Source organism: Kitasatospora sp. NPDC038210 (assembly GCF_055600605.1).
In genome coordinates this window covers 392957-506897 of the sequence record NZ_JBVJYK010000003.1, presented here as the reverse complement: position 1 = coordinate 506897, position 113941 = coordinate 392957, and the positions used below count along the sequence as shown (strand labels likewise).

Annotated in this window: 97 protein-coding genes and 1 pseudogene (2 of these 98 cut by a window edge); 26 read left to right on the top strand and 72 right to left on the bottom strand. The window is 73.1% G+C overall.

Going from position 1 to position 113941, the window contains the following annotated elements:
• From ACZ7KX_RS08780 to ACZ7KX_RS08745, 8 genes are all read right to left on the bottom strand, one after another.
• A protein-coding gene (locus ACZ7KX_RS08780; protein WP_396551863.1) for a thymidine phosphorylase crosses the window boundary here: on the bottom strand, nt 1–1203 show its 5' portion. Its footprint begins 75 nt before the window's first position; only the first 1203 of its 1278 coding nucleotides appear in the window; the start codon lies at nt 1201–1203; the stop codon falls past the left edge of the window.
• A 107-nt stretch (nt 1204–1310) separates the two neighbouring features.
• On the bottom strand, nt 1311–1703 hold the full coding sequence (locus ACZ7KX_RS08775; RefSeq protein ID WP_470325875.1) for a cytidine deaminase: 393 nt from the start codon (nt 1701–1703) through the stop codon (nt 1311–1313).
• The gene (locus ACZ7KX_RS08770) at nt 1700–2965 is read right to left on the bottom strand and encodes an ABC transporter permease (protein WP_470325874.1); all 1266 of its coding nucleotides are present in this window, start codon (nt 2963–2965) and stop codon (nt 1700–1702) included. The genes ACZ7KX_RS08775 and ACZ7KX_RS08770 overlap by 4 nt, the downstream gene beginning before the upstream one ends.
• Nucleotides 2962–4116, bottom strand: coding sequence for an ABC transporter permease (locus ACZ7KX_RS08765; protein ID WP_470325873.1), 1155 nt, complete (start codon nt 4114–4116; stop codon nt 2962–2964). Before ACZ7KX_RS08765 ends, ACZ7KX_RS08770 begins: the two co-directional genes overlap by 4 nt.
• A 3-nt stretch (nt 4117–4119) precedes the next feature.
• Nucleotides 4120–5940, bottom strand: a complete 1821-nt coding sequence (locus ACZ7KX_RS08760) for an ABC transporter ATP-binding protein (RefSeq protein WP_470325872.1) — start codon at nt 5938–5940, stop codon at nt 4120–4122.
• Nucleotides 5941–5990: 50 nt separating this feature from the next.
• A complete protein-coding gene (locus tag ACZ7KX_RS08755; protein ID WP_350626669.1) occupies nt 5991–7049 on the bottom strand; it encodes a BMP family lipoprotein in 1059 nt (352 codons plus the stop codon).
• Between the two features lie 255 nt (nt 7050–7304).
• Entirely contained in the window at nt 7305–8558 is a 1254-nt protein-coding gene (locus tag ACZ7KX_RS08750; protein ID WP_350519991.1) for an amidohydrolase, read from the bottom strand.
• Between the two features lie 212 nt (nt 8559–8770).
• Nucleotides 8771–10360, bottom strand: coding sequence for an acyl-CoA mutase large subunit family protein (locus ACZ7KX_RS08745; RefSeq protein WP_470325871.1), 1590 nt, complete (start codon nt 10358–10360; stop codon nt 8771–8773).
• A 113-nt stretch (nt 10361–10473) separates the two neighbouring features.
• On the opposite strand from ACZ7KX_RS08745, the gene ACZ7KX_RS08740 reads away from it, so the two are divergent.
• The 7 genes from ACZ7KX_RS08740 to ACZ7KX_RS08710 all read left to right on the top strand — a co-directional run bounded on the left by ACZ7KX_RS08740 (nt 10474) and on the right by ACZ7KX_RS08710 (nt 17472).
• On the top strand, nt 10474–11229 hold the full coding sequence (locus ACZ7KX_RS08740) for an SDR family oxidoreductase (protein WP_350519989.1): 756 nt from the start codon (nt 10474–10476) through the stop codon (nt 11227–11229).
• Between the two features lie 68 nt (nt 11230–11297).
• The gene (locus ACZ7KX_RS08735; RefSeq protein WP_470325870.1) at nt 11298–12944 is read left to right on the top strand and encodes an alpha/beta hydrolase; all 1647 of its coding nucleotides are present in this window, start codon (nt 11298–11300) and stop codon (nt 12942–12944) included.
• 297 nt (nt 12945–13241) lie between these two features.
• The gene (locus ACZ7KX_RS08730) at nt 13242–13727 is read left to right on the top strand and encodes a 2-oxo-4-hydroxy-4-carboxy-5-ureidoimidazoline decarboxylase (RefSeq protein ID WP_350519987.1); all 486 of its coding nucleotides are present in this window, start codon (nt 13242–13244) and stop codon (nt 13725–13727) included.
• 297 nt (nt 13728–14024) lie between these two features.
• Nucleotides 14025–14405, top strand: coding sequence for a succinate dehydrogenase, cytochrome b556 subunit (sdhC, locus tag ACZ7KX_RS08725; protein WP_033332398.1), 381 nt, complete (start codon nt 14025–14027; stop codon nt 14403–14405).
• A gap of 8 nt (nt 14406–14413) precedes the next feature.
• Complete coding sequence (sdhD, locus tag ACZ7KX_RS08720; RefSeq protein ID WP_350519986.1) at nt 14414–14905, top strand: succinate dehydrogenase, hydrophobic membrane anchor protein; 492 nt, start codon at nt 14414–14416, stop codon at nt 14903–14905.
• A 51-nt stretch (nt 14906–14956) separates the two neighbouring features.
• Nucleotides 14957–16699, top strand: coding sequence for a succinate dehydrogenase flavoprotein subunit (sdhA, locus tag ACZ7KX_RS08715; RefSeq protein ID WP_470325869.1), 1743 nt, complete (start codon nt 14957–14959; stop codon nt 16697–16699).
• Nucleotides 16699–17472: a succinate dehydrogenase iron-sulfur subunit gene (locus ACZ7KX_RS08710; RefSeq protein WP_396551870.1), complete on the top strand. Its 774-nt coding sequence runs from the start codon at nt 16699–16701 to the stop codon at nt 17470–17472. Before sdhA ends, ACZ7KX_RS08710 begins: the two co-directional genes overlap by 1 nt.
• A gap of 72 nt (nt 17473–17544) precedes the next feature.
• Here the strand turns inward: ACZ7KX_RS08710 and ACZ7KX_RS08705 are convergent, their stop codons facing one another.
• Together ACZ7KX_RS08705 and ACZ7KX_RS08700 are read right to left on the bottom strand one after the other, a co-directional pair.
• Complete coding sequence (locus tag ACZ7KX_RS08705) at nt 17545–18840, bottom strand: hypothetical protein (protein ID WP_470325868.1); 1296 nt, start codon at nt 18838–18840, stop codon at nt 17545–17547.
• Nucleotides 18841–18935: 95 nt separating this feature from the next.
• The gene (locus ACZ7KX_RS08700; protein ID WP_470325867.1) at nt 18936–19193 is read right to left on the bottom strand and encodes an SCO4848 family membrane protein; all 258 of its coding nucleotides are present in this window, start codon (nt 19191–19193) and stop codon (nt 18936–18938) included.
• A 141-nt stretch (nt 19194–19334) separates the two neighbouring features.
• Between ACZ7KX_RS08700 and ACZ7KX_RS08695 the strand changes: the two genes are divergently transcribed.
• Complete coding sequence (locus ACZ7KX_RS08695) at nt 19335–20534, top strand: D-alanyl-D-alanine carboxypeptidase family protein (protein ID WP_470325866.1); 1200 nt, start codon at nt 19335–19337, stop codon at nt 20532–20534.
• A gap of 22 nt (nt 20535–20556) precedes the next feature.
• On the opposite strand, the gene ACZ7KX_RS08690 is transcribed toward ACZ7KX_RS08695, so the two are convergent.
• Both ACZ7KX_RS08690 and ACZ7KX_RS08685 read right to left on the bottom strand, forming a co-directional pair.
• Nucleotides 20557–21555: a YihY/virulence factor BrkB family protein gene (locus ACZ7KX_RS08690; RefSeq protein WP_470325865.1), complete on the bottom strand. Its 999-nt coding sequence runs from the start codon at nt 21553–21555 to the stop codon at nt 20557–20559.
• 122 nt (nt 21556–21677) lie between these two features.
• Nucleotides 21678–22676: a glycosyltransferase family 2 protein gene (locus ACZ7KX_RS08685; RefSeq protein ID WP_470325864.1), complete on the bottom strand. Its 999-nt coding sequence runs from the start codon at nt 22674–22676 to the stop codon at nt 21678–21680.
• A 135-nt stretch (nt 22677–22811) separates the two neighbouring features.
• Between ACZ7KX_RS08685 and ACZ7KX_RS08680 the strand changes: the two genes are divergently transcribed.
• Nucleotides 22812–26384: a bifunctional glycosyltransferase/CDP-glycerol:glycerophosphate glycerophosphotransferase gene (locus tag ACZ7KX_RS08680; RefSeq protein ID WP_470325863.1), complete on the top strand. Its 3573-nt coding sequence runs from the start codon at nt 22812–22814 to the stop codon at nt 26382–26384.
• A 264-nt stretch (nt 26385–26648) separates the two neighbouring features.
• A complete protein-coding gene (locus ACZ7KX_RS08675) occupies nt 26649–29210 on the top strand; it encodes a CDP-glycerol glycerophosphotransferase family protein (protein WP_470325862.1) in 2562 nt (853 codons plus the stop codon).
• Here the strand turns inward: ACZ7KX_RS08675 and ACZ7KX_RS08670 are convergent.
• From ACZ7KX_RS08670 to ACZ7KX_RS08645, 6 genes are all read right to left on the bottom strand, one after another.
• Nucleotides 29195–29683: a 2'-5' RNA ligase family protein gene (locus tag ACZ7KX_RS08670; RefSeq protein ID WP_350519977.1), complete on the bottom strand. Its 489-nt coding sequence runs from the start codon at nt 29681–29683 to the stop codon at nt 29195–29197. The two genes, ACZ7KX_RS08675 and ACZ7KX_RS08670, sit on opposite strands and share 16 nt — an antisense overlap.
• Nucleotides 29684–29745: 62 nt before the next feature.
• Nucleotides 29746–30786, bottom strand: a complete 1041-nt coding sequence (gene trpS, locus ACZ7KX_RS08665; protein WP_350519976.1) for a tryptophan--tRNA ligase — start codon at nt 30784–30786, stop codon at nt 29746–29748.
• 30 nt (nt 30787–30816) lie between these two features.
• Nucleotides 30817–32142, bottom strand: coding sequence for a hemolysin family protein (locus ACZ7KX_RS08660; RefSeq protein WP_470325861.1), 1326 nt, complete (start codon nt 32140–32142; stop codon nt 30817–30819).
• A 111-nt stretch (nt 32143–32253) separates the two neighbouring features.
• A complete protein-coding gene (locus tag ACZ7KX_RS08655; protein WP_470325860.1) occupies nt 32254–33246 on the bottom strand; it encodes a malate dehydrogenase in 993 nt (330 codons plus the stop codon).
• Between the two features lie 246 nt (nt 33247–33492).
• Nucleotides 33493–33918 carry a DUF3017 domain-containing protein gene (locus tag ACZ7KX_RS08650; protein ID WP_470325859.1) on the bottom strand — a complete coding sequence of 142 codons (426 nt, stop codon included), beginning with the start codon at nt 33916–33918 and terminating at the stop codon, nt 33493–33495.
• A gap of 19 nt (nt 33919–33937) precedes the next feature.
• Entirely contained in the window at nt 33938–34792 is an 855-nt protein-coding gene (locus tag ACZ7KX_RS08645) for a bifunctional methylenetetrahydrofolate dehydrogenase/methenyltetrahydrofolate cyclohydrolase (protein WP_350519972.1), read from the bottom strand.
• Nucleotides 34793–35293: 501 nt separating this feature from the next.
• Between ACZ7KX_RS08645 and ACZ7KX_RS08640 the strand changes: the two genes are divergently transcribed.
• Complete coding sequence (locus tag ACZ7KX_RS08640) at nt 35294–35908, top strand: hypothetical protein (protein WP_350519971.1); 615 nt, start codon at nt 35294–35296, stop codon at nt 35906–35908.
• A gap of 88 nt (nt 35909–35996) precedes the next feature.
• Here ACZ7KX_RS08640 and purH read toward each other — a convergent pair whose 3' ends face one another.
• Together purH and purN are read right to left on the bottom strand one after the other, a co-directional pair.
• The gene (gene purH, locus ACZ7KX_RS08635; RefSeq protein WP_470325858.1) at nt 35997–37574 is read right to left on the bottom strand and encodes a bifunctional phosphoribosylaminoimidazolecarboxamide formyltransferase/IMP cyclohydrolase; all 1578 of its coding nucleotides are present in this window, start codon (nt 37572–37574) and stop codon (nt 35997–35999) included.
• Nucleotides 37571–38230, bottom strand: a complete 660-nt coding sequence (gene purN, locus ACZ7KX_RS08630) for a phosphoribosylglycinamide formyltransferase (protein ID WP_470325857.1) — start codon at nt 38228–38230, stop codon at nt 37571–37573. Before purN ends, purH begins: the two co-directional genes overlap by 4 nt.
• Nucleotides 38231–38669: 439 nt before the next feature.
• Between purN and ACZ7KX_RS08625 the strand changes: the two genes are divergently transcribed.
• Nucleotides 38670–39323 carry a hypothetical protein gene (locus tag ACZ7KX_RS08625; RefSeq protein WP_470325856.1) on the top strand — a complete coding sequence of 218 codons (654 nt, stop codon included), beginning with the start codon at nt 38670–38672 and terminating at the stop codon, nt 39321–39323.
• A gap of 29 nt (nt 39324–39352) precedes the next feature.
• On the opposite strand, the gene ACZ7KX_RS08620 is transcribed toward ACZ7KX_RS08625, so the two are convergent.
• On the bottom strand, nt 39353–40759 hold the full coding sequence (locus tag ACZ7KX_RS08620; protein ID WP_470325855.1) for a cell division protein PerM: 1407 nt from the start codon (nt 40757–40759) through the stop codon (nt 39353–39355).
• Nucleotides 40760–40891: 132 nt separating this feature from the next.
• On the opposite strand from ACZ7KX_RS08620, the gene ACZ7KX_RS08615 reads away from it, so the two are divergent.
• Entirely contained in the window at nt 40892–43402 is a 2511-nt protein-coding gene (locus ACZ7KX_RS08615; protein WP_470325854.1) for a LuxR C-terminal-related transcriptional regulator, read from the top strand.
• Between the two features lie 90 nt (nt 43403–43492).
• Here ACZ7KX_RS08615 and sucD read toward each other — a convergent pair whose 3' ends face one another.
• The 5 genes from sucD to ACZ7KX_RS08590 all read right to left on the bottom strand — a co-directional run bounded on the left by sucD (nt 43493) and on the right by ACZ7KX_RS08590 (nt 50756).
• Nucleotides 43493–44383 carry a succinate--CoA ligase subunit alpha gene (gene sucD, locus ACZ7KX_RS08610; protein WP_350519965.1) on the bottom strand — a complete coding sequence of 297 codons (891 nt, stop codon included), beginning with the start codon at nt 44381–44383 and terminating at the stop codon, nt 43493–43495.
• Nucleotides 44384–44401: 18 nt separating this feature from the next.
• On the bottom strand, nt 44402–45574 hold the full coding sequence (gene sucC, locus ACZ7KX_RS08605) for an ADP-forming succinate--CoA ligase subunit beta (RefSeq protein WP_470325853.1): 1173 nt from the start codon (nt 45572–45574) through the stop codon (nt 44402–44404).
• Nucleotides 45575–45877: 303 nt separating this feature from the next.
• The gene (locus ACZ7KX_RS08600) at nt 45878–47044 is read right to left on the bottom strand and encodes a VWA domain-containing protein (protein ID WP_470325852.1); all 1167 of its coding nucleotides are present in this window, start codon (nt 47042–47044) and stop codon (nt 45878–45880) included.
• A 105-nt stretch (nt 47045–47149) separates the two neighbouring features.
• Nucleotides 47150–49573, bottom strand: a complete 2424-nt coding sequence (locus tag ACZ7KX_RS08595) for a DUF5682 family protein (protein ID WP_470325851.1) — start codon at nt 49571–49573, stop codon at nt 47150–47152.
• Nucleotides 49574–49673: 100 nt separating this feature from the next.
• Entirely contained in the window at nt 49674–50756 is a 1083-nt protein-coding gene (locus ACZ7KX_RS08590) for an ATP-binding protein (RefSeq protein ID WP_470325850.1), read from the bottom strand.
• A 201-nt stretch (nt 50757–50957) separates the two neighbouring features.
• Between ACZ7KX_RS08590 and ACZ7KX_RS08585 the strand changes: the two genes are divergently transcribed.
• Both ACZ7KX_RS08585 and ACZ7KX_RS08580 read left to right on the top strand, forming a co-directional pair.
• The gene (locus tag ACZ7KX_RS08585; RefSeq protein WP_470325849.1) at nt 50958–52271 is read left to right on the top strand and encodes an SWIM zinc finger family protein; all 1314 of its coding nucleotides are present in this window, start codon (nt 50958–50960) and stop codon (nt 52269–52271) included.
• 11 nt (nt 52272–52282) lie between these two features.
• Complete coding sequence (locus tag ACZ7KX_RS08580; RefSeq protein ID WP_470325848.1) at nt 52283–53884, top strand: DUF5691 domain-containing protein; 1602 nt, start codon at nt 52283–52285, stop codon at nt 53882–53884.
• Between the two features lie 134 nt (nt 53885–54018).
• Here ACZ7KX_RS08580 and ACZ7KX_RS08575 read toward each other — a convergent pair whose 3' ends face one another.
• Complete coding sequence (locus ACZ7KX_RS08575; RefSeq protein WP_189916109.1) at nt 54019–54423, bottom strand: cobalamin B12-binding domain-containing protein; 405 nt, start codon at nt 54421–54423, stop codon at nt 54019–54021.
• Nucleotides 54424–54747: 324 nt separating this feature from the next.
• Between ACZ7KX_RS08575 and ACZ7KX_RS08570 the strand changes: the two genes are divergently transcribed.
• On the top strand, nt 54748–55554 hold the full coding sequence (locus ACZ7KX_RS08570) for a M23 family metallopeptidase (RefSeq protein ID WP_470325847.1): 807 nt from the start codon (nt 54748–54750) through the stop codon (nt 55552–55554).
• Between the two features lie 47 nt (nt 55555–55601).
• Here the strand turns inward: ACZ7KX_RS08570 and pcrA are convergent, their stop codons facing one another.
• The 3 genes from pcrA to ACZ7KX_RS08555 all read right to left on the bottom strand — a co-directional run bounded on the left by pcrA (nt 55602) and on the right by ACZ7KX_RS08555 (nt 60496).
• Complete coding sequence (pcrA, locus tag ACZ7KX_RS08565; protein WP_470325846.1) at nt 55602–58247, bottom strand: DNA helicase PcrA; 2646 nt, start codon at nt 58245–58247, stop codon at nt 55602–55604.
• A 97-nt stretch (nt 58248–58344) separates the two neighbouring features.
• On the bottom strand, nt 58345–59046 hold the full coding sequence (locus ACZ7KX_RS08560) for a response regulator transcription factor (RefSeq protein ID WP_350519956.1): 702 nt from the start codon (nt 59044–59046) through the stop codon (nt 58345–58347).
• On the bottom strand, nt 59039–60496 hold the full coding sequence (locus ACZ7KX_RS08555) for an ATP-binding protein (RefSeq protein ID WP_470325845.1): 1458 nt from the start codon (nt 60494–60496) through the stop codon (nt 59039–59041). The genes ACZ7KX_RS08560 and ACZ7KX_RS08555 overlap by 8 nt, the downstream gene beginning before the upstream one ends.
• A gap of 134 nt (nt 60497–60630) precedes the next feature.
• Here ACZ7KX_RS08555 and ACZ7KX_RS08550 point away from each other — a divergent pair, with 134 nt between their 5' ends.
• Entirely contained in the window at nt 60631–62073 is a 1443-nt protein-coding gene (locus tag ACZ7KX_RS08550) for a PspC domain-containing protein (protein ID WP_470325844.1), read from the top strand.
• Complete coding sequence (locus ACZ7KX_RS08545) at nt 62070–62279, top strand: hypothetical protein (protein WP_350519954.1); 210 nt, start codon at nt 62070–62072, stop codon at nt 62277–62279. The genes ACZ7KX_RS08550 and ACZ7KX_RS08545 overlap by 4 nt, the downstream gene beginning before the upstream one ends.
• A gap of 24 nt (nt 62280–62303) precedes the next feature.
• Here the strand turns inward: ACZ7KX_RS08545 and ACZ7KX_RS08540 are convergent, their stop codons facing one another.
• The 8 genes and pseudogenes from ACZ7KX_RS08540 to ACZ7KX_RS08505 all read right to left on the bottom strand — a co-directional run bounded on the left by ACZ7KX_RS08540 (nt 62304) and on the right by ACZ7KX_RS08505 (nt 74937).
• Nucleotides 62304–62588, bottom strand: coding sequence for a QcrA and Rieske domain-containing protein (locus ACZ7KX_RS08540; RefSeq protein WP_470325927.1), 285 nt, complete (start codon nt 62586–62588; stop codon nt 62304–62306).
• Nucleotides 62589–62792: 204 nt separating this feature from the next.
• Nucleotides 62793–63299: pseudogene (locus ACZ7KX_RS08535) on the bottom strand (DoxX family membrane protein); the annotation flags it as partial.
• A 238-nt stretch (nt 63300–63537) separates the two neighbouring features.
• The gene (gene guaA, locus ACZ7KX_RS08530; protein ID WP_470325843.1) at nt 63538–65133 is read right to left on the bottom strand and encodes a glutamine-hydrolyzing GMP synthase; all 1596 of its coding nucleotides are present in this window, start codon (nt 65131–65133) and stop codon (nt 63538–63540) included.
• Nucleotides 65134–66179: 1046 nt separating this feature from the next.
• Nucleotides 66180–68087: a hypothetical protein gene (locus ACZ7KX_RS08525; RefSeq protein ID WP_470325842.1), complete on the bottom strand. Its 1908-nt coding sequence runs from the start codon at nt 68085–68087 to the stop codon at nt 66180–66182.
• A 120-nt stretch (nt 68088–68207) separates the two neighbouring features.
• Nucleotides 68208–70043 (bottom strand): GMC oxidoreductase, encoded by a 1836-nt coding sequence (locus ACZ7KX_RS08520; protein WP_470325841.1) that lies wholly within the window; start codon nt 70041–70043, stop codon nt 68208–68210.
• Nucleotides 70044–70102: 59 nt separating this feature from the next.
• On the bottom strand, nt 70103–71734 hold the full coding sequence (locus ACZ7KX_RS08515; protein ID WP_470325840.1) for a succinic semialdehyde dehydrogenase: 1632 nt from the start codon (nt 71732–71734) through the stop codon (nt 70103–70105).
• Between the two features lie 174 nt (nt 71735–71908).
• Nucleotides 71909–73654 carry a serine/threonine-protein kinase gene (locus ACZ7KX_RS08510; protein ID WP_470325839.1) on the bottom strand — a complete coding sequence of 582 codons (1746 nt, stop codon included), beginning with the start codon at nt 73652–73654 and terminating at the stop codon, nt 71909–71911.
• 161 nt (nt 73655–73815) lie between these two features.
• Complete coding sequence (locus ACZ7KX_RS08505; protein ID WP_470325838.1) at nt 73816–74937, bottom strand: protein kinase domain-containing protein; 1122 nt, start codon at nt 74935–74937, stop codon at nt 73816–73818.
• A 56-nt stretch (nt 74938–74993) separates the two neighbouring features.
• On the opposite strand from ACZ7KX_RS08505, the gene ACZ7KX_RS08500 reads away from it, so the two are divergent.
• Entirely contained in the window at nt 74994–75524 is a 531-nt protein-coding gene (locus tag ACZ7KX_RS08500) for an SHOCT domain-containing protein (protein ID WP_470325837.1), read from the top strand.
• A 16-nt stretch (nt 75525–75540) separates the two neighbouring features.
• Here ACZ7KX_RS08500 and ACZ7KX_RS08495 read toward each other — a convergent pair whose 3' ends face one another.
• Nucleotides 75541–77544, bottom strand: a complete 2004-nt coding sequence (locus tag ACZ7KX_RS08495; protein ID WP_470325836.1) for a serine/threonine-protein kinase — start codon at nt 77542–77544, stop codon at nt 75541–75543.
• A 252-nt stretch (nt 77545–77796) separates the two neighbouring features.
• Here ACZ7KX_RS08495 and ACZ7KX_RS08490 point away from each other — a divergent pair, with 252 nt between their 5' ends.
• Entirely contained in the window at nt 77797–78360 is a 564-nt protein-coding gene (locus ACZ7KX_RS08490; RefSeq protein WP_470325835.1) for a hypothetical protein, read from the top strand.
• An 81-nt stretch (nt 78361–78441) separates the two neighbouring features.
• Here the strand turns inward: ACZ7KX_RS08490 and ACZ7KX_RS08485 are convergent, their stop codons facing one another.
• The 4 genes from ACZ7KX_RS08485 to ACZ7KX_RS08470 all read right to left on the bottom strand — a co-directional run bounded on the left by ACZ7KX_RS08485 (nt 78442) and on the right by ACZ7KX_RS08470 (nt 83207).
• Nucleotides 78442–79569, bottom strand: a complete 1128-nt coding sequence (locus ACZ7KX_RS08485) for a GuaB3 family IMP dehydrogenase-related protein (protein ID WP_360254715.1) — start codon at nt 79567–79569, stop codon at nt 78442–78444.
• A gap of 170 nt (nt 79570–79739) precedes the next feature.
• Entirely contained in the window at nt 79740–81242 is a 1503-nt protein-coding gene (guaB, locus tag ACZ7KX_RS08480; RefSeq protein ID WP_350519942.1) for an IMP dehydrogenase, read from the bottom strand.
• A gap of 295 nt (nt 81243–81537) precedes the next feature.
• Entirely contained in the window at nt 81538–82263 is a 726-nt protein-coding gene (locus ACZ7KX_RS08475) for a sigma-70 family RNA polymerase sigma factor (RefSeq protein ID WP_470325834.1), read from the bottom strand.
• Between the two features lie 332 nt (nt 82264–82595).
• Nucleotides 82596–83207, bottom strand: a complete 612-nt coding sequence (locus ACZ7KX_RS08470; RefSeq protein ID WP_014136228.1) for a response regulator transcription factor — start codon at nt 83205–83207, stop codon at nt 82596–82598.
• Between the two features lie 562 nt (nt 83208–83769).
• Here ACZ7KX_RS08470 and ACZ7KX_RS08465 point away from each other — a divergent pair.
• On the top strand, nt 83770–84096 hold the full coding sequence (locus tag ACZ7KX_RS08465; protein WP_350519940.1) for a WhiB family transcriptional regulator: 327 nt from the start codon (nt 83770–83772) through the stop codon (nt 84094–84096).
• A gap of 97 nt (nt 84097–84193) precedes the next feature.
• Here ACZ7KX_RS08465 and ACZ7KX_RS08460 read toward each other — a convergent pair whose 3' ends face one another.
• The 3 genes from ACZ7KX_RS08460 to groES all read right to left on the bottom strand — a co-directional run bounded on the left by ACZ7KX_RS08460 (nt 84194) and on the right by groES (nt 87400).
• On the bottom strand, nt 84194–85192 hold the full coding sequence (locus ACZ7KX_RS08460) for a LysR family transcriptional regulator (RefSeq protein ID WP_470325833.1): 999 nt from the start codon (nt 85190–85192) through the stop codon (nt 84194–84196).
• A gap of 154 nt (nt 85193–85346) precedes the next feature.
• Nucleotides 85347–86978: a chaperonin GroEL gene (gene groL / locus ACZ7KX_RS08455; protein WP_350519938.1), complete on the bottom strand. Its 1632-nt coding sequence runs from the start codon at nt 86976–86978 to the stop codon at nt 85347–85349.
• Between the two features lie 116 nt (nt 86979–87094).
• Nucleotides 87095–87400, bottom strand: coding sequence for a co-chaperone GroES (groES, locus tag ACZ7KX_RS08450; RefSeq protein ID WP_014136232.1), 306 nt, complete (start codon nt 87398–87400; stop codon nt 87095–87097).
• 249 nt (nt 87401–87649) lie between these two features.
• On the opposite strand from groES, the gene ACZ7KX_RS08445 reads away from it, so the two are divergent.
• Nucleotides 87650–87961 (top strand): hypothetical protein, encoded by a 312-nt coding sequence (locus ACZ7KX_RS08445; protein ID WP_470325832.1) that lies wholly within the window; start codon nt 87650–87652, stop codon nt 87959–87961.
• 94 nt (nt 87962–88055) lie between these two features.
• Nucleotides 88056–89237 carry a THUMP-like domain-containing protein gene (locus ACZ7KX_RS08440; RefSeq protein WP_470325831.1) on the top strand — a complete coding sequence of 394 codons (1182 nt, stop codon included), beginning with the start codon at nt 88056–88058 and terminating at the stop codon, nt 89235–89237.
• Here ACZ7KX_RS08440 and ACZ7KX_RS08435 read toward each other — a convergent pair.
• From ACZ7KX_RS08435 to tsaB, 5 genes are all read right to left on the bottom strand, one after another.
• The gene (locus ACZ7KX_RS08435; protein ID WP_470325830.1) at nt 89234–90142 is read right to left on the bottom strand and encodes a polysaccharide deacetylase family protein; all 909 of its coding nucleotides are present in this window, start codon (nt 90140–90142) and stop codon (nt 89234–89236) included. The genes ACZ7KX_RS08440 and ACZ7KX_RS08435 overlap by 4 nt on opposite strands.
• Before the next feature lie 81 nt (nt 90143–90223).
• A complete protein-coding gene (locus ACZ7KX_RS08430; RefSeq protein WP_470325829.1) occupies nt 90224–90493 on the bottom strand; it encodes a hypothetical protein in 270 nt (89 codons plus the stop codon).
• Nucleotides 90490–91596, bottom strand: coding sequence for a tRNA (adenosine(37)-N6)-threonylcarbamoyltransferase complex transferase subunit TsaD (gene tsaD, locus ACZ7KX_RS08425; RefSeq protein WP_350519933.1), 1107 nt, complete (start codon nt 91594–91596; stop codon nt 90490–90492). Before tsaD ends, ACZ7KX_RS08430 begins: the two co-directional genes overlap by 4 nt.
• Entirely contained in the window at nt 91589–92077 is a 489-nt protein-coding gene (gene rimI / locus ACZ7KX_RS08420; protein ID WP_350520093.1) for a ribosomal protein S18-alanine N-acetyltransferase, read from the bottom strand. Before rimI ends, tsaD begins: the two co-directional genes overlap by 8 nt.
• Nucleotides 92078–92100: 23 nt before the next feature.
• Nucleotides 92101–92757, bottom strand: a complete 657-nt coding sequence (tsaB, locus tag ACZ7KX_RS08415) for a tRNA (adenosine(37)-N6)-threonylcarbamoyltransferase complex dimerization subunit type 1 TsaB (RefSeq protein WP_470325828.1) — start codon at nt 92755–92757, stop codon at nt 92101–92103.
• A gap of 153 nt (nt 92758–92910) precedes the next feature.
• Between tsaB and ACZ7KX_RS08410 the strand changes: the two genes are divergently transcribed.
• Nucleotides 92911–93477 (top strand): hypothetical protein, encoded by a 567-nt coding sequence (locus tag ACZ7KX_RS08410; protein WP_470325926.1) that lies wholly within the window; start codon nt 92911–92913, stop codon nt 93475–93477.
• Nucleotides 93478–93484: 7 nt separating this feature from the next.
• Here the strand turns inward: ACZ7KX_RS08410 and ACZ7KX_RS08405 are convergent, their stop codons facing one another.
• From ACZ7KX_RS08405 to ACZ7KX_RS08385, 5 genes are all read right to left on the bottom strand, one after another.
• Nucleotides 93485–93679, bottom strand: coding sequence for a hypothetical protein (locus tag ACZ7KX_RS08405; protein ID WP_470325827.1), 195 nt, complete (start codon nt 93677–93679; stop codon nt 93485–93487).
• A gap of 110 nt (nt 93680–93789) precedes the next feature.
• Nucleotides 93790–94296 carry a tRNA (adenosine(37)-N6)-threonylcarbamoyltransferase complex ATPase subunit type 1 TsaE gene (gene tsaE, locus ACZ7KX_RS08400; protein ID WP_470325826.1) on the bottom strand — a complete coding sequence of 169 codons (507 nt, stop codon included), beginning with the start codon at nt 94294–94296 and terminating at the stop codon, nt 93790–93792.
• A 129-nt stretch (nt 94297–94425) separates the two neighbouring features.
• A complete protein-coding gene (locus ACZ7KX_RS08395) occupies nt 94426–95691 on the bottom strand; it encodes an alpha/beta fold hydrolase (RefSeq protein WP_470325825.1) in 1266 nt (421 codons plus the stop codon).
• The gene (gene alr / locus ACZ7KX_RS08390; RefSeq protein ID WP_470325824.1) at nt 95688–96887 is read right to left on the bottom strand and encodes an alanine racemase; all 1200 of its coding nucleotides are present in this window, start codon (nt 96885–96887) and stop codon (nt 95688–95690) included. Before alr ends, ACZ7KX_RS08395 begins: the two co-directional genes overlap by 4 nt.
• Before the next feature lie 165 nt (nt 96888–97052).
• Entirely contained in the window at nt 97053–98528 is a 1476-nt protein-coding gene (locus tag ACZ7KX_RS08385; RefSeq protein WP_470325823.1) for an NAD(P)H-hydrate dehydratase, read from the bottom strand.
• 171 nt (nt 98529–98699) lie between these two features.
• On the opposite strand from ACZ7KX_RS08385, the gene ACZ7KX_RS08380 reads away from it, so the two are divergent.
• Nucleotides 98700–99257 carry a Uma2 family endonuclease gene (locus ACZ7KX_RS08380; protein ID WP_470325822.1) on the top strand — a complete coding sequence of 186 codons (558 nt, stop codon included), beginning with the start codon at nt 98700–98702 and terminating at the stop codon, nt 99255–99257.
• Between the two features lie 42 nt (nt 99258–99299).
• Here ACZ7KX_RS08380 and glmS read toward each other — a convergent pair whose 3' ends face one another.
• A complete protein-coding gene (gene glmS / locus ACZ7KX_RS08375; protein WP_350519925.1) occupies nt 99300–101156 on the bottom strand; it encodes a glutamine--fructose-6-phosphate transaminase (isomerizing) in 1857 nt (618 codons plus the stop codon).
• A 99-nt stretch (nt 101157–101255) separates the two neighbouring features.
• On the opposite strand from glmS, the gene coaA reads away from it, so the two are divergent.
• On the top strand, nt 101256–102251 hold the full coding sequence (coaA, locus tag ACZ7KX_RS08370) for a type I pantothenate kinase (RefSeq protein ID WP_350519924.1): 996 nt from the start codon (nt 101256–101258) through the stop codon (nt 102249–102251).
• A gap of 72 nt (nt 102252–102323) precedes the next feature.
• Here coaA and glmM read toward each other — a convergent pair whose 3' ends face one another.
• From glmM to secY, 15 genes are all read right to left on the bottom strand, one after another.
• Entirely contained in the window at nt 102324–103688 is a 1365-nt protein-coding gene (glmM, locus tag ACZ7KX_RS08365) for a phosphoglucosamine mutase (protein ID WP_470325821.1), read from the bottom strand.
• A 163-nt stretch (nt 103689–103851) separates the two neighbouring features.
• Nucleotides 103852–104355, bottom strand: coding sequence for a 30S ribosomal protein S9 (gene rpsI, locus ACZ7KX_RS08360; protein WP_350519922.1), 504 nt, complete (start codon nt 104353–104355; stop codon nt 103852–103854).
• A 45-nt stretch (nt 104356–104400) separates the two neighbouring features.
• A complete protein-coding gene (gene rplM, locus ACZ7KX_RS08355; protein ID WP_030055846.1) occupies nt 104401–104844 on the bottom strand; it encodes a 50S ribosomal protein L13 in 444 nt (147 codons plus the stop codon).
• A 232-nt stretch (nt 104845–105076) separates the two neighbouring features.
• Nucleotides 105077–106735, bottom strand: coding sequence for an ABC-F family ATP-binding cassette domain-containing protein (locus ACZ7KX_RS08350; protein WP_396549194.1), 1659 nt, complete (start codon nt 106733–106735; stop codon nt 105077–105079).
• A 41-nt stretch (nt 106736–106776) separates the two neighbouring features.
• Complete coding sequence (truA, locus tag ACZ7KX_RS08345; RefSeq protein ID WP_470325820.1) at nt 106777–107688, bottom strand: tRNA pseudouridine(38-40) synthase TruA; 912 nt, start codon at nt 107686–107688, stop codon at nt 106777–106779.
• Between the two features lie 79 nt (nt 107689–107767).
• Nucleotides 107768–108244, bottom strand: a complete 477-nt coding sequence (gene rplQ, locus ACZ7KX_RS08340; RefSeq protein ID WP_470325819.1) for a 50S ribosomal protein L17 — start codon at nt 108242–108244, stop codon at nt 107768–107770.
• A 127-nt stretch (nt 108245–108371) separates the two neighbouring features.
• Nucleotides 108372–109394 (bottom strand): DNA-directed RNA polymerase subunit alpha, encoded by a 1023-nt coding sequence (locus ACZ7KX_RS08335; RefSeq protein WP_030055844.1) that lies wholly within the window; start codon nt 109392–109394, stop codon nt 108372–108374.
• A gap of 147 nt (nt 109395–109541) precedes the next feature.
• Nucleotides 109542–109949 carry a 30S ribosomal protein S11 gene (rpsK, locus tag ACZ7KX_RS08330; protein ID WP_014136257.1) on the bottom strand — a complete coding sequence of 136 codons (408 nt, stop codon included), beginning with the start codon at nt 109947–109949 and terminating at the stop codon, nt 109542–109544.
• A gap of 72 nt (nt 109950–110021) precedes the next feature.
• Nucleotides 110022–110402, bottom strand: coding sequence for a 30S ribosomal protein S13 (gene rpsM, locus ACZ7KX_RS08325; RefSeq protein WP_030259703.1), 381 nt, complete (start codon nt 110400–110402; stop codon nt 110022–110024).
• A 176-nt stretch (nt 110403–110578) separates the two neighbouring features.
• The gene (rpmJ, locus tag ACZ7KX_RS08320; protein WP_003956441.1) at nt 110579–110692 is read right to left on the bottom strand and encodes a 50S ribosomal protein L36; all 114 of its coding nucleotides are present in this window, start codon (nt 110690–110692) and stop codon (nt 110579–110581) included.
• Nucleotides 110693–110725: 33 nt separating this feature from the next.
• On the bottom strand, nt 110726–110947 hold the full coding sequence (gene infA / locus ACZ7KX_RS08315; RefSeq protein ID WP_003956442.1) for a translation initiation factor IF-1: 222 nt from the start codon (nt 110945–110947) through the stop codon (nt 110726–110728).
• A gap of 194 nt (nt 110948–111141) precedes the next feature.
• Nucleotides 111142–111567 (bottom strand): large conductance mechanosensitive channel protein MscL, encoded by a 426-nt coding sequence (gene mscL, locus ACZ7KX_RS08310; protein WP_396549189.1) that lies wholly within the window; start codon nt 111565–111567, stop codon nt 111142–111144.
• A 134-nt stretch (nt 111568–111701) separates the two neighbouring features.
• Nucleotides 111702–112541 (bottom strand): type I methionyl aminopeptidase, encoded by an 840-nt coding sequence (map, locus tag ACZ7KX_RS08305; protein ID WP_470325818.1) that lies wholly within the window; start codon nt 112539–112541, stop codon nt 111702–111704.
• Between the two features lie 116 nt (nt 112542–112657).
• A complete protein-coding gene (locus tag ACZ7KX_RS08300; protein WP_350519916.1) occupies nt 112658–113311 on the bottom strand; it encodes an adenylate kinase in 654 nt (217 codons plus the stop codon).
• Nucleotides 113311–113941: the final stretch of a preprotein translocase subunit SecY gene (gene secY / locus ACZ7KX_RS08295; protein WP_350519915.1), read on the bottom strand. 680 nt of this gene lie beyond the right edge of the window; 631 of the gene's 1311 nt are visible here — the last part of the coding sequence; its start codon lies off the right edge, out of view; the stop codon is at nt 113311–113313. Before secY ends, ACZ7KX_RS08300 begins: the two co-directional genes overlap by 1 nt.

The following is a 113941-nucleotide window of genomic DNA, read 5'->3' as shown; positions in this document are numbered from 1 at the left end:
CAGGGCCTCGATGGCGTAGTCGTAGCGCTCCGGGGTGTCGGTGTGGAGGGTCAGCAGGGGCTGGCCGGCCACGACGGTGTCACCCGGCTTGGCGTGCATCTCGACGCCGGCCCCGGCCTGCACCGGGTCCTCCTTGCGGGCGCGGCCGGCGCCCAGGCGCCAGGCGCAGACGCCGACGGCGTACGCGTCGAGCTCGGTGAGCACGCCGGAGGCCGGCGCGGGGATGACGTGCTGCTCGCGGGCGACCGGGAGCGGGGCGTCCACGTCGCCGCCCTGGGCGGCGATCATGCGGCGCCAGTGGTCCATCGCGGAGCCGTCGCGCAGCGCGTCCGCCGGGTCCTTGCCGTGCACGCCGGCCGCGGCGAGCATCTCGCGGGCGAGCGCGAGGGTCAGCTCCACGACGTCGGCCGGGCCGCCGCCGGCCAGCACCTCGACCGACTCGCGGACCTCCAGCGCGTTTCCGGCGGTGAGGCCGAGCGGGGTGGACATGTCGGTGAGCAGCGCGACGGTGTTGACCCCGGCGGTGGTGCCCAGGCCCACCATGGTGCGGGCGAGTTCGCGGGCGTCGTCGATGTTCTTCATGAACGCGCCGGAGCCGACCTTGACGTCCAGGACGAGCGCGCCGGTGCCCTCGGCGATCTTCTTGGACATGATCGAGGAGGCGATCAGCGGGATCGCCTCGACGGTGCCGGTGACGTCGCGCAGCGCGTACAGCTTCTTGTCGGCCGGGGCGAGGCCGTCGCCGGCCGCGCAGATGACCGCGCCCGCGTCGCGCAGCACGTCCATCATCTCGTCGTTGGACAGCAGGGCGCGCCAGCCGGGGATGGACTCCAGCTTGTCCAGGGTGCCGCCGGTGTGGCCGAGGCCGCGGCCGGAGAGCTGCGGGACGGCGGCGCCGCAGGCGGCGACCAGCGGGGCGAGCGGGAGGGTGATCTTGTCGCCGACGCCGCCCGTGGAGTGCTTGTCGCTGGTGGGCAGCGGCAGCGAGGAGAAGTCCATCCGGACGCCGGAGCGGATCATGGCGTCGGTCCAGCGGCTGATCTCGCGCGGCTGCATGCCGTTCAGCAGGATCGCCATGGCCAGGGCGGACATCTGCTCGTCGGCGACCTCGCCGCGGGTGTAGGCGTCGATGACCCAGTCGATCTGAGCGTCGCTCAGCTCTCCGCGGTCGCGCTTGGTCCTGATGACGGAGATGGCGTCCATGCGTGCTCCAAGAGGGGTTTCAGAAAGGCATGAAATGCGAAGAGTGCCGCGAGATGACCGGGTTCCGGCCCACTCGCGACACTCTACGCGCGTAACAAACAGAGAGGCTAGAGCCGCTCCGGCCCGAACGCGTCGGGCAGGACCTCGCTCATCGGCTTGACGCCCGAGGCCAGCTCGACCAGCAGGTCCGGTCCGCCGTGCTCGTACAGCAGCTGGCGGCAGCGCCCGCACGGCATCAGCAGCTCACCGGCACCGTCCACGCAGGTGAACGCGGTCAGCCGCCCGCCGCCGGTGGCGTGCAGCGCGGACACCAGCCCGCACTCGGCGCACAGCCCGAGCCCGTACGAGGCGTTCTCGACGTTGCAGCCGGTGACCACCCGACCGTCGTCCACCAGCGCGGCCGCACCGACCGGGAACTTGCTGTACGGGGCGTACGCGTGGCCCATCGCCTCGCGCGCCGCCTCGCGCAGCCGCTCCCAGTCGATCACGGGGGCGGTCACTTGCCCTGGCCCTTGCGGTAGATCTGGCCGTCGGCCTTCGGCGGGCGCAGGCGCTGCGAGGCCAGCGAGAGCACCACCAGGGTGATCACGTACGGCGTGGCGACGATCAGCGGACGCTGCACCTCGTCGGTCAGCGAGTACCAGGCGATCATGCCGCCGGCGACGACGAGCGAGATCACCGTCGAGACGTACTTGCGCCGGTAGAGCTGCCACAGGGCGAGCAGCACCATCGCGATGCCCACGGTCAGGAGCAGCACGTGCACCGAACCCGGGTCGCGCAGCTGGAGGCTGTCGGTGAAGCCGAACAGGCCGGCGCCCATGGCGAGACCGCCGGGCATCCAGTTGCCGAAGATCATCGCGGCGAGACCGATGAAGCCTCGGCCGAGGGTCTGGCCGTCCTTGTAGAAGTGCGCGGCGACCAGCGAGAGGTACGCACCGCCGAGGCCCGCGAAGGCGCCGGAGGCGATGACCGCGATGTACTTGTACTTGTAGACGTTGACGCCCAGCGACTCGGCGGCGGTCGGGTTCTCACCGCAGGAGCGCAGTCGCAGGCCGAACACCGTGCGCCAGAGCACGAAGTAGGTGACCACGATCAGCGCGGCGGCCAGGACGACGACCACAGAGATGTTGGTGACCAGGCCGGCGAGCACGCCCGCGACGTCCGAGACGAAGAACCAGTGGTGGGCCTCGATGTCCTTCAGGCCCGAGGACAGCCCCGGAACCGTGATGTAGGGCAGCGGGTCCGCCGGCGGGGACTGGTTCTGGCCGGCGCCGACCGAGACGTAGTCCTTGTAGTAGATCCGGTTGACGTACGCGCAGATGCCGGGGATCAGCAGGTTGATGCCGACGCCGGAGACGATGTGGTCGACGCCGAACGTGACGGTGATGATCGCGTGCAGCAGACCGCCGAGCGCGCCGCCCGCCATGCCGGCCAGCAGGCCGACCCACGGGTTGACGAGGTAGCCGACCCAGGCGCCGCAGAAGGTGCCGGCGACCATCATGCCTTCGAGGCCGATGTTGACCACACCGGCCCGCTCGGACCAGAGACCGCCGAGACCGGCCATGCCGATCGGCACGGCGGCGCTGAGCGCGGCGGTGACCTGACCGGAGGAGGTCAGCGAGTGGTTGCCGGTGGCCATGCCCACGGCGGAGAACAGCACCAGGGCGCCCGCGATCAGCAGCAGGACGACCGGCCAGGACAGCTTGTGCTTCTTCGCAGGCGCGCCGGGCGCCTTGGGACGAGCAGCGGTAGCCGTGCTCACGCCGACACCTCCTTCTTCTCAGCGGCCGCGAGCTGGGCGGCGAGCTGCTCGCCGACCCGCTTCTGCTGGCGGGTCAGGCCGTAGCGGCGCACCAGCTCGTACGCGACGACGACGCAGATGACGATGGTGCCCTCCATGACCGAGACGATCTCGGACGGGAAGCCGCCCTGGAGCGGCAGCTGGGAGCCGGTGGCGTCCAGGAAGGCGAACAGCAGCGCCGCGAAGGCCATGCCGATCGGGCTGTTGCGGCCCAGCAGGGCGATCGAGATGCCCAGGAAGCCCAGGCCGGGCTGGAAGGTCTGCCCGTAGTAGAAGGAGTTCTGCAGCAGCTCGGGCAGGCCGATCAGACCGGCGATCGCACCGGAGACCACCATCGAGATGATGATCATGCGCTTGACGTTCACGCCGGACGCGGTCGCGGCGGACTCCGAGCGGCCGGTGGCGCGCAGGTCGAAGCCGAAGCGGGTGCGGGTCAGCACGAACTGGAAGAGCACACCGACCAGGACGGCGATGAAGATGAAGCCCCAGAGCGGGCCGCCGTCCGTCTGGATCGCGAAGAAGTGGCTCGACTGCGAGATCGGCTCGGTCTGGATCGAGTTGCTGGTGCCGCTCACCTTCGGCGCGAAGACGCCCGGGACGAGCAGCAGACCGACGATCGCGATCGCGATGGCGTTCAGCATGATGGTCGAGATGACCTCGCTGACGCCGCGGAAGACCTTCAGCAGACCGGCGATGCTCGCGTACAGGCCGCCGACCAGCATGGCGGTGACCAGCAGCAGCGGGATCTGGATGAAGGCCGGCAGGTCGACCTGCGCGCCGATGTAGGCCGCGAACAGCGCCGCGACCTTGTACTGGCCCTCGACGCCGATGTTGAACAGGTTCATCCGGAACCCGAACGCGGCGGCCGCGGCGGCCAGGTAGTAGGTGGTGGAGCGGTTGAGAATCAGCACCTGGCCGTCCGACTTGGTGGCGAACGTGATCATCACGTTCCACGCGTCGAACGGGTTCTTGCCCGAGGTCGCCAGCAGGACGGAGCAGATCGCGACGGAGAGCAGGACCGCGAGCACCGGCGCCGCCAGTGCGAGCACGATCCGCTCACCGCTGATCCGCTGCGCCAGGCTGGGCTTGGCAGCAGGGTTGGGACTGGTCATGTGTTACTCCCCCGCCTGCGGGTCGTCGGCGGTGTCGGACGGGTCGGTGCCCTCGGCCTGGGTGCCCTCGGCAGCGACGGCGTGCGCCTCGGCGACGGCCTCCGGCTCGGACTCGATGTGGCCGCTGGCGGCACCGGTCATCGCGGTGCCCAGGTCCTCGGCGGTCACGGTGGCCGGGTCGGCGTCGGCGACCAGGCGGCCGCGGTAGATGACCCGGATGGTGTCGGAGAGCCCGATCAGCTCGTCCAGGTCCGCGGAGATCAGCAGGACGGCGAGGCCGGCCCGCTGGGCGACCCGGATGTGCTCCCAGATCTGGGCCTGCGCGCCGACGTCGACACCGCGGGTGGGGTGCGCGGCGATCAGCAGCTTGGGCTGGTGGCTCATCTCGCGGCCGATGATCAGCTTCTGCTGGTTGCCGCCGGAGAGCGAGGCCGCGGTGACCTCGATGCCGGGGGTGCGGACGTCGAACTCCTCGACGATCCGCTGGGTGTCCACCCGCGCGCCGGCCGGGTTCAGCAGCACGCCCGTGGAGTTGGGCGCCTCGGTGACGTGACCGAGGATGCGGTTCTCCCAGAGCGGGGCCTCCAGCAGCAGGCCGTGCTTGTGGCGGTCCTCGGGGATGTAGCCGATGCCGGCCTCGCGGCGGGACCGGGTCAGGGTGCCGGAGAGGTCCTTGCCGTCCAGGGTGACGGTGCCGCCGTCCAGCGGCAGCATGCCCATGATGGCCTCGACCAGTTCGGCCTGGCCGTTGCCCTCGACGCCGGCGATGCCGAGGATCTCGCCCTTGTGGATGCGCAGCGAGATGTCGTCCAGGACGACGCGCTCGATGCCCTCGGCGTCGGTCTTGGCGATCCGCAGGTCCTTCACGTCGAGCATCTCGTCCGTGGTGACGGTCGACTCGCGGCTCTCCGGGGAGGGCAGCTCGGCGCCGACCATCATCTCGGCGAGCTGCCGGGCGGTGACGGCCTTGGGGTCGGCGTCGCCGACCGTGGTGCCGCGCCGGATGACGCTGATCGCGTCGGCCACCGCCAGCACCTCGTGCAGCTTGTGCGAGATGAAGATGACGGTGACGCCCTCGGACTTGAGCTCGCGCAGGTTGTCGAACAGCGCGTCGACCTCCTGCGGGACGAGGACGGCCGTGGGCTCGTCGAGGATCAGGATCTTGGCGCCGCGGTAGAGCACCTTGAGGATCTCGACGCGCTGGCGGTCGGCGACGCCGAGGTCCTCGACCAGGGCGTCCGGGCGCACGCCCAGGCCGTACTGGTCGGAGATCTCCTTGATCTTCGCCTTCGCCTTGGCACCGATGCCGTGGATCTTCTCGCCGCCGAGGACGACGTTCTCCCACACGGTGAGGTTGTCGGCGAGCATGAAGTGCTGGTGCACCATGCCGATGCCGCGCTCGATCGCGTCGCCGGGCGTGTTGAACTCGCACAGCTCGCCGTTGATCGCGATGGTGCCCTCGTCCGGCTTCTGCATGCCGTAGAGGATCTTCATCAGCGTCGACTTGCCGGCGCCGTTCTCACCCATCAGGGCGTGCACGGTGCCGGTGCGGACGGTGAGGTTGATGTCGTGGTTGGCCACGACACCGGGGAAGCGCTTGGTGATGCCGCGCAGCTCGACGGCCGTTGTCGCCGTCCCCGCGCTGGGGGTGCCGTCCTTGCGCAGGGGGACGGGGTCGGATGCGGTGATGGCGATCTCCTGGTGGTCTGGAGGCGCGTCGTTGCGCTGGGAGGGCCAAGGTGGGGAAACGTGGGGACGGAACGGGGCCCGGGGGTGCGCGTTGAGCGCACCCTGCCGGGCCCCTCCCGTGCCTGTGTCGATCATCGCTCTGCCGGGCAGGCGGCAGGCGTTGTCACGTCCGGGACGCGCGGACCTTACTGGGCCGGCGCGGTCGGGATGGTGGTGGCGCCGCTCTTGATGGCGTCGGCGGCGGCCTTCAGCTGCGACTGGATGTCGTCGATCTTGCCGCCGGTGGTGGCGAGCGAGACACCGTCGGCCTTCAGGTCGAAGAGCTTGATCCCGGTCGGGTTCTGGCCCTTCTTGACCGAGTCGATGTACGAGTACACCGCGTTGTCGACGTTCTTGACCATCGAGGTCAGGATGCTGTTCTTGTACTTCGCCAGGGCCGGCTGGCTGGCCTGGTCGGAGTCGACACCGATGGCCAGCTTGCCGGCGTTGGCGACGGCCTCGATCGAGCCGTTGCCGGAGGAACCGGCGGCGGCGTAGATGACGTCCGCGCCCTTGTCGAGCTGGCCCTGGGCGGCCTCCTTGCCCTTGTCGGGGGAGGAGAAGCCCGAGAAGTCCGGCGGGGTGGTGAGGTACGTGGTCTCGATCTGGATGTTCGGGTCCACGGACTTGGCGCCCGCCTTGTAACCGGCCTCGAACTTCTTGATCAGCTCGGACTGCACACCACCGATGAAGCCGATGTGGTGGGCCTTCGACTTGTTCGCGGCGGCGACACCGGCCAGGTACGAACCCTCCTGCTCGGCGAAGAGCAGCGAGGTGACGTTGGCCGGCTGGTCCTTGTCGTTCGAGTCGATGATCGCGAACTTGACGTTCGGGTTGTCCTTGGCGACCTTGTTGACCGCCGGCTGGTAGACGAAGCCGACCGCGATGATGGTCTTGTAGCCGGCGTCGACCAGGTTCTTGAGGCGGGTCTCCTTGTCGGCCTCGGCCTCGCCCTGCTTGGCCTCGGCCTCGGTGACGGAGACACCGAGGTCGGACTTGGCCTTGTCGAGACCACGGGCGGCGGAGTCGTTGAACGACTGGTCGCCACGGCCGCCGATGTCGTAGGCCATACCGACCTTCAGCGAACCGTCGCCGGAGCCGGAGGAGGAGGTGGTGTCGTTGCTCTTTGCGCCGCAAGCGGCGAGCGAGGCCATGCCCAGGGAACCCGAGAGCACAACCGCGGCGAGCTTCATTGAACGGCGCAAGGGAGTATCTCCTTCTAACACGCAACCGTTTGGCGTGGTCGGACGCCACCGTAACGCGCGTAGAACACGGTTGTGTTACGGGGTGCCAGAGCATTCGGGTTGTTATCAAACCGTGGTCTGAGGCCCATCCCGAGGCCCTTTCCCGTGACACGGACGGTGGTCCGAGGTTGGTGGGGCCCAGTTTACGGAACCGCCACCGAACCCCGAATCCCGACAAACCGCCCACGTGTCGGCTGCCGCCCCGCGGCCGCGCCCTCAGTGGCCGTCCGCCCCCAGTGCCAGCGCCGCGAACAGCTCGGCCCCGATGCCGATCGCCCGCTCGTCCACGTCGAAGCGTCCCTGGTGCAGGTCGCGGACGGTGGTGTCACCGGGGGCGCGGACGCCGAGGCGGGCCAGCGCGCCCGGGGCGTGCTCCAGGTACCAGGAGAAGTCCTCCCCGCCGAGGCTCTGCTCGGTGCCCTCCACCACCTGCCGGCCGTCCCGGCCGAACCGCGCGTTCATCACCTCGTCCAGCAGGGCGACCGAGACCGCCTCGTTGACCACCGGCGGCACCCCGCGGTGGTAGTCCAGCGTCCACTTGGCCCGGTAGGTCTCGCTGAGCTTGGCGATCAGCTCGTGCAGCAGGTCCGGCGCCTCGCGCCAGCCGTCCAGCTCCAGGCAGCGGACGGTGCCCTCCAGCTCGGCGTGCTGCGGGATGACGTTGGGCGCGGAGCCGGAGGCGATGCGGCCCCAGACCAGGCTGACGCCCCAGCGCGGGTCCATCCGGCGGGCCAGGGCGCCGGGCAGGTCGGCGGCCATCCGGGCCACCGCGGTCACCAGGTCGGTGGTCAGGTGCGGGCGGGCGGTGTGCCCGCCGGGGCCGTCCAGGTGCAGCACCAGGCGGTCGCAGGCCGAGGTGATCGCGCCGGTGCGCAGGGCGATCCGGCCGACCTCCACCTTCGGGTCGCAGTGCACCGCGAAGATCCGGCCGACGCCGTCCATCCCGCGGGCCTTGATCACGTCCAGCGCCCCGCCCGGCATGACCTCCTCGGCCGGCTGGAAGACCAGCCGGACCGGGCGGCGCAGCTCGCCGGTGCGGGCGGCCTCGGCCAGCACCAGTCCGGCGCCGAGCACCACCGCGGTGTGCACGTCGTGGCCGCAGGCGTGGGCCCGGCCGGGGACGGTCGAGCGGTACGGCACGTCGGTCTTGGCGTCGTCGATCGGGAGTGCGTCGATGTCGGCGCGGAAGGCCAGGAACTCGGCGCCCGGGGCGGTTCCGGCCGGGACGATGTCGACGAGCAGGCCGGTGCCGCCCGGCAGCACCCGGGGTTCGAGTCCGGCCGCCACCAGCCGGTCGCGCAGCAGCCCGGTGGTGCGGAACTCCTGGCGGCCAAGCTCCGGGTGCCGGTGCAGATCACGGCGGAAGGCGATCAGCTCGGGCTCCAGCGCCCCCACCCGGTCGCGCAGGTCGGCGGCGGGGCGTGCGGCAGCGAGAGTGGCGCCCGGCTGAGTGGGCTCAGGACGGTTCATCTCGCCAATCGTAGGCCTGCTGGGGGGTTTTGGCCCGACTTCCGGAAAATTAGTCCCCGGATGGGCGCATACCGGCCGGACAGGTGGGTATGACATCTCGTTTCAGCCGCCTTCCCCGGGTCGCTTGCCCTGTGCAACGATCACCCGGGCCGGTGGTCACGGCCGCCACTTCCTTGACGGCACCCGGACGTTGACGTCCGTTCAGGCGGTGCTCAGAAGCGCTCCACCGGGGCGTACGTCCCCCACACGCCGCGCAGCGCGTCGCACACCTCTCCGACGGTGGCCCGGGCGGCCAGTGCCTCCTTCATCGGGTACAGCACGTTCCCCGTCCCCTCGGCCGTGCGGCGCAGCCCGTCCAGCGCCCGGGTGACGGCGCCGGCGGAGCGCTCGGCCCGCAGCCGGGCCAGCCGCCCGGCCTGCTGCCGCTCGATCGACGCGTCCACCCGCAGCGGCTGGTACGGCTCCTCCGTGTCCGCCCTGAAGCGGTTGACGCCGACCACGGTCCGCTCGCCGGAGTCGGTCTCCTGCTGGACGCGGTAGGCGGTGCGCTCGATCTCGGCCTTCTGGAAGCCCTGCTCGATCGCGGCCACCGCACCGCCCCGGTCCTCGATCCGGGCCATCAGGGCCAGCGCGGCGGCCTCCACCCCGTCGGTGAGCGACTCGACGGCGTACGACCCGGCGAAGGGGTCGACCGTGGCGGTCACGTCGGTCTCGTGGGCGAGCACCTGCTGGGTGCGCAGGGCGAGCCTGGCGGCCTTCTCGGTGGGCAGCGCGATCGCCTCGTCGTAGCCGTTCGTGTGCAGCGACTGGGTGCCGCCGAACACCGCGGCGAGCGCCTGCACGGTGACCCTGGCCAGGTTGACCTCGGGCTGCTGGGCCGTGAGCTGCACCCCGGCGGTCTGGGTGTGGAAGCGCAGCATCTGCGAGCGCGGGTCCCGCGCACCGAACTCCTCTCGCATGATTCTGGCCCAAATCCTGCGTGCGGCCCGGAACTTGGCCACTTCCTCCAGGAGCGTCGTGCGGGCCACGAAGAAGAACGAGAGCCTGGGGGCGAAGTCGTCCACGGCCATCCCGGCGGCGATCGCGGTGCGGACGTAGGCGATGCCGTTGGCCAGGGTGAAGGCGATCTCCTGCGCGGGATCGGCCCCGGCCTCGGCCATGTGGTAGCCGGAGATGGAGATGGTGTTCCAGCGCGGGATCTCGGCGCGGCAGTACCGGAACAGGTCGGCGACCAGCCGCAGCGAGGGCTGCGGCGGGAAGATGTACGTGCCGCGGGCGATGTACTCCTTCAGCACGTCGTTCTGGACGGTGCCGGTGAGCGACGCCGGCGCGACGCCCCGGGCCTCCCCGACCAGCTGGTAGAGGAGCAGCAGCAGGGCGGCGGGCGCGTTGATGGTCATCGAGGTGGACACCTCGCCGAGCGGGATGCCGTCGAACAGCACCGCCATGTCCTCGACGCTGTCCACCGCCACCCCCACCTTGCCGACCTCCCCGGCCGCGAGCGGGGCGTCCGAGTCGTAGCCCATCTGGGTCGGCAGGTCGAAGGCGACCGACAGGCCGGTGCCGCCGCCCGCGATCAGCTGCCGGTAGCGGGCGTTGGACTCGGCGGCGGTGCCGAAGCCCGCGTACTGGCGCATCGTCCAGGGGCGGCCGGTGTACATGGTCGGGTAGACGCCCCGGGTGTACGGGTACTCCCCCGGGCGTCCCAGCCGGGCGCCGGGGTCCCAGCCGGCCAGTGCCTCGGGGCCGTACAGCGGTTCGACGTCGAAGCCCGACTCGGCGCGGCGCGGCTCGGCTGCCATGGGTCCCTCCAGGGATCGGCGGGCGCTGTCCTCGCAATCTATGGCCTGCCCGCCGGGGCGCCGACGCGGTTGAGATGATCGGGTGAACGACCGATGAGCCCCAGGGAGTGGCAATGACCGAGCAGAAGGTGGCCGTGGTCACCGGTGCCAGCAGCGGAATCGGCGCGGCGACCGCCCGCCGGCTGGCGGCCGAGGGATTCGACGTGGTGCTGACCGCCCGCCGCACCGAGCGGATCGAGGCGCTGGCCAAGGAGATCACCGACCGGGGCGGTTCGGCGCGGGCGGTCACCGTGGACGTCACCGACCGGGCCGCCGTGGACGCCTTCGCCGCCGAGGTCGGCCGGGTGGACGTCCTGGTGAACAACGCGGGCGGCGCGATCGGCGCCGAGACGGTCGAGCACGGCGACCCGGCCGACTGGCGGGCCATGTACGAGGTGAACGTGCTCGGCGTGCTGCACGTGACGCAGGCGCTGCTGCCGGCCCTGCGGGCCACCGGCGACGGCACGGTGCTGGTGCTCTCCTCGACCGCCGCGCTGGCCGCGTACGAGGGCGGCGGCGGGTACGTCGCCGCCAAGCACGCCGCGCACACCATCGCGGCCACGCTGCGGCTGGAGCTGTGCGGGGAGCCGATCCGGGTGATCGAGATCGCGCCCGGCATGGTGAAGTCCGAGGGCTTCGCGGTCACCCGTTTCCGCGGCGACGAGGAGAAGGCGGCCGCGGTGTACGCGGGCGTGGCCGAGCCGCTGACGTCCGAGGACATCGCCGACACCGTGGCCTGGACGGTCACCCGGCCCTCGCACGTGAACATCGACCTGCTGGTGGTCCGCCCCCGGGCGCAGGCCGCCAACCACAAGGTCCACCGGAGCTGATCCGGGCCGGGCGGGCGGCCCCGGGGCCCCTGGTCGAACGCGTCACCACCCGGTGGTACACACGTCCGATGAGAACCTTCCGGGCCGCCCGCCCACGAGTCCTGCTGACCGCCCTGGCGGCAGGCACCCTCCTCCTCGCCACCGCCTGCGACCACACCGCCGAGCCGGCCCAGGACCACGCCGCCGGCACCTCCGCGCCCGCCACCGGCGTCGGGGGCGGCGCGGCGGCGACGGCGGGGACCGCCGGCGAGGCCGACCCGGCGCTCAAGCCCTTCTACGGCCAGCAGATCACCTGGGCGGCCTGCCCGGCCGACCCCCAGGCCGAGAAGGCCAAGATCGACACCTCCGGGATGAAGTGCGGCAAGCTGCACGTCCCGCTCGACTACGCCGCCCCCGCCGCCGACGCGATCGACCTCGCGCTGATCAAGTACCCGGCCGCCAGGCCGGACCAGCGGATCGGCTCGCTGATGGTCAACCCGGGCGGCCCGGGCGCCTCCGGCGTCGAGATGGTCGAGTACGGTGCCAAGGACTTCACCGGCACCCTGCACAACCGCTTCGACGTGATCGGCTTCGACCCCCGCGGCACCGGCGCCAGCTCGCCGGTCGTCTGCTACGACGACAAGCAGCACGACGCCGTCAACCAGCTGGACGAGCCGCTCGACCCGGCCGAGCGCAGGGCCGCGCACGTCAAGCAGTCCACCGACCACGCCGCCGCCTGCCAGGCCAGGTCCGGCAAGCTGCTGCCCTTCGTCGGCACCCGCAACACCGCCCGCGACCTCGACGTGCTGCGCGCCGCCGTCGGCGACAGGAAGCTCAACTACCTGGGCATCTCCTACGGCACCTACCTCGGCGCCCTCTACGCCGAGGAGTTCCCGCAGAACACCGGCCGACTGGTCCTGGACGGCGCCGTCGACCCCGCCCAGGACACCCTGGACCACGGCGTGGACCAGCAGGTCGGCTTCGAGAAGTCCTTCGAGCGCTTCGCCGCCGACTGCGTCGAGAACCACCCCGACGAGTGCTCGCTCGGCAAGGACAAGGCCACCGCCGCCAAGAAGGCCGCCGACTTCCTGGACGGCCTGCACGACAGCCCGCTGACCGCCAAGGACGGCCGCAAGCTCGGCCGCGACCTGGCCTGGACCGGCACCATCCAGATGCTCTACGGCGACGAGAAGACCTCCTGGAAGTACCTGCGGGTCGGCCTCGGCATGGCGATGACCATGAAGCGCGGCGACCTGCTGCTGGCCTTCGCCGACGACTACAACGGCCGCGACGAGAACGGCCACTACAGCCCGATCGAGGAGGCCAACGACGCGATCAGCTGCGCCGACGCCGTCCGCCCGGCGCCCACCCCCGAGCACGCCAAGGCCGCGGTGGAGCGCCTGCTCGCCGAGGCGCCGCTGCTGTCCAAGGGCGTCACGGTGGACGACTACAGCGAGCCCGGCTGCGCCTACTGGCCGTTCAAGACCCAGGAGAAGCCGCACACCGTCCGGGCCGAGGGCAGCGCCCCGATCCTGGTGGTCGGCTCCACCGGCGACCCGGCCACCCCGTACGCCTCGGCCGAGTCCCTGGCCAAGGGCTTCGCCCACGCCACCCTGCTCACCCGGGTCGGCGAGGGCCACGGCGCCTTCGGCAAGGGCAACACCTGCATCGACCGGGCCCTGGAGGCCTACCTGACGGAGGGCACCGTGCCGGCCGCGGGCACCCGCTGCACCTGAGCCCGGCCTGCCGATTAGCAGATGAACGCGGGGAGGGCGCTGACGCGAAGGTGTCAACGTCACAACTTGATAGCTCGTCCGGATGAATTCGGCGTGCGCCCTCCCCAACTGATGACGGCTCAACTACCTTGGAGGCGCTGCCCGACCGGCGCCCGAGCGCCTCTCCGCAGCCCCATACTTCATCTGCCCCACCAGCCCACTTCACCGGCACCTTCCCGCCCTCACGAGGAGGACCCGCTGGCCAGCGACATCCCGCCACAGCGGCTCGACGTCAGAACAGAGCCGACCCTCCTCGGGTTGCACCGCTTCAACGAGGCCGACGCCGGCGCCGCCGAGGAGGCCCTGCTGGCCTGCTGCGGCAGCCACCGCTGGGCCCTGCGGCTCACCGCGCACCGGCCGTACCCCGACATAGAGTCCCTGCTGGCCGCCGCCAGCGAGGCCTCCTACGACCTCCGCCCGGCCGACCTCGCCGAGGCCCTGGCGGACGAGAGCTGGATGCCGCAGCCCCTGCTCGGCATGCGGGCCCCCGGCAGCCAGGCCGCGCACACCGCGCTGCGGGCGGCTCACGCCGCCTACGAGGCCCGGTTCGGCCACGTCTTCGTGGTCTGCCTGGAGCGCGTCGCCCCGGAGGAGATGCTCGACACCGTGCTCTCCTCCATCCGCACCCGCCTGGCCAACGACCCGGACGAGGAGCGGCTGATCGCGGCGGACGAGCTCCGCCGGATCGCCCTCACCCGGCTGGAGCACCTGGTCGCCACCCACTCGGAGGCCGGAGCGCGCTGAAGCCGACCCCCGCCCCTCTTTCATCCGTGCGGGTGAATCACCCGTAGGGATGAACCCGAGCCGCCCGCCCCGCGTCCTTCGACGCGGGGCGTGGTCATTCGGTGACCCGGAGTGGCGAACCGCTCCTTGGTTCCCGCCCCACTAGGCCAGAAGTGCCTGATTGATCACACCTGGGGCCCCCGGAGGCGGTACGCGAGAAGGCGTCGATAGGATGCTCGCGGCCGGTGGACCGTACCCGGCCGGGCTGACCGACACCGAAGCCGGCCGAGCCCCCAATCGCTTCCGGAGGGTTTTTCCGTGCCGGCTGGAACGCTGTACCGCGGCCGGGAAGGCATGTGGAGCTGGGTGGCTCATCGAGTCACCGGCGTCCTCATCTTCTTCTTCCTGTTCGCCCACGTCCTGGACACCGCTCTGGTGCGAGTGTCGCCGGAGTCCTACGACACCGTCATCCAGACGTACAAGACTCCCCTCGTGAACCTGATGGAGTACGGCCTGGTGGCCGCCATCCTGTTCCACGCCCTCAACGGCCTGCGCGTCGTCGCGGTGGACTTCTGGTCCAAGGGCCCGAAGTACCAGAAGCAGATGCTCTGGACCGTGGTCGGTGTCTGGGTGGTGCTGATGGCCGGTTCCTTCTACGGGATCCTGCAGCACACGCTGATCTCCTGGTTCGGGAAGTGAGCTGAGACATGAGCACGGAAATCTCCGACGCCGTCGTCGTCCCCTCCAAGCAGGCGCACACCGGCAAGGGCCTCGGCACCGGCAACCCGGCCGACGCGTTCGTCATCGAGCCGCCGCGCCAGCGGACCAAGAAGACCCCGCGCCGCACCCGCACCAACTTCGAGATGCTGGCCTGGCTCTTCATGCGCCTGTCCGGCATCGTCCTGGTCGCCCTGATCATCGGCCACCTGATCATCATGCTGATCCTCGACGGTGGCGTCTCCAAGATCGGTTTCGCCTTCGTGGCCGGCCGCTGGGCCTCGCCGTTCTGGCAGGGCTGGGACCTCCTGATGCTGTGGCTCGCCATGCTGCACGGCGCCAACGGCATGCGTCAGGTCATCAACGACTACGCCGAGAAGGACTCGACCCGGCTCTGGCTCAAGGGGCTCATGGGTACCGCCACGGTCTTCACCGTGCTGCTGGGCACCCTGGTGATCTTCACCTTCGACCCCAACATCTGAGCCGCGAGCACCATCGACCATCGGCAGAGGCCAGAGGCGAGTTAACCCCCCATGCAGATTCACCAGTACGACACCGTCATCGTCGGCGCCGGCGGCGCCGGCATGCGCGCGGCCATCGAGTCCACGCAGCGCACCCGCACCGCCGTCCTGACCAAGCTCTACCCGACCCGGTCCCACACCGGCGCGGCCCAGGGCGGCATGTGCGCCGCCCTGGCCAACGTCGAGGAGGACAACTGGGAGTGGCACACCTTCGACACGGTCAAGGGTGGTGACTACCTGGTCGACCAGGACGCCGCCGAGATCATGTGCAAGGAGGCCATCGACGCCGTCCTCGACCTGGAGAAGATGGGCCTGCCCTTCTCCCGCACCGAGCAGGGCCGCATCGACCAGCGCCGCTTCGGCGGTCACTCGCGCAACCACGGCGAGGCCCCGGTCCGCCGCTCGTGCTACGCGGCCGACCGCACCGGCCACATGATCCTCCAGACGCTGTTCCAGAACTGCGTCAAGCACGGCGTCGAGTTCTTCAACGAGTTCTACGTCCTCGACCTGCTGATCAACGACGGCAAGACGGCCGGCGTCGTCGCCTACGAGCTGGCCACCGGCGAGATCCACGTCTTCCAGGCCAAGTCCGTCGTGTTCGCCTCCGGCGGCACCGGCAAGTTCTTCAAGGTCTCCTCCAACGCCCACACCCTCACCGGTGACGGCCAGGCCCTGGTCTACCGCCGCGGCCTGCCGCTGGAGGACATGGAGTTCTTCCAGTTCCACCCGACGGGCATCTGGCGCATGGGCATCCTGCTCACCGAGGGCGCCCGCGGCGAGGGCGGCATCCTGCGCAACAAGGACGGCGAGCGCTTCATGGAGCGCTACGCCCCCGTCATGAAGGACCTCGCGTCCCGTGACGTCTGCTCCCGCGCGATCTACACCGAGATCCGCGAAGGCCGCGGCTGCGGTCCGGACGGCGACCACGTCTACCTGGACCTCACCCACCTGCCGCCGGAGCAGCTGGACGCCAAGCTCCCGGACATCACCGAGTTCGCGCGCACCTACCTCGGCATCGAGCCCTACACGGACCCGATCCCGATCCAGCCCACCGCGCACTACGCCATGGGCGGCATCCCGACCAACGTCGAGGGTGAGGTCCTGCGCAACAACACCGACATCGTCCCGGGCCTGTACGCGGCCGGCGAGGTCGCCTGCGTGTCCGTGCACGGCGCCAACCGCCTGGGCACCAACTCGCTGCTGGACATCAACGTGTTCGGCCGTCGCGCGGGCATCGCCGCCGCCGACTACGCCAACGCGCACGAGTTCGTCGAGCTGCCCGAGAACCCGGCCGAGAAGGTCCAGGCCCTGGTCGACGGCCTGCGCGAGGGCACCGGCACCGAGTCCGTGGCGCAGATCCGCAAGGAGCTGCAGGAGACCATGGACGCCAACGCCATGGTGTACCGCACCGGCGCCACCCTGAAGCAGGCGGTCGAGGACATCGCCGCGCTGAAGGAGCGCTACAAGAACGTCTCCATCCAGGACAAGGGCTTCCGTTACAACACGGACCTCCTGGAGGCCGTCGAGCTCGGCAACCTGCTCGACCTGGCCGAGGTGCTGGCCGTCTCCGCGCTGGCCCGCGAGGAGTCCCGCGGAGGTCACTACCGCGAGGACTTCCCGACCCGCGACGACGTCAAGTTCATGCAGCACACCATGGCGTACCAGGAGGTCGCCGCCGACGGCAGCACCTCCATCCGCCTCGACTACAAGCCGGTCGTGACGACCCGCTACCAGCCGATGGAGCGTAAGTACTGATGAGCACTCCGACTGTGGAGAAGCACTCGGCCGCTCTGGACGCGGTCGAGGCCGGTGGCACGCAGCTGATCACCGTCACCTTCCGGATCCGCCGGTTCAACCCGGAGGAGCACCCGGACCCGGTGTGGGTCGACTACCAGCTGGAGATGGACCCGAAGGAGCGCGTCCTGGACGCGCTCAACAAGATCAAGTGGGAGCAGGACGGCACCCTCACCTACCGCCGTTCCTGCGCGCACGGCATCTGCGGCTCCGACGCCATGCGGATCAACGGCCGCAACCGGCTGGCGTGCAAGACCCTGATCAAGGACGTCGACCCGGAGAAGCCGATCACGATCGAGGCCATCAAGGGCCTGACGGTCCTCAAGGACCTGGTCGTGGACATGGACCCGTTCTTCCAGGCGTACAAGGACGTCATGCCGTTCCTCATCACCAAGGGGAACGAGCCGACCCGCGAGCGCCTGCAGTCCGCCGAGGACCGCGAGCGCTTCGACGACACCACCAAGTGCATCCTGTGCGCCGCGTGCACGTCGTCCTGCCCGGTGTTCTGGAACGACGGCCAGTACTTCGGCCCGGCCGCCATCGTCAACGCGCACCGCTTCATCTTCGACTCGCGCGACGAGGGTGCCGAGCAGCGCCTGGAGATCCTCAACGACCGTGAGGGCGTGTGGCGTTGCCGCACCACCTTCAACTGCTCCGAGGCCTGCCCGCGAGGCATCGAGGTCACCAAGGCGATCCAGGAAGTGAAGCGGGCGCTGGTCACCCGCCGCTTCTGATCCCCGCCTGACAGCCCGGAGGCCCCCGCCCGATCCCCGGATCGGGCGGGGGCCTCCGGCGTTCGCCGGGCCCTAACGCAGGGCGCCGAGGTCCTTCGGCGCGGACAGGCCGCTGAAGGTCAGCAGGTGCCGGTCCGCGGTGACGGCCCACAGGTCGGGCCTGCCGTCCCCGTCACCGTCGCCCGAGCTGCCCAGCGTCGGGTAGGCGGCGGTGGTGAACCCGGTGGCGACCACGTGCCCGGACGGGTCGGCGAGGGCGGAGGAGTCGAGGGCGCCGTCGGCCTTCTTCGAGACCGGGTACGCGTGCAGCTCGCCGGTGGCCCGGTCACGCGCCCACAGGGCGAGGTCGCCGGCCGCGTCGGGGCCGGGGGCGATCAGGTCGTAGCCGTTCCAGGCACCGGAGGTGGTCAGCTTGCGGGCCTGCTGGTAGCCGTAGGCGAAGTCGCCCCCGGAGTGCAGCCAGAGGTCGCCGCCCTCCAGGGTCACCAGCGAGGGCTCGGTGCCCCCGTCGACCGGACCGAAGGCGACCAGCTGGTCGGCCTTGGACCAGTCCTTGGCGAAGTCCGCGGGGCAGGCCACGACCGTCCCGGTGTCGTCCACGCACTCGGTGGAACGGTCCGCGCCCGTCCACGTCTGGCCGAAGGAGCCGTAGTCGAAGTTCCGGTACAGGTAGAGGTAGCCCTGGCCGGGCTTGTGGACGAAGAAGTCGTCCGCCGACGGTGCGTGGTCGTTCGACCAGCCGCGGTGCGCCACCTGGTACGACGCCCAGCCCGTCCGGTCGGGCGCGACGGCCGCCCGGACCGTCGAACCGGGCGCGGTGCCGGTGGCGTTCACGCCGATGTACTGGAGGTTGCCCTGGGCGTCCGGCACCAGGATGTCCGCGACGCCGTCCCCGTCGACGTCGCCGAGCGTCCTCGGCGGGTTCGGGTTCGAGGGGGCGTAGAAGGTGTAGCCCGCCCGGCCGACGTTGCCGGCGTGGTCCGTCACCTCCACGTCGAGGGTGTTGGTGCCCCAGTTCAGGACCTGGAGGTTCAGCGTGACCGTGCCGTCGCCGTCCGGCCGGACGGCGCCCGGTCCGTCGCAGCCGGAGGAGACGCCGAGGTAGCCCCAGCCGTACCGGACGCACGCGACCCCGGAGGCCGTCCCGCCGGGCGGGGCCGGGTCGGCGGTCCTCAGGACGAAGGTCCCCTTCTGCCCCGCGTACTTGGTGGCCGGGCCGCCCGCCGGGAAGTCGGGCGAGGAGACGGTGACGGTCGGACTCGTGGTGTCCGGCGCGGTGTCGGCCACCGCAGCGGGAGCGGCGATCAGACCGGCGACCACCGTCGCCGCGGCCGACCACCCGAGCCTGCGGGCGTGTCGAAGTGTCATGGAGATTTCCCACCCCTGTGTCTGCAGATCTTTTCGATACGTGCACGAGCGGTGGGGATCCTGCCAGCAGGCACTGACAGTCGCAACGGGAATCCTCAGTCGGCGGCCGGGGTGCGGCGGGTGGCGCGCAGGCCGCGGAGGCCGATGGTGCCGACGGCGATGCCGAGGACGAAGGAGGTGACGGCGAGGAGGAGGTGGACCCAGAAGAAGGCGGTGGGCTGGGAGTGGTCGCCGTTGGTGAAGGCCTGGCCGCCGGAGTCCTTCCACAGGTTCTTGACGAAGGTGGTCCAGATGATGATCGACCAGACCCCGAAGGCGGTCAGGAACCAGGAGGTGCGGCGGCTGAGCTTCATGGGAGGTCCTCGGCGGGGGTGTGAAGAGGGTGTGCGTCCCCAGTATGCGCGGGCCGCCGATCGGCGTACGGCGGGCCCCTCCTGCGGAGGACGGGCCCGGAGTGGCGGACGTCCGGGGCCCGGAATGGGTACGGTCTGCTGGTGCCCACTCCCCGTCACACGTTCGCACGCCTGTGCGCCGCGGTCACCGCGGCCCTCCCGGTCCTGCTCGCCGCCCCGGCGGCGGTCGCGGCCCCGCAGCAGCCGCCCCCGTCGGCCGCGGTCGGCGGCGAGCGGCTGGGGAACCCCGGGGTCCAGGTGGCCCCGCTGGCGGGTGCCCCGGCGCTGCCGAGCGGTCTCACCGGCCAGTCCTGGATAGTCTCCGACGCGACGTCGGGCGAGGTGCTGGCGTCCTACAACCCGCACCTCAAGCTGCCCCCGGCGAGCACCCTGAAGATCCTCTTCGCGGACACCGTGCTGCCCAAGTTCGACCGCAACGCGGTGCACCGGGTCGCCGACGAGGAGATCCAGGGGATCGGCGCCGGCAGCAGCCTGGTCGGCATCAAGGAGAACCTGGAGTACCGGGTCGAGGACCTGTGGCGCGGGGTGTTCCTGAGCTCGGGCAACGACGCCGTGCACGTCCTGTCGCACATGAACGGCGGCATCCCGCAGACCGTCGCCGAGATGCAGGCGCGCGCCGAGGCGCTGCAGGCGAAGGACACCAGGGTGGTCTCCCCGGACGGCTACGACATGGACGGCCAGGTCTCCTCGGCCTACGACCTGTCGCTGTTCGCCCGGGCCGGCCTGCGCACCACGGACTTCCGGATGTACTGCGCCACCCGGGACGCGATGTTCCCGGGCGCCGTGGACAAGAACACCGGCCAGCGCGGCAGCTTCGGGATCGCCAACACCGACCGGCTGCTGGGCAAGTACCCCGGGCTGATCGGGGTGAAGAACGGCACCACCACCAACGCCGGCTCGACCTTCGTCGGCGCCGCCGAGCGCGACGGCCGCACCCTGCTGGTGACGGTGATGCACCCGGCGAGCTACCAGAAGGTGTACGACGAGACGGCCGCCCTGCTGGACTGGGGCTTCGCCGCGGCCGGCAAGGTCCAGCCGGTCGGCAAGCTGGTCGACGAGGCCCCGCCCGGCGGCGACGAGCCGGCCGGCCAGGCCGGCGGCACGGCCGGCACGCCCGCGCCGCCGCCGCACCCCTCCCCCACCGCCGCCGCGCCCGCCGCGGCCCCCGCGCCGGCCGGGGACGACGGGCTCGGCCTCGTCGGCTGGGCGGCCGTCGTGGTGGCCGGGGCCGGGGCCGGGTACGGCGCTCTGGTCCTGCGACGGCGCCGCTCCGCCGGCTGACCACCCGTCGGGCGGCCCGGCCTCAGTCCCGGGGCCGGGCCCCGCCGTTCCCGGCGGCCTTCTCCGCCTGTGCCCGGGCCTTCCCGGCCCGGGCCTCGGCCCGCTCCTCGGCCTGCGCCTGCGCCTTGTCGGCCGCCTCCAGCAGCGCCCGTCCGTGCGCCCTGGTCCGTTCCCGGGCGGCCTCCGGGTCGGCCGTCGCCGTCCAGGCCACGCAGTACATCAGCAGCCGGCAGACGAAGTTGATCCACAGCAGCAGCGCGACCGGGGTGGCGAAGGCGCCGTACAGGCTCCGCCCGGCGACCGAGCCGAGGTAGGAGGCGAGCAGGATCTTCAGCAGTTCGAAGCCGACCGCGCCGATCAGCGCGCCCCGCAGGACGTCCCGGCGGCGCTGGCCGGTGATCCCGGGGAACGGCCCCAGCAGGTAGGCGAACAGCAGGGTGTCGCACCCTATGGCGATCAGCACGCCGACGCCGGTCAGCAGGTAGCCGCTGCCGAGGCCGATCGCCTCGGCGATCCGCCCGGCCAGGGTCGTCCCGGCGGCGGAGGCGGCGAGGGAGAACAGCGACACCAGGCCGAGGCCGCCCAGCACCACGACGTCCCAGGCCTTGCGCAGCACCGCGTTGCCCTCGTCGTCGGGCAGTTGCCACAGGTCCCGGATCGAGGTGCGCATGGTGTCCACCCAGCCGAGCCCGGAGATCAGCAGCAGCGCCCCGCTGACCAGTCCGACCGTGCCCGCGCTGGCCACCAGAGACGGCAGGTCGAGCGCGTCCGAGATGCCCGGCAGCTGGTCGGAGATGCGCTCCTGCAGGTCGTGCACCCGGCTGTCGCTGAGGGCCGCGACGGCGATCGCCAGGCCCACCGTGAGCAGCGGGAACAGGGCCAGGAAGCCGAAGAAGGTGACGGCGCCGGCCAGCCGGTTGCCGCGGGCCGCGGAGAAGTACTCGTACACCCGGTACGCCCGGGTGCGCAGCACCCTGGAGACGAGCGGGCCGATGACCGGAAGGCGGGTCAGGAAGTCCACCCGACCGGTTATACCGGCCCGTCCCCCGAACGGCCGTCAGGCACGGGGCCGGCTCGGGGTTTCCGGGTCTCCCGGGTGTCCCGGGTGTCCCGGGTGTCCCGGGTGTCCCGGGTGTCCCGGGTCTACCGCCTGACCAGCCGGCGGGCCTTCGCCACCGCGCGGACGGCCTGGTAGGCGGCGTAGCGGCCGTTGCCGAGCAGTTCGGTCCGCAGGCCGTCCACGCCGGCCGGCGGGCGGTAGCCGGCCGGGCGCAGCCGGCCGCAGTGCGCGGCGGCGCGGCGGAAGTATTCGCGGCGGTCGCCGGGCGGGACCCTCCCGGACTTGGAGACCACGGTGTTGAGGTGGTGCATCATCCGGCCGTAGACGACCGGGCGCCAGCGGTCCAGGTCGGGGCGGCGGTCGAGGAAGGAGAAGACCAGGTCGTACTGGGCGAAGACGTCGAAGTGCTTGCGGCTGGCGGTCGCCAGGATGTTGCCGCCCTCCTGGCGCTGGCGGTAGTGCACGCCGACCAGGTCGAGCAGGGTGATCCGGCCCGCGGCGAGCAGCGCCGGGTACGTCCAGGGGGTGTCCTCGTAGTAGCCGGCCGGGAAGACCAGCTGCTGCGCGCTGATGAAGTCGCGGCGGTAGGCCTTGTTCCAGACGACCTGGAGCAGGTCGAGCAGGTCGGGGCGGGCGTCGAGGTCGAAGACGTCCGGGGAGGCGGCGCCGAAGACGTGCGCGGAGGCGGCCCGGGTGATCCGGCCGTCGGCGTACGTGCGGGCGTAGTCGTAGACCAGGACGTCCGGGTCGTCGGTGGCGGCGAGCCGCTCGTCGACGGCCTTGAGGAGGCCCGGGGTGAGGGTGTCGTCGCTGTCGAGGAAGACCACGTAGTCCCCGCCGGCGACCTCCAGGCCGGCGTTGCGGGCCCGGCCGAGGCCGACGTTCTCCGGTAGGTGCAGCACCCGGACCCGGGGGTCGGCGGCGGCGGCCTCGTCCAGCATCGCGCCGCAGCCGTCCGGGGAGCGGTCGTCCACCGCGATCAGTTCGAAGTCGGGCCCGTCCTGGCCGAGGACCGAGTCGAGGCACTCGGCGAGGTAGTCCTGGACCTGGTACACGGGGACGATGACGCTGAAGCGGGGCACGGGGCCCAGCGTAGTGGCCCCCGGGGAGGCCCCGGCCCCGGAGGTAGGATCGGGACGCACGTACGCACCGTTCGAAGTGCGGTCAGGCCCCCAACGGGCTGCCTCGCTCCTTCCCCAGAAAGGCCTGCGTAGCCGATGGCTCCCCGCCTCTCCATCGTCGTTCCGATCTACAACGTCGAGCGTTATCTCGTCGAGTGCCTCGACTCGATCGCCGCCCAGACCTTCACGGACTTCGAGTGCGTCATGGTCGACGACGGGTCGAAGGACGACAGCGCGGCGCTCGCCGAGGCGTACGCGGCCAAGGACTCGCGTTTCCGACTGGTCCGCCAGGTGAACAAGGGCCTCGGCGCGGCCCGCAACACCGGTATCCGGCACATCGACCCGGACGCCGAGTTCCTGTGCTTCGTGGACAGCGACGACTCGATGCCGCCGAGCGCGTACGAGCTGATGATCAACACGCTGGAGGAGACCGGCTCGGACTTCTGCACCGGCAACGTGCTGCGTTTCCGTGCCGTGGGCTACTACCAGTCCGGCGGTCACGTGAAGCCGTTCAAGGAGACCAGGCTCAAGACCCACATCACCGAGGTCCCGGCGCTGGTCACCGACCGCACCGCGTGGAACAAGGTGTACCGCCGCTCGTTCTTCGACGCGGCCGACCTGCTCTACCCCGAGGGCATCCTGTACGAGGACGCGCCGGTCAGTGTCCCGCACCACTACCTCGCCAAGAGCGTGGACGTGCTCTCCGAGCCGATCTACCACTGGCGCGAGCGCGAGGTCGGCGAGATGTCGATCACGCAGATGCGCACCAACCCGAAGGGCCTGATCGACCGCGTCGCCTCGGTCGAGCTGGTCCGCGGCTGGCTGAAGAAGCAGACCGAGCCGCGCTTCGCCCAGTACCTGCAGTCCTACGACGAGAACACCCTCGTCGAGGAGATCCCGATGTTCTTCTGGTCCGTCGTGGACGGCGACAAGGAGTACCGGGACGCCTACGTCCAGCACGTCAGCCGGCTGCTCCGGGCGATCGGCCCCGAGCAGGTCCGCAAGCTGCGCGCGCCGCTGCGGCTGAAGTACCACCTGACCCTCGCGGGCCGGGTGGACGAGCTGGTCGAGCAGATCAAGTACGAGGGCGAGAGCGGCGGCGGCGTCCAGGCCCGCGGTCTGCTGCGCCCGTACGCCGACTACCCGTTCCTGCGCGGCGGGCGCAGGAGCGTGCCGTCCGGCGTGCTGAAGCTGGACAACTCGCTGGTCATGCGCAGCCGGCTGTACGAGAGCGCCTGGGTGGGCGGGAAGCTGCAGCTGACCGGGCACGCGTACCCGGAGCAGCTGGGCGCGGCCAACAAGCACGACATGGTCCGCACCCTGGTGGTGCGCGAGACCAAGGGCCGCCGGGTGCTCGCGGTCCCGATGAAGACCACGTACAGCCCCGAGGCCACCGCGAGCTGCAACCACGACCTGTACAGCTGCGACTGGTCCGGCTTCACCGTCTCGCTCGACCCGAAGAAGCTCAAGCACCGCGGCCAGTGGAAGGACGGCCACTGGCGCCTCCTGGTCGCCGGCGCGGGCAAGGGCGGGGTGTACAAGGGCCGGATCTCGGCCGGCTGGAGCGACACCGCGCAGTACGTGCCGTCGCACTGGGTCGAGCCGGACGTGCGGATCGTGCCGTGGGTCCGGGACAACTTCGTCTTCCTGCGGGTGGAGACGGTCAAGGCGCGGGTGACCGGCCTGGCCGCGCACGCCGGCCGGGTGGAGGTCTCGGGCGCGGCCCGCTCCGGCCCGAGCTTCGCCGGGGCGCTGCTGCGGCTCACCCACGTCGAGTCGGACCGCACCGTGGACGTCCCGCTGGAGCTGGGCGCGCCGGTCGGCTCGCTGCAGCCCTTCACCGCCTCCTTCCCGACCGCCGAGCTGACCGCCGTCCGCGAGGCCTGGGCCGAGCTGGACCCGGTCGCCGACGAGCGCGCCCGCGACCGCTGGGACACCGCGCTGCTGCTGGCCGACGGCAGTGTCGTCCCGGTGGCCTGGGACGAGCGCAACGCGCCCGAGCAGCTGCACGTGCCGCTGAACCCGCAGGCCCCGGCCGGCCTGCGCCGGTCGCTCTACTCCAAGCCCTCCCCGGGCGGCTACCTGCAGTTCTCCGACCAGCTGCTGCAGCCGCTGGTGGACGAGGTGTCCGCGCGCGGCGCCGACGGCTTCCTGCTCAGCGGCTCGTTCCCGCTGCCCGGCGCGCACCGCTGGGAGCTGGTGGTCCGTCACCACTGGCGCGAGGAGGAGCACGTCTACCCGGTGGAGATCTCGGAGGGCCGCTTCCGCACCGCGCTGCCCGCCGTGCCGACGGCCTCCTTCGCCGGCCGGGTGCCGTTCGCCAAGGGCACCTGGGACGTCTACTTCCGCCAGGTCGGCGCGCCGGTCGAGAAGCTGTCCGACGCCTCCGCGCAGGTGACCCCGGTCTGCTTCGCCGCGCTGCCGCTGGAGGTGGAGTCCCGCGGCAAGCGGATCGTGCTGGAGCGCCGCTACCACGACGGCCTGTCGCTGGAGTCGCACGCGGCGCTGCTGCCCGAGGAGCGGTCCGGCTACCGCCAGCGCCAGCTGCGCAGCGCGGACTACCCGGCCGCCCGTCGGCTGCCGGTGCGCGACACGGTGCTGTACAACGCCGGCAACGGCAGCATGTACGCCGACTCGCCGCGGGCCGTCCACGAGGAGCTGGTCCGCCGCGGCCTGGCGCTGGAGCACCTGTGGGGCAGCGACGACATGCAGGTCGAGCTGCCGCAGAGCGCGACGGCCGTCCGGCTGTGGAGCCCGGAGTGGTTCGAGGCGCTGGCGACCGCCAAGTACATCGTCACCAGCACCCACCTGCCCGACTTCTTCGTCCGCCGCCCCGGCCAGGTGGTCCTGCAGACCTGGCAGGGCACCCCGCTGAAGCAGGTCGGCTTCGACTTCGAGAAGGTCTGGTTCACCGACTCCAACTACCTCAAGGGCCTGGCCCGGGAGGTGCCGAACTGGAACCTGCTGGTGGCGGGCAACCGCTGGTCGGCTCCGGTGCTGCGGCGCGCCTTCGACTTCAAGGGCGAGATCCTGGAGAGCGGTGCGCCCCGCAACGACCTGCTGTTCGCGGCCGACCGGGAGAAGACCGCCGAGCAGGTCCGGGAGCGGCTCGGCCTGCCCGAGGGCAAGAAGGTCGTGCTCTACGCGCCGACCTGGCGCGAGGACCGTCGTCGGCCGCAGGGCGGCTACCAGATCGACCTGCGGATCGACCTGGAGGCGGCCAAGGCCGCGCTCGGCGACGACCAGGTGCTGCTGGTGCGCCGGCACAACGTGATGTGCGGCCAGATCCCGGGCGCCGGCAACGGCTACGTCTGGGACGTCGGCAGCTACCCCGACATGGCGGAGCTGCTGCTGATCGCCGACGTGCTGGTGACCGACTACTCGGCGAGCGTGTTCGACTTCGCGTCGACCGGCAAGCCGATGTTCTTCTTCACCCACGACCTGGAGCACTACCGGGACAACCTGCGCGGATTCAGCCTGGACTTCGAGGCCGAGGCGCCCGGCCCGCTGCTGGCCACCTCCGAGGAGCTCGTCGCCGCGCTCGGCCGGATGGACGAGGTCGCCGCCGAGTACGCGGACAAGGCCGCCGCGTTCCGTGAGGCGTACTGCGACCTGGACGACGGCCAGGCCGCCGCCCGGGTGGTCGACGCGATGCTCCGTACGGAGTAGTCACCGCGAACGGTCCTGGAGGCGCCCGACACCACCGGTGTCGGGCGCCTCCGCGTTTTCCCGGAAACCCCGGGCCGTGGAATCCCCGGAACCTCCCGGAACGCTCGGGACCTCCGGGAACGGCGAACATCCGCACAGGCGATCAATTTCCGAACCGGCGTTCCCGGAAATGAATTCCCCAGGTAATTCGAAAAAGCGTGCAGTTGCCTTCGCGGCCATTTCCGGATGGGATGTGAATTTCCATTCCGAAGGGCTCCGATCACCATGCCTGTGCTCACCCGGCTCGTCCTGCCGCACGCCGCTCCCCGGGTGACCACCGCGCGCCCCGCGGACGAGGGGGCCGTGGTGTTCGGCCTGCTGCGCGCCCGCTGGCATGACCGCGGTCTGGAACTCACCGGCTTCGCCCGCCCCCGGGGCCTGGACACCCGCCGCCCCGGATCGGCCTGGACCTGGCTGACCCTGCGCCACGAGGACGCGGACGCACCGCCGCTGCACCTGCGCTCCAGACCCCGCAGGATGCCCGAGGTCACCGACGACAGCGCCCGGCCCGAGCACAACCACGACTGGTCCGGTTTCACCGTCCTGCTGGCGCCCGGCCGGCTGCGCCGGGACGGCCGGTGGCTGCTCGGCGACTGGCGGATCGAGACCACCCTCTTCACCCGCCCCCGCGCCGTCCGGGTGCGCCGCCACTACGGCGCCCTCGCCCCGCACTGGTGCGGCTCCGGCGAGTACCCGCCGGCCTGCTGGGTGGACCACGACGTCCGCCTCCAGCCGTACTTCGAGGACGGCCGGCTGCGGCTGCGGCTCGAACGCCCGGCCGTCCGGATCACCCGGGCCGCCCGCACCGCCGCCGGCCTCGGCCTGGGCGGCGTCGCCGACTCCTGCCCGGCCGGCACCGTGCTGCGGCTGCGCCACCGGCAGAGCGACGCGGTGATCGAGCAGCCGCTCACTCGTGGCGGCGACACCTTCACCGTCCGGCTGCCGTACCGGCCGTTCACCGCCGAGGGGCGCGGCCGCGGGGACCTGGAGCACTGGGACGCCGAACTGCTGCGGCCGGACGGCGGCACCGAGCAGCTGTGCCTCGACGAGCGCGGCGGCCCGGTGGCCGGCCAGCACCCGCTGCCCGACACCCGCGACCGCGTGCTCTACCTCAAGCACCTCGCCGACGGCCGCCTCCAGGTCTGCGTCCAGCCCGCGGTCGGCCTGGTCGACCGGATCGCGGTGCGGGCCGACGGCTTCGAGCTCTCCGGGCACTGCCCGGAGCCGGCCGCGGACCGGCTGGAGCTGGTGCTGCGGCACTCCGGCACCGCGAGCGAGGTCCGCGGCCCGGTCGCGAGCGGCCCGGACGGCCGCTTCCTGGCCCGGGTGCCCGCCACCCGCACCGGCTCGGACGGCGCCGCACTGCCGCTGCGCAAGGGCATCTGGGAGGCCTCGCTGGAGCCGCCCGACGGCGCCGGGCCGGGCCGGTCGCTGCTCGCCGCCCCCGCCGCACTGCCCGCCGTCCCCGCCGCCGCCACGGCCGGCGGCAAGCGGATCCTGCTGCAGCGCCGCTGGCACGACACCCTGCTGGTGGACTCCACCCCGGTGCTCAGCGCCGCCGAGCGCAGCGCCTGGACGCAGCGCCGGCAGCGCGCCGAGCACTACCCGGCCGCCCGCCGCGCACCGCTGCGCGACGCGGTGCTCTACGACGTGTTCGGCGGCCGCGGGTACGCCGACTCCCCGCGCGCGGTGCACGCCGAACTCGTGCGCCGCAGCGCGCCGTTGGCGCACCTGTGGGCCGTCGACGACGCGCAGGCCGCGGTGCCGGCCGGGGTCACCCCGGTGCGGGTGTGGAGCCCCGAGTGGTACCGGGCGCTGGCCACCTGCCGGTACCTGGTCGGCAACACGCACTTCCCGGACTTCCTGGAGCGCCGCCCCGGCCAGGTCGTCGTGCAGACCTGGCACGGCTCGCTGCTGAAACGGATCGCCCACGACGTCGAGAACCCCTGGCTGGCCGACCACGGCTACCTGGCGGCGCTCGACCGGGAGACCCCGCAGTGGAGCCTGCTGCTCTCCCCCAGCCCGTTCGCCACCCCGATCCTGCGCCGCGCCTTCCGCTACGGCGGCGAGGTGCTGGAGTCCGGCTACCCGCGCAACGACGTGCTCGCCCGCCCGGACCCGCGGACCGCCGCGGCCGTCCGCCGCCGGCTCGGCGTCCCCGACGGCAAGCGGATCGTGCTGTACGCGCCGACCTGGCGCGAGGACCAGCGGCGCGGCGACGGCGACGGCTTCCGGCTCGACCTGCGGCTGGACCTCGACCACGCGCGTCGGCTGCTCGGCCGGGACCACGTGCTGCTGGTCCGCCCGCACGCGCACGTGCGCGAACCCCTGCCGGGCGCGGGGGACGGCTTCCGGTACGACTGCGGCGACTACCCCGACCCGCAGGAACTGCTCCTGGTCGCGGACGTGCTGGTGACCGACTACTCGTCGATCATGTTCGACTTCGCGATCACCGGCCGTCCGATGTACTTCTTCACCTACGACCTGGAGCACTACCGCGACACCCTGCGCGGCTTCTACTTCGACTTCGAGCCGAACGCCCCGGGCCCGCTGGTGCCGACCTCCGCCGAACTGCTCGGCGCGCTGCGCGAACTCGCCGACCGCGGCGGCGGGTTACCCCCCGGCTACGCCGAGCGCTACCGGCGCTTCCAGGCCGAGCACTGCGCGCTGGACGACGGCGGTGCGGCCCGCCGGGTGGTCGACCGGATGCTCCGGGCGCAGCCCGCCGCGGGCCGGTCCCGGGCGGCGCCGGGAGCGCGCCGGAGCCGCCGTCAGGAGAAGGAGTAGCTCCGCCAGGGCCGCCAGACCTCGTCCGCGTCGAACCGGGAGAGGCCGAAGCCCGGCACCACGAAGGACGCCCGGAAGCCGCGCGCCTGCTCGTACGCCTGGTCCAGCACGTCGTCCGGCAGGCCGTGGGCGACCGTCACGTGAGGGTGGTACGGGAAGGCCAGCTCGCGGGCCAGCGGGCCGGAGCGGACGTCCGCCTCCAGCAGCCGGCACTCCTGCGCGCCCTCCTCGACCCGGACGTACACCACCGGGGAGACCGGGCGGAAGGTGCCGCTGCCGCGCAGCAGCATCCGGAACGGCCGGTGCGCGGCGGCGACCGCCGCCAGGTGCTCCTCGATCTTCGGCAGCGCGTCGGCCGGCACCTCGGTCGGCGGCAGCAGCGTGACGTGCGTCGGTATCGACCGGGCCAGCGGATCGCCGTGCCCGGCCCGGGCGTCCTGGATCGCCGCGCCGTGCGGGTCCGGGACGCTCACGGACACGCCGATGGTGACGACCTCCGGGAGGTCGCCACCACCGGCCGGGTGTGTGAGGGGAGTCACCGCTTGGCGGCCGGGAGGAAGCCGATCCGGTCGTACACCGTCTCCAGCGTCGCCGACGCCACGTCGCGGGCCTTCTCGGCGCCGATCGCCAGCACCCGGTCCAGCTCGGCCGGGTCGTCCAGGAAGGTGCGGGTGCGCTCCTGGAACGGGGTGACCCACTCGGTGAACAGCTCGGCCAGCTCGGTCTTCAGGGCGCCGTACATCTTGCCCTCGAAGTGCGCGACCAGCTGCTCGACGGACTGCCCGCTGAGCGCGGAGTGGATGCGCAGCAGGTTGGAGACGCCCGGCTTCTCCTCCTCGTCGTAGGACACGACGGTGCCGGTGTCGGTGACGGCGCTCTTGAACTTCTTGGCGCTGACCTTCGGGTCGTCCAGCAGGCTCACCAGGCCCTTGGGCGAGGAGGCCGACTTGCTCATCTTGACGGCCGGGTCCTGGAGGTCCTGGATCTTCGCCGTCTCCTTGAGGATGTACGGCTTCGGCACCGTGAAGGTCGGGCTGTAGCGGGTGTTGAAGCGGTCGGCGATGTCGCGGGTGATCTCCACGTGCTGGCGCTGGTCCTCGCCCACCGGCACGGCGTCGGCCTGGTAGAGCAGGATGTCCGCGATCTGCAGGATCGGGTAGGTGAACAGGCCGACGGTGGTGCTCTCGGAGCCGTAGCGGGAGGACTTGTCCTTGAACTGGGTCATCCGCGAGGCCTCGCCGAAGCCGGTGAGGCAGTTCATCACCCAGGCGAGCTGCGCGTGTTCGGGCACGTGCGACTGGACGAAGAGCGTGCAGTGGTCCGGGTCCAGGCCCGCGCCGAGCAGCTGGGCGGCGGAGATCCGGGTGTTCTCGCGCAGCGTCGCCGGGTCCTGCGGCACCGTGATCGCGTGCAGGTCGACGACCATGTAGAAGGCGTCGTTGTCCTTCTGCAGGTCGACCCACTGGCGCACCGCGCCCAGGTAGTTGCCGAGGTGGAACGAGCCGGAGGTGGGCTGGATGCCGGAGAGCACCCGGGGACGCTCCTTGACCGGACCGGTGACCGCTGCGTTGACCATGCGGGCCATTCTTCCAGTTCCACCGGTCGCTCAGGAAACGTCCGCCCCCGGAGGTTCGGCCAGTGTGACGGCACTCACCCTCACCCGGGCGATCCGCCGGCCCTCGACCTTGGCCACCGTCAGCAGCACCCCGCCGCCGCCGTCCAGCGGGACGCGCACCTGGTCGCCGTCCCGGGGCAGCCGGCCGAGCGAGGCGACCAGACAGCCGGCCACCGTCTCGTAGGGACCCTCGGGCAGGGTGACGCCGGTCTCCTCGGCGAAGTCCCCGAGGTTGAGCAGGCCGTCCAGCTCCATGCCGCCGCCGGCCAGCCGACGGGTGGGGGCGGACTCCGGCCGGTCGTACTCGTCGCGGATCTCGCCGATCACCTCCTCGACCAGGTCCTCCAGGGTGACGATCCCGGCGGTGCCGCCGTACTCGTCCACCACGATGGCCAGGTGGTGGCCCTCGCGGCGCATCTCGCCCATCGCCTCCAGCACCCGCTTGGTGCCGGGCAGCAGTTTCACCGGGCGCGCCAGGTCGCGGACCTTGGCGGCCTGTCCGCCGCGCGCGCCGTACAGGTCGCGGACGTGGACGAAGCCGACCACCGCGTCGGCGCTGCCCTCGACCACCGGGTAGCGCGAGTGCGGGGAGGTGTCGGCCTGGTGCCGCACGGCGGCCAGCGGGCGTTCGGCGTCCAGGAAGGTCACCTCGGTGCGAGGGACCATCACCTCGCGCAGCTGGCGCTCGCCGGCGGCGAACACGTCGGCGATCAACGCCCGCTCGTCGCTGCCCAGTTCGGTGTTGGCGGCGACCAGGCCGCGCAGCTCCTCGGAGCTCATCGAGCCGCGCCCGGCCGTCGGGTCGCCGCCGAGCAGGCGGACCATCAGGTTGGTGGAGTGGCCCAGCAGCCAGATCACCGGGCGCAGCACGACCGACATCACGTCCACCACCGGGGCGGCGGTCACCGCGATGGACTCGGCGCGCTGCAGGCCGATCCGCTTGGGGGTCAGCTCGCCGAGCACCAGCGAGACGTAGCTGATCACCAGGGTGAGGCCGACCAGGGCGACCGCGTCGGCCACGCCCTCGGACAGGCCCGCCCGGACGAACACCGGGGCGAGCTTGCCCGCCAGGGTGTCCGCGCCGAATGCGGCGGACAGGAAGCCCATGCAGGTCACCCCGACCTGGACGGCGGCCAGGAAGCGGTTGGGGTCGGCGGCCAGGTGCGCGGCCCGGGCCGAGCGCCGGGTGCCGTGCGCCTCCAGCGTCCGGATCTGGCCCTCGCGCAGCGAGATCAGCGAGATCTCGGCGACGTTGAAGAGCCCGCCCAGCAGGATGAAGACGAGGACGAGCGCGGCGTCCCCGAGGGTTTCGTTCACAGCGGGCCAGTGTAGGGCGGCCGGTGCGGGGCCCCGAGGCCGGACACGGCGGCGGCCCGCCGCTTCCCCGGGGGGAAGCGGCGGGCCGCCGGTGCTGCGGTGCGGGCGGGCTCAGATGAGGCCCAGCTCCTGGACCGCGTCGCGCTCCTCGGTCAGCTCCTGGACCGAGGCGTCGATGCGGGCGCGCGAGAAGTCGGAGATCTCCAGGCCCTGGACGATCTCGAACTTGCCGTCCTTGGTGGTGACCGGGAAGGAGGAGATCAGGCCGGCCGGGACGCCGTAGGAGCCGTCGGAGACGACACCCATGGAGGTCCAGTCGCCCTCGGCGGTGCCGTTGACCCAGGTGTGGACGTGGTCGATGGCGGCGTTGGCGGCCGAGGCGGCCGAGGAGGCGCCGCGGGCGTCGATGATGGCGGCGCCGCGCTTGGCGACGGTCGGGATGAAGTCGTTCTCCAGCCAGGCCAGGTCGCTGCCGACGGCCTCGAAGGCCGGCTTGCCGGCGATCTCGGCCTGGAAGACGTCCGGGTACTGGGTCGCCGAGTGGTTGCCCCAGATGGTGACGCGCTTGATGTCGGTGACCAGGGCGCCGGTCTTGGCGGACAGCTGGCCGACGGCGCGGTTGTGGTCCAGGCGGGTCATCGCGGTGAAGCGCTCGGCCGGGACGTCCGGGGCGTTGCGCTGGGCGATCAGGGCGTTGGTGTTGGCCGGGTTGCCGACGACCAGGACCTTGATGTCGTCCGCGGCGTGGTCGTTGATGGCCTTGCCCTGCGGGCCGAAGATGCCGCCGTTGGCCTGCAGCAGGTCGCCGCGCTCCATGCCGGCGGTGCGCGGACGGGCGCCGACCAGCAGCGCGACGTTGGCGCCGTCGAAGGCCTCGTTCGGGTTGTCGGTGATCTTGATGTCGCGCAGCAGCGGGAACGCGCAGTCGACGAGCTCCATGGCGGTGCCCTCGGCGGCCTTCAGGCCCTGCGGGATCTCCAGGAGGCGCAGGTTCACCGGCACGTCGGCACCGAGCAGGTGGCCCGAGGCGATGCGGAAGAGCAGCGCGTAGCCGATCTGGCCGGCGGCTCCGGTGATGGTGACGTTGACGGGGGTGCGGGTCATTTCTACCTTCTCCAGCAAATCGCCAGGTGCCCCAGGCACACCGGCGCACTGGAGCCGAGGATGGTCTCTCGACATCGAGAGACCGGCGTCAGGTTATCGCAAAGGGAAGCGTACGCCGCGTGTGCGGGCGTGGCTGATGCGTCACAGACGCACCGCGGCCCCCGCCCCGCCCCGGGAGTCCGGGAGGTGGGGCGGGGGCCGCGGCGGGCCGGACCGGCCGGCGCCCTGGCCGGTCGGTGCCGCCGGTCAGTGCTTGGGCCGGCCCATCAGCTGGCCGATGTTGTCGAGCAGCGGGATCTGCACCCACGGGTTCGGCTGGGCGACCAGGGTCAGCAGCACGATCGAGGCGCCCAGGAAGGTCAGCACGATCACGTCGGTGAAGCGGCTGCGCACCGCCAGCATCCCGACCTCGGGCAGCACCAGGCGCAGCACCGCGCCGAGCAGCACGCCGCCGCCGAGGATCAGCAGCCCGTACTTGAAGCCGTCCTTGAAGTCGGCGAACCAGGTGACCGCGAGGCCGGCGCCGACCACCAGCAGGACCAGCGTTATCGGCCACTGCCGGACCGGCAGGGCGTGCTCGCGTCCGAGGGCCGCGGCCGAGCCCTCGGGCGGCAGGGTGCCGGTGGTCTTCACCGGCCTGTGCCGGGACCGCGCCGGTCGCGGATCAGTCATGTTCGCCGTCCCTGGGGTGTCAGATGCCGGCGCGGCGCTCGGCCGCCTCGACGATGTTGTTGAGCAGCATCGCGCGGGTCATCGGGCCCACGCCGCCGGGGTTCGGGGAGATCCAGCCGGCCACCTCGGCCACGCCCGGGTGGACGTCACCGACGATCTTGCCCTCGCTGCGGCTGACGCCCACGTCCAGCACCGCGGCGCCCGGCTTGACGTCCTCCGGCTTGACCAGGTGCGGCACGCCGGCGGCGGCCACGATGATGTCGGCCTTGCGCAGGTGGGCGCTCAGGTCCCGGGTGCCGGTGTGGCACAGGGTCACCGTGGCGTTCTCGGAGCGGCGGGTCAGCAGCAGGCCGATCGAACGGCCGACCGTGATGCCGCGGCCGACCACGACCACCTCGGCGCCGTTGATCTCGACGTCGTGGCGGCGCAGCAGCTCGACGATGCCCAGCGGGGTGCAGGGCAGCGGGCCGTCGATGCCCAGGGCGAGCCGGCCCAGCGAGGTCGGGTGCAGGCCGTCGGCGTCCTTGTCCGGGTCCATCAGCTCCAGGACCGGGTTCTGGTCCAGGCCCTTGGGCAGCGGCAGCTGGACGATGTAGCCGGTGCAGGACGGGTCGGCGTTGAGCTCGCGGACGACGTTCTCCACGTCCTCCTGGGAGGCGGTGGCGGGCAGCTCGCGCTGGATCGACGCGATGCCGACCTCGGCGCAGTCCTTGTGCTTCCCGTTCACGTACCAGCGGCTGCCCGGGTCGTCGCCGACCAGGACGGTGCCGAGGCCGGGCGTGACGCCCTTCGCCTTGAGGGCCGCCACGCGGGCGGCGAGTTCGGACTTGATCGCGGCGGCGGTGGCCTTGCCATCGAGAATCTGGGCAGTCATGACCCCATTCTCCCGGATCGCGGCAGGGTGCCGTACCACGGGCGGCCGGGTGCCGCGGCGGCGGCCGGTCGGACGGCCGGACGGGTACGGAACGTCCGTACCGCATTGCGGTTGCGCCACAGTCTCGACCCGGCGCCGGAACCGGCTGGACAGGGCGCTGCCGTCCGGATGACGATGTTGCCCGCATACCCTGCCGCAACCAGGCCCGGTGACGGGCCGACGGATACCGCGGCGGGGCGTATCCGGGGGAAAGAGCCAGTGATCCGACCACAGCAGTCCGAGCAGCCCGACCGCCGCAGCGCCGCGTCCGCCGCACTGCGCCCGTCCCGGTCCGCGCTCGCCCGTTCATCACGCTGCTGAGCCGGTCGTACCGCCCGCCACCGCCGCCGGGCTGTCACCGCGCCCCGATACCGTCCCGTGCTGTCGCCGACCCGACTCGCGACCGCACCAGGGGCCTCCGCCGTCCCGTCCCCGCGTCCCCGTAACTGCCCGGAGGCATCGATGAGTTACCCGCCCGACCCGAACAACCCGTACGGCCAGCCGCCGGCCGCCCCGGGCTACGGCTACCCGCAGCAGGCCCCGCCGGCCGCGTACGGCTACCCGCAGCAGCCCCCGGCCTACGGCTACGCGCCGGTGGCGCCGCCGCGCTCCATGCCGGGCCTGGTGATGACCGCCCGCGTCCTGCTGTTCGTCGTGGGCGGCGTGCAGGTCCTCCTCACGGGTCTGCTGCTGATCGTGGCCGCGAGCGCCAAGACGGTCGCCAACCAGCACAGCACCAGCAGCGACACCGCGATCTTCGGCAACGCGGCCGCGGGCGTGCTGCTGGTCCTCGGGATCCTGTACCTGCTCGCCTCGGTGCTCTCGATCACGCTCGGGGTGAAGTTCGGCAAGGGCGGCCCGGCCACCCGGATCACCACCATCGTGTACGGCTCGGTCGCCCTGCTGCTCGGCGCGCTCGTGACGATCAGCGCGATCACCGGGAGCACCCAGGCCCAGGCCGCGGGCAGCGGCTTCGGCGTGGTGGTCGGCGTGCTGTGGATCGGGATCTGCGTGCTGTGGATCGTCGCCATGAGCACCCGGGAGGGCGTCGACTGGTTCAACCGGCCGCGGTACTGACCGGCCCGTAGGAACCCCGCCCGAAGCGCATGACAGAGCGGCCCGGCCCCCCGAGGGGACCGGGCCGCTCTGTCATGCCGTCACGTCATCAGTGGAAGAAGTGCCGCGCACCGGTGAAGTACATGGTCACGCCGGCCTCGGCGGCCGCCGCGACGACCTCCTCGTCGCGGATCGAACCACCGGGCTGGACGATGGCCCTGACCCCGGCGGCGATCAGGATCGCCGGGCCGTCCGCGAACGGGAAGAAGGCGTCCGAAGCCGCGTACGCGCCCTTGGCCCGCTCGCCGGCCCGCTCGACCGCGAGCTTGCAGGAGTCGACCCGGTTGACCTGGCCCATGCCGACGCCGACCGAGGCGCCGTCCTTGGCCAGCAGGATCGCGTTGGACTTGACGGCCCGGCAGGCCCGCCAGGCGAAGGCCAGCTCGGCCAGCTCGGCCTCCGACAGCGCCTCACCGGTGGCGAGCGTCCAGTTCGCCGGGTCGTCGCCCTCGGCGTGCACCCGGTCGGCGTCCTGCAGCAGCACGCCACCGGAGATCGGGCGGACCTCCTGGCGGTTGGCCGGGGCCTCGGGGGCGAGCAGCACCCGCAGGTTCTTCTTGCGGGTCAGCACCTCCAGGGCGCCGTCCTCGTAGCCGGGGGCCACGACGACCTCGGTGAAGATCGGGGCGATCTGCTCGGCCAGCTCGACGGTGACCGGGCGGTTGACCGCGATGACGCCGCCGTACGCGGAGACCGGGTCGCACTCGTGCGCCTTGCGGTGCGCCTCGGCGACGTCGGCGCCGGTCCCGATGCCGCACGGGTTGGCGTGCTTGATGATCGCCACGGCCGGCTCGGCGTGGTCGTAGGCGGCACGGCGCGCGGCGTCGGTGTCGACGAAGTTGTTGTACGACATCTCCTTGCCGTGCAGCTGCTGCGCGCCGGCCAGGCCGCCGGTGCCGTCGCTGTACAGCGCGGCACCCTGGTGCGGGTTCTCGCCGTAGCGCAGCACGTTCTGCCGCTCCCAGGTCGAGCCCAGGAACTCGGGGAAGTGCTCGTCGCTCGGCGCGTAGCCGGCCTCGAACCAGGAGGCGACGGCCACGTCGTAGGCGGCGGTGTGGGCGAACGCGGCACCGGCCAGGCGCTTGCGGGTGGCCAGGTCGAAGCCGCCCTCGCGGACGGCCGTCAGCACGTCCTCGTAGCGGGCCGGGTCGACCACGACGGCCACCGAGGGGTGGTTCTTGGCGGCGGCGCGGACCATGCTCGGGCCGCCGATGTCGATCTGCTCGACGCACTCGTCCGGGGTGGCGCCGGAGGCGACGGTGGCCTTGAACGGGTAGAGGTTCACCACGACCAGGTCGAACGGCTCGACGCCCAGCTCGGCCAGCTGCGCGCGGTGCGACTCCAGGCGCAGGTCGGCCAGCACACCGGCGTGCACGCGGGGGTGGAGCGTCTTCACACGCCCGTCCAGGCACTCCGGGAAGCCGGTCAGCTCGGAGACCTCGGTCACCGGGACACCGGCGGCGGCGATCCGGCCGGCGGTGGAGCCGGTGGAGACGATGGCGACCCCGGCGGCGTGCAGGCCCTGGGCCAGCTCCTCCAGACCGGTCTTGTCGTACACGCTGATCAGCGCGCGACGGATCGGACGGACGTTCTCCGAAACGGGCGTGGTGGTGGAGCTGGCACTCATGCCGGGATCCATACCTTTCGGTCCTCGATGCGGTGACCCTCGCGGGCCAGCCGGCCCACGACGTCGACGAGCAGCTTGCGCTCGACAGTCTTGATGCGCTCGTGCAGCGCGTCGCCGCCATCGGCGTGGTCGGCGTCGACGACCTCGACGACGCCCTGCGCGATGATCGGCCCGGTGTCCACGCCGGCGTCGACCAGGTGGACGGTGCAGCCGGTGACCTTCACGCCGTACGCGAGCGCGTCGGTGACGCCGTGGGCGCCGGGGAAGGCGGGCAGCAGTGCGGGATGGGTGTTGACGATCCGCCCGGCGAAGGCGGCGATGAACTCGGGGCCGAGGATCTTCATGAATCCGGCCGTGACCACCAGGTCCGGCTCGTACTCGGCGACGGAGGCGGTCAGCGCGCGGTCCCAGGCGGCCCGGTCCGGGAAGTCCTTCACCCGGTGGACGAAGGTCGGCAGGCCCGCCTTCGCGGCGCGCTCCAGGCCGACGATCCCGTCCCGGTCCGCCCCGACGGCGAGGACCTCGGCGCCGTAGGCCGGGTCCGCGACGGCGTCCAGCAGCGCCTGCAGGTTGGTTCCGGAGCCGGAGACCAGCACCACCAGGCGAGCCGGTCCGGGCGTACGGGGCGGGAAGTGCTGGGCGGGGGCGGCGGCCACTGCGCGATTCTCCGTAGGTCGGGCGCCGTGCGCTGGTACGTCCACCGGCGGTGGGGCCACTACGAACGGCAGGTCGAGCGAGGGGGAACACCAGGAAAACCCGCCGCGACGCGGGCCCCGGGAACCGATGTGAGCTGCTGACCGTCACCACGATAACGGCTGGTCGGACGGCCTCCGAACCCTCCCGGCGGCGCTACGCGCGTAGTTGAGACGGGGATCTCCTCGGGCCCGCCGCACCGGAGTTGTGCCCGGCCCGGCGGGGGGCCGACCGGGCCCGGGCACCGGCCCGCCGGTCGGTCGGCGAACGGCTGCGGGATCATTGGGGGGCGCGGGAGACCGCGCCGACCGCGCCGACCGCGGGACCGCGACGACCGCGGGCCCCGGCCCGGCTCCCGCCGAGCTCCGGCCGAGCTCCGACCGACAAGGATTGGCTGAACCCATGAGCAGCGGCGACGACACCGACGAGCGCAACCCCTTCGCGCCGCCGCCGGCGGACGCCCCGGACCAGCCGTGGCAGCCGCGCAGCCCCTGGACCGGCGGGGACGGCTCCGGCGGCCAGGGTGGCGAGCGCCCGCAGCTCCCGCCGCCGTGGGGCTCCGGCCAGGGCGAGGGCGGGCCCGGTCGGCGGCCCCCGGCCCCGCAGCCGCCCCGGCTCGACCCCACGAACCCGGCCCACCGCCGGGCCCGCAACGCCGCGCTGGCCGGGCCGTTCGCGCTGGTCTGCCTGTTCACGGGGTTCCACTGGGTCGCCCTGCTGGTCGGGGTGCTCGGCATCGTCTGGGGCGTCGCCGCCCTGCGGAGCCCGCGGCCCGCCCCGGGCGCGGCCGGTGCGCCGGCGGGTCCGGTCACCACCGCGAGCCCGGTCGGCCCGGCCCGCGGGGGCCCGGCGCCGAACCCGCTCGTCCCGGCCGCGCTCGCCGGGATCCTGACCGGTGCGATGACCGTCGTGGTCGCCACCTCGGTGATCGGCCTCAACTACCACTACCGCGCGTACGTCACCTGCGTCCGCGACTCGCTGACCTCCGTCGGAGCCCAGAACTGCGACCGCTACGCGCCGCAGTGGTACGTGGACTTCACCGGGAACGCCGAGTAGCCCGGGCGGCCCGCCCGCGCGACGGTCCGTCAGTCGAGCGGGTCCGCCTCAGGCTCCGCGGGCTCGCGGGCGGGCCCTGACAGGTGCAGCACGAGGGCGTACGTACGGGCGCGCAGTCGCAGTGCGCCCCGGTGTGCCTGCCGTGCGAGCCTCGCGTACGCGCCCCCGCCGTCCGCGGGGGCGAGCACCAGGTGCCGGACGAGCAGGGCGCCCGGGACGGCCACCAGCGCGAACCAGCCCGCCGCCGCCAGGCCCGTCGACCACGGCACCGGGCCCAGCCGGGCCATCCGCCCGCCTGCCAGCGCCCCGCCGGACAGCCAGCCCAGCAGCGCCGCCCCCGCCCCCACCACCAGGGCCGCCGCCAGGGCGGCCGTCACCGTCGCGGCGGGCGGCCAGGGCCCGGCGCGCTCCTCGTCCCCTCCGGTCGCCCCGGCCGGGCCCCGCCGGCCCGCCGCCGCCCGGCCGAGCAGCACCGCCGGCACCACCCCGGCCAGCAGCGGCAGCACCAGCGCCGCCCACCGCCAGCCGCCCGGGCCGTCGGCCGGCAGCAGCGCGAACAGCGGGAACTCCGGCACCGGTCCCAGCGCCGTACCGTCCGGCGACACCACCGTCCCGGCGCCCACCGCGAACCCGGGGCCCAGCGCGTACGCCGCGCCCCACAGCACCGCGTTCGGCAGCAGCACCAGCGCGAGCAGCGACAACCCCAGCAGCGCGACGGGCCCTCGCCCCAGCAGCGCCATCCCGCGGCCGCCGCCCGTCGCCGCGTCCAGCACCGCCGACAGGGCCACCAGCACCCCGCCCGCGGCGACCAGCCCGGCCCCGGCCGCCAGCGCCGCGGCACGCACCACCGCCGCGCCGCCGGCCGGACGGCACGGCCGCGGGAGGCGGTCCAGCGGGGAGCCGGCGAACGGGCCGCCACCCGCGTCGACCGAGCGGACCCCGGCAGCCGTCGCGAGGGCCGCCACCAGCGCGACCACCAGGACGTCCGGCACCACCCTGCTGCGGAACAGCCCGGCGCCCGCACCGTGCAGCGCGACCGCGACCGCCACCGCGCAGTAGCCCGCCCACAGGGCCACCGGCCCGCCCCAGCGCGAGCGCAGTCCGCGCCGGGCCGCCACTGCGGCGCCGGCGCGGTGGAGCCGGACCACGGCCAGGACGCCCAGCAGCAGCGGAGTGACGGTCAGTGGGGTGCCCGCCTCCCCGCGCAGCACCGGCGCGCCGTGCCCGAGCAGCCAGAGGATCCCCGCCAACCGGGTGGCAGCGGCGGCGCCGTCGTCCGCGTACGGCGTCACCACCCACAGCCCGAACACCGGCACCCCGACCACCGCCAAGCCGACCAGCGCCGTCCGCACCCCCGCCAACAGGTCGGCCAGCGCGGGGCGTCCGCCCAATTCTCCCGGCGCCTCCAGGATCGGACGGCCCATCAGCTGCGTCATGCGCCACATCGTGCCAAGGCGACTCGCCATGCTCCGTGAAGCGGCAAACCGCCGCCGTGTCCCAGATTATTGGCTTATGCGCATTTTCAGACCCTGCCCCCGCACCGTCGGCACCCCGGCCCGGAGTGTCTGATGACCACGCCGCCGACCGCGGACTCCCCCACCCCCGGGCGCCACCGCGACTCCGCCCGCGCCGACCACGCCCCGGCGCGCCTACTGCGGAAACTGACTCCCCGTGAGGCCCAGACCCTCGCCCACCTCGCCGCCGGCCACGACCTCCCCCGCACCGCCGCCTCCCTCGGCGTCACCCCCACCACCGCCCGCAGCTACCTCCTGCGCGCCATGCGGAAGCTCGGCGCCTCCAGCGAGGCCGAGGCCGTCACCCTCGCCGCGGGCTCCCTGCCGTACGTCCCGCCCCCGGGCCCGGCGAACTTCGCCGGTCTCACCCCGTCCTCCCTCGGCCCCGTCTCCTCCAACGGCCGGCCGACCGCCTACGGCGCAGCCGCACCGACGGCCGCGCAGGCGTCGGTGCGCCCCGACGCCGTGGGCGCCCCGGACGGGCTCCCGGTCTCCGGGAGCGACGGCGGACGCGGCGCCGGACGCGGCGGCAACACCCGCGTGGCGCCGGCCGGGCCGACGGCGGCGCACTCGCCCGCGACCCCCCGGGCCGCGACCCCTTCGGTCCCGGACCGGGAGGAGGCGCCCGCGGGCGACGAGCGGGGCCCGGCCACCGGCGCCCGACGCGGCCGGTCGGCGCAGCGAGCCCGGCAGGAGCGCGGAGACACGGCGCACACGCCCGCGCGCGGGCGTCCGGCCGCCCGTCCCGACCGCGCCACCCCGCCGAACCGCCCCGACACCGCTCCGGCAGCCGACGAGGGGCCGCGCACCAGCGCCGTCAGCGGCCCGGCACCGTCGGCCGCCGCACGGCGAGGACGACGGGGCGGTACGGCACCGGTCGTCGCGACTGCGGTACCGGTCGTCGCGAAGGAGACCGCACCGGCCGAGATGGCGGCACACGGGAGAAGCGGTGCCGCGAACGAGGACGGACCGCGACCGGCCGACGTCGGCCGCGCGCAGCAGGCCCGGCCGCCCCGGGAGGAGCGCGACGGCACGGCCGAAGCTCCCGCTCCGGAGCGCCGGCGACCCCCCTCCGCCGACCGCACCGCCCCCTCGGGCGCCGTCCCGGACCGCGAGGAGCCGACGGGGACTCCCCGGGCCGCCACGGCCGCAACCGGCCGACCGCCCGCGTCCTCCGCCGACGGGCCGGACCGGGCGGGCTCCGTGCACCCGGCGAGGCGCGGCGACGTGGCAGCAGAGGTCCGGGCTTCCACCACGGCGGAGGAACCGCAGCGCCCCTCCGGCGGCGGGCGCGCGCAGCCGGGTCCGGACACGCCCCCGCCCGCCGCGGCCGGGCGTGACCAGGCGCGCCCGGCGGGCCCGGAAGCGGGCGCGGCGAGCGGCGAGCAGCCTCCCGCGGGCACGGACGGGCGCGGCGGGCCGGCGCACACGGCCCCGGCCGCAGCAACCGCACCGGTCGCGGACGGCAGCACCCGGCCACCCGAGCGGCACCGCGACCCGTCGCCCGCCGCCCCGTCGGCCGCACCGCTCCCCGCCGATCTCCCGGCGCCGACCTTCGAGGAGCTGTACGAATCGGCGCACACCCGCCTGGTGCAGCAGGCGTTCCTGCTGACCGCCTGCCGCCACCGCGCGGTGCACTGTGTGCGGCGGGCGTTCGGGGAGGCGCGGCGCAGGTGGCCCGCGGTGGCCGGATCGGGTGATCCGGAGGGGTGGGTGCGGCTGCGGGCGTTCGAGCTGGCGCTGTCGCCGTGGCACCGGGGCGGGCCGCGGCGGGCGCACGCGTGGAGCCTTCCGCACCGGCGGATCAAGGTGCGGCCGGCGGACGAGTCGCAGGCGGTCCTGCCGGACCACGACCGGCTGACCGACCGGGACCGCGCGTTGCTGAAGGCCCTCAAGCGCCTGTCGCGGCCGCAGCGCCGGGCGCTGGTGCTGCACGACGGCCTGGGGCTGACGGCGGCGGCCATCGCCGTGGAGGTGGAGTCGACGCAGGCGGCCGCCGAGGGGCGGGTGTGGACGGCCCGGACGGCGCTGGCGCTGTGGGTGCCGGACCTGGTGGGCCCGGATCCGGCGGCGCCGGGGTTCGCGGACGGGCTGAGCCGGCTGCTGCACCGGGCGGCGGTCCGGGGTTGCCCTCAGCCGCACCGCTCGCCGATCCCGGTGCTGCGGGCCCGGCACCGGTTGTGGACGGCGAGCCGGACGGGCGCGGCGGCGCTGCTGACGGTGGCGGTGGGCGGGGCGACGCTGGCGACCCTGGCGGGGGTGCGGCCTGCGGAGCTGTTCCGGCCGTCGGATCCGCCGACGCCCTCGCTGTGCCTGCCGGTCGGCGAGGCGCAGGAGCCGGGCGTGCCGGTGCTGCCGGGCGGGGCGCCGAACGGGATCAGCAGCCTGTGGTGCAGCCCGGCGCCGGGGCTGGAGGCGGTGCTGGTGGAGCCGCACACCCAGGCGGTCGCGCGCTGGGAGCTCCCGGCGGCGGCCCGGGGAGCGGACGCCCCGCCGCCGCGGGGTCCGGCGGCCTGCCGGATGTGGTCGCCGCTGCCCTGCACGACGGGACCGACGGGTCACTGAGGGACAGGCCCCCGAGAGACGGGCCGCCGAGAACGGCGAGCGCCCCCGCCCGGGGAGGGCAGGGGCGCTCGCCGCGCTTCGGCGCGGGGATCAGGCCTGGGCGGCGATGATCTCGCGGGCCAGGCGGGCGGTCTCGGACGGCGTCTTGCCGACCTTGACACCGGCGGCCTCCAGGGCCTCCTTCTTCGCCTGGGCGGTGCCCGAGGAGCCGGAGACGATGGCGCCGGCGTGGCCCATGGTCTTGCCCTCGGGGGCGGTGAAGCCCGCGACGTAGCCGACGACCGGCTTGGTCACGTTCGCCTTGATGAAGTCCGCGGCACGCTCCTCGGCGTCGCCACCAATCTCACCGATCATGACGATGATCTCGGTCTCCGGGTCCTCCTGGAAGGCCTTGAGAGCGTCGATGTGGGTGGTGCCGATGACCGGGTCGCCACCGATGCCGACGGCCGAGGTGAAGCCGATGTCGCGCAGCTCGTACATGAGCTGGTACGTCAGGGTGCCGGACTTCGAGACCAGGCCGATCTTGCCGGAGGTGGTGATGTCGGCCGGGATGATGCCGGCGTTCGACTGTCCGGGGCTGATCAGACCGGGGCAGTTCGGGCCGATGATGCGGGTCTTGTTGCCCTTGGCACCGGCGTGCGCCCAGAAGGCGGCGGTGTCGTGCACCGGAACGCCCTCGGTGATGACGACGGCCAGGCCGATCTCGGCGTCGATGGCCTCGACGACGGCGGCCTTGGTGAAGGCCGGCGGCACGAAGAGGACCGAGACGTCGGCGCCGGTCTTCTCCATCGCCTCGGCGACGGAGCCGAAGACCGGGATCTCGGTGCCGTCGACGTCGACCGTGGTGCCGGCCTTGCGCGGGTTGACACCGCCGACGATCTGGGTGCCGGAGGCGAGCATGCGACGGGTGTGCTTCATGCCCTCGGCGCCGGTCATGCCCTGGACGATGACCTTGCTGTCCTTGGTAAGGAAGATAGCCATGGTGTTAAGTCCCCTTCCTTACTTGTTGGCCAGCTCGGCGGCGCGGTCAGCGGCGCCGTCCATGGTGTCCACGCGCTGGACCAGCGGGTGGTTGGCGTCGTCGAGGATCTTGCGACCCAGCTCCGCGTTGTTGCCGTCCAGGCGGACGACCAGCGGCTTGGTGACGTTCTCGCCCTTGCTCTCCAGGAGCGCGAGGGCCTGGACGATGCCGTTGGCGACCGCGTCGCACGCGGTGATGCCGCCGAAGACGTTGACGAAGACCGACTTGACGTCGGGGTCGCCCAGGATGATCTCCAGGCCGTTCGCCATGACCTCGGCGGACGCGCCGCCACCGATGTCGAGGAAGTTGGCGGGCTTGACGCCGCCGTGCTTCTCACCGGCGTAGGCGACCACGTCGAGGGTGCTCATGACGAGGCCCGCGCCGTTGCCGATGATGCCGACCTGGCCGTCGAGCTTGACGTAGTTCAGGCCCTTGGCCTTGGCGGCGGCCTCCAGCGGGTTGGCCGCGGCCTTGTCCTCCAGGGCCTCGTGCTCGGGCTGGCGGAACTCGGCGTTCTCGTCCAGGGAGACCTTGCCGTCGAGCGCGATGATCTTGCCGTCACCGGACTTGATCAGCGGGTTGACCTCGACGAGGAGGGCGTCCTCCTTGATGAAGACCGTCCACAGCTTCTGCAGGACCTCGGCGACCTGGTCGGCGACCTCGGCCGGGAACTTCGCCGCGGCGACGATCTCGGCGGCCTTCTCCGGGGTGCAGCCCTCGTTGGCGTCGACCGGGATCTTGGCGAGCGCCTCGGGGTTCTGCTCGGCGACGACCTCGATCTCCACGCCGCCCTCGACGCTGGCCATGGCCAGGAAGGTGCGGTTGGTGCGGTCCAGCAGGAACGAGACGTAGTACTCGTCCTTGATGTCCGCGGTCTGGGCCAGCATCACCTTGTGAACGGTGTGGCCCTTGATGTCCATGCCGAGGATCTGCTCGGCCTTGGCGACGGCGTCCGCCGGGTCGGCGGCGAGCTTGACGCCACCGGCCTTGCCTCGGCCACCCACCTTCACCTGAGCCTTGACGACGGCGCGGCCGCCGAAGCGCTCCGCGATGGCGGCAGCGTCTGCGGCGGTCTCGATGACATCGCCGTCAAGCACGGGCACGCCGTGCTTGGCGAAGAGGTCCCTCGCCTGGTACTCGAACAGGTCCACGTGTTTGTCCTTGTTCGTGGTCGCGGATTGTGTCTCTACGAGCGTGCCACGGCAGGATCTTCGCTGCGGGTCGTCGGGGCGGTGCGGGTACGCAGAGGTACGGCCTTGCGGCCCACACAGCCACGGGCGCACACGTCAATCAACACGCGCGTCACGTCCGTCTGGCAGGTTATCCCCGCGGGACGGGACTGTTCCGCCCGGGGGCCTGCCCGTCTTGGGTGAGAACCGTCACAGACACCCTAGAGCGTCCCGGTGAACGTCCCGTCCACCGATCGGGTGGATTCCCGCGTCCGGGTGAATCCGTCACACCCCCTGGTCAGGCACCGGGACGGGGCGCTTCTCGATGGCCGCGGCCATGATCGAGGGGAAGGCGTCCGGGGTGCAGGCGAAGGCCGGCGCGCCGAGGGCGGCCAGAGCGGCGGCGTGCGCGTGGTCGTAGGCGGGCGCACCTTCGTCGGAGAGCGCGAGCAGGGCGATGAACTGGACGCCGGCCGCCTTCATCGCGGCGACCCGCTTGAGCATGCCGTCCCGGATGCCGCCCTCGTAGAGGTCGCTGATCAGCACGACGACGGTCTCGGAGGGGCGGGTGATCCTCGACTGGCAGTAGGCGAGCGCGCGGTTGATGTCGGTGCCGCCGCCGAGCCGCGTCGCGAACAGGACGTCCACCGGGTCGCTGAGCTGCTCGGTGAGGTCGACCACCGAGGTGTCGAAGACGACCAGCCGGGTGTCGAGGGTGCGCATCGAGGCGAGCACCGCGCCGAAGACCGCCGAGTGCACGACCGAGGACGCCATCGAGCCCGACTGGTCGATGCAGAGGATGACGTCCTTCTTCACCGCGCGCTGGGCGCGGGCGTAGCCCACCAGCCGCTCGGGGACGACGGTGCCGTGCTCGGGCAGGTAGTTCTTCAGGTTGGCCCGGATCGTCCGGTCCCAGTCGATGTCACGGTGCCGGGGGCGGTCGACCCTGGCGCTGCGGTCCAGGGCGCCGCCCACGACGGCCCGGGTGCGGTCGGCGAGCCGGCGCTCCAGGTCGGCGACCACCTTGCCGACCACGGCCCGGGCGGACTCCCGGGTGGTCTCGGGCAGCGCGTGCTTCAGCGAGAGCAGGGTGCCGACCAGGTGGACGTCCGGTTCGACGGCCTCCAGCATCTCCGGCTCCAGCAGCAGCCGGTCCAGGCCGAGCCGGGTGATCGCGTCCTGCTGCATCAGCTGGACGACGGTGGACGGGAAGTACGTGCGGATGTCGCCCAGCCAGCGGGCCACCTGCGGGGCCGAGCCGCCCAGTCCGGCGCTGCGGCGGCCGCCGCGGCCCGCCCGGCCGCCGTCCTCGGGCGCGCCGCGGTAGAGCGCGGCGAGGGCGCCGTCCACCGCGGCGTCCCGGCCGCGCAGGGTGCAGCCCGTGCCGTCGGCCTCGCCGCCGAGCACCAGCCGCCAGCGGCGCAGCCGTTCGTCGGTCGTGGGCGTTGCCATCTCGTCCTCCTCCTTCAGCGGATGTCGGGTGGTGCGGGTGCCGGTGATGCGGGTGCCGGGCGCGCCGGGCGTGAGGGGTGCCGGGCGGGCCGGGTGCCGGGCGGGTCAGGTGTCACGGCCGGTGGCCTGCCGGGGGATCCTCGGGCGGACGCCGAGCAGCAGCGCCACCACCGGGACGGCGGCGTCGGCGCGGGCCCGGTCCAGCTCGCCCGCCGGGGCAGGGTCCGCCGGTGGTTCGCCGAGCGGGCCGGCCGCGACCCGGCCGCCGATGGTCGTCCGCACGCCCGCCTCCAGCCCGGCGAAGGTACGGCGCAGCAGCGGCAGGACGTCGGTGAAGGCCTCACCGCTCACCCCGGTCAGCCACTCGTCCAGCAGGGCGAGCAGCCGGGGGTCGTGCAGCAGCAGGGCGCCGCCGCCGGCCAGGAAGCCCTCGACCCAGCCGGCCGCGTCCACCGGGGCGTTGGCGACGGACAGGACCAGCCGCAGGCGGCGGCCGGCCTCCTCGGAGTCGAGCCGGCCGTCGTCCAGCAGCAGCCGGACGGCCCGGCCGCGGAGCAGGCCGGGGGCGCCGGTCGCCGGGCCGCCGGACGGCTCGCGGGCTGCCAGCGAGCGCAGGGCGGCGGCCCAGCGGTCGGCCAGGCCGACCGGACCGTCGGGGTCCGCCGCCCGGCCGGGCCCGTCGGGAGCGCCGGGACCGGCAGGGACGTCGGCCGCGGTCGGCTCCGGTACGGCGGAGCCGCCCCGGGGCCCGGCGGAGGTCAACAGGCCGATCGCGCCGTGCACCTCGTCGAGGCGGCCGCGCATCGCCGCCGCGTTCTCGGCGTCCAGCCCGACGCACGCGGGCGGCAGGCCGACGCAGACCCGCTCGGCCAGGCCGGCCGCCGCCCCGGCGAGCGCGCCGTGGTCGGTGCCGCGCACGTCGCCGTAGCGCAGCGCGCGGACCAGTGCGGGCAGCGCGCCCGCCAGGTGCGCGACGTCGGTGTCCAGGGCCGCGCAGTCGGCGAGCGCCCGCATCACGGCGGGCAGCGCGTCGGACAGCCCGGCCAGCAGGCAGGTCTCCACCAGGCCGGTCAGCTCGGCGAGTTCGACGGCGGCGCGGGCGGTGCCGACCGCCCTGCCGGTCGCCGCGCCCTCGACCGTGGTGCCCCACTGGGCGGCCTCGGCGATCCGGACCGCGAACTCCGGCTGCCAGCACAGCCGCCAGCTCTCCCGGAACGTCCCGGTCGAGTTGACCGGGGAACGGGCCGGCACGCCCCAGTCCACGCCCAGCAGCCGCAGCCGGTGCAGCAGCCGGGAGCGGGCCGCGTCGGTCTCCTTGCGCAGGTCTAGGTCGACGTCCTTCGGTGCGGCCTCGGGCTTGAGCCGCAGCGAGCGCTGCAGCCGGGCCAGGTCGCGCTGCAGCGGCACCGCCGGTGCGGCGTCCGGCACCTCGCCGAGCGCGTCGCCGACCACCAGGCGGTCCCGGACCAGCTCCAGGGCGACGTCCGAGCCCTCGCAGAGCACCGCGCGGACGGCGTCCAGGGTCTCGGTCAGCCCGGCGAGCGGGCGGCCGCGCAGCACGGCCAGGGTCTCGGCGAGCCGGACCGCCTCGATGACGTGGGCGGAGGAGACCGGGTGGTCCTCGGCGCGCAGCAGGTCGGCGGCCCGGGTGAGCCAGCGCGGCACCGGGTCGCCGTCGGTGGTGAACAGGTGGTGGTACCAGCCGGGCGACTGCACGCCCGCGCCGTACCCGGTGGACTGGGAGAGCCTGCGGTGCGTCCACGGCACCCAGGTGATGTCGGTGCGCACCTTCTTCGGCAGCCCGGCGAGCAGTGCCCGGTCGTGCGCGACGGTGGGCATGGCCGCCAGCGCGGGCACGTGGAAGGCCCCGCACACCACCGCGATCCGCCGGTGCCCGGCGCGGCGGGCGGCGCGGATCCGTCCGCGCATGTACGCCTCGCGCAGCAGGTCCCGGCGGGACTCGAAGAGCCCTTCGGCGCGCAGCGCGCCCATCGCCTCGGCGACGGCGGCGAACGGGGCCAGCGCGTCGGCGCCGGGTGTGCGGTGCTCGACCACGTCCTCCCACCAGCGCTCCGGGTCGTCGTGCCCGGCCGCCTCGGCGAGCAGCGCCACCGGGTCGGCGGGCAGCCCGTCGGCGTCGTCGGTACCGGACGCGCCCCCGGGATCGGGCCCGTCGCCGCATTCGGCCGCGTCCTCGGGAGCGGCCGCGAAGCCGTACCCGGCGGGCAGGTCGATGAAGTGCACCGGCAGGTCGTGCTCGACGGCGTGCCGGATCGCCACCCATTCCGGGGAGAACTCGGCGTACGGCCAGAAGGCGGCCTTCGCCGGGTCGTCCACCGCGTGCGCGAGCAGAGCGACCGGCGGCACCAGGTCCTTCTCGGCGGCCAGGTGGACGATGCCGTCGGCCTCCGGCGGGCCCTCGATCAGCACCGCGTCCGGCTGCCACTGCGTCAGCGCGGCGGCCACCGCCCGGGCGGAGCCGGGGCCGTGGTGGCGGACGCCGAGCAGGGCCACCTCGGCGGCGCTCATGCCGCCACCCCGCTGCCCCCGGCGGGCGCTCCGCGCAGCCGGCACCGCCCGACGGTCCGCTCTCCCCCGGCCCCGGGCCGGGAGCACTCCCGTCGCCCGATCACGCCGTCACCTCGCGGGCGGCCCGGTAGAAGTCCTTCCAGCCGTCGCGCTCGCGCACCACCCCTTCGACGTACTCGCGCCAGACCGCCTGGTCCGCCACCGGGTCGCGGACGACGGCGCCGAGGACGCCGGCCGCCACGTCCCCGGCGCGCAGCACGCCGTCGCCGAAGTGGGTGGCCAGGGCCACGCCGTTGGTGACCACCGAGATCGCCTCGGCGGTGGAGAGCGTGCCGCTCGGGGTCTTGACCTTCGTCCGGCCGTCCACCGTGATGCCGGCCCGCAGCTCCCGGAAGACGGTCACCACGCGCCTGATCTCCTCGGCGCCGCCGGGCAGTTCGGGCAGCTCCAGGGAGCGGCCGAGCTGGTGGACCCGGCGGGTGACGATGTCGACCTCCTCCTCCAGCGAGCCCGGCAGCGGCAGCACCACGGTGTTGAAGCGGCGGCGCAGCGCGCTGGAGAGCTCGTTGACCCCGCGGTCGCGGTCGTTCGCGGTGGCGATCACGTTGAAGCCGCGCACCGCCTGCGTCTCGGTCCCCAACTCCGGCACCGGGAGCGTCTTCTCGGACAGGATGGTGATCAGGGCGTCCTGGACGTCGGCCGGAATGCGGGTCAGCTCCTCGACCCGGGCGATCCTGCCGCCGGCCATCGCCCGCATCAGCGGCGAGGGCACCAGGGCGTCCGGGCCTGGGCCGCGGGTGAGCAGCTGGGCGTAGTTCCAGCCGTACCGGACGGCCTCCTCGGGGGTGCCCGCGGTGCCCTGCACCAGCATCGTGGAGTCGCCGCTGATCGCGGCGGCCAGGTGCTCGGACACCCAGGTCTTCGCGGTGCCGGGCACGCCGAGCAGCAGCAGCGCGCGGTCCGTCGCCAGGGTCGTCACGGCGACCTCCACGACGCGGCGCGGGCCGATGTACTTGGGGGTGATCCGGGTGCCGTCCGGCAGTTCGCCGCCGAGCAGGTACGTCGCCACGGCCCATGGCGACAGCTTCCAGCGCTCGGGGCGCGGACGGTCGTCCTGCGCGGCCAGGGCGGCCAGTTCGCCGGCGAAGGCGTCCTCGGCGTGCTGCCGCAGAACGTCGGTCATGGGGGCTCCTTCGGGTCGGCCGCCGGGTGCACGGGTGCCACGGCGGCGGGATGATCGGGGGGAGCCAGGTCGGCGTCCCGGCCTGTGGGAACCACCCTGCACCGACCCACTGACAACGCCCGGCGGCCCGCGGGAGGCCCGGGAGGAGGCCCGCGGACGGACAGTCAGCCACTGTCAGTGCCGCCGCCTACGGTCGGTCGCATGGAGGAACGCTGGAGCACCGAACACGTCCTGTCCCTGGCGCCTGACGCCGCGTCGCAGAAGGCGGCGGGCAAGCTCTCCTCGCCCGTGTCGTGGTCCGGTGCCGGCAGCGACGGCACCGCGCTCTGGGGCGAGTGCAGGGGCAGCGGCCGCACGCCGTACCGCACCGTGATCGAACTCGCCACGCCCGCCTACCAGTGCAGTTGCCCCAGCCGGAAGTTCCCGTGCAAGCACGCGCTCGGGCTCCTCCTGCTGTGGAGCGGCTCCCCCGGGGCCGTCCCGGCCGCCGAACCCGCCGACTGGGCGGCGGACTGGCTCACGTCCCGCCGGGAGCGCGCCGAGAAGCGTGCGACGGCCCCGGTCGACCCGGAGGCCGCCCGCCGCCGGGCCGAGAAGCGCGGCGCCCGGGTCGCGGCCGGCGCGGCCGAGCTGCGGCTGCGCCTGGCCGACCGGATCCGGCACGGCCTGGCCGACCGGTCCACCGCCGGCCCGTGGGAGGAGGTCGCCGCCCGGATGGTCGACGCGCAGGCCCCCGGCCTGGCCGCGCGGGTCCGCGAGCTCGACACCGTGCCGCAGGAACGGCTGCTGGAGGAGTACGCGATGCTCCACCTGCTCGCCACCGCCGCCACCCGGGTCGACGAACTGCCCGCCGAGCTGGCGGCGACCGTCCGCGCCCGGGTCGGCTACACCCTGGACGCCGCCGAGGTGCTGGCCGGCCCCACCGTCCGCGACCGCTGGCTGGTGCTCGGCAGCCGCACGGTGCCGATGGAGGGGGGCTCCGACGACCGGCTGACCACCCGCCGGGTCTGGCTGCGCGGCGCCAAGACCGGCCGTCCGGCCCTGCTGCTGGCCTTCGGCCGCCCCGGCCAGGCCCCCGACCTCGCCCTGCCCACCGGCCACCTGCTGGAGGCCGACCTCGCCTACCACCCCGGCGCCCGTCCGCTGCGCGCCGCCCTCGGCACCCGCTACGGCGCGCCCGAGGCGGGCCCGGCCGACCCGCCCGCCGGGCTCACCGTCGCCGAGGCGGCGGCCGGCTACGGCACCGCCGTCGCCGACGACCCGTGGCTGGAGGCCTGGCCGACCGTCCTCGGCGACGTCGTCCCGGTCCGTGCCCCGGACGGCTGGTACCTGACGGACGGCCGGCACACCGTGCGCGTCCACGCCCCGGCCGTCCCGGAGGCGGCGCTGTGGCGGCTGGCCGCGGTCTCCACCGGCCGCCCGCTGACGGTCTTCGGCGAGTACGGCCACCAGGGCTTCGCACCGGTCACCGCCTGGCCCGTCGGGCACCGGCCGGTCGGCCTCACCAACCCCTAGGAGCACCGAGAATGACGATCATCCAGGACCCGTGGGAGACCCTGCACACCAGCGCCCTGCTCGGCACCGACCGCCGCCCGCTCCCGGCCACCGTCCTGCCGCTCGCCGACGCCGTGGACACCGCCGACCAGGCCACCGCCCTGCTGGAGCTGGCCGCCCTCGCCACCGTCCGCCGCCGGGCGGGCGCGCTGCCCGTGCCGGCGGCCGAAGCGCCCGGCCCGCCCGCGCCCGGGGACACCCGCCCGGAGCTGCCCGAACCGGCCGCCCGCCGGCTGGCGGTGCTGCTGGCCGGCCGTACCGGCGGCGGGGGCGGCGGCACCCTGGCCAACCTGACCGAGCTGCTGCCGCAGTGGCTCGCCACCGCCCGTGCCCGGGGCCTGCGGCCGCCCGCCGCGCTGGTGCCCGGCCTGCTCGACGCCGCCCGCGCGCGCAGCGAACTGCGCTCCGACGCCGTCGCGTTGGCCGGTCCGCTGGGCCGCTGGCTGGCCGGGCGGAACCCCGACTGGCGGTTCGTGCTGCGCACCACCGCCCAGGAGCCGGACCGGGAGCAGGACGACCCGGCCGACCACCAGCTGTGGCACGAGGGCCTGTTCGCCGAGCGCGTCACCCACCTCACGCTGCTGCGCCGCCACGACCCGGCGGCCGGCCTGGAACTGCTGCGCAGCACCTGGTCCACCGAGCGCGCCGAGGACCGCCTGCTCTTCCTGGACGCCCTCCAGGACGGCCTGTCCCCCGCCGACGAGCCGTTCCTGGAGGCCGCCCTCGGCGACCGCAGCAAGAACGTCCGCGCCACGGCCGCCGAACTGCTCTCCACCCTGCCCGGCTCCGCCCTGGCGGGCCGGATGGCCGGCCGGGCGCGGGCCGCAGTACGCCTCGCCGGGACGGGCACCCACCTGCTGGTCACCCCGCCCGCCGAGTGCGACGCGCAGATGCAGCGCGACGGCATCACGCCCAAGTCCCCCACCGGGCGCGGTGAACGGGCCTGGTGGTTCGGCGAGGTGGTGGCCGCGGCACCGCTCGCGCTCTGGCCGGAGAGCACCGGGCTGACGCCCGAGCAGCTGCTCGCCCTGCGGGTCGGCGACAGCATGGACGAGACCGACAGCAGTTGGGCCGACGACCTGCGGGAGGCCTGGGCGCGCGCCGCCGTCCGCCAGCACGACGCCGCCTGGGCCCGGGCACTGCTCGGTCCGGCGCCGGCGCCGCCCACCCGGGGGGCGGGCCGGGCCCGTTCCCCGCGCGCCACCGGCGCCCCGGCCAAGCTGCTGGCCGTCCTGCCGCCCGAGGAGCGGGCCGCCTGGACGGCCGCCTTCATCGGGGTGCACGGGCTGGGCGAGGCCTTCCAGCTGCTCGGCGCCTGCGCCACGCCGTGGACGCCGCCGCTGTCCACCGCGGTGGTGGACGCCCTGGCCCGGGCCGCCGCCTCCGGCGCGTACCCGTGGAGCCACAGCGGGGTGCTCGGGATGACGGAACGCGCGCTCGCGCCCGAGACGGCCGACGCGGTGGAGGAGTTGGCCGCCGGGGCCGCCCCGGACTCCGCCTGGGCCGAGACCTTCGCCCGGCTGGCGGGCACCCTGCGGTTCCGGGCCGCGATGCTCGCGGAGCTGGCGGGCTGACGCCGGAGGGCCCGACCGACGGCGGAAGCGGAAACGGCGGAGCGGGCCGCCCCTCCGGGGGCAGGCCCGCTCCGCCGTACCGACGACCGGCTCGTCCGGAGCCCGGTTGGCCCGAAGACCGGTTCGCCCGAAGCTCAGCTCGCCCGAAGGTTGGCCTCGACCCAGGCGACCACGTCCCGGGTGGGCGTGCCCGGCGTGAAGATGTCCGCGACGCCCATCGCCTTGAGCTCGGCGATGTCCTCGTCCGGGATGATCCCCCCGCAGAAGACCTTGATGTCCGCCGCGTCGCGCTCCTTCAGCAGCTCCAGGACCCGCGCGCACAGCGTCATGTGGGCGCCCGAGAGGATCGACAGCCCGATGCCGTCCGCGTCCTCCTGGATCGCGGTGTCGACGACCTGCTCGGGCGTCTGGTGCAGCCCGGTGTAGATGACCTCCATACCGGCGTCGCGCAGGGCGCGCGCAATGACCTTGGCGCCACGGTCGTGACCGTCGAGCCCCGGCTTGGCGACCACCACACGGATCGGCCCCGACACACTCATCACTGCCTCCTGGACCTCGTCGTCCATCACCCCACCGGGCCTCGTGGGCCACGGGTGCGGTTAACGGCCAATAACCAACCTGAGGGGAGGTTAGCGCCACCCGACCCGGTTGACCGAGCCCCCTCCCAAGAGGAGGGCAAAGTCACAGCTCCGGGCCTTGCTACCAGTGGGTATACCCTTCTCACCCCCGACCTCCCCACAGACCCCCCGGGCGCCCCCTTGACAACGCGGGGTTTTTCCGGAGCGTCGGCCTTCCGGCTACAGTCACGGCTGTTCGACCTCGACCGACGCCGTGACCGAGGCCCACCGAGGAGGCAGCCCCCGATGGCTCCCGAAGCAGCCGCCCGTCCGACCCGCGCGGAGCTGCGCCTCGCCGCCCGCGAGCAGTCCCGCGCCCAGCGCCGCGGCGCCGCCAAGGCGGCCACCCGGACGGCACTGCTGCGGGTCGCGCTGCCGTCGGTTGCCGCGCTCGGGGTCGCGGCCGCGGCGGCGATCACGGTGCAGGGGCAGGCCGACCAGCAGCGCGCCCAGGCCGCCGGACGGATGCCGGTGCAGGCGTCGGCGGACGACGCCCCCGGCCACGCGGCCGCCGGGGCGGCAGCCGCACAGGCCGTCGCGACCGGCGACCGGGCCCAGGCCTCGCGCGGCGACGCCCGCCAGCCACTGGCCGGCGCCCAGCCCACCGGGGCCCCGGACACGCAGCCCGCCCCCGAGCCGGCCCCCGAACCGGTCAAGCCCAAGGTGGTCATGCCGGTCGCGCAGCACGGCCTCGGCGAGCTGTTCGGCGAGGCGGGCACCCACTGGGCCAACCGCCACACCGGCATCGACTTCCCGGTGGACGGCGGCAGCCAGGTCATGGCCGTCGCGGACGGCACCATCCGCACCCAGTGGAACCCGTTCTACGGCTACATGTCGATACTCAAGATGTCCGACGGCACCGAGGCCTGGTACTGCCACCTGCGCGCCTACAAGATCCGCAAGGGGCCGGTGAAGCAGGGCGACGTCATCGCCTTCGTCGGCAGCAGCGGCAACAGCACCGGGCCGCACCTGCACTTCGAGGTCCGGCCGGCCGGCAGCGGGCCGATCGACCCGCTGCCGTGGTTCCTGGCCAACGGCCTGGACCCCCGCTAGGACTGCGACGTCCCGACGGCTTCCCGCCGGGACCACAGCTTCTCGGACTACAGCTTCTCGACCGGCGCGTAGCGCAGCAGCAGCTGCTTGCGCCCGTCCGTGCCGAAGTCGACGGTGGCCTGTGCCCGGTCGCCCACGCCCGTCACGGCCACCACCGTGCCCAGCCCGAAGCTGTCGTGGGTGACGCGGTCGCCGACCGCCAGCGAGACGACGTCGCGCTCGACGACCTTGCCGCCGCGCCGCGCGGACTGCCCCCAGCCCGCCTTCGGTGCGGCCGAGGCCGAGAACGAGGAGGACGAGGACCCCGAGGAGGAACGCGAACTCCCGCCCCCGGAGGAGGACTTGGCCCAGGACGAGCCCGAGGAGTAGCCGCGTTGGGCCGGCGCGTGCACCCCCCCGGTGCGCTTCCACTCCACCAGCGTCTCCGGGATCTCCTCCAGGAACCGCGAAGCCGGGTTGTACGCCGGCTGCCCCCAGGCGCTGCGCAGCACCGAGCGGGTCAGGTACAGCCGCTCGCGCGCCCTGGTCAGCCCGACGTACGCGAGCCGGCGCTCCTCCTCCAGCTCCTTGACCTGGTTCAGCGCCCGCATGTGCGGGAAGATGCCGTCCTCCATGCCGGTCAGGAAGACCACCGGGAACTCCAGGCCCTTGGCGGTGTGCAGGGTCATCATCGTGATGACGCCCTGCCCCTCCTCGTCCTCGTCCGGGATCTGGTCGGAGTCGGCGACCAGCGCGACCCGCTCCAGGAAGTCGGCCAGCGAGCCGACCGGCGGCGCGCCGTCCTCCCCGGCGTCCGGCCGCTCGCCCGGGTCCTGCTCGTACTCCAGGGCGACGGACGCCAGCTCCTGCAGGTTCTCGACCCGGGTCTCGTCCTGCGGGTCGGTGGAGGACTGCAGCTCGGCCAGGTAGCCGGTCTCCTCCAGGACGGCCTCCAGCACCGCCGCCGGGCCCGCGCCCGACTCGACCACCTGGCGCAGCCCGGCCATCAGGACGTTGAACTTCTTGACGGCGTTGGCGGAGCGCGCGGCCATCCCGTACGCCTCGTCCACCCGCACCAGCGCCTGGGCGAAGGAGATCCGCTCCCGCGCGGCCAGCGCGTCGATCATCGCCTCGGCCCGCTCGCCGATGCCGCGCTTGGGCACGTTGAGGATCCGTCGCAGCGGCACGGTGTCCTCCGGGTTGGAGAGCACCCGCAGGTACGCCAGGACGTCCCGGACCTCCTTGCGCTCGTAGAAGCGCACCCCGCCGACCACCTTGTACGGCAGGCCGACCCGGATGAACACCTCCTCGAAGACGCGGGACTGGGCGTTGGTCCGGTAGAAGATCGCGACGTCGCCGGGCTTGGCCTCGCCCTTGTCGGTGAGGCGGTCGATCTCGTCGGCGATGAACTGGGCCTCGCCGTGCTCGTCGTCCGCGACGTAGCCGACGACCTTCTCCCCGTGGTCGCCGGCCGTCCAGAGCTTCTTCTCGCGGCGGTTCGCGTTGCGCTCGATGACGGCGTTGGCGGCGCTCAGGATGGTCTGCGTGGAGCGGTAGTTCTGCTCCAGCAGGATCGTGGTCGCGTTCGGGTAGTCCTCCTCGAACTGGAGGATGTTGCGGATGGTCGCGCCGCGGAAGGCGTAGATCGACTGGTCCGCGTCACCGACGACGCACAGCTCGGCCGGCGGCACCTCGGCGAGGTGCGCGGCGGCCGGGTTCACGAAGTCCCCGTCCGCGGTGCGCTTCGGCGCGGCCGCGACGGACCCGCCGCTCAGCTCCCGGACCAGCATGTACTGGGCGTGGTTGGTGTCCTGGTACTCGTCGACCAGGATGTGCCGGAACCGGCGCCGGTAGTGCTCGGCGACGTCGGGGAAGGCCTGCAGCAGGTTCACCGTCGTCATGATGATGTCGTCGAAGTCCAGCGCGTTGGCCTCGCGCAGCCGCCGCTGGTACAGCGCGTACGCCTCGGCGAGCTTCTTCTCTGTCGGGTTGGCGGCCTGGTCGGCGAAGGTCTCCTCGTCGATCAACTCGTTCTTGAGATTGCTGATCTTCGCCGTGAAGGACTTCGGCGGGTACTGCTTCGGGTCCAGGTCGAGGTCGCGGCAGACCAGCGACATCAGCCGCTGCGAGTCGGCCGAGTCGTAGATCGAGAAGCTGGAGGTGAACCCCAGCTGCTTGGACTCGCGGCGCAGGATCCGCACGCAGGCGCTGTGGAAGGTGGACACCCACATCGCCCGGGCGCGCGGGCCGACCAGCGCCTCGACGCGCTCGCGCATCTCCCCGGCGGCCTTGTTGGTGAAGGTGATCGCCAGGATCTCCCCGGGCTGCACCCCGCGGGCGCCCAGCAGGTGGGCGATCCGGTGGGTCAGCACCCGGGTCTTGCCCGAGCCGGCGCCGGCCACGATCAGCAGCGGCGACCCCGCGTGCAGCACCGCCTCGCGCTGCGGGTCGTTCATCCCCTCCAGCAGCTGCGCCGGGTCGATCATCGTGCGGGCGGCGCCGTTGCGGTACCAGGCGTCCCGCTCCGCCTGCGCGGCGTGGTCGGTGTGGAACAGCCCGTCCGGGATCGCCTCCTCGTACGCGTCGTACGGGACCTCGTCCTCGTACGGCGGCGGTTCCTCGTCGACGTGGTCGACGGGGGCGGCGGGCTGCTTCGACCCGGCGGCGGGTGCCTCGAAACCGGGGAGCGGGAGGTCGTCAAAGAGGCTACTCATGGCACTCCGAGTCTATGGCCACCCACCGACAAGCCCGCCCGGCCGGAGCAGCTTCATCGCTGCGGACCGGCCGGGCGGGCTCGACTGCGGGCGCGGATCAGACCAGGCGGCGGGCGGTGGCCCAGCGGGTCAGCTCGTGGCGGTTGCTCAGCTGGAGCTTGCGCAGGACGGCGGAGACGTGGCTCTCGACGGTCTTCACCGAGATGAAGAGCTGCTTGGCGATCTCCTTGTAGGCGTAGCCGCGGGCGATCAGGCGCAGCACCTCGCGCTCGCGCTGGGTGAGGCGGTCCAGGTCCTCGTCGACCGGCGGGGTGTCGGTGGCGGCGAAGGCGTCCAGGACGAAGCCGGCCAGCCGGGGCGAGAACACCGCGTCGCCGTCGGCGATCCGGAAGATCGCGTTCACCAGGTCGGTGCCGGTGATGGTCTTGGTGACGTAGCCGCGCGCGCCGCCGCGGATGACGCCGATCACGTCCTCGGCGGCGTCCGACACCGACAGCGCCAGGAACTTCACCCCTCCCTGCTCGCCCATCACGCCGACCGAGCGGCGCAGCACCTCGACACCGCCGCCGCCGGGCAGGTGGACGTCGAGCAGGACCACGTCGGGCCGGGTCTCGGCGACCACGCGGACCGCGGAGTCCACGTCGTCGGCCTCGCCGACCACGTCGATGCCGGTCACGTCGGTGCGGCCGATCTCGGCCCGGACACCCGTCCGGAACATCCGGTGGTCGTCCACCAGCACGACCCGCGCGGTACGCCCGGCCCCCTCCGCCGGGACCCCCGTCGGCGCTGCCTCAGTCATTCGCTCTCTCCATCTCCAGCTCGACCTCGGTACCGCCGCCCGCTGCCGGCCGCACCCGAGCGGTGCCGCCGTTGCGCTTCATCCGGCCGATGATCGACTCCCGTACGCCCATCCGGTCCTCGGGCACCGTGTCGGGGTCGAAACCGGGGCCGTGGTCGCGGACGAACACCGACACCGTCCTCCCCTCCACCTCGGCGTAGACCTGGACCGGTCCCCCGCCACCGTACTTGGCCGCGTTGACGGTCGCCTCCCTCGCGGCCTGCATCTGTGCCGCGATCCGCTCGTCCATCGGGCAGTCGCCGACGATCACCAGCTCGACCGGGACGCCGTGCCGGTCCTCGACCTCGGCGACGGCGGCACGCAGGGTCTCCGCCATGGTGTCCGGCGCGGCCTCGGCGGCGGCCTCCGGGCGGTACAGCCACAGCCGCAGCTCGCGCTCCTGCGAGCGGGCCAGCCGCAGCACCTCCTTGGGGTCCTCGGCCCGGCGCTGGATCAGGGTCAGGGTGTGCAGCACGGAGTCGTGGATGTGCGCGGCGATCTCGGCCCGCTCCTGGGCGCGGATGCGGGCGGTGCGCTCGGCGCCGAGGTCCTGCCACAGCCGCAGGCCGTACGGGCCGAGCAGCACCAGCACCCCGGCGAGCACCGCGAGCGAGGCCTCGATCACCGAGCTGAGCGTGGAGCCGCTGCCCTGCATGGCGAGCAGCGCGATGGTGCCCGCCACCGCGAGCAGCACGCCCGCGCCGACCCGGGTGTAGGCGCCGCGCCGCCGCTCGCCCTCGATGCCGAACCAGCGCTGCCAGCGCGAGTCGTCGGCCTGCCGCCAGACCAGCGCGACGCCGACGCCGATCGCCAGCAGCGGCCAGGTGTACGGCTTGGCGGTCTGCACGCCGAGCACGTTGAGCAGGGCGATCAGGCCGATCACGACCATGACCAGGGCGGCGAGCTGGCCGAGGCCGCCCTGCCCGTTCTTGCCGGCCGGCGCCGCGTCCTCGCCCTCCGCGGGCGCCGCCACCGGCTCGCCCTGGAGGGTGTGCTGGAGCAGCTGGCGCAGCCGCCCGAGCCGGCCGCCGGCGGGGCCCTTGCTCAGCAGGCCGCCCTGCAGCCCGGGGGCGGCCGGGACGAACACCCCGTTGAGGTACACCCACTGGGCGCCGCCGCGCTGCGAGGGCTCGCCGATGCCGATCGGCACCACGAACCAGAACGCGGCGTACAGCAGCGCGCCGATCCCCTGCGCGAAGAACAGGAGGACGAAGGCGAGCCGCACCCAGCGCACCGGCAGCCCGAGGTGCACGGCCAGGCCGTGCGCGACGCCGCCGAGCATGCGGCCCTGCGGGCTGCGGTAGAGCCGGCGGTAGGGCGGCTTCCCGCCGTCGGGCGCGTTGGGGTCGGCGCCCGACGACGGTGCGGCGTCGGGGGCGATGGTTCGGGGATCGGTACCGGGGGCTGCCACGCCACCGATGGTTCCACGCACGCCCGTACGGGCGCATCAGGGTGTGTCCCTAGCCGTTATCAGGGACAAGTCAGGGTACGTGCAGGGGTGCTCCCGGTTGGGCCGGACCGGCACCTGCCGGAAGGATGGTGCCCATGACCGAGGACCCCCGCATCGAGGAGGCCGGGCCCGCCGCCCCGCCGGAACCGGAACGCCCGCCACTGACCAGGGCCGAGCACCACCGCGTGGTGGCCGGCGTCTGCGGCGGCCTCGGCCGGCACCTGGACATCGACCCGGTGGTCTTCCGCGTGGTCACCGTGGTGCTCTGCCTCTCCGGCGGCCTCGGGCTGTTCCTGTACGGCCTGGCGTGGCTGATCGTCCCGACGGACGACGACGCCAAGGGCCGCGGCGGGCGCACCGAGCTCCAGCGGGTGCTCACCGGCCGGGTGGACGGCCAGTCGGTCGGCGCGGTGCTGCTGACCGTGATCGGCACCGGGGTGTTCTTCTCCTCGATGGGCGACGGCGACCAGCTGTTCCCGCTGCTGCTGCTCGCCGGCCTGGTCTTCCTGGCGGTGCGCTACGACCCGGACCGCCGCCGCGGCCGGGGGCGCGGCCACCGGCCGGGCGGCCCGTACGACCGCCGCTTCCCCGAGTCCGAGGCCGGGGCGGCCGGGGCCGAGGGCTACGTCTGGCCGCGGCCGGCGTCCGACGAGGCGGCGCGCGCCCACCACGCCGCCGACCGGGCCGCCGGAACGGCCCCCGCCGACGCCCCGCCCCCGGGCCCGAGCGGCTACCTGTGGGACCCCCGCCACCCCGAGCGCAACCCGTACGGCGCCGCGTCCGCGAGCCCGACCCCGCCGTTCGGCACCCCGGTGCCGCCGGCCGGCGGCCCGGCCCAGCCCTGGTGGCAGCGCGCCGACCTGCCCGAGGGCGACCCGCTGCGCAAGGCCGGTCCGAAGCGCCGCACCGAGGCCGCCGTGCGGCACCCCCGGGAGGGTTCGGCGCTCGGCTTCTTCGGCTTCCTGCTGGCGATCGGCGCGGCCACCGCGGTCTGGGCGTCCTCCCGGAACCACCACGACCCCACCGTGCTGAGCACGGCCGCTCTGGCCGCCGCGCTGCTGGTGGTCGGCCTGACCCTGCTGGTCGGCGCGAAGTTCGGCCGGGCCCGCAAGCTGGCCGCGACCGGCCTGCTGCTGACCCTGGCGCTGGCCTTCGTCGGCCACTCGCCGGACTCGATGAAGAACGCCGTCGGCCCGCGCGAGTGGACGGTCACCGCGACGTCCGACCTGCACGACCGCTACAACCTCGGCGCCGGATCCCTCCGGCTGGACCTCTCCGGACTCGACCCGGCCGGGGCCACCCTCGCCACCAAGGTCGACCTCGGCGCCGGCGACATGACCGTCACCGTGCCGGCCGACGTGACCGTGAACGTGGTCGCCCGGGTGGGCCTCGGCGACATCGACGTCCCGGGCGACCGCAGCGACAGCACCGGACGGCACACCTATCTGATCGGCCCGGTCAACGGCCAGGCCTCCAAGGGCACGCTCAACCTCGAACTCGGAATCGGGCTCGGCAACATCAAGGTGGTCCAGCAGTGAGGAAGCACCGGCTCGACCTGTTCTCGCTGATCGCGGGTGGGCTGTTCACCGTGCTCGCCGTGCTCTACCTGGTCGCCGCGCTCAACGACCAGTCGGTGAACGGGCGGATCGTCATCCCCGTCACGTTCATCGTGCTCGGCGTCGGCGGTCTGGCCGGCGCGGTCGCCGCGGTGGCCCGGCGCGGCCGCCCCGACCGCGAGGAGTGACCCGCCCGGGCCCCGGCCCGGGCCTCAGCTCTGCTGCGGGCCCAGGGTCAGCTTGTCGCCGTCCTTGGTGACGGTGTACTTCGGCAGCGGCTTGACCGCCGGCCCGTTCACCACCGCCCCCGTGGCGGCGTCGAACCGGGAGCCGTGGCAGGGGCAGTAGAGCCGGCCGTCCTTCGGGGCGTCCACCGCGCAGCCGGAGTGGGTGCACACCGAGGACAGGCCGCAGTACTGGCCCGCCTTGGGCTGCACGATGTAGACGGCGTCCCCGGTGGCCGGGTCCTTGACCTGGGCCGAGCCGCCGACCGGCACGCTCGCCACGGGCACCGTGGGCGCGGACGCCGGGGCGGCGGAGACCGGGGCCGCCGACTGCTTGGGCGCGGCCTTGTCCCGGCCGAAGGTGCGGGTCAGCGAGCCGGAGAGCAGCCCGGCGCCGCCGATCGCGACGGCCGCGATCCCGCCGTCCACCAGCGCCCGGCGCTTGACGTGGTCCTCGTCCAGCCCCCGCGCGCGGTCCCGGTCGGCCCGGCGGGCGAGGTAGCCGTCCAGCGACAGGTACGGGGTGCCGGCCAGCACCAGCGGGGTCCAGGCCATCAGGTAGGCGAGGTCGTTGCCGAGGTAGTACGGCGAGACGCTCCAGCTGACGGTCAGCCAGAGGCTGAGGTTGAGGAGCGCGCCGCCGAGCGCCGCGACCCTGCCCCAGAGACCGAGCAGGGTGCCGAGCCCGACCGCCAGCTCGCCGAAGGCGACGGCGAGCGCGAACAGCGTCGAGTGGTGGAGTGCCGGGCCGAGCAGGAAGGAGATCGGGCTGCCGCCCGCCTTGGCCGCCTGGGTCTGCGAGACGAAGGAGGCCGGGTCGCCCGCCCCGGCCAGGAAGTGCCCGTCGGAGAGCTTGTCGAGGGCGGCGTAGACGAAGGTGACGCCGAGGAAGAGCCGCAGCGGGAGCAGCGCGTACTTCGACGCGAGCGCGCGCAGCTGCGCCGCCCGGTCGGTCCGACCGGCCGCTGCCCCGCCGGCCGGCATCGGCTTGCTGGCCTCCGACATCCCGCACACCTTCCCTCTCGGCCTGCCACTCCCTGACAGGTCCGGTCCGCATTCTGCCCGCTCCTGCCCGCTTTCGGTGGGACGTCCCACCACGGGGAGCGGTCCCGCACCGCGAACGGCCGCGCCGCCGCTCCCTTCAGTACGGGAACGACGGCGCGGCCGTTCAGGCTCCGGCCGGAGTCCGTCGACGACGGTCCTCAGCGGCCGGCGGGAGCGGTCACTCCCACTCGATGGTGCCCGGCGGCTTGCTGGTGACGTCGACGACGACGCGGTTCACGTCGCGGACCTCGTTGGTGATCCGGGTGGAGATCCGGGCCAGCACGTCGTACGGCAGGCGCGACCAGTCCGCGGTCATGGCGTCCTCGGAGGAGACCGGACGCAGCACGATCGGGTGGCCGTAGGTCCGGCCGTCGCCCTGCACGCCCACGCTGCGCACGTCGGCGAGCAGCACGACCGGGCACTGCCAGATCTCGCGGTCCAGACCGGCCGCGGTCAGCTCCTCGCGGGCGATCGCGTCGGCGTCGCGGAGCAGGTCCAGGCGCTCCTCGGTGACCTCGCCGACGATCCGGATGCCCAGGCCGGGGCCCGGGAACGGCTGGCGCTGGACGATCTCCTCCGGCAGGCCCAGCTCCTGGCCGACCATCCGGACCTCGTCCTTGAACAGCTTGCGCAGCGGCTCGACCAGCTGGAACTGCAGGTCCTCGGGCAGGCCGCCGACGTTGTGGTGGGACTTGATGTTGGCGGTGCCGGTACCGCCACCGGACTCCACCACGTCCGGGTACAGCGTGCCCTGCACCAGGAAGTCGACCGACTCGCCGTGCTCGCCGGCCTCGGCGATGATCTCGGCCTGGGCCTGCTCGAAGACCCGGATGAACTCGCGGCCGATGATCTTGCGCTTCTCCTCGGGGTCGGTGACCCCCTTCAGCGCGTCCAGGAAGCGCTCGGCGGCGTCGACGACCTTCAGCTGCACGCCGGTGGCGGCCACGAAGTCCTTCTCGACCTGCTCGGTCTCGCCCTTGCGCATCAGGCCGTGGTCGACGTAGACGCAGGTCAGCCGGTCGCCGATGGCCTTGTTGACCAGGGCGGCCGCGACCGCGGAGTCCACGCCGCCGGACAGGCCGCAGATCGCGCGCTTGTTGCCGACCTGCTCGCGGATCAGGGCGATCTGCTCCTCGACCACGCTGCCGGTGGTCCAGGTCGGAGCGATGCCCGCGCCGCGGTAGAGGAAGTGCTCCAGGATCTGCTGGCCGTGGTCGGAGTGCAGCACCTCGGGGTGGTACTGGACGCCGTACAGGCGGGCCTCGTCGTTCTCGAACGCGGCGACCGGGACAAGGTCGGTGGAGGCGGTGACGGTGAAGCCCTCCGGCGCGGCGGAGCAGGCGTCGCCGTGCGACATCCACACCGAGTGCTGCGCCGGGACACCCTCGAACAGGGTGGAGCCGGTGCGGGAGACGGTCAGCGGGGTGCGACCGTACTCGCGGGCACCGTTGTTGTCGACGGTGCCGCCCAGGACCTTGGCCATCAGCTGGAAGCCGTAGCACATGCCGAAGACCGGGACACCGGCCTCGAAGATCGCGCGGTCGAGCTGCGGCGCGCCCTCTTCGTAGACCGACGACGGGCCGCCGGAGAGGATGATCGCCTTGGGGTTCTTGGCGAGCATCTCGGCGACGGGCATGCTGCTCGGCACGATCTCGCTGTAGACCCGCGCCTCACGCACCCGACGGGCGATGAGCTGGGCGTACTGGGCGCCGAAGTCGACCACCAGGACGGTGTCGTTGTCCGGCGCGGACTGGACGGGAATTGCAGAGGACACAGACGGCCTTCCGGCAGCGGTATCGGGGTGTCACGCGGAGCCGCCTCCCCCTGCGGGGCTGCGGTGGCGACGGGCGTGGGGTGTCTGGACACCGATTCTACCGGGCTGTCCGGTTTCACTCGTCTGCCCGTCCAAAGAACCGTGACCGGACGGGGCCCCGGTTCGTTGCTTCAGACGACCGCACGGCCGCGCCGCGTCCGCCAGACGCGCCGACCGACCCCCGCGGGGGCACCGCCGTACGGCTGCAGGACCACGCGTGGAGCTCCACCCCAGTCCACCGGCGCATGTGGCGCCGCCGCCCGGCCCGCCGGGTGCGCGGCTCCGTGGGACCGTGCGCGGGTGCCGCGGCCGGCCAGCAGGGGACAGCGAACCCGGCCGCGACTGGGCCGAGAGGTGGGACGGCCGGAGTCCGGGGACGCCCGGGACCGGCCGTCGCACCCCCGGCCCGATCCGGGGCGCAACCGGCGCACTCCCCCTGTCCGTCCCACGCCGCTACGCGCGTCCGCGTGCGCCGCAACCACCAGAACCACTACGCACCGTGATCATCGACGGTCGTCCCGCCGGTAAATGAGCCGGGTTGAACTGTGCCGAATCGGTTGCAGAGCAAGCCCTTCGTCCAGCACGATGCTCGTTGTAGGCGGTTCTCCCGGCGACCTGACGGCTGACCGAGGGGCTCGCCGACGACCTTCCGCAGCCGCCGCGCAGCGAGGCGACAGCGGTTTGCACTTCACGCTCCGTGAGCAAGGGACCGGCGTGAACCGAAACGCCACCCGCCGCTCCACGAGCGTGCGCGCCCTTCACCACCGGCCACCCACGCCGGAGCCGCGGGGCGCGATCCGAAGCCGACCGACACGACGGCGCTCCTCCCCCGGCGCCGTCACCCCAGCACCGGCGCGGCCCTGACGCCGAGTGCTGAACGACAAAGGGCCCCGTTCCCCCGCGGGGCCCTTTGCCCGTTCCGGACGCCTCCCGACCACCCGCGCACCCGGTCCCGTCCGGACCCGGCGCCCCCGCTCCTTCCGGGAGCCGGGGGCGCGCCGCCCGGCTCAGGGGTGTTCGCGCCAGACGGCCGGGTCGACCGGTTCCTCGCCCCGGGGCTGCGGCACGTCGGCGGGGACCGGGGTCCCGCCCGCGGGGGCGGGCGGCGCGTCCGACGGCGCGGCGGCCTGCGCCGGGACGCCCGGAGCGGGGACCACCGGCGCGGGAGCACCCTGCTCGGGAACGCCCTGTGCGGGAACGCCGTGCGACGGCGTCGGCCCGTACGGCGGTGCCGGCGGCACGGGCGCGTTCGGCTGCGGATGCGCGGCGGCACCCTGCGGCGCGCCGCCGTACGGCACACCCCCGTAGGACACACCTCCGTACGGGGCCCCGGCGTACGCGGCGTCCTTGGCGGCGCCCCCGCCCCGGACCGCCGTCAGCAGCGGCGGCACCAGCAGCGCACCGACCACCGCCCAGACCGCGTTGGCCGCCAGGACGGTGAGGAAGGTCAGCCCGACCGAGTTCTCCTGGCCCGCCACACCGGCGGTGGTGCTCAGGCCCGTCACGGACGAGGTCCGGGTCATCATCGCCCCGGCCACCGCCATCAGCAGGGTGAGCGCCGCGGCGTGCACCGCCGCCAGGCGCAGCCGGTCGACGGCGTCCAGCTGCCGCCGGTAGGCCGTCCAGCCGAGCGTTCCCGCCGCGAACAGCGCCAGCAGACCGGCCCAGCGCCAGTCCGCGGTCACCTCGTCGGGCAGGTCGAAGAAGGAGATGTTCAGGTCCTCACTGCGGTCGCCCCAGCCCGTCCCGCCGCCGGACACGCCGCTGTGGGCCTGGAACGTCGCCCCCGAGCCGAAGCCGAGCAGGGTGAGGCCGAGGTTGGGCAGGAAGGCCAGCGACAGCCCGATCTGCCCGCCGCTCGTGCTGTTCGCCGCGACCAGGACGAAGGCGGCTGCCGCGGACAGCGCCACCGACACCGCCACGGCCCGGCCCGCGGTCAGCGCGGCCAGTGCCCAGCCGCGCACCGCCCGGCTGCGCCAGGCGGCCCAGCGCAGCGCGTCGGTGCCGTAGACGACGAAGGCCAGCAGTCCGGCCAGCAGGACGGTCCAGCCGACCGCCTCCAGCCAGCCGGCTTCCGCGGTGACCGCCGGCCGGGACAGGTCCCGGCCGCTGGTGGTGTAGTCGGAGACGCGGTAGGTGTCCCGGGGCTGCCAGGTCGTGCCGCCGAACGCCCAGAGCAGCGTGGTCACCCCGGCCAGGACCAGGGCGGTGCGCAGCGCCTCGCCCGCGGCCTGGCCCCGGGTCAGCTGGCCGGCCACCGCCTTGCGCTGCTGCAGCCCGGCCCGCAGGCCGAGCCAGAGCGCCAGGCACCACAGGACGGTGACGGTCATCGGCGCCACCCGGAAGACGATGTCCATCCGGTCGGCGTGGCCCCGGCTCAGCGGACTCTGGTACCCGAGCCTGAACGGCGCGCCGAGCGCGTTCAGCGCCATCGCCAGCGTCGCGCCGAAGCGGTCGCCGAACTCGGGCGAGCGGAAGCGGTACTCGTACTGGTAGTCGCTCGGGACGGCCGCGATCAGGGCGGCCAGCAACAGCACGACCGTCGGCGCGACGGCCGCCTTGAGCGCCGGGCGCCAGTCGGGCCCGGTCAGCAGTCGGTGGACGGGCGCCGGCTGGGCGTACGGCGTCCCGGCGCCCCAGCCGCCCACCGCGGGCGGGGCGGGCGCCGGAACGCCGGGGCCAGCGGTGGGGCCGTACCCGTGCGGCGGGGGCGGTGGCGGGACCGGGGGCGGGACGCTCCCCGCCGGGTACCCGGGCGGCACGGCCGGCGCCACGGCGGGCGGCCCGGCCGGCGGCACCGCCGGCGGGCCGACGGCGGGTGGGGGCGGCGGCGGGGGCGCGAGCGGCCGCCCGCACGAACCGCAGGCCGACGCCTCCTCCACCGAAGTCGCACCGCACGCTGCGCAGTTGGCCATGGACCGGTTCCCCCCGTTCGACGAGTCCCTGGGCTGCCCCAAGGAGCCCGTTTATCCCATCGGACCCGAACGGATGTCAACCGACCACCGGGGCAGGCGGATTGGGCGCACGGACCGGCTTCAGTCGCGCTTCTTCGGAACCTCCGGGACGGGCAGCAGCGGCAGCCGCAGCGCGCCGAACGCGCCCTCCGGCACGGCCGGCCGCACCGGCGCCACCGGGGTGACCCGCCGGTACGCCTCGTCCTGAGCCGGGCGCCGGTCCGCCTCGCCCTTGTTCGGCCACATCGACAGGGCGCGCTCGGCCTGCGCGGTGATGGTGAGCGACGGGTTGACGCCGAGGTTGGCGGAGACGGCCGCGCCGTCCACCACGCTGATCCCGGGGTGCCCGTACAGCCGGTGGTACGGGTCGACGACACCGGTCTCGGGGGCGTCGCCGATCGGGCAGCCGCCGAGGAAGTGCGCGGTCATCGGGATGTCGAAGATCTCGCCGACGGTGCTGCCCGCGAAGCCGTTGATCTCGGCGGCCAGCGCCTGGGCGCCCTTCTCGGCGGCCGGGATCCAGGTCGGGTTGGGGGCGCCGTGGCCCTGGCTGGAGGTGAGCCGGTCCTTGCCGAGCGGGCCCTTCTTCAGCGAGACGGTGATCGAGTTGTCCAGGGACTGCATCACCAGGCCGATGATCGTCTTCTCGGACCAGCCGCGCTGGTTCATCGAGCGGGCGAAGGTCACCGGGTGGAGCACCGAGTTGCCCAGGTAGCGCAGCCAGCGCGGGGCCCGTCCGCCGCCCTTGACCTGGGCGATCGACAGCGCGCCCATCGCGTTGGAGCCCTTGCCGTAGCGGACCGGCTCGATGTGGGTGTTGGCGTCCGGGTGGATCGACGAGGTGATCGCGACGCCCTTGGTGAAGTCCGCCTTGGCGCCGTAGCGCCGGTCGGTGGTCTGCGCGCCCACCAGGGCCTCGGAGTTGGTGCGGGTCAGCTCACCGAGCCGCGCCGAGATCCGGGGCAGGTGCCCGGCGGCGCGCATCCGGTGCAGCAGCGACTGGGTGCCGTAGGTGCCGGCCGCGACGACCACCCGGGTGGCGGTGATGGTCCGCGCGCCCGCCTTGACCCGGTCCGTCTTCGAGCGGGAGTCGGTGCGGCGCACGTCCACGGCGAAGCCGCGCTCCCCGTCGGCCCCGTCGATCTCCCGGATCCGGGCCACCGTGGTGAGCGGGTGGATCTCCGCGCCGCCCCGCTCGGCCAGGTGGAGGTAGTTCTCGGTGAGCATGTTCTTGGCGCCGTGCCGGCAGCCGGTCATGCACTCGCCGCACTCCACGCAGGCCTTGCGGGCCGGGCCGGCGCCGCCGAAGTACGGGTCGGCGACCTCGTCGCCGGGCGCCGCCTTGGACGTGCCGTCGGTGTCCTTGCCGTCGCCGAAGAACACCCCGACCGGGGCCATGTGGAAGGTGTCGGCGACGCCCATCCGCTCTGCGGCCGCCTTGAGGTGGACGTCGGAGGGGGTGACGGTCGGGTTGAGCCGGACCCCGAGCATCCGCTGCGCCTGGTCGTAGAACGGCGCCAGCTCCTCCTGCCAGTCGGTGATGTGGCGCCACTGGCGGTCCTCGAAGAAGGCCTTCGGCGGCACGTAGAGGGTGTTGGCGTAGTTCAGCGAGCCGCCGCCGACCCCGGCGCCGGCCAGGATCAGCACGTTGGCCAGCAGGTGGATCCGCTGGATGCCGTACAGCCCGAGCTGCGGCGCCCACAGGTAGTTCGGCAGGTCCCAGGAGTTCTTGGGCAGTTCGTCGCGGTCGAAGCGCCGTCCGGCCTCCAGGACGGCGACCCGGTAGCCCTTCTCGGTCAGCCGCAGTGCCGCGACCGACCCTCCGAAGCCGGACCCGACCACGACCACGTCGTAGTCGAACTCCGACGCACCACCGGACTCCACCATCTGCCACTGCTCCTTCACCGTGATGATCATGCGTGTGGGAACCACGAGCCGGGCCCCGCCCGGAGCCGGGGCCCGCGTGCCACCGGGGCCTACCGGAAGCGCAGCGCCTTGAGCGCGCGCAGGCCGCCGGTCATCAGCCCGGCGAACTGCTTGTCGTCCAGGCCGAACGAGGGCGCGATCGGCAGCAGCCGCTGGGTCGCGACGGTCTGCGCCTCGGTGAAGCGCAGGATGCCCTCGGCGCCGTGCCGGCGGCCCAGCCCGGAGTCGCCCATGCCGCCCATCGGGGAGGCGATCGAGCCGTACGCGGCCGCGTAGGCCTCGTTGACGTTGACCGTCCCGGTGCGCAGCCGGGCCGCGACCGCCCGGCCGCGGCGCAGGTCCCTGGTCCAGACGCTGGAGTTCAGGCCGTACGGCGTGGAGTTGGCGGCGGCCACCGCCTCGTCGTCGGTGTCGAAGCGGTAGACGGAGACGACCGGGCCGAAGGTCTCCTCGGCGCAGACCGTCATGTCCGGGGTGACGCCGTCGAGGATGGTCGGCTCGTGGAAGAACGGACCGAGGTCCGGTCGGGCGCGGCCGCCGGCCAGCACGGTGGCGCCCGCCTTGACCGCCTCCTCCACGTGCCGGGTGGTGGTCTCCAGCTGGCGGACGGAGACCAGCGAGCCCATGTCCGCGCCGTACGCGAGGCCGCCGCCGAGGCGCAGCGCCCGGGTGCGGGCGGCGAAGCGCTCCAGGAAGGCGTCGGCCACCGAGCGGTGCACCAGCAGCCGCTCGATCGAGATGCACAGCTGCCCGGCGGAGGAGAAGCAGGCCCGCACGGCGCCCGCTGCGGCGGCGTCGAGGTCGGCGTCGGAGAGCACCAGCATGGCGTTCTTGCCGCCGAGTTCGAGCGAGGCGCCGACCAGTCGGTCGGCGGCGCGCCGGGCGACGTCCCGGCCGGTGCGGGTGGAGCCGGTGAAGGAGACGTAGTCGGCGTGCTCCACCACGGCGGGGCCGATCACCGGGCCGTCGCCGATCACGATCTGCCACAGGTCGGCCGGCAGCCCGGCCTCGACCAGCAGTTCGCGGGCCCACAGCGCGGTCAGCGCGGTCTGGGTGTCGGGCTTGTTGACCACCGCGTTGCCGGCCACGAAGGCGGGCAGCGCATCGCCGACGGACAGCTCCAGCGGGTAGTTCCAGGGCGAGATGTGGCCGATCACGCCCTTGGGACGGCGGGCCTCGACCGTGTGGGTGAGCACCGGCAGGGCGCCGCCGCGCCGCCTGTCCCTGAGGTAGGCGTGCGCGGCCCGCCCGTAGTGCCGGGCGGCCATGGCGACGGCCATCACCTCCTCGAAGGCGTGCAGCCGGGCCTTGCCGGTCTCCGCCTGGATCAGGTCCAGGACCTCGTCCTGCCGCTTGAGCAGCAGGTCGTGGAAGCGCAGCAGGACGGCGGCGCGGCGGCGCACCGGCAGCGCGGCCCAGGCCGACTGGGCGCGGCGGGCCAGCTGGAAGGCGACCTCGACGTCGGCGGGGGTGGACTGCGGCAGGCCGGCCAGCCGCTCGCCGGTCAGCGGGGCGACGGTCTCCACCAGGTCGGGCTCGCCGGCGGCGGTGACGCCGGCCGTCAGCCGGTCGACCAGTGAGGGCGGAACGGCCGACGCGACCGTCCGGCCGCCGCCGGGGGCCGCCGGGTTGCCGGCGCCGGGGTGCTCGGTGGTCACTGCATCTGCTGTGAGGTCCGACATACGGCGCAGCCTAGGCCTTCGGGAGCCGGTCCGGTACCCGTCGGTAACAAGAATCTGCCGCAGTCGGGCGAAAGCGGGGCGCTCCGCCCGTACCGCGTCCCGGTCGGCTCGCCGGCGGGCCGGCGTGCGGCGTCGGCGGGCCGGCGGAAGGCACCGGCGGGCCGGCGTGCGACGTCAGCGGGTCGGCGTGAAGTAGTGGAGCACCGCGTTGAAGCGCTGCTCGGCCTCGTTCCACTCGTTGCCCTTCTCCGGACTGGACGAGTAGATCGCGTAGCTGGTGCCGTCGTCGTCGATGAACTCCGCCTCGACCGCCCGCCGCCGGCCGCCGCCCTGGGCGGCGTAGCTGAACTCCCAGACGGCCGCCTCGTGGCCGTTGACCGCGACGGCGGTCATCTTGTGCTGCTTGTAGTCCTTCAGCGACTTGGAGACGGTGCCCTCCATCTCCCGCATGTGCTCCAGCGGCTTGACCGACTGGCCGACGGTGACGGCGAACTGCAGGTAGTGCACCTTGTTGTCGGGGCTGTAGTAGATCTGGTTGTCGGACGTGGCGGAGCGCTGCCACACCGGGCTGCCCGAGGGCAGCGGGAAGCGGAAGCCGGCCGGGTCGTCGACCCAGTGGTAGCCGCCGGGCGCCGCCGCCGGGGGGCTGGCGTCGCCGCTGGGCCCCGGTCCGGTCGACTCGGTCGGCGCGGTCGGCGCCGGGTCGTCGGGGCCGCCGCCCACCACGTACCGGGTGGCGCCGAAGGTGCCCGCGGCCGCGAGCAGGCCGACGGCCAGCGCGATGGCGACGATCCTCGCGGTGCTGCGGCGCTTGGCCGGGCCGCGCGCGGGCGTGACGGAGTGCCCCACCGGCGCGACGGGAGCGGTGTGCGCCTTCGAGGCGGCTGCCGCGCCCCCGGTGGTGTCCTGGACGGCGGGGGACGCCGCGACGGGGACACCGGCGGCCTGCGGCTCGGTCGGCCCCTCGGAGCCCGCCGGCGGAGCCTCCGCGGCCTCCGCGGGGCGCTCGCTGCGGTCCACCACCGGCACCGACTGGGTGGGCGACCGCATCGGCGCGACGGCCTTGAAGCCCATCGTGTGCCCGGCCTGCACCTCGGCCAGCATCCGGGCCGCCTCGTCCGCGGTCGGACGGTCGGCCGGGTCCTTGGCCATCAGCGCGGCCAGCACCGGCCCGAGCGGCCCGGCCCGGCGCGACTCCGGCAGCGGCTCGTCGACCACCGCGGCCAGCGTGGTGATCGGCGAGTCCCGGCGGAACGGCGACTGGCCCTCGACCGCCGCGTACAGCGTCGCGCCGAGGCCCCACAGGTCGGAGGCCGGCCCGGGCCGCTGGCCCTGGGCGCGCTCCGGCGCCAGGTAGTCCGGCGAGCCGACCAGGTCGCCCGGCCGGGTCAGCTCGGTCGAGCCCTCGTACTTGGCGATCCCGAAGTCCAGCAGGACGACCCGCCCGGTGCCGCGCTCCAGCAGCACGTTGGCCGGCTTCACGTCCCGGTGCAGCACGCCCAGCTGGTGGCCGCGGTGCAGCGCCGCGAGCACCTGGCTGCCGACCTCGGCGGCGGCGCGCGGCTGCAGGGTGCCGTCCTGGCTGATCACGTCGGCCAGCGAGCGGCCGTCGACCAGCTCCATGACGATCCACGGCCGGCCGTCCTGCTCCAGCACGTCGTGCACGGTGATCACGCCCGGGTGCTTGATCCGCGCGGCCGCGCTGGCCTCGCGCTTCATCCGGGTGTGCAGGATCTGCAGGTCCTCCTCGGGCAGGTGGTTGACGGTCAGCTCCTTGACCGCGACCTCGCGGTCGAGCATCCGGTCCCAGGCCCGCCAGACCGTGCCCATGCCGCCACGGCCGAGCCGCTCACCGAGCTCGTACCGCCCGGCGAGCAGCCGCTCCACCTCGGCCGCCTCCGGCCGGTCCTGCACACCCATCTGCGACCGCTCCCCCACACATTCCGCCAGCCGTCACCGCGACGGAGGGCCTGGTGCAGACCACTGTTCGAACAAATCCCACGCACACATTAGGCGTACCGCGCGGCCCCCGGTAATCACGCCCACCCCCCGGAGCGGGGCTGCCCGATCCGTCCGGGCCGTCAGCCTGCGAACATCACCACGGCGGCCATTCCCAGCGCCAGCAGGACGAAGACTCCCCCCACCAGCAACGGGCCGAGCAGGGCGGGCGGTATCCGCGGCGGTTTCGCGTCGCCGCCGGACCGCTTTCCGGCGCCGCCGACCGCGCCGGCATTCCCGGTGTCCCCGGAGTTTCCACCCCGTCGGCCGCCGCGGCGCGTCCGGACCGGCACCAGCGGCGCCTCCGGCTTCAGCGTCACCGCCCGCGCCACCCGCTCCTCGTCCACCGGCTCCGGCGCGCCCGCCAGCAGCTCCGCCAGTTCGCGCCACACCGCCTCCGCGGTCGGCCGCAGCACCGGATCGGGCTGCAGCAGCCGCTCGACCAGCGGTCCCAGCGGCCCGCAGACCGCGGAGTGCTCGCGCCGCCCGTCCCGCACCGCGGTCACCAGCTCCGGCACGCCGCCCTCCGGGTACGGCGCGCGGCCGGTGACCAGCCGGTGCACCAGCACTCCGAGCGCCCAGCAGTCGCCCGCCGGGCCGCCGTCCAACGGCCAACGCTCCGCCACCGGGCCCACCAGGGTGGCCCGGACGTCGTACCGGCGCCGCCCGCCCGGCCCGCCGAGCTCCTCGGCCAGCGCCTCCTGCGCCACCCCGGCGAGCAGCCCGCCGAGCATCGCCGCGCCGTCCTCGCAGACCAGCACCGACTCCGCGGTCACGTTGCCGTGGGTGATCCCGGCCGCGTGCAGCGCCCGCAGCGCGCCGGCCAGGTCCGCCGCCAACTCGGCCGCCCGGTACGGCGGTACCGGCCCGCCGACCAGCAGCTCGGCCGCCGTCTGCCCGGCCGGCCGTTCCTCGGCCGTCCACAGCGACTCGCCGTCCACGAAGGCCCCGACCCCGCGCAGCAGCCGCGGGTGCGCGGCCGGCGCGGCCGAGCCGACCGCCGCCACCCGCCGCACCAGCCGGTCCGCCTGGGCGGGCGCCTCCTCCTCCGGGTCCTGACCGGCGGTCAGCAGGGCGGGCAGCTCCAGGGCGCGCAGCAGCACCGATTCACCGGTCCGCTCGTCCACCGCGTGGGCGCGGAAGGGTTCGGGACGGTCCGTCAGCCGGTACCGTCCCGCCAGCAACTGCCCGGGGCCGCCTCGCATGCCAGTTCCTCTCGCTCACCGAGCAGCCTACTGAGCGGTTCCCCTACGCTCGGCCCATGGACTGGACCGATCTGATCGACACCGCCTTCACGGTGGCGGGGAACACCGACCGAGCCAACCGGGCGGAGGCCGTCCGCACGGTGGAGGCCGCCGTCGTCGACGGCGAGGAGCCGGTCGCCTCCACCGCCGGCCGCCACCCCGACCACTTCCGCAAGGGGGTGCTCGTACTGACCACCCACCGGCTGCTCTTCCTGAAGGACGGGAAGCCACCGGTACCGGTTCCGCTCACCGCCGTCACCGGCGCCACCGTGAACCGCACCAAGCTCAACGGCGAGGTGCTGACGGTCGTCGCGCTGACCGGCTCGCACCGCTTCGAGGACGTGGTCAAGGCCGACGTCTTCGCCGAGCAGCTCCGGGAGTCCGCCCGGCGCGCCCGCACCGCCCCGGCGCCGGGGAAGCCGGCCGCCGCCGCGCCCTCCGACGGCGAGCAACTCGTCGGACAGCTGGAGCGGTTGGCCGCGCTGCGCGCGTCCGGGGCGCTCACGGAGGACGAGTTCAGCCGGGCCAAGCAGCGCCTGATCGGCTGAACCCGCCTGCCGTGCGCTACGGCGCCGGCTGGAAGCTGTTGAAGACGACGTCCCGGACCGGGGCCTGCGCGGCCCACTCCGCGTCCGGGACGATCCAGTAGATCGAGTAGCCGTACTTGGCCGGGGTCCCGGTCACGAAGCCGCGGTTGAGCGAGTGCATCCTGGGCGTGCCGTTGGTCCACTCCCAGTCCGCCGCATTGGTCCACTGCCGGTAGGTGATCGGCGCCAGGTTCAGCCGCTGGTAGTTGGTCACCTGGCCGCGCACGTTGGGCTCGGACTCCTGCCAGTCGGCGACGGCGCTGGCGCCCGGCGTGGTCGTCCACTCGATCCGCAACTGGCTGCCGTCGGCGGCGTTCTTGAAGATCCGTCGATTGGCGTCGGACCCGGACGGCTGCAGCCAGTCCGGCAGGACGACCGAGAAGCCGCTCGGGTCCTTGTACTCGTGGTACCCGGCCGGCACCGCACCGCCCGGAGCGGGCTGCGCCGGGGCCGGGGCGGGTGCCTGCGACTGCGCCGGAGCCGCCGGCGTGGTGGCGGCGGGCTGCGCGGGCGCCGGAGCGGGGACCGCGGGCGTGGCGGCCTCGGCGCCCGGTGTCCCGGTGGCCGTGGCGGCGGGTGCGGGTGCGGACGCGGGCGGCGCCGCGCTCTCGCCCGGCGCGGCGTCCGTGGTCGTCGCCACCGGCGAGCCGGACCCAGCGCCGTGGGTGGACGCGCCCTTGGCGCTGCCGTTCCCGCCGCCGACGGCCTGGAGCACCGCGACCACTCCTGCGATCAGCAGCAGCACCACGATCACCGTGGCGATGGCCAGCCGGCGCCGGCCGGTGCGCGGGTTCGCCCCGGCGGCCTGCGTCGCGCCCATCGTCCACTCGCTGGTCACCGGCCGGATCGGCTCGGGCGCCGGCTCCGCCGCCTTCGCGGCGGGCTCCGCCACGGCGGCCACGGGCGGCTCCTCGTCCCGGGCCAGGCTGCCCACCCGGACCGTCCCCAGCAGCCCGCCCACGGGCCGCTTCCGGCCTTCCTCGGGCTTCTCCGGCTTCGGCTCCGGCTTCGGCTCCGGCTCGGTCGCGGGCTCCGCCCCGGATCCGGCCTCCGGCTCGGTCCTCGGCCCGGCTGCGGACTTCGTCCCCGACGCGACGGCCGGCTGCTCCACCGGCATCGCGTACTCGGTGGTCGACTCGGCCTTCACGGTCGCCTCCGCGACCACCCGCTTGAGCATCGACCGGGTCTGCGTGGCGTCCAGCCGCTCGGCCGGGTCCTTCTCCAGCAGCCCCTCGATCACCGGCAGCAGCGGCCCGGCGTTCACCGGCGTGGCCAGGTCCTCGGTCATCACCGCGGTCAGCGTGGCCAGGGCCGAGCCGCGGTCGTACGGCGGCCGCCCCTCGACCATCGCGTACAGCGTGCCGCCCAGCGACCACAGGTCGGCCGGCGGCCCGGGCTTCTGCCCGCGGGCACGCTCCGGGGATATGTACGAGGGCGCGCCGACCAGCATGCCGGTGGAGGTGACGGATGCGTCGCCCTCGACGCTGGCGATGCCGAAGTCGGTCAGCACGACCCGGCCGTCCTCGCCGATCAGCACGTTGGACGGCTTGACGTCCCGGTGCAGGATGCCCAGCGCGTGCGCGGCGATCAGCACCCCCAGCACGTCCAGCGCGATCTCGGCGGCCCGGCCGGGCGCGAGCGGCCCGTCCTCACGGATGACGTCGGCCAGCGAGCGGGACTCGACCAGCTCCATGACGATCCACGGCCGGTCGTCCTCGTCGACGACGTCGAAGACGGTGACCGCGGAGTTGTGCCGGATCCGCGCGGTCGCCTTGGCCTCGCGCAGCGTCCGGACGATCAGCCGGTGCTTCTCCTCCTCCTCGACGCTGGCGTTCATCCGCAGTTCCTTGACCGCGACGGTCCGGCCCAGCATCTCGTCCTCGGCGCGCCAGACGGTGCCCATGCCACCGCGTCCGAGCACGCCGTTCAGCCGGTAGCGGCCGGCCAGGAGGCGGCCGGTGGAACCCTGCGCCTGGGTCATTCGGAACGTTCCCCCATGTGCTGCTGGCGGTCGTGGTGACGGCGTGTCGGACCGGCCGGGCCCGAACGCCCAAGCCTCCATCATCCCCTGTCCCGGTGGCTCAGGACCACCCGCCCCCCGTCCCAAGCCGGGACGAACCGGAACCGGTGCGGCGCTCCGTGCCCGATCTGTGATCGAAAACTCGCCAAGATCCGTTCGAATCACTGCTACCGTTCGGCAGCTCATCGTCTTTTCCGGGGGGATTCGGCGCCCATGACCGCACCCGCACCGGGCGCTGACGGCCCATCGCCCCGGCCGCACACCGCCCAGCACTACTCGGTCGCACCCGCACCGGCCTCCCCCGAAGGCTACGTGGTGCCCGGCATGCCCGGCGCCCCGGTGGCCGGGTACGACCCCGTCGCCCCCACGGCCCGGACCGCCCCCCGCCGCCGCACCGCCGCGGCCGTCGGCCTCGCCGTCCTCGCCATGCTGCTCGGCGGCCTGGCCTACGGCTGCGCCCCGCTGCGGGCCGCCGACAGCCTCGGCTGGCTGGCCATCGCCCAGGCCGGCCTGGTGGCCCTCCCGCTCGGCCGGCTCGGCGGCCGCAACCGGCTGCTCCCGCCGCTCGGCGCCCTCCTCGCGGCCGGCGCGCTCCTCCTCGGCCAGCTGGCCGAACACCTCCGCCTGGTGGACGCCGACGGCCCCGGCCCGCGCGGCCCCCTGCACGACGCCCTGGCCGGCTGGCGCGCCGACCTGCGCCCGCTCGACGCCGCCTTCTACGCCATCGCGCTCATCGGCGGCTTCCTCCTCACCCGCCGCACGGCCGACCGCAGTTGACGCCCCGCCGACGACCGGGAAGCCCCCGGGCAGGCCGAAGGCCCCCGCCGTGCTCGGCGGAGGCCTTCGTCAGCCGACGGCTCAGCGGTGGTCGAGCGCCGGGTTGACCGTCACCTCGACGCGCTGGAACTCCTTGAGCTCCGTGTAGCCGGTGGTGGCCATCGCACGGCGCAGCGCACCGAACAGGTTCATGGTGCCGTCCGGGGTGTGCGACGGACCGGTCAGGATCTCCTCGGTGGTGCCGACCGTGCCGAGGTCCACCCGCTTGCCGCGCGGCAGCTCCTCGTGGACGGCCTCCATGCCCCAGTGGAAGCCCTTGCCCGGGGCGTCGGTGGCGCGGGCCAGCGCGGCACCGATCATCACGGCGTCGGCGCCGCAGGCGACGGCCTTCGGGATGTCGCCGCTGTAGCCGACGCCACCGTCCGCGATCACGTGCACGTAGCGGCCGCCGGACTCGTCCATGTAGTCGCGGCGCGCGGCCGCCACGTCGGCGACGGCGGTGGCCATCGGCACCTGGATGCCGAGCACGTTGCGGGTGGTGTGGGCGGCGCCGCCGCCGAAGCCCACGAGCACGCCGGCCGCGCCGGTCCGCATCAGGTGCAGCGCCGCGGTGTACGTGGCGCAGCCGCCGACGATCACCGGGACGTCCAGCTCGTAGATGAACTGCTTGAGGTTGAGCGGCTCGGCGGCGCTGGAGACGTGCTCGGCCGAGACGGTGGTGCCGCGGATGACGAAGACGTCGACGCCGGCGTCCACCACGGCCTTGGAGAACTCGGCGGTGCGCTGCGGGGAGAGCGCGGCGGCGGTGACCACGCCGGAGTCACGGACCTCCTGGATCCGCTGCTTGATCAGCTCGGCGCGGATGGGCGCGGCGTAGATCTCCTGCAGCCGACGGGTCGCGGTGGCCTCGTCGGTGATCGCGGCGATCTCGTCGAGCAGCGGCTGCGGGTCCTCGTAGCGGGTCCAGAGGCCTTCGAGGTTCAGCACGCCCAGGCCGCCGAGGCGGCCGATGGCGATGGCCTGCTGCGGCGAGACCACGCTGTCCATCGGGGCGGCCAGGAACGGCAGCTCGAAGCGGTAGGCGTCGATCTGCCAGGCGATCGAGACCTCCTTCGGGTCCCGGGTACGGCGGCTGGGGACGACGGCGATGTCGTCGAAGGCGTACGCCCGGCGGCCGCGCTTGCCTCGCCCGATCTCGATCTCGGTCACTTCGAGCCCTTCTGCTGTGTTGCTGTGCCCGCCGGGTCACCCCGGCCGCACCCCAGTATCCCGTACTACCGGCGGCCGCGCCCCGACGGCCCGCTCCCCGGACGCGCCGGAGGGGCCCGCCGCTGCGCTCAGCGACGGGCCCCTCGGGTGGCTCGGGTGGTGCGGACCGGTCAGCGGGTCGAGTAGTTCGGCGCCTCGACGGTCATCTGGATGTCGTGCGGGTGGCTCTCCTTGAGGCCCGCCGAGGTGATCCGGACGAAGCGGCCCTTGCTCTCCATCTCGGCGATGGTGCCGGCGCCGACGTAGCCCATGGTCTGGCGCAGGCCGCCGACCAGCTGGTGCAGCACGGCCGACAGCGGGCCGCGGTACTGCACCTGGCCCTCGATGCCCTCGGGGACGAGCTTGTCGTCCGAGGCCACCTCGGCCTGGAAGTAGCGGTCCTTGGAGTACGAGCGGCCCTGGCCGCGGGACTGCATGGCGCCCAGCGAACCCATGCCGCGGTAGGACTTGAACTGCTTGCCGTTGATGAACAGCAGCTCGCCCGGGGACTCCTCGCAGCCGGCCAGCAGCGAGCCGAGCATCACGGTGTCGGCACCGGCGGCCAGCGCCTTGCCGATGTCGCCCGAGTACTGCAGGCCGCCGTCGCCGATGACCGGCACGCCGGCCTCGCGGCAGGCCAGGGCGGCCTCGTAGATGGCGGTGATCTGCGGGACGCCGATGCCGGCGACCACGCGGGTGGTGCAGATGGAGCCGGGGCCGACGCCGACCTTGACGCCGTCCACGCCGGCGTCGATCAGCGCCTGGGCGCCGTCACGGGTGGCGACGTTGCCGCCGACCACGTCGACGCCCACGGCCGACTTGATCTTGGCGATCCAGGCCAGCGCGTTGTGGCTGTGACCGTGCGAGGTGTCGACCACCAGGAAGTCCACGCCGGCCTCGACCAGGGCCTGGGCCCGGTCGAACGCCTCGGCGCTGGCGCCGACGGCGGCACCGACCAGCAGCCGGCCCTCGGCGTCCTTGGCGGCGTTCGGGTACTGCTCGGCCTTGACGAAGTCCTTGACGGTGATGAGGCCCTTGATCCGGCCCTCGTCGTCGACCAGCGGCAGCTTCTCGATCTTGTGGCGGCGCAGCAGCGCCATCGCGTCGACGCCGGAGATGCCGACCTTGCCGGTGATCAGCGGCATCGGGGTCATGATCTCGCGGACCTGGCGGCTACGGTCCGACTCGAAGGCCATGTCGCGGTTGGTGACGATGCCGAGCAGCTTGCCCGCCTCGTCGGCGATCGGCACGCCGGAGATGCGGAACTTGGCGCACAGCGCGTCGGCCTCGGCCAGCGTGGTGTCCGGGCCGACCGTGATCGGGTCGGTGACCATGCCGGACTCGGAGCGCTTCACCAGGTCGACCTGGTTGGCCTGGTCCTCGACGGACAGGTTGCGGTGCAGCACGCCGACGCCACCCTGGCGCGCCATCGCGATGGCCATCCGCGACTCGGTCACCTTGTCCATCGCCGCGGAGAGCAGCGGGATGTTGACGCGGACGTTCCGGGAGACCCGCGAGGAGGTGTCCACCTGGTTCGGCAGCACCTCGGAGGCCCCGGGCAGCAGCAGGACGTCATCGAACGTGAGCCCGAGCATGGCGAACTTCTCGGGTACGCCTGCGGCGTTGTAAGACATTTGGGGGGTACCTTCCGTGGCCGGCCTTATCCGCTCACGCCCTGAGGGTGGGGGCGCATTCATCGCTCACTCGCGCAGACCGCCGAAAGCCGGGCGCAATAGGAGGATCCTCCAAGGGGACCCCGCGCGCACCCGTGAAACTTTGGCAACCCGCCCAGGCGCCGATACCCCATGGTACTGGCACCGCGAATGTGTCCTCGTGTGCCCTTGACAACAACCCCGCCCGCTGCCTGATTCCGCCCCGCCCGCGGAGCCCCGCCGAGCGGGCACGCCCCGCAACGGCCGAGGTCAGGGGTCAGGAGGACTCCTCCGCCAGGGCCCGCAGCCGGCTGAGCGCCCGGTGCTGGGCCACCCTGACGGCGCCCGCGGACATCCCGAGCACCTCGCCGGTCTCCTCCGCCGACAGTCCGGCGGCCACCCTCAGCAGCACCAGCTCGCGCTGACGGGCCGGCAGGTTGGACAGCAGCTCCTTCGCCCAGGCCGCGTCGCTGCTCAGCAGCGCCTGCTCCTCCGGGCCGAGCGCCTCGTCCGGCACCTCCGGCAGGTCGTCCTGCGGGACGACGGTCGACCCCGGCCCGCGCATCGCGGCCCGCTGCAGGTCGGCGATCTTGTGCGCGGCGATGCCGTACACGAAGGCCTCGAACGGCCGCCCCTGGTCCTTGTACCGGGGCAGCGCGCAGAGCACCGCGACGCAGACCTCCTGCGCGACGTCGTCCACGTGGTGCCGGGCTCCGCCGGGCAGTCGCACCAGCCTGGCGCGGCAGTACCGCAGCGCCAGCGGGTGGACGTAGGCGAGCAGGGCGTCGATCGCCGGGCCCTCGCCGCGCACGGCGGCCGCGACCAGCTCACCCACCAGCGGCGAGCCGCCCGTACCGAGCACCGGAGGGCGGCCCGGTCCGGGGTCGGCGCCGGAGCCGTCCGGACCTCCGGGATCGGCGTACGACGGATCGTGACCCGGACCGGAGGGCTCGGCCTCCACCGGGTCCGCCTGGCCGGCCACGCCGGCGACGTCGTCGCGCATCGGTCCATGGTGCCTGGTCGAGCGGGAAAACGCGGCACCGCGTCCGGAGTTGTGCACCGGAACGTTATGCGCTGCCGCACCGTGGGGCGTGCCGCGCACCACCGGCCCCTCCTGCACCGTGCCGCCTCCCGCCCCGCCGTCGGTGGTCCCGTCCGTCGCGCCGTCCGCCGAGTGTCCTGCGGCCGCGCGGTTCGCCGCAGTGCCTGTCCGCTGGTCCCCGAGGTGCTCCACTCCTCCATGGTGCAACCTCGGGACCGTGACGTCACACACCCGTGCGGTACCCGCCACGGGGATCACCGGTGGCGCGCCGCACCCGGCGGCGCCGCCGGTGGTCAGCGGACCAGGCCCCAGCGGAAGCCCAGCGCCACCGCGTGCGCGCGGTCGGAGGCCCCGAGCTTCTTGAACAGCCGTCGGGCGTGGGTCTTGACGGTGTCCTCGGACAGGAACAGCTCGCGCCCGATCTCGGCGTTGCTGCGGCCGTGGCTCATGCCCTCCAGCACCTGGATCTCACGCGCCGTCAGGGTCGGCGCGGCACCCATGTCGGGGCTGCGCAGGCGGCGCGGGGCGAGCCGCCAGGTCGGGTCGGCGAGGGCCTGGGTGACGGTGGCCCGCAGCTCGGCGCGCGAGGCGTCCTTGTGCAGGTACCCGCGGGCGCCCGCGGCCACCGCGAGCGCGACACCGTCGAGGTCCTCGGCGACGGTGAGCATGATGATCCGCGCGCCCGGGTCGGCGGACAGCAGCCGCCGGACCGTCTCGACCCCGCCGAGGCCGGGCATCCGGACGTCCATCAGAACGAGATCGGAGCGGTCGGCCACCCAGCGGCGGAGGACCTCCTCCCCGTTCGTCGCGGTGGTGACCCGGTCCACACCGGGTACGGTCGCGACCGCGCGGCGAAGCGCCTCGCGGGCGAGCGGGGAATCGTCGCAAACGAGAACGGAAGTCATGACCGTCGTCCTCCGCAGCTGATCCGCGTCACGTTGAGCCTCCTGGCTGGTACGAACCTCTCCGACACGGCCGATCGGCGACAGACTCCGTGCTGATCGCCCCAACCTGCCCGCGATCGTTCCCGACGTCCGGCGCCCGCTAACCGCCTCCGCACTTCCAACGACCGTCACTCGAATGAGTTACGGCCTTCGGGGCCATCTCCACCACTGTACGTGGCCAACCCATTACCGATCAGCCGCATCGCGGTGCACACGCCGCACTTTTCCGCAGCTCGCGCGCGGTCGGCGTACGACCCGCACACCGATTCGGCATGTCGTGCGCCCGTCGGCCACCCGATTGCCACGCCCGCGCCCGCCGAAGACCCTTGCCCACTTTGCCCGTTTTTATAGCTTTCGTATGGTCATTGACTGTTGTGCCAGTGTGTGGGTGACTTGTCCATGGAGTTGCCTTAAGTCATATTTCCAGGTGTCCACACCAGTGCATCGAAGCCCCGCCGTATCGCTCGGCAGCAGCCCGCCGAGCGCCCGGCCGACGGCCGACGGCCTCTGAAGGGAATGAGCCATGGCAGATTTCTCCCGCCTCCCCGGCCCCAACGCGGACCTCTGGGACTGGCAGCTCTCCGCAGCCTGCCGCGGCGTGGACAGCTCGCTCTTCTTCCACCCCGAGGGCGAGCGCGGGGCCGCGCGCAGTTCGCGCGAGGCCAGCGCCAAGGAGGTCTGCATGCGCTGCCCGGTGATCGCCGAGTGCGCCGCGCACGCACTGGCGGTCCGGGAACCGTACGGAGTCTGGGGCGGGATGACCGAGGACGAGCGCGAGGAGATGCTGGGACGCTCGCGGCACCGGCTGGTGGAGGTCCCGCTGACCCCGCCCGCGGTCGCGCAGCGCTAGTCCCGCCTCCGCGACGCGCCGTGAAGAAACGTTTCTTCGCGGCGCCTCAGGCCGGTCACGGCCGGTGCGGGACCTGCGGGAGTTCCGTCACCCACCGTCAGCGGGCGGCCGCCGCCCCCGCCAGCCGCTCCAGCATCAGCGCCACGGCCGGCACCTCGGCCAGGTCCGGCAGGGTCAGCGCGACCACCTGTCGCACCGCCGGCGCCCCCGAGGCCGTCCGCACCGGCACCGTCGACACGCCGTCAGGGCGCACCGACTGCAGCGCCAGCCGCGGCAGCACCGCCACGCCCAGCCCGGCCGCCACCAGGCCGACCACCGCCGGGTAGTCGTCGGTCGCGAAGTCGATCCGGGGCTCGAAGCCCGCCCCGGCGCACAGCTCCACCAGGTGCCCCCGGCACTGCGGGCAGCCAGCGATCCACTGCTCCCCCGCCAGCTCGGCCAGCTCGACCGGCCCGCCCCGCCCGGCCAGCGGGTGGGCGGCCGGCAGCAGGCCCACCAGCGGGTCGTCCAGCAGCGGGGTGACCACCAGATCGGACCAGTCGGTCCCGGCGGTCAGCTGCTGGGCCTCCAGGTTGGCCTCGGCCCGCGCCTCGCGCGGCGTGCCGTGCCCCGACGGCGGCAGCACGACGGCGCCGTCGGACGGCGGGTAGCGGAAGGCCAGCGCGATCTCGCACTCGCCGCCGCGCAGCATCGCCAGCGACTCCGGCGGCTCCGCCTCGACCAGCGACACGCGCACCCCCGGATGGCCGTTCCGCAGCCGGGCGACCGCGGGCGGCACCAGGGTGGAACTCGCGGTCGGGAAGGACACCAGCCGCACCCGGCCGGCCCGCAGCCCGGCAATCGCGGCCACCTCCTCCTCGGCGGCGGAGAGCCCGGCCAGGATCCCGGTGGCATGCTTGAGCAGGACCCGCCCGGCCTCGCTGAGCTGCATCCCGCGGCCCGAGCGGACCACCAGCGGGGTGTCCACGGACTTCTCCAGGGCCTTCATCTGCTGGCTGATGGCGGGCTGGGTGCACCCCAGCTCGCGAGCGGCGGCGGAGAAGGAGCCGGTGCGGGCGACGGCACGCAGGACGCGCAGGTGGCGGGCCTCGATCATGCCTTAGTTATAAGGCAATCTTTGCGTTCTGCAAAATTCTACTGATGGTTGAAGCGGCCACGCCCCGGCGGACGACCGGGCCGGCGACGGCCGGAGGCCCGGCCCGCGTCCCCTCGCGGGGTGCGGACCGGGCCTCCGGTCAGTGCGTCGGGCCTCAGTGCGAGTGGCCGTGACCGTGGGAGTGGCCGTGACCGTTGTCGGCCTCCTCCTCCTTCTTCTCCACCACGAGGGTCTCGGTGGTGAGCAGCAGGGAGGCGATCGAGGCGGCGTTCTCCAGGGCGGAGCGGGTGACCTTGACCGGGTCGATGACGCCGGCCTTCACCAGGTCGCCGTACTCGCCGGTGGCGGCGTTGTAGCCCTGGCCGATCTCCAGCTCGGAGACCTTGGAGGTGATGACGTAGCCCTCCAGGCCGGCGTTCTGGGCGATCCAGCGCAGCGGCTCGTGCAGCGCCTTGCGGACCACGGCGACACCGGTGGCCTCGTCACCCGACAGGCCCAGGCCCTCGTCCAGCACCTTGGCGGCGTGGACCAGGGAGGCGCCACCGCCGGCGACGATGCCCTCCTCGACCGCGGCGCGGGTCGCCGAGATGGCGTCCTCCAGGCGGTGCTTGCGCTCCTTCAGCTCCACCTCGGTGGCGGCGCCGACCTTGATGACGCAGACGCCGCCGGCCAGCTTGGCCAGGCGCTCCTGCAGCTTCTCGCGGTCCCAGTCGGAGTCGGTCGCGGCGATCTCGCCCTTGATCTGGGCGACGCGGCCGGCCACGGCCTCGGCGTCACCGGCGCCGTCGACGACGGTGGTCTCGTCCTTGGTGATGGTCACGCGGCGGGCGGTGCCCAGCACGTCCAGGCCGACCTGGTCGAGCTTGAGGCCGACCTCCTCGGAGATGACCGTGCCGCCGGTCAGGGTGGCCAGGTCGCCCAGGATCGCCTTGCGGCGGTCACCGAAGCCCGGGGCCTTGACGGCGACGGCGTTGAAGGTGCCGCGGATCTTGTTCACGACCAGGGTCGACAGCGCCTCGCCGTCGACGTCCTCGGCGATGATCAGCAGCGGCTTGGAGGCACCGCCCTGCAGGATCTTCTCCAGCAGCGGCAGCAGCTCCTGGATGGAGGAGATCTTGCCCTGGTTGATCAGGATGTACGGGTCCTCCAGGACCGCCTCCTGCCGCTCCGCGTCGGTGACGAAGTACGGCGACAGGTAGCCCTTGTCGAACTGCATGCCCTCGGTGAAGTCCAGCTCCACGCCGAAGGTGTTCGACTCCTCGACGGTGATGACACCGTCCTTGCCGACCTTGTCGATCGCCTCGGCGATCAGCTCGCCGACCTGGGTGTCCTGGGCGGAGAGGGACGCGACGGCGGCGACGTCGTCCTTGCCCTCGATCTCGCGGGCGACGGACAGCAGGTGCTCGGAGACGGCGGCGACGGCCTTGTCGATGCCCTTCTTCAGGGCGGCCGGGCCGGCACCGGCGGCGACGTTGCGCAGACCCTCGTTGACCAGGGCCTGGGCCAGCACGGTGGCGGTGGTGGTGCCGTCACCCGCGACGTCGTTGGTCTTGGTGGCGACCTCCTTGACGAGCTGCGCGCCAAGGTTCTCGTACGGGTCGTCCAGCTCGACCTCACGGGCGATGGTGACACCGTCGTTGGTGATGGTCGGGGCGCCGAACTTCTTGTCGATGACGACGTTGCGGCCCTTGGGGCCGATGGTCACCTTGACGGTGTCGGCCAGCTTGTTGACACCGCGCTCCAGCGAGCGGCGGGCGTCCTCGTCGAACTGCAGGATCTTCGCCATGTTCCCTATTCCCTCGGGGCTGCGGCCGGCCCACCGGCCGCCGAACTACGTGAACCAACAACCACGCCCCGGGCCCCTGTCACTTGGGACACGGATCCGGGGCGGGTCGGAACGACTTACTTCTCGATGATCGCGAGAACGTCGCGAGCGGAGAGGACCAGGTACTCCTCGCCCTGGTACTTCACCTCGGTGCCGCCGTACTTCGAGTACAGGACGATGTCACCGACGGCGACGTCGAGCGGCAGACGCTGGCCGTCCTCGAAGCGGCCCGGGCCGACGGCCAGGACGACGCCCTCCTGGGGCTTCTCCTTGGCGGTGTCCGGGATGACCAGGCCGGAGGCCGTGGTCGTCTCGGCGTCGAGCGGCTGGACCACGATGCGGTCCTCAAGCGGCTTGATGGCAACCTTGCTGCTGGTGGTCACGTCCGAGCTCCCCTTCGGAGATTACGGGGTTTTCTAACGGGTAGGGGCGAGCCTGCGGGTCTGCCGTCGCGGGGGTCAGACACACGTCTTCGCATTAGCACTCCCCCGGTGGGGAGTGCCAAGGACGACCATAGGCCCGTGTTAGCACTCAGTCAACCAGAGTGCCAACGGCGCGCCCGGACGGCCCCCGGCGAGGGATGAGTACCCGTACTCATGTGCGACCGCCGGCGCCCTCGGCACACTCGGGCCATGACCGACATCCCGGTGCGCCTCGGCCCGTCCGACGCGCAGGACGCCGTGCTCGCGGTGGCACTCCTGCCCGTACTGGCCGCCCTCCCGCTCGGCGCCTTCTGGCTGGGCGCCGCGGTGGCCGAAGCCTTCGGCTCCGACAGCGGCGGCTGCGTCGCCTACGGCGCGCTCTGCGCCCTGGTCATCGGCTGGGGCGTGCCGGTCGCCGTCGCCGTCCTCAGCGAACGGGCCGACTACCGGCTGCTGCCGATCTCCGCCGCGGTCGCCCCCGCCGCCCTGCCCGTCGTGCTCTGCCTGGCCGCCCTCGGATGAGCACGCCGCCGGCCGTCCGCGGGGCCCGAGCCGGGCTCCGCGCGCTCGCGCCCGCCCCGGGCACGGCGCCGCGCCGACCGGCGAGAATGACCCCGTGGACACCGAGAACCTCCAGCCCCTGCTGACCCCCGAGGGCCAGGCCCTGCTCGCCGAGCTGCGCGAGTTCACCCCCGAGGAGGAGCTCGCGCTGGCCACCCGGCTGCGGCGGGAGCACCCGGCGGAGCTGGTGTCGGCAGCCTTCGGGCAGGCGCGGCTGCGGCAGCGGGCGCGCGCGAAGTTCGGGACGGACGCCGACCTGATGTACTTCACGCCCAACGGGGTCGAGCAGTCCACCCGGCGCAGCGTGGCCGAGTGGCGGGCGCGACGGTTCGCCGAGCTGGGCGTACGGCGGCTGGCGGACCTGTGCTGCGGCATCGGCGGGGACGTGCTGGCGCTGGCCCGGGCGGGCATCGAGGTGCTGGCCGTCGACAAGGACCCGGCGGCCTGCGCCGCCACCGCCGCGAACGCCGCCGCGCTGGGCCTGGCCGAGCTGGTCGAGGTGCGCTGCGCGGACGTCGCCGAGGTGGACGTCACCGGCTACGACGCGGTGTTCACCGACCCGGCCCGACGGACCTCGCGCGGCCGGGTGTTCGACCCCGAGGCGTACGCCCCGCCGCTCTCCTGGGCGATCGAGGCCGGCCGGCGCACCCCGGTCGGGGCGCTGAAGGTCGCACCGGGCATCCCGCACGAGGCCGTCCCGGCGGACGCCGAGGCCGAGTGGGTCTCCGACCACGGCGACGTCAAGGAGGCGGTGCTCTGGTTCGGCACCAGGGCCGCGAGCCCGCACCGCGCCACCCTGCTGCCGCACGGCGACAGCCTCACCGGCGGCGACCTGCCCGACCCGCCGGCCGGCCCGGTCGGGCGCTACCTGTACGAGCCGGACGGCGCGGTGATCCGGGCGCACCTGGTGGCCGAGGTGGCCGAGCAGGTCGGCGGCCGGCTGATCGACCCGAAGATCGCCTACCTGACCTCGGACGAGCTGGTCGCCACCCCGTACGCGCACGCCTTCGAGCTCACCGACGTGATGCCCTTCCACATCAAGAAGCTGAAGGCGCTGCTGCGCGAGCGCGGGGTCGGCACGGTGGTGATCAAGAAGCGCGGGATGGCGATCACCCCGGAGGAGCTGCGCCGCCAGCTCAAGCCCTCCGGGCCGAACACCGTCACGGTGATCCTCAGCCGCACCGACCACGGCCCGCTGATGATGCTGGGGCAGCCGGTCCGGGCCTCCGAGGCCTAGGAGGCGGGGGCCTGGATGTAGTCCTCCAGCCGGGCCACCGAGAAGCCCTGCTCCTGGATCCGGGCCAGCAGGTCGCCGAACATCTGGGTCATCGTGGCGCCCTTGAGCTCCTTGGGGCCGCGGAAGTGCGCCAGGATGATGTCGCCGGGCTTCAGCTTCTTGTCCCCCGCCTGGTACTGCATGTCGTGGATCTGCATCGACTCGCGCCACAGCACGACCGCGCGCGGGCCGCACTGCTGCACCGCGGTGTTGAGCGTCGGGGTGTTGGCGCCGTCGCCGAACGGCGGGCGGAACAGCAGCGGCGCGGTGCCGTACTGCTGGGTGAGTGCGGCCTGGTCGTCGCAGACCTCGGACTTCTGCTTGTCCGGCGACAGCTTGCTCATCACCGGGTGGTCCACGGTGTGGTTCTGGATGTGGTTGCCGAGCGCCTGGAGCGGCTTGAAGTAGCCGTAGTCGTTCTTGACGATGTCCTTGGTCAGGAACATCGAGATCGGCACCTTGAGGTCGGTCAGCATCTCGACGAACTTCGGGTCCTTCTCGGCGCCGTCGTCGATGGTGATGAAGACCACCTTGTCGGTCGTCTTCACATCGCTGAACACCGGTACCGGGCCGGTCCGTTCGAGCTTGATGGGCTTGTCGGCGGGCGGCGCCGGGGCGGGCGGGAGCGGGGTGAGGTTCCACTTCGCCCAGGCCGCCGCGTTCGCGCCCGCCGGGGCGGCCCCCGGGGTGGCGGCCGCGCTGCTCGGGGCTGCCGCGGCCGGCTGGGGCGTGCCCGACGCCGCCGACGTGCCGGCCGGGACGGTCGTGCCGCCGCCTCCGTTGTCGCCGCACGCGGTGGCGAAGGCCAGCAGGGCCAGCGCCCCCGCCGCGTACGTCCTGGTCCTGCTCCGCCCGTCCCTGCTCACCGCACCGCGCTCCCGGTTCCCGTTCAGCTTTCTATCAGCTGATTCACGGTAGCGGCCGGGGTCGCGGTTCCCGGTGACGACCTATTCGACCTGTTCGACGTGCTCGCTGGTGAAGGACCAGCGGTGCACCGGCCGGCCGAGCAGCTCGGCCGGCGGGTCGGCGACCGGCACCGGCGCGCCGCTCCACCAGGTGATCAGGAGCACCCGCTCGCCCGGGGCGGAGAACACTTCGAGGCGCTCAAGACCGGCCGTGCCGCGCACCGCGGGCAGCACCGACTCCCTTACCCAGGCAGCGAGTTCGGCCCCGCGGCCGTCCGCCGCCCGGGCCTCCCACATCGCGGCGACGGTCATCCGGCGCCGCCGCCCAGGGCGTCGTAGGCCTGACCGTGGACGTCCCCGTGCCCGAAGCCCGCGGCCGGCACGTGGACCTCGGTCACCGGCAGCGAGGAGTCGGCGGACAGCTCGAACGCGGACGGCGCGCGGTCGCGCCACACCATCTCGGAGCCCAGCGCCGCCACCATCGCGCCGTTGTCGGTGCACAGGCCCGGCCGCGGCACCCGCAGTCGGATGCCGGCCCGGTCGCAGCGCTGCTGGGCCATCTCGCGCAGTCGCGAGTTGGCCGCCACGCCGCCGCCGATCATCAGGTGGTCGACGCCGTTGTCCTTGCACGCCTTGACGGCCTTGCGGGTGAGCACGTCGGTGACCGCCTCCTGGAAGGACGCCGCCACGTCGGCGATCGGCACCTCCTCGCCGGCCCGGCGCTTGGCCTCCACCCAGCGGGCGACGGCGGTCTTCAGACCGGAGAAGGAGAAGTCGTACGCGGGGTCGTTCCGGCCGCTCAGGCCGCGCGGGAAGGCGATCGCCTTCGGGTCGCCCTCGCGCGCCCTCCGGTCGACCACCGGGCCGCCGGGGAAGCCCAGGCCGAGCACCCGGGCGACCTTGTCGAAGGCCTCGCCGGCCGCGTCGTCGATGGTCGCGCCGAGCGGGCGGACGTCGCTGGTGATGTCCTCGCTGAGCAGCAGCGAGGAGTGCCCGCCGGAGACCAGCAGGGCCATCGTCGGCGAGGGCAGCCGGCCGTGCTCCAGCTGGTCGACGCAGATGTGCGAGGCGAGGTGGTTGACCCCGTACAGCGGCTTGTCCAGCGCCCAGGCGTACGCCTTCGCGGCGCTGACGCCGACCAGCAGCGCGCCGGCCAGGCCGGGGCCGGCCGTGACGGCGATGCCGTCCAGGTCGCTCGCCTTGATCCCGGCGGTGTCCAGGGCGCGCTGGATGGTCGGGACCATCGCCTCCAGGTGGGCGCGGCTGGCGATCTCCGGGACGACGCCGCCGAAGCGGGCGTGGTCGTTGACGCTGGAGGCGACCGCGTCGGCCAGCAGCGTGGTGCCGCGCACGATGCCGACGCCGGTCTCGTCGCAGGAGGTCTCGATGCCGAGGACGAGCGGTTCGTCAGCCATGGCGGGTGTCCTCAATGTCCTTCGGGTCAGTGCTGTCAGTGCTGGGGTGGTCGAGGCGCATCACCAGCGCGTCGACGTTGGCGGGCTGGTAGTAGCCGCGCCGGATGCCCACCGGTTCGAAGCCGTGGCGCTCGTACAGCCGCTGGGCCCGCGGGTTGTCCACCCGCACCTCCAGCAGCAGTTCGGCGCAGCCGCGCCGGGCGGACTCCCGGATCAGGTCGGTGAGCAGCGCCGTGCCGAGGCCGGCGCCCTGGTGCCGGTCGTCGACGGCGATGGTCTGGACGTCGCCCTCGCCGGCGATCGCCATCAGGCCGGCGTAGCCGACGACCGAGCCGTCGGCGGCGGTGGCGACGGTGTAGTGGCGGGTGCCGCCGGGGTGGGTCTCGGCCAGCTCGGACCAGAACATCCCGGTGGACCAGGCGTCCTCGGGGAACAGCCGCAGCTCCAGCTCCATCACCGGCGCGATGTCCCACCAGCGCATCGGGCGCAGGGTGGTGCCGTGGTTCACGCCGGGAGCACCGCCTTGTAGCCCGCCGGCACCTGGGCGTCCGGGCGGCGCAGGTACAGCGGCACGTTCGGCAGCAGCTCGCGCCCGGCGGCCAGCTCGGCGGCGGCGAAGCCGGCCAGGGCCCCGGCGGACACGTGCTCCGGGCCGTGCGCACCCGGGAAGGCGTCCGGGTAGAGCAGCGCGCCGGCGCCGACCGAGCGCGGCGGCACGGTCAGCTCGGCCGGACGGTCCACGCCCGGGCCCTCGGTGCGGCGGCCCTCGGCGTCGTACGAGGCCCAGTAGACCTCCTTGCGGCGCGCGTCGGTGGCCACCGTGAACGGCTGCCCCGCCAGCCCCTCGGCGCGGGCCTGGAAGGCGATCGCGTCCAGGGTGCAGACGCCGTGCACCGGCAGCCCGAGGGCGTGGCCGAGCGCGGCGGCGGTCACCAGGCCGACCCGCAGACCGGTGTACGGGCCCGGGCCGACGCCGACCGCGATGCCGGTCAGCCGGTGCTTGTCCACCCCGGCCGTGCGCAGCACCCGGTCGATCGCGGGCAGCAGCAGTTCGCCGTGGCGCCGGGCGTCGACCTGGTGGGTCTCGGCCAGGACGGCGGTTCCGTCGTGGACGGCGGCGGTGACGGCGGGGGTAGCGGTGTCGAACGCGAGCAGCAGCACGGGTCAAGGTTAGACCGACGTTGGGCCGGCCGGACGATCGGCAGGACGTGCCAACCGGGAACACACATCCGAGGCGCTGCGACCCGGACGGACGGACCTGGCACGATAAGCCCGTACGAAAAGGGACGGCAGCGGGAGCGGCACGTGGCGAAGATGGGTCCTGGAGTGGTGGTCACGGGGCTGACCCTGGGGGCCCTGGCGGTGGTGAGCCTGCTGGCCTTCCAGGCCAACGGCGCCCAGGACCGGGCCGGCGGCGCCAAGCCGACCCCCACCATCACGGCGACGGGCACGGCCACCGCCGCGGCGCCGACCGCCTCGGCCACCCCGACCGTCCCGCCGCTGCCGGCCACCTCGGGCACCGGCATCCGGGTGGTCTACTCGGTGAGCAGCCACTACGTCTGGCTGGTCGACCCGAAGAAGACCCCGCAGGTCGCGGCGGCCTTCCCGGTCACCCCGGGCACGGTCGAGCCCGCCCCGGGCAGCTACGCGGTGTACAGCCGCACGGCGACGGCCACCGGCACGGACGGCCGGCAGATCGAGCACGTGGTGCGCTTCGCGCAGCAGAGCGGCGTGGTGTTCGGCTTCAGCGCGGCGGTGGACGGCACGACCCCGTCGGCCGACCCGAAGACCAAGACCGGTGGCATCCGCAGCGGCCGCACGGACGGGCAGCTGCTCTGGGACTTCGCGCCAAAGGACACCAAGGTGGTCGTGGTCGCCTGAGGCGGCCTTACGCGGCCCGGGGCGCCTGCGTCTCGGGCTCCTCGGCCTGCCCCGGCTCGGGTCCGGGCGGGGTGGACACCGCTTCGGCGGCCGCGCGGGCGGCCAGCAGTGCCCGCATCGGCTCCCCCGGAGCGCAACGGGCGGACTCTCCGGCCCCGGCGGCGCGGACGGCGCGCTCCGGGGCGGGGGTGGTGCTCGACATGGCGCCTCCCTAGTTAGGCAGACCTAACCGCAGCACCCATCCCACCACGCCCGGCACTCCGCCCGCAACATCTTGCCGACAGTCTGTCGGCAAGTCGCCGCGACCCGCCGCTACTCCTGCCCCGCCAGCTTCGCCAGCGCCACGTCCGCCCAGCGCGGACCGATGCCGGTCAGCAGCACCCGGCGCGGATCGTGGTCGTCCCCGTCGGCGGTGTCGCCCAGGGCCCGCTCGATCCGGACCTCCAGCCGGTCCTCGGACAGCCGCTCGACCTTGCCCTCGCCCCACTCGACCACGACCACCGACTCCGGCAGCGAGACGTCCAGGTCGAGGTCCTCCATCTCGTCCAGGTCACCGCCCAGCCGGTACGCGTCCACGTGCACCAGCGCCGGGCCGTCGACCAGCGAGGGGTGCACCCGGGCGATCACGAAGGTCGGCGAGGTCACCGCCCCGCGGACCTGCAGCCCCTCCCCCAGGCCCCGGGTCAGCGTGGTCTTCCCCGCCCCCAGCTCGCCGGAGAGCAGCACCAGGTCCCCCGGCCGCAGCAGCGCGGCCAGCTCCCGGCCGAGCCGGCCCATCCGCTCCGGGGTGGGGACGGTGAGAGTGGCGTGCGAGCCCATGCGCGTGTCTTGCCCTTCGGTCCGTACCGGCGCACCGACCACCGGCCGCCACCGCTACCGTGCCACATCGCCGCCCCCGGGTGCGCCGGGCGGGTGCCGGGCCGGGCGTCGGCAGGCGTCGGGCGGGCGTCAGGCGGGGTCGACGACCGGTTCGGCGGCCGGTCCGGCAGCTGAACCCCCGGTCGTGCCCCCGGCCGGCCCGCGGGTCAGGTCGAGGACGGCCGCGGGCAGCGGTGCGGCCCCCGCGAAGCCGGCGGCCCGGCGCAGCAGCAGCGCCAGCTCGCGGTCGACCAGCTCCGGCCGCTCCAGCATCACCAGGTGCCCGGCGCCCTCGGCCAGCACCAGCTCGGCGCCCGGCAGCCGCTCGGCCATCGCCTCGCTGTGCGCCGAGGGCGTCAGGAGGTCCTTCGTCCCGGCCAGCACCAGGACCGGCAGGTCGCGCAGGGCGGCCAGCGCCTCGTACTTCTCGTGCGCGCCGAACACCGGGTAGAACTCGGCGACCACGTCGATCGGGGTGGCGTCCAGCAGCTGCTCGGCGAAGCGCACCACGCCGGGGTCGACGTCCCGGCTCCCGAAGGAGAACTTCCGGTAGAAGACGGCGGTCAGGTCCGACCCCAGCCGCCGGGTGGCCTCGACCAGGTCGACCTGACGGCCCAGCAGCTTCACCATCCCGGGCGCGACCTTCTTGAACAGCTTCGCGCCGGCCTTGGGCAGGCCGAGGCTGACGTCGTCCCAGTCGCCCGCGAGCGTGCCGATCAGGGCGACCCCGGCGACCCTCTCCCGGAACAGGTCCGGGTACTGGTCGGCCAGCGCCATCACCGTCATGCCGCCCATCGAGTGGCCCACCAGGACCAGCGGCCCGGTCGGCGCGACGGCGTCGACCACGGCCTTCAGGTCGCCGCCCAGCTGGTCGATGCCGGCCGGCTCGCCGGCCAGGTACGAGCGGGAGCGCTCGGAGCGGCCGTGGCTGCGCTGGTCCCAGAAGACCAGCCGCACGCCCTCGCGCAGCGCGGCCCGCTCGAAGTGCCAGCTGTCCTGGTTGAGGCAGTAGCCGTGGCAGAACACGACAGTCAGCGGCTCGGCGCCGGAGCCGTCCGGCTCGGCCCAGCCGGTGCCGTCCAGCTCCACGTACAGCTCGGTGCCGTCCGGCGCGGCCACCGTCCTCGGACGCCCGCGCAGCGAGCCGTACGGGGCGCTCGCGTCCAGCTCGGCCCGGGCCCGGCGGCGCATCGCCCGCCCGACGGTCAGCCGCTCGATCGCCACCCCGGCGGCGGCCCCCGCCGCCAGCACACCGACCGAGATCCCGATCACGCCCGCCCGGCTCACCCCGGAGGCCGCGCCGGCCGCCTTGGCGACCGCCGCGACCGTTCCGTCCCCGGTCGGCGCGTCGGTCATGCCGGCGTGTCCCCGGTGTGGCTGCCGCCCAGGTAGCGGCGCGGCACCCGGGCGCCGATCCGGGTGACGATCTCGTACGCGATGGTCCCGCAGGCGCGGGCCCAGTCCTCGGCGGTCGGCTCGCCGCGCTCGCCGCTGCCGAACAGCAGCGCCTCGTCGCCGATCGCGGGGGCGTCCCCGCCGAGGTCCACGACGAACTGGTCCATCGCGACCCGGCCGGCCACCGTGCGCCACTTGCCGCCGATCTGCACCGGGCCGGTACCGCTGGCGTGCCGGGGGACGCCGTCGCCGTAACCGAGCGGGACCAGGCCCAGGGTGGTCGGGCCGGGCGTCGTGTAGTGGTGGCCGTAGCTGACCCCGTGCCCGCCGGGGACCTCCTTGACCAGCGCCAGCCGCGCCGCGAGCGACATCACCGGGCGCAGCCCGAAGTCGGCCGGCGAGCCCACCTCGGGCACCGGCGAAAGCCCGTACGCGGCCAGGCCGGTGCGGACCAGGTCGAAGTGCGACTCGGGCAGCAGCAGGGTGGCGGGCGAGTTCGCCAGGTGCCGCACCTCGGGGCGCAGCCCGGCCGCCTCGGCCTCGGCCAGCGCGGTGCGGTAGGAGTCCAGCTGGGCCTGGATCGACGGGTGGCCGGGCTCGTCGGCGGCCGCGAAGTGCGACCAGACGCCGACCACGGTGAGCAGCCCTTCGACCTCGGCGCGCCGGGCTGCGGCCACCAGCCGCGGCCAGTCGTGCGGCTGGCAGCCGTTGCGGCCGAGGCCGGTGTCGGCCTTCAGGTGCACGCGCGCCGGGATACCGGTCTCGCGCACGGCCGGAAGCAGTTCGTCCAGCGCCCACCGGCCGCTGACCGAGATGTCCAGGCCGGCCCGGAGCGCCTCGCGCCACGGCCCGCCGGGCGTCCACAGCCAGCACAGGATGCGGGCGTGCTCCGGGCGGATGCCCGCGGCCCGCAGCGCCAGCGCCTCGTCGGGCGTCGCGCAGCCGAGCCAGCCGACCCCGTTCGCGACCGCCTCGCGGGCACACTCGACCGCGCCGTGGCCATAGGCGTTCGCCTTGACCGCGAGCATCACCGCCGCGCCGCCGACGCGCTCGCGCAGCGCCGCGAGGTTGCCGCGCAGGGCGCCGAGATCGATGGTCGCCTCGGCCCGTACGCCGTCGGTCAGGGGGGCGGTGCCGATCGTGTTCGCAGTTGTCATCAGGGTCAGTCTCCCAGACGTCCCGGAGTCCTCGCCGAACGGCCCATCGGCGCGGCGGCCGACGACCGGGCCCCGCCCGCCGCACCACCCCGCGGCGAACCGCTCGTCACCCCCCTCTCGGACGCGGTCGGCGGAGCCTTCGGTTCCGCTCCCGGCCGCGGCGCGCTACCCCGCACGGACCGCCCGCCACACCGCCGGCAGCGCCTCCGCCACCGCCAGGGCGGTCACCGGTGCGCCCGGCTCCCCCGCCGCCTCGCGGCCGGCCAGGCCGTGCAGGTAGGCGGCCACCGACGCGGCGTCCAGCGGCGGGAGGCCCGCCGCCAGCAGTGAGCCCGCCAGCCCGGCCAGGACGTCTCCGCTGCCCGCGGTGGCGAGCCAGGAGGTGCCGGTGGGGTTCACCCGGACGGCCCCGCCCGGGTCGGCGACCACCGTCGTGGAGCCCTTGAGCAGGACGGTCGCGCGGTAGGCCGCCGCCAGCCGCCGGGCGGTGGTCAGCCGGCTGGCGGCCAGGTCGTCGGCGGCCGGCGGCGCGGTGCCCTCGGCGCCGGCGAGCAGCCGGGCGGCCTCGCCGGTGTGTGGGGTCAGCAGGGTGGGTGCGGTGCGGCCGGCCAGCGCCTCCGGGCCGAGCCGGCCCAGCTCGGTCAGGCCGTCCGCGTCCACCAGCACCGGGACGTCGCCGGCCAGTGCCTCGGCCAGCGCCTGCCGCGCCCCCTCGCCGCCGCCCGGCCCGACCACCCAGGCCTGCACCCGGCCGGCCCCGGCCGGCCCGCCCTCGGTGACCAGCGTCTCCGGGAAGCGCCGCACCACCTCCTCGGCCGCCGTGCCGACGTACCGGACGGCGCCCGCACCGCCGCGCAGCGCCCCGGCGACCGCCAGCAGCGCCGCCCCCGGGTAGGTCGCCGACCCGGCCGCCACGCCGACCACGCCGCGCCGGTACTTGTCGCTCTCCACGCCCGGCCGCGGCAGCAGCGCCGCCACGTCCGCGTGCTGCAGGGCCGTGACGCCCGCCTCCGGCAGCTCCAGCCCGATGCCGACCAGGTGCACTGCGCCCGTGTACGACGCCCCCGGGTCGATCAGCAGGCCGGGCTTGTACGTGCCGAAGCAGACCGTGACGTCCGCGCGCAGCGCCGCGCCCGGCACCTCGCCGGTGTCGGCGTCCACCCCGCTGGGCAGGTCGACCGCGACCACCACCCCGCGCCGCCCGGCCTCCGCGTACGGCCGGGCCCCGGGACGCAGCCCGCCCCGGCCGCCGATGCCGACGATCCCGTCCAGCACCAGGTCCGCACGCGAGAAGTCGGCCAGGCCGACGCCCTGCTCCGCCGTCACCCGTCCGCCGGACGCCCGCAGCGCGGCCAGCCCGCCCTCGTGCGCCCGTTCCGGCGCGAGCAGCACCGCCGTCACCCGCGCCCCGCGCCGGGCCAGCGCGGCCCCGGCGTACAGGGCGTCACCCCCGTTGTCCCCGCTGCCGGCCAGCACCACCACCCGGCTGCCGTACACCCGCCCCCGACGCCGGGTCAGCAGCCGCGCGCACGTCGCCGCCAGCCCCGCGGCCGCCCGCTGCATCAACGTCCCCTCCGGCAGCCGCGCCATCGACGCGGCCTCGGCGGCCCGGACGGTTTCCACAGGGTGTGCATGACGCATGGCGGGGCTCCTCCGGCCGTCGACGTACGGACGACGCTAGCCCGCGTCACCGCCCCGCGGGTGCCGGGCCTGCGGCACACTTTCGAGTGACAACCACTTCGATCCCCCACCGGTGCCGGTCCGTGCGCCTACTTTGTGGCCCGGCACGGACCCACAGGAGGGAGAAGGGCCATGGTCGCCATGCCAGCAGTCGAGGGCCCGCTGGGCCGGGACGGCCTCCTTCAGGCGTTCCTGGAACTGGACACACCGCCTGGTTACAAGGCCGAGCTCATCGAAGGGGAGATCGTCGCGACGCCACCGCCGGACGGAGAACACGAGACCGCGTTCTCCCTGCTGAACCGGCAGTTCATGCGCAAGGCCGAGGCCGAGTTCGACCTGTCCGGCAACAAGGGGCTGATCGTGCCGACCGGCCGGTTCATCCCCGACGGCACCGTCAGCCCGGTCGGACACTTCCTGAACGCCGGTTCCTGGGCGGACGCCTCCGGTGTACTCCTCGTCTTCGAGGTCACGTCCACCAGTCCGCACCGGGACCGCGAACAGAAACGCCGCGGGTACGCCGCCGCCGGCATCCCCTGCTACCTGCTGGTCGACCGGAGCGCGGGCACGGTCACCCTGTTCACCGCCCCCGAGGGGGAGGACTACACGGAGAAGGAGCCGGTCCCGTTCGGCAAGTCGATCGACCTGCCCGCCCCGTTCTCCTTCACGCTCGACACGGCGCCCCTGCGGTAGGACGCAGCCACCGCAGGGGCGCCGTTGCCGACGGGCGTGGAACTACTCGACGGTGACCGACTTCGCCAGGTTGCGCGGCTGGTCGACCTCGTGGCCCTTGGCCGTGGCCAGCTCGCAGGCGAAGACCTGGAGCGGGACGGTGGAGACCAGCGGCTGGAGCAGGGTCGGGGTGACCGGGATGCGGATCAGGTGGTCCGCGTACGGCACGACGGCCTCGTCGCCCTCCTCGGCGATCACGATCGTGCGGGCGCCACGGGCCCGGATCTCCTGGATGTTGGAGACGATCTTGTCGTGCAGGATCGACCGCCCGCGCGGCGAGGGCACGACCACCACGACCGGCAGCCCCTCCTCGATCAGCGCGATCGGGCCGTGCTTGAGCTCGCCCGCCGCGAAGCCCTCGGCGTGCATGTACGCCAGCTCCTTGAGCTTGAGCGCGCCCTCCAGGGCCACCGGGAAGCCGACGTGGCGGCCGAGGAACAGCACCGAGCGGGCGTCGGCCAGCGAGCGGGCCAGCTCGCGCACCGGCTCCATGGTCTCCAGGACCTGCTCGACCTGCTTCGGCGCGTCGCCGAGCTCCTTGATGACGGCGAAGATCTCGTCGCCCCACTTGGTGCCGCGCACCTGGCCCAGGTAGAGGGCGACCAGGTAGCAGGCGACCAGCTGGGTCAGGAACGCCTTGGTCGAGGCGACCGCGACCTCCGGACCGGCGTGCGTGTACAGCACGGCGTCCGACTCGCGCGGGATGGTGGAGCCGTTGGTGTTGCAGATCGCCAGCACCTTGGCGCCCTGCTCACGGGCGTGCCGCAGGGCCATCAGGGTGTCCATGGTCTCGCCGGACTGCGAGATGGCGATGACCAGCGTCCCCGGGCCCATGATCGGGTCGCGGTAGCGGAACTCGGACGCGACCTCGACCTCGCAGGGGATGCGGGTCCAGTGCTCGATCGCGTACTTGGCGATCATGCCGGCGTGGAAGGCGGTGCCGCACGCGACGATGACGACCTTGTCGACCGACCGCAGGTCGGCGTCTGAGATCCGCAGCTCGTCGAGGGTGAGCCGGCCGTCGGTGCCGATCCGGCCGAGCAGGGTGTCGGCGACGGCCTTCGGCTGCTCGGCGATCTCCTTGAGCATGAAGTAGTCGTAGCCGCCCTTCTCGGCGGCGGAGGCGTCCCAGTCGACGTGGTACTCGCGCACGTCGGCCGGGGTGCCGTCGAAGTTCGTGACGGTCACGCCGTCCTTGCGCAGCTCGACGACCTGGTCCTGGCCCAGCTCGATCGCCTCGCGGGTGTGCGCGATGAAGGCGGCGACGTCCGAGGCGAGGAAGTTCTCGCCCTCACCGCGGCCGACGACCAGCGGCGAGTTGCGGCGGGCACCGACGACGACGTCCGGCGCGTCGGCGTGCACGGCGACCAGGGTGAAGGCACCCTCCAGCCGACCGCAGACCGCCCGCATCGCCTCGGCGAGGTCGCCCTGGTAGGCCTCGCCCAGCAGGTGGGCGACGACCTCGGTGTCCGTCTCCGACCGGAGGGTGTGGCCGCGCTCGGCGATCTCGGCGCGCAGCTGCGCGAAGTTCTCGATGATGCCGTTGTGCACCACGGCGACCCGCAGGTCGTCGTCCAGGTGGGGGTGGGCGTTGGCGTCCGTCGGGCCGCCGTGGGTGGCCCAGCGGGTGTGGCCGATGCCGGTGGTGCCGCCGGGCAGAGGGGACTCGGCGAGCGACTTCTCCAGGTTGGCGAGCTTTCCGGCCCGCTTGTCGGTCGACAGGCTCCACTGCCCGTCGGAGTCCTGAACCTGCACCGCGACACCGGCCGAGTCGTAACCCCGGTACTCCAGGCGCTGCAGGCCTGCGATTACTACGTCGAGGGCGGACTGCGCGCCCACGTATCCAACAATTCCGCACATGCGTGCCAGCATAAGGGCGGTTCTGTGGCCGTATTCCCGCCTCCCGCGAACGCTGCGTGACCGACACCACAACCACCGTGAACGCCGCTACGGCTCACAATGGAGCATGTGCTGACCGAACTCTGTACGCGGGGCGCCGCCACGCCCGGCCCGTCCCCGTCCCCCTACGTGGATCTCAGCCGGGCCGAATGGAGCGCGCTGCGCGAGCGCACGCCGCTGCCGCTGACCGCCGAGGAGGTGGAGCAGCTGCGCGGCCTCGGCACCGCCCTCGACCTCGACGAGGTGCGTGACGTCTACCTGCCGTTGTCGCGCCTGCTGAACCTGTACATCCACGCGACGCACGAACTGCGCGGCGCCGTGGGCACGTTCCTGGACACCCCGGACACCGAACGCACCCGGACCCCGTTCATCATCGGGGTGGCCGGATCGGTCGCGGTCGGCAAGTCGACCACCGCGCGCCTCCTCCAGGCGCTGCTCGCCCGCTGGCCCGAGCACCCCCGGGTCGAACTGGTCACCACCGACGGCTTCCTGCTCCCCAACGCCGAGCTGCGCCGGCGCGGCCTGATGGCCCGCAAGGGCTTCCCCGAGTCGTACGACCGCCGGGCGCTGATGCGCTTCGTCGCGGACGTGAAGGCGGGCAAGGAGCGCGTCAGCGCGCCGGTCTACTCGCACCTGGTGTACGACATCGTGCAGGACGAACGGCTGACCGTGGAGCGCCCGGACATCCTGATCGTCGAGGGCCTGAACGTGCTCCAGCCGGCCCTGCCGGGCACCGACGGCCGCACCCGCCTCGCGGTGGCCGACTACTTCGACTTCTCGATCTACGTCGACGCCCGGACCGACGACATCGAGCACTGGTACCTGGACCGCTTCAGGAAACTGCGTCAGACCGCCTTCCAGGACCCGAACTCCTACTTCCGCCGCTTCACCGAGGTGCCGGAGGAGGAGGCGATGGAGTACGGCCGGCAGGTCTGGCGCACCATCAACAAGCCGAACCTGCTGGAGAACGTGCTGCCGACCCGCGGCCGGGCCACCCTGATCCTGCAGAAGGGCCAGGACCACAAGGTCCGCCGGGCGCTGCTGCGCAAGCTCTGAGCGCACGACGAAGGGGCCCCGCCGCACCGGCGGGGGCCCTCCGCACGTCCGGGCTCGGCCCGGGGTCCGGGCTCAGCCCAGGTGGGTGCGCACGGCCTCGGCCAGGGTCTGCGCGACCGCCTCGGCCTGCACCGGGTCGGCGGCCTCGACCATCACGCGGACCAGCGGCTCGGTGCCCGACGGGCGCAGCAGCACCCGGCCGGTGGAGCCCAGCTCGGCCTCGGCCCCGGCGACCGCGGCGGCCAGCTCGGTGCTGGTCCTCACCCGGGACTTGTCGACGCCCTTGACGTTGATCAGGACCTGCGGCAGCCGGGTCATCACGGCGGCCAGGTCGGCCAGCGGCTGCTTGGTGGCGGCCAGGCGGGCGCCCAGCATCAGGCCGGTCAGGGTGCCGTCGCCGGTGGTGGCGTGGTCCAGCAGGATGACGTGGCCGGACTGCTCGCCGCCCAGTGCGAAGCCGTGCTCCTTCATGGCCTCCAGCACGTAGCGATCGCCGACGGCGGTCTCGACCAGCTCGATGCCCTCGCGCTCCATCGCCAGCTTGAAGCCGAGGTTGGACATCACGGTGGCCACCGCGGTGTTGCCGCGCAGGGTGCCGGCCTCCTTCATGGCCACGGCGAGGATGGCGATGATCTGGTCGCCGTCCACCTCGTCACCGTCGGCGTCGGCGGCCAGGCAGCGGTCGGCGTCGCCGTCCAGGGCGATGCCGAGGTCGGCCTTGTGCTCCTTCATCGCGGTGCGCAGGCGGTCCAGGTGGGTGGAGCCGACGCCGTCGTTGATGTTGAGACCGGTGGGCTCGGCCCCCAGGGTGTGGACGACCTCGGCGCCGGCCCGGGCGAAGGCCTCGGGGGCGACGTAGGCGGCCGCGCCGTGGGCGCCGTCGATGACGACCTTGACGCCGTCCAGGCGGTTGGGCAGTACGCCGATCAGGTGGGCGACGTACTTGTCGAAGCCCTCGGTGTACTCGCGGACCCGGCCGACGGCGGCGCCGGTCGGGCGCTTCCAGTCCTCCTCGCCGACCGTGTGCTTGCGGTAGTGGGCCTCGATCGCGTCCTCGATCCGGTCGTCCAGCTTGTGGCCGCCCCGGGCGAGGAACTTGATGCCGTTGTCCGGCATGGCGTTGTGGCTGGCGGACAGCATCACGCCGAAGTCGGCACCGAGCGCGCCGGTGAGGTACGCCACGGCCGGGGTGGGCAGGACACCGACCCGCAGGACGTCGACTCCGGCGCTCGCCAGACCGGCGATGACGGCGGCCTCCAGGAACTCGCCCGAGGCACGCGGGTCACGGCCGACCACCGCGACCGGCCGGTGGCCGTCGAAGGCGCCGGCCTCTCCGAGCACGTGCGCCGCGGCGACGGACAGCCCGAGCGCGAGCTCCGCCGTCAGTCCCTCGTTGGCCACCCCGCGTACGCCGTCCGTACCGAAGAGTCGTCCCACTGTCCCGTCCTCCATCACCACTGCTCGGAACCACCGATGATCCCGGCCGCCGCACAGTAGCCGGGGAACACGTCGCCCCGGAGTACGCGTGGTACTCCGGGGCGACGGTTGTGCGCATCCAGGGGGTGCGCCGCCAGGGCGGACCGCACCCCCTGGGACGCGATTAGCGCTTGCTGTACTGCGGCGCCTTGCGGGCCTTCTTCAGACCGGCCTTCTTGCGCTCGACGGCGCGGGCGTCACGGGTCAGGAAGCCGGCCTTCTTCAGCGCGCCGCGGTTGTTGTCCACGTCGGCCTCGTTCAGGGCACGGGCGACGCCGAGGCGCAGCGCGTAGGCCTGGCCGGACACGCCGCCACCGCTGATGCGGGCGACGACGTCGTAACGGCCGTCCAGCTCCAGGAGCTTGAAGGGCTCGTTCACGGTCTGCTGGTGCACCTTGTTGGGGAAGTAGTCCTCAAGGGTGCGACCGTTGATCTTCCACTGGCCGGTGCCGGGGACGATGCGCACGCGGGCGATCGCCTCCTTGCGACGGCCCAGGCCGGCGCCGGGGACGGCCTCGCCGAAGCGGCCGGCCAGCGACTCGGAGGTGTAGCTCTCCTCGGAGGTGTACTCGCCCTCGACGACGGTCTCGTCGAAGTCGACCTCAAGGGTTTCAGTGGTCTCGGCCACGGTGTTCCTCAGCTCTTTTCAGTGTTGGGGGGCTTGGTGGCCGAATTACTGCGCGACCTGGGTGATCTCGAACGGCACCGGCTGCTGGGCAGCGTGCGGGTGCTGGTCGCCCGAGTAGACCTTCAGCTTCGAGAGCATCTGACGGCCCAGGCTGTTCTTGGGGATCATGCCCTTGATGGCCTTCTCGACGGCCTTCTCCGGGTTGTTCGCCAGCAGGTCGTCGTAGCGCACCGAGCGCAGACCGCCCGGGAAGCCCGAGTGGCGGTAGGCCAGCTTCTGGGTCTTCTTGTTACCGGACAGGTGCACCTTGTCGGCGTTGATGATGATGACGAAGTCACCAGTGTCAACGTGCGGCGCGTAGATCGCCTTGTGCTTGCCCCGGAGGAGGTTGGCGGCCTGGGAAGCCAGGCGGCCGAGCACGACGTCGGTCGCGTCGATGACGTGCCACTGACGCTGGACGTCGCCGGGCTTGGGGCTGTACGTACGCACGGTCGTAGCCTTCGCTTTTCAGTGAGTGAGTCCTGACAGGAGCACCCGGACGGAAGATCAGCCTGGTCAACCTTGGACGCAATTCAAGGGGGACCGCTGGTCGTCGACCTGATGTCTCCGGCGTACCGACCTCTCACGTGAGATAGAGCGAGCCAATACGCACATCAAGCGTCCAGGTTACCGGCACGATCCTGAGGGGTCAAAAATCGCCGTGGACCCCCCTGGCCGTCACTCAGCGTTCGCGCTCCACCCGGGTCACGTCCCAGACCGGATCCGACGACTCGAACACCTTGCCGTCGGCCCCGAAGACCAGGAAGCGGTCGAAGGTCTTGGCGAACCAGCGGTCGTGGGTCACGCACAGCACGGTGCCCTCGAAGGCCTCCAGGCCGGCCTGCAGCGCCTCGGCGCTCTCCAGGTCCAGGTTGTCGGTCGGCTCGTCGAGCAACAGGGCCGTCACACCGGAGAGTTCGAGCTTGAGGATCATCAGCCGGGCCTGCTGCCCACCGGACAGCGACTCGAACTTCTGCTCCTCCTGGCGGTCCAGCTCGTACCGCCGCAGCGCACCCATCGCGGCGCCGCGGCTGAGCGCGTGCTCCTCCTCCACGATCGAGCGGACGGTACGGCCGAACAGCTCCGGGTGGGCGTGGGTCTGCCGGAAGTGGCCGGGGACGACCCGGGCACCGAGCTTCCAGTCGCCGGTGTGCTCGACCGTCGTGTCGCCGGCCAGCAGCCGCAGCAGGTGCGACTTGCCGGCGCCGTTGGCCCCCAGCACGCCGACCCGCTCGCCGTAGAAGACCTCCAGGTCGAAGGGCTGCATCAGCCCGGTGAGCTCCAGCCGCTCCATGGTGAAGGCGCGCACTCCGGTGCGCCCGCCCTTGAGCCGCATGGTGATGCTCTGCTCGCGCGGCGGCGCCTCGGGCGGGCCGGCGTCCTCGAACTTCTTCAGCCTGGTCTGGGCGGCGGAGTAGCGGGAGGCCATGTCGTGGCTGACGGAAGCGGCCTGGCGCAGGGTGACGACCAGCTTCTTGAGCTTGGCGTGTTCCTCGTCCCAGCGGCGGCGCAGTTCCTCGAAGCGCTCGAAGCGCGCCTTGCGGGCCTCGTGGAAGGTGTCGAAGCCGCCGCCGTGCACCCAGACGCTGCTGCCGGCGGCGCCCGACTCGACGCTGATGATCTTGTCGGCGGTGCGGGAGAGCAGCTCGCGGTCGTGCGAGATGTACAGGACGGTCTTCGAGGTGGCCTTGATGGCCTCCTCCAGCCAGAGCTTGGCGGGGACGTCCAGGTAGTTGTCGGGCTCGTCGAGGAGCAGCACCTCCTCCGGCCCGCGCAGCAGCGCCTCCAGCACGAGCCGCTTCTGCTCGCCGCCGGAGAGGGTGTTCAGACCGCGCCACTGGGCCTTGTCGAAGGGCATGCCGAGGGCCGCCATGGTGCAGACGTCCCAGTCGGTCTCGTAGTCGTAGCCGCCGACGTCGGCCCAGTCGGAGAGGGCCTGGGCGTAGGCCATCTGGGTCTTCTCGTCGTCCTGGGCGATCATCGCCAGCTCGGCGGCGTCCACCGCGCGGGCGGCCACCGCGATCCGCTCGGGGGCGACCGACACCAGCAGGTCGCGCACGGAGGCGTCGGCCGGCAGCGCGCCCGGCGTGGACTGCTGGTCCTCGCGGCCGGTGGTGCCCACGAACTGACGCATCACGCCGAGCCCGCCGCTGATCGTCACCGAGCCGCCGTGCGGCTGGAGGTCTCCCGCGATCATCCGCAGCAGGGTGGTCTTGCCCGCGCCGTTCGCGCCGACCAGGGCGACCGCGGCGCCCTCGCCGACCCGGAAGGACGCGTCGTCGAACAGCACCCGCCCGTCCGGCAAGTAGTACTCAAGGTGCGAAATCTCGACGTGTCCCATGAGGAGGATTGTCCCAAGCGGGCGCCCCCGGCCAAAACGGATTACGTCACAGCGGGCTGCCCCGGGAGGGTGCGCATCCGCCGGGCCGCCCGGTTGCGCTCGGCCAGCTGGTCGTCCGGCGGGTAGCCGACCTCCTCCAGCGTCAGCCCGTACGGCCGGATCACGTTGACGGCGGAGTTGCGCACCCCGCCGGCCAGCACCTCGCCGGGGAACTCCACCGGCCGGTGCCCGTCGCCGACCAGCAGCATGGCGCCCACCAGCGCCCGGACCATGTTGTGGCAGAAGGCGTCCGCCCGGACGGTGGCGACCGCGAGCGAGCCCTCCTGGGCGGCGTACGGGTCCACCGGGACGCGGTCCCAGCGCAGCTCCAGCAGGGTGCGGATGGTGGTGGCGCCCTCGCGCTTCTTGCAGTACGCGGCGAAGTCGTGCTCGCCGAGCAGCAGCTCCGCCGCGGCGTTCATCCGGTCCAGGTCCAGCGGGCGGTCGTGCCAGAGCACGTGCCCGCGCAGCAGCGGGTCCACCCCGCCCGGGTGGTCGGCGACCCGGTACGCGTACCGGCGCCAGACGGCCGAGAAGCGGGCGTCGAACCCGGCCGGCGCCTCGCCGACCCGGTAGATCCGGACGTCCCCGGGAAGCCGGCCGGCCAGCCGGCGCAGCAGCTTCTCCCGGTGGGCCTCCCACAGCTCCGCCGGCAGGTCGACGTGCGCGACCTGGCCGCGGGCGTGCACCCCGGCGTCGGTGCGGCCGGCCACGGTCAGCGGGAACAGCTCCGGGCTGCGGGTGACGATCTGCAGTGCGGTCTCGATCTCCTCCTGGACCGTCCGGCGGCCGCCCTTCTGGCGGGCCCAGCCGGAGAACTCGGCGCCCTGGTAGGCGAGGTCGAGCCGGACCCGGACGTACCCGTCCGCCGGACCGTCCTTCACCGGCGGCTGCTCGGCGCAATCGTTGACCACTTGCTCCTGCTCCTACGAATAAGGAACGGGCCCGCTCCCCCATCGCTGGGAGAGCGGGCCCGCACTACACCTGGAGGTGTCAGGCCTGCTCGGCGGCCTCGACCTCGGCGGTCTCGGTGGCCTCGACCTTGGCGTCGGCCTCCTTGACGGCACGCTTGGTGGCGGCCTCGGCCTCACCCACGGCGGTCTGCGCGACGGTCAGCGCCTCGACCAGCTCGATCACGGCCATCGGGGCGTTGTCGCCACGACGGGGACCGATCTTGGTGATGCGGGTGTAGCCACCCGGGCGGTTCTCGTAGCGCGGCGCGATCTCGGTGAAGAGGGTGTGCAGCACGGCGATGTCGGTGATCGTCTTGCGGACCAGGCGACGGTTGTGGATGTCGCCCTTCTTCGCCTTGGTGATCAGCTTCTCCGCCAGCGGGCGCAGGCGACGGGCCTTGGCCTCGGTGGTGGTGATGCGGCCGTACTGGAACAGCTCACGGGCCAGACCGGCGAGCAGCAGCGGCTCGTGGTGCGGGCCACCGCCCAGACGGGCACCCTTGGTGGGACGCGGCATGGAATTACTCCTCGAATCTCCGACTGCGGCCGTACCAGGTACCGCAGCGGGCGTACGGGCACTGTGCCCGCACGACTTTCACGACGACGGGGGCGGTTCCGGGGAACCGCCCCCGCGGTCAAGTCTCTCAGTACTGCTCGGTCTCCGCGTAACCCGCGTCGTCCAGGTCGTCGGCGCCGAAGGCGTCGGCGGCGGCGGTCGGGTCGAACCCGGGCGGGCTGTCCTTCAGGGCCAGGCCCATGCCGGCCAGCTTCGCCTTGACCTCGTCGATCGACTTCGCACCGAAGTTGCGGATGTCGAGCAGGTCGGCCTCGGAGCGGGCGACGAGCTCACCCACGGTGTGGATGCCCTCGCGCTTGAGGCAGTTGTAGGAGCGGACGGTGAGCTCCAGCTCCTCGATCGGCAGCGCCAGGTCGGCGGCCAGGGCGGCGTCCGTCGGGGACGGGCCCATGTCGATGCCCTCGGCGTCGATGTTCAGCTCGCGGGCGAGGCCGAACAGCTCCACCAGGGTCTTGCCGGCCGAGGCCATGGCGTCGCGCGGACGCATGGCGGGCTTGGTCTCGACGTCGACGATCAGCTTGTCGAAGTCGGTCCGCTGCTCGACACGGGTGGCCTCGACCTTGTAGGTGACCTTCAGCACGGGGCTGTAGATCGAGTCGACCGGGATGCGGCCGATCTCCTGGCCGGAGGCCTTGTTCTGGACGGCGGAGACGTAGCCGCGACCGCGCTCGACGGTCAGCTCCATCTCCAGCTTGCCCTTGCCGTTCAGCGTGGCGAGGACCAGCTCGGGGTTGTGCACCTCGACACCCGCCGGCGGGGCGATGTCGGCGGCGGTGACGACACCCGGGCCCTGCTTGCGCAGGTACATCACGACCGGCTCGTCGTGCTCCGAGGAGACGACCAGCTGCTTGATGTTGAGGATGAGGTCGGTCACGTCCTCCTTGACGCCCGGCACGGTGGTGAACTCGTGCAGGACGCCGTCGATGCGGATGCTGGTGACAGCGGCACCCGGGATCGACGACAGGAGCGTGCGGCGCAGGGAGTTGCCGAGGGTGTAGCCGAAGCCCGGCTCCAGCGGCTCGATCACGAACCGCGAGCGGAACTCGTCGACGACCTCTTCGGTCAGCGAAGGACGCTGAGCGATAAGCATGGGGAGGTTCCTCCAGTTGTCTTCGGCACCCACTATTTGATGCCGACAGGACCAAGCGTACGGGGTCCCGCGCGCTGTGTTGATTCAGACTGCGTGGGACCCCGTACGAGGTTTAAAGCAGGGACTGCGGTGCCCGAAGGCGCTGCGTCAGACGCGGCGGCGCTTCGGCGGACGGCAGCCGTTGTGCGGGGTGGGGGTGACGTCCTGGATCGAGCCGACCTCCAGGCCGGTGGCCTGGAGCGAACGGATCGCGGTCTCGCGGCCGGAGCCCGGACCCTTCACGAAGACGTCGACCTTGCGCATGCCGTGCTCCTGCGCGCGACGGGCAGCGGCCTCGGCGGCCATCTGCGCGGCGAACGGGGTGGACTTGCGCGAGCCCTTGAAGCCGACGTGGCCGGCGGAGGCCCAGGAGATCACGTTGCCCGACGGGTCGGTGATCGAAACGATGGTGTTGTTGAACGTGCTCTTGATGTGCGCGTGGCCGTGAGCGACGTTCTTCTTTTCCTTGCGGCGGATCTTCTTCGCGCCGGCAGCCTGACGACCCTTGGGGGGCATAAGTCTGTTCTCCTACTGAGGTGGTCGGTCCGCTGACCCGCGGGCCGGAGGGATGTCCGGTTACGGGACGGACTACTTCTTGCCCGGCTTCTTCTTGCCGGCGATCGCGCGACGCGGGCCCTTGCGGGTACGCGCGTTGGTGTGGGTGCGCTGGCCGCGGACCGGCAGGCCACGGCGGTGACGCAGACCCTCGTAGCAGCCGATCTCGACCTTGCGGCGGATGTCGGCGGCCACCTCACGGCGGAGGTCACCCTCGACCGTGTAGTTGGCGTCGATGTACTGGCTCAGCTTGACCAGGTCTTCCTCGGTGATGTCGCGAACGCGGACATCCGGGTTGACGCCGGTCTCGGCGAGGGTCTGCTGGGCGCGGGTACGGCCGATGCCGTACACGTAGGTGAGGGCGATCTCGATCCGCTTCTCACGGGGGAGATCAACGCCGGCGAGGCGTGCCATTCAAGGCTCCTGTGATTCTTCAGAGGTCTTGCGTGCTACCTACTCCGACACCTCACGGTGAGGGAGCCCCGGCCTCTGACCGGGGGCGGCAGTCCGTTCCGGACGGAACGGATCGGGTAGCCAGCTCATGACGTTTTCGCGTCGCGCGAAGTACTACGAGAAATGCTGGGGAGAGATCAGCCCTGGCGCTGCTTGTGGCGCAGGTTGTCGCAGATCACCATGACCCGGCCGTGACGGCGGATCACCTTGCACTTGTCGCAGATCTTCTTGACGCTCGGCTTGACCTTCATGTTTCAGGTTCTCCGGGTCTAGATCTGACGTTCTTACTTGTAGCGGTAGACGATCCGGCCGCGCGTGAGGTCGTAGGGGCTGAGCTCCACGACGACCCGGTCGTCCGGCAGGATGCGGATGTAGTGCATGCGCATCTTGCCACTGATGTGCGCGAGGACCTTGTGACCGTTCTGCAGCTCGACCTTGAACATCGCGTTCGGAAGAGACTCGATCACGGTGCCCTCGATCTCAATGGCGCCTTGCTTCTTAGCCATGAACTGCGAGATCCACCTTCCGGGACCGGCTACCGTATGCGGAACGCTCGTGCGAACCTGGGTTCACCCCGCCCCCGAGGGGAAGAGGGCGTGCTGAAGCACGCTACGAGTGAGCCGACGGTCCATCCTACGCCAGCGCGTCCGGTGGACCAAAACGGGGGTCCCGGAAAGCGGTACCCGTCACACCTGCTACGTCAGACCCCCGCGGACACCGTCAGCGGCTCGACGTGCGCGGTGCAGGCCGAGCAGCGGCGGGCGGCCTGGGGGATCTCGGTGAGGCACTCGGGGCACGGGCGCTTCGCGACCTTCGGCTTCTTCGGCAGGTAGCGCTCGGTCGCCTTGGTGATCGGCAGCACCACGCAGAAGTACAGCACCGCGGCGGTCATGACGAAGGCGATCACGACGTTGAGGAACTGACCGTAGGGGAAGGTGACCCCGGCCACCGTCGCCTTGTACGAGCTGAAGTCGCCGGCCGCGCCGACCACCACGCCCACCAGCGGGGTGAGGAAGGCGGACACGAAGCCGGTCACCACCGCGGTGAACGCGGCACCGATGACCACACCGACGGCCATGTCGACGACGTTGCCGCGCATCATGAAGTCGCGGAATCCCTTGAGCACGTGCTCTCTCCTGCTCGCTCGCAAACCGGTACTGCTGACCACTACCAGCCGATAAAAATAGGACAAAAGCCCTGGAGGTCCAAACCTCCAGGGCTCTGATCCCTTGTCAGCGGCGGCGGTCCGGGCCGCCGCGACTACGCGAGCGGGTCCGGAGCTGCGGTGATGCCCAGCTTCGCCAGTTCGGCCTTGCCGCCGTCGAAGGCGGTCAGGACCAACGGGCCCTGCTCGGTCACGGCCACCGAGTGCTCCCAGTGCGAGGCCCAGGTGCCGTCGTTGGTGACGACCGTCCACTCGTCGTCCAGGACGGTGGTGTGCGGGGTGCCCAGCGAGACCATCGGCTCGATCGCCAGCACGGTGCCGGGGATCAGCTTCGGGCCCTTGCCGCGGCCGCGCTCGACGTAGTTCAGGACGTGCGGCTCCATGTGCATCGCGGTGCCGATGCCGTGGCCGCCGTAACCCTCGGTGATGCCCCACTTGCCCTTCGGCGGCAGCGGCTGGCGGCGGATGAAGCCCTCGATCGCCTTGGAGACGTCGACCAGGCGGTTGCCCTTCTTCATCTGGGCGATGCCGGCCCACATCGAGCCCTCGGTGACCCGGCTCAGCATCTCGACCTCGGGGCGGACCTCGCCGACCGCCACGGTGATCGCCGAGTCGCCGTGCCAGCCGTCCAGGATGGCGCCGCAGTCGATCGAGATGATGTCGCCCTCCTGCAGCGCCCGGTCACCGGGGATGCCGTGCACGACCTCGTTGTTCACCGAGGCGCAGATCACGCCCGGGAACCAGAGGCCGCCGTGGTGGGCGCGGAAGTTCGAGGTGGCGCCGTGGTCGGTGATGACCTTGTCCGCGATGTCGTTGAGCTCCTGGGTGGTCACCCCCGGAGCGACCGCCTCGCGGCAGGCCTTGAGGGCCTCGGCGACGACCAGCCCGGCCGCTCGCATCTTCGCGATCTGCTCGGGGGTCTTGATCTCCACCATCTGGTCACGCCTTCCAAGTCCGGATTACCACTGCCTACAACCGTACGACGCCGAAACGGCCGGGCCACCCGCTGGGCGGGCGACCCGGCCGTACCGTCGTACGTTCGCCGAGAGACTCAGCTGTCCTGCTTCAGCGCCTCGATCGCGCGGGCGGTGACCTCGTCCACCTTGCCGAGGGCCGGGATGGTCACCAGGAGACCCTGCTCCTTGTAGTAACCGATGATCGGCTCGGTCTCCGTGTGGTAGACCTCCAGGCGCGTGCGCACCTTGTCCTCGGTGTCGTCCGAGCGCTGGTACAGCTCGCCGCCGCACTCGTCGCAGACGCCCTCGGCCTTCGGCGGGTTGTAGTCCACGTGGAACACGTGGCCACCGTCGTTGCGGCACAGGCGGCGGCCGGCGATCCGGCGGACGACCTCGTCCTCGGGGACCTCCAGGTCCAGCACGCCGTCCAAGTTGATGCCCTGCTCGGCGAGGAACTCGTCCAGCGCCTTGGCCTGGCCCAGGTTGCGGGGGAAGCCGTCGAGCAGGAAGCCGTTGGCGGCGTCCTCCTGGAGCATGCGGTCCTTGGCCATCCCGATGGTGACCTCGTCCGGTACCAGACGGCCCGCGTCCATGTAGCTCTTGGCCTCAAGCCCCAGCGGGGTGCCCTGGCCGATGTTGGCGCGGAAGAGGTCGCCGGTGGAGATGTGGGGAATGGACAGGGTCTTGGCGAGCAGGTGCGCCTGAGTACCCTTCCCGGCCCCGGGAGGACCAACGAGGACGATACGCATCAGCGGAGGAACCCTTCGTAATTGCGCTGCTGGAGCTGGCTCTCGATCTGCTTAACAGTTTCGAGTCCGACGCCGACGACGATGAGAACGCTGGTGCCGCCGAACGGGAAGTTGGTCTGCTGTCCGAAGGCGACCAGGGCGATCATCGGGATCAACGCGATCAGGCCCAGGTAGAGCGAACCCGGCCACGTGATTCGGGTCAGCACGTAGTTCAGGTACTCGGCCGTCGGCCGGCCGGCCCGGATGCCCGGGATGAACCCACCATACTTCTTCATATTGTCGGCAACTTCTTCGGGGTTGAAGGAGATGGCGACGTAGAAGAACGCGAAGAAGACGATCAGCAGGAAGTAGGTGGCCATGTAGATCGGGTGGTCACCCTTGACGAAGTTCGTCCGGATCCACGTGGCCCAGCCCGCCTGGCTGTTGGTCAGCTGGACCACCAGGGCGGGGATGTAGAGCAGCGACGAGGCGAAGATGACCGGGATGACACCGGCCTGGTTCACCTTGAGCGGGATGTAGGTCGAGGTGCCGCCGAACGCCCGGCGGCCGATCATCCGCTTCGCGTACTGGACCGGGATCCGGCGCTGGGCCTGCTCGACGAAGATGACGAGCATCACGACGACGATGCCG

Coding starts and splice junctions, on each gene's coding strand:
- ACZ7KX_RS08765 (WP_470325873.1), bottom strand. CDS start 4,116: ATGACCAGTCCCAACCCTGCTGCCAAGCCCAGCCTGGCGCAGCGGATC.
- ACZ7KX_RS08700 (WP_470325867.1), bottom strand. CDS start 19,193: ATGAAGCTCAGCCGCCGCACCTCCTGGTTCCTGACCGCCTTCGGGGTC.
- trpS (WP_350519976.1), bottom strand. CDS start 30,786: ATGGTCAACGCAGCGGTCACCGGTCCGGTCAAGGAGCGTCCCCGGGTG.
- ACZ7KX_RS08585 (WP_470325849.1), top strand. CDS start 50,958: ATGGAGGAACGCTGGAGCACCGAACACGTCCTGTCCCTGGCGCCTGAC.
- ACZ7KX_RS08740 (WP_350519989.1), top strand. CDS start 10,474: ATGACCGAGCAGAAGGTGGCCGTGGTCACCGGTGCCAGCAGCGGAATC.
- sdhD (WP_350519986.1), top strand. CDS start 14,414: ATGAGCACGGAAATCTCCGACGCCGTCGTCGTCCCCTCCAAGCAGGCG.
- ACZ7KX_RS08495 (WP_470325836.1), bottom strand. CDS start 77,544: ATGACCCAGGCGCAGGGTTCCACCGGCCGCCTCCTGGCCGGCCGCTAC.
- ACZ7KX_RS08430 (WP_470325829.1), bottom strand. CDS start 90,493: ATGACCGTCGCCGCGATGTGGGAGGCCCGGGCGGCGGACGGCCGCGGG.
- ACZ7KX_RS08745 (WP_470325871.1), bottom strand. CDS start 10,360: ATGGCAGCCGAGCCGCGCCGCGCCGAGTCGGGCTTCGACGTCGAACCG.
- groL (WP_350519938.1), bottom strand. CDS start 86,978: ATGGCGAAGATCCTGCAGTTCGACGAGGACGCCCGCCGCTCGCTGGAG.
- ACZ7KX_RS08735 (WP_470325870.1), top strand. CDS start 11,298: ATGAGAACCTTCCGGGCCGCCCGCCCACGAGTCCTGCTGACCGCCCTG.
- ACZ7KX_RS08385 (WP_470325823.1), bottom strand. CDS start 98,528: ATGCGTCATGCACACCCTGTGGAAACCGTCCGGGCCGCCGAGGCCGCG.
- ACZ7KX_RS08575 (WP_189916109.1), bottom strand. CDS start 54,423: ATGAGTGTGTCGGGGCCGATCCGTGTGGTGGTCGCCAAGCCGGGGCTC.
- ACZ7KX_RS08460 (WP_470325833.1), bottom strand. CDS start 85,192: ATGATCGAGGCCCGCCACCTGCGCGTCCTGCGTGCCGTCGCCCGCACC.
- rimI (WP_350520093.1), bottom strand. CDS start 92,077: ATGCGCTGGTGGGACATCGCGCCGGTGATGGAGCTGGAGCTGCGGCTG.
- sucD (WP_350519965.1), bottom strand. CDS start 44,383: ATGGCTATCTTCCTTACCAAGGACAGCAAGGTCATCGTCCAGGGCATG.
- ACZ7KX_RS08640 (WP_350519971.1), top strand. CDS start 35,294: ATGAGTTACCCGCCCGACCCGAACAACCCGTACGGCCAGCCGCCGGCC.
- ACZ7KX_RS08380 (WP_470325822.1), top strand. CDS start 98,700: ATGGTCGCCATGCCAGCAGTCGAGGGCCCGCTGGGCCGGGACGGCCTC.
- ACZ7KX_RS08405 (WP_470325827.1), bottom strand. CDS start 93,679: ATGTCGAGCACCACCCCCGCCCCGGAGCGCGCCGTCCGCGCCGCCGGG.
- ACZ7KX_RS08505 (WP_470325838.1), bottom strand. CDS start 74,937: ATGCGAGGCGGCCCCGGGCAGTTGCTGGCGGGACGGTACCGGCTGACG.
- ACZ7KX_RS08520 (WP_470325841.1), bottom strand. CDS start 70,043: ATGATCATCACGGTGAAGGAGCAGTGGCAGATGGTGGAGTCCGGTGGT.
- ACZ7KX_RS08625 (WP_470325856.1), top strand. CDS start 38,670: ATGAGCAGCGGCGACGACACCGACGAGCGCAACCCCTTCGCGCCGCCG.
- ACZ7KX_RS08750 (WP_350519991.1), bottom strand. CDS start 8,558: ATGAACCGTCCTGAGCCCACTCAGCCGGGCGCCACTCTCGCTGCCGCA.
- rpmJ (WP_003956441.1), bottom strand. CDS start 110,692: ATGAAGGTCAAGCCGAGCGTCAAGAAGATCTGCGACAAGTGCAAGGTG.
- sdhA (WP_470325869.1), top strand. CDS start 14,957: ATGCAGATTCACCAGTACGACACCGTCATCGTCGGCGCCGGCGGCGCC.
- ACZ7KX_RS08465 (WP_350519940.1), top strand. CDS start 83,770: ATGGCAGATTTCTCCCGCCTCCCCGGCCCCAACGCGGACCTCTGGGAC.
- ACZ7KX_RS08475 (WP_470325834.1), bottom strand. CDS start 82,263: ATGCGCGACGACGTCGCCGGCGTGGCCGGCCAGGCGGACCCGGTGGAG.
- ACZ7KX_RS08760 (WP_470325872.1), bottom strand. CDS start 5,940: ATGATCGACACAGGCACGGGAGGGGCCCGGCAGGGTGCGCTCAACGCG.
- ACZ7KX_RS08645 (WP_350519972.1), bottom strand. CDS start 34,792: ATGACTGCCCAGATTCTCGATGGCAAGGCCACCGCCGCCGCGATCAAG.
- ACZ7KX_RS08705 (WP_470325868.1), bottom strand. CDS start 18,840: ATGACACTTCGACACGCCCGCAGGCTCGGGTGGTCGGCCGCGGCGACG.
- ACZ7KX_RS08515 (WP_470325840.1), bottom strand. CDS start 71,734: ATGTCGGACCTCACAGCAGATGCAGTGACCACCGAGCACCCCGGCGCC.
- ACZ7KX_RS08600 (WP_470325852.1), bottom strand. CDS start 47,044: ATGGCAACGCCCACGACCGACGAACGGCTGCGCCGCTGGCGGCTGGTG.
- ACZ7KX_RS08560 (WP_350519956.1), bottom strand. CDS start 59,046: ATGACTGAGGCAGCGCCGACGGGGGTCCCGGCGGAGGGGGCCGGGCGT.
- ACZ7KX_RS08655 (WP_470325860.1), bottom strand. CDS start 33,246: ATGACCCGCACCCCCGTCAACGTCACCATCACCGGAGCCGCCGGCCAG.
- ACZ7KX_RS08650 (WP_470325859.1), bottom strand. CDS start 33,918: ATGACTGATCCGCGACCGGCGCGGTCCCGGCACAGGCCGGTGAAGACC.
- ACZ7KX_RS08500 (WP_470325837.1), top strand. CDS start 74,994: ATGGACTGGACCGATCTGATCGACACCGCCTTCACGGTGGCGGGGAAC.
- ACZ7KX_RS08470 (WP_014136228.1), bottom strand. CDS start 83,207: ATGACTTCCGTTCTCGTTTGCGACGATTCCCCGCTCGCCCGCGAGGCG.
- coaA (WP_350519924.1), top strand. CDS start 101,256: ATGGAGCATGTGCTGACCGAACTCTGTACGCGGGGCGCCGCCACGCCC.
- ACZ7KX_RS08395 (WP_470325825.1), bottom strand. CDS start 95,691: ATGACCGACGCGCCGACCGGGGACGGAACGGTCGCGGCGGTCGCCAAG.
- glmS (WP_350519925.1), bottom strand. CDS start 101,156: ATGTGCGGAATTGTTGGATACGTGGGCGCGCAGTCCGCCCTCGACGTA.
- ACZ7KX_RS08445 (WP_470325832.1), top strand. CDS start 87,650: ATGACCGACATCCCGGTGCGCCTCGGCCCGTCCGACGCGCAGGACGCC.
- pcrA (WP_470325846.1), bottom strand. CDS start 58,247: ATGAGTAGCCTCTTTGACGACCTCCCGCTCCCCGGTTTCGAGGCACCC.
- rpsK (WP_014136257.1), bottom strand. CDS start 109,949: ATGCCCCCCAAGGGTCGTCAGGCTGCCGGCGCGAAGAAGATCCGCCGC.
- ACZ7KX_RS08300 (WP_350519916.1), bottom strand. CDS start 113,311: ATGCGTATCGTCCTCGTTGGTCCTCCCGGGGCCGGGAAGGGTACTCAG.
- rpsM (WP_030259703.1), bottom strand. CDS start 110,402: ATGGCACGCCTCGCCGGCGTTGATCTCCCCCGTGAGAAGCGGATCGAG.
- infA (WP_003956442.1), bottom strand. CDS start 110,947: ATGGCTAAGAAGCAAGGCGCCATTGAGATCGAGGGCACCGTGATCGAG.
- guaB (WP_350519942.1), bottom strand. CDS start 81,242: ATGTCTTACAACGCCGCAGGCGTACCCGAGAAGTTCGCCATGCTCGGG.
- ACZ7KX_RS08680 (WP_470325863.1), top strand. CDS start 22,812: ATGGCTCCCCGCCTCTCCATCGTCGTTCCGATCTACAACGTCGAGCGT.
- ACZ7KX_RS08510 (WP_470325839.1), bottom strand. CDS start 73,654: ATGGGTGTGCAGGACCGGCCGGAGGCGGCCGAGGTGGAGCGGCTGCTC.
- tsaD (WP_350519933.1), bottom strand. CDS start 91,596: ATGGCTGACGAACCGCTCGTCCTCGGCATCGAGACCTCCTGCGACGAG.
- ACZ7KX_RS08590 (WP_470325850.1), bottom strand. CDS start 50,756: ATGACCGACGTTCTGCGGCAGCACGCCGAGGACGCCTTCGCCGGCGAA.
- rplQ (WP_470325819.1), bottom strand. CDS start 108,244: ATGCCGCGTCCCACCAAGGGTGCCCGTCTGGGCGGTGGCCCGCACCAC.
- ACZ7KX_RS08615 (WP_470325854.1), top strand. CDS start 40,892: ATGACCACGCCGCCGACCGCGGACTCCCCCACCCCCGGGCGCCACCGC.
- ACZ7KX_RS08550 (WP_470325844.1), top strand. CDS start 60,631: ATGACCGAGGACCCCCGCATCGAGGAGGCCGGGCCCGCCGCCCCGCCG.
- ACZ7KX_RS08335 (WP_030055844.1), bottom strand. CDS start 109,394: ATGCTTATCGCTCAGCGTCCTTCGCTGACCGAAGAGGTCGTCGACGAG.
- ACZ7KX_RS08525 (WP_470325842.1), bottom strand. CDS start 68,087: ATGGCCAACTGCGCAGCGTGCGGTGCGACTTCGGTGGAGGAGGCGTCG.
- ACZ7KX_RS08710 (WP_396551870.1), top strand. CDS start 16,699: ATGAGCACTCCGACTGTGGAGAAGCACTCGGCCGCTCTGGACGCGGTC.
- ACZ7KX_RS08580 (WP_470325848.1), top strand. CDS start 52,283: ATGACGATCATCCAGGACCCGTGGGAGACCCTGCACACCAGCGCCCTG.
- ACZ7KX_RS08675 (WP_470325862.1), top strand. CDS start 26,649: ATGCCTGTGCTCACCCGGCTCGTCCTGCCGCACGCCGCTCCCCGGGTG.
- ACZ7KX_RS08410 (WP_470325926.1), top strand. CDS start 92,911: ATGGGTCCTGGAGTGGTGGTCACGGGGCTGACCCTGGGGGCCCTGGCG.
- alr (WP_470325824.1), bottom strand. CDS start 96,887: ATGACAACTGCGAACACGATCGGCACCGCCCCCCTGACCGACGGCGTA.
- map (WP_470325818.1), bottom strand. CDS start 112,541: ATGGTGGAGATCAAGACCCCCGAGCAGATCGCGAAGATGCGAGCGGCC.
- ACZ7KX_RS08620 (WP_470325855.1), bottom strand. CDS start 40,759: ATGACGCAGCTGATGGGCCGTCCGATCCTGGAGGCGCCGGGAGAATTG.
- purH (WP_470325858.1), bottom strand. CDS start 37,574: ATGAGTGCCAGCTCCACCACCACGCCCGTTTCGGAGAACGTCCGTCCG.
- ACZ7KX_RS08490 (WP_470325835.1), top strand. CDS start 77,797: ATGACCGCACCCGCACCGGGCGCTGACGGCCCATCGCCCCGGCCGCAC.
- ACZ7KX_RS08350 (WP_396549194.1), bottom strand. CDS start 106,735: ATGGGACACGTCGAGATTTCGCACCTTGAGTACTACTTGCCGGACGGG.
- ACZ7KX_RS08570 (WP_470325847.1), top strand. CDS start 54,748: ATGGCTCCCGAAGCAGCCGCCCGTCCGACCCGCGCGGAGCTGCGCCTC.
- tsaE (WP_470325826.1), bottom strand. CDS start 94,296: ATGGGCTCGCACGCCACTCTCACCGTCCCCACCCCGGAGCGGATGGGC.
- ACZ7KX_RS08595 (WP_470325851.1), bottom strand. CDS start 49,573: ATGAGCGCCGCCGAGGTGGCCCTGCTCGGCGTCCGCCACCACGGCCCC.